The following is a 115343-nucleotide window of genomic DNA, read 5'->3' as shown; positions in this document are numbered from 1 at the left end:
CTGCGTTTGGGAAATGGGTATTGTATATCATGAATCCCAGTCCTGGAAGAAATATCTTGGCTCCGAACGAGGAGAAAAAGATCAAGAGGAATATCTCAATGATTTCTTTGAGGGAGAAGTGTAGCGTCTTCTGCATTGTCATTGACTATGTCGAATCTTCGATTTCTGACGAAGGAAGATTCTTCTTTATGAGATTCTTCATTTCACTTCTGAACTACGTTCGCAGACCTTTAGTCTGTATTCAGAATGACATGAGCTATAAAAATTATTTTGTGACTTTTGTGGTTTAAATCCGAATTATTAGTTGGCTCTGTTTTTCTCATCAAACTTTACATTGCGCTCCATCCCTTTTACTTTTTTATTTCCAAAAGTATAAGTGGCGGATACGGTAAGTCTTCTGGCATCGTAATAATTATTATAAGAATGTGTTCCTGTGGTATAATATATTTCACCTACACTTTTTCCCTGCTTGAAAATATCGGAAACAAAAACATTCAGCTGAAGGCTTTTTTCCATAAGACTCAGTTTCAAACCTGTGGTAAAACTTCCGGCAAAATCCATGTATACATTTCCAGAATTGGAAGGCAGGCGGAACCAGTAATTCAGGATCAGCTGCACTGTTTTGCTTGGGTTGAGTGAGATATTATTCTGAAAATCGAAATCGTAACTATTCCCTTTTCTTGAAAGAGCATCAGTCGCAAAAACATCGGTGTTCATATAAGAATAATTGGCCGAATAATTAGCTTCCCATCTTTTGAAAAAAGTATCCGAATAGTTCAATGAAACTCCCATGCTGTTCTGATTGTAATAGTTTTCAAAAGTACTCACTCTATTTTCACCTTTCAGATTAGCCAATTGACCAAATGCGTCTACGGTTCTCTGAAAATAAGCTGATGCTGATAATTTTCCTTTATAGACATAGGAAAATTCAAAATTATGATTGATAGAGGGTTTCAGGAAAGGGTTTCCTGTAAAATAAGAATTGATGTTGATATACCAGCGGTACGGATTGATTGCCCGAAATCCCGGTCTGTTGATTCTTTTGGAATAATTCAGGTTGAAAGTATGGTTTTCATTACTTTTATAGGAAACATAGGCGGTAGGGAAAAACTTTCCGTAAGAATTTTCGGTCTGCTGTCCGGAGGTTAAAGAATTTCCATTCACAACAGAGTATTCATAGCGAAGTCCTGCTTTTGCCGACCATTTTTCATTGAAAGATTTTTCAAAGCTGATATAAGCCGCATAGTTTTTCTCGTTATACTCAAACTCATTGCTTTTCAGAGGATCTGTAATGTAGTTTCCGTTCGTTAGATTCTGATAGAAAATATTAGAATTATTATCAAAATTCGTGAATTTCACTCCTGTTTCAGTCTTTGCAAACGGGTAAGGAAGAGTAAGATCTGCCTGTCCGGAATAGATTTTATAATCGACCATTGATGGGGATTTTACGACAAAACGATCTCCAGAGCTTTCGGTGGTTGTAAAATCAATAGTAGTCTCAGGAACATTGGAAAAATAATTACCTGTAATGCTCAGTTTATTGTCTTGTTTCCCAAATTTAAGATCATAATACGCACTGGCTGTGTGCTGCTTGCTTGTAGCCCTGTGTTCCGCATAAGTAAGCAGTGTATTGGTATAATTACCATTCTGGAAGTAGTTTGAAGTATTCGTGATATCCATATTGGAATGCCCGAATCCGAAATCATAAATAAATCCAATATTAGACTTTTTGCCCAACTGATAATCTAGACTTAAGTTAGCCCCAAGCCCATCTCCAAAATCTCTTCTGTTATCATTGCTTTTAAGGCCGTCTGCACCTTCTATCCAATAGTTTTCGTAAGAATGTTTTTCATTTTTATTTTGTCTTAACTTCAATGAGGTGCGCAATTTTTCATTTTGATAGTTAACGGTTGCACTGTTTGAATTTCCTGTATAAGTTGCCTGCTGCAGACTGGAAGTAAAACTTCCGCTCCATCCGAGATTCTGATTTTTCTTTAAAACAATATTGATCAGACCACTGTTTCCCTGCGCTTCGTACTTGGCAGGAGGCGAAGTAATGACTTCAATCTTTTCTATATTTTCAGATCGAAGACTTTTAAGGTAAGTAACGAGTTCTGCATCTGACAAATTCAAAATTCGGTCGTTGATCATTACTGCTACTCCACTTTTTCCAACAATGGAAACTCCCGTGTTATCATCTACTTTTACCAATGGGGTTGTTGCAAGAGCATCCGCCCCATCCATTCCCTGTGAAGCAACTGAATTGGAAACATTGAAGACCAGTCTGTCTGCTTTTCTCTCAATCAGCTTTTTTCTGGCAGTAAGGGTAACGCCTTCAATCTGCTTTTCTTTCTTTTTTTCAATAAAAAAATCATGTTTCACAACTCCGTTTACAGTCAATTCTTTATTGGATATTTCTACACCATCCTGTATAAGCTTTATAGTATAGGTTCCGTTTTCTGAAAGTCTCAGTGAATAATTTCCTTTTTCGTCTGAAATGGCAGTCTGCTTCTTCTGATCTTTTACTGCGATCACCTCAACGTAAGGCACCGCATTTCCAGTTTGGGAGATTTTTCCTGTTATCGTTTGGGCAAATACAGCTGCCGGCAACAGCATAATTACAGAAAGTAAGGTCTTCTTCATGAATGTAATAGTTTTCTATAAGACAAGCTATCCGTCTCTTTTATTACATCTGTTCTACTGTTTTTCAATATCTTCGCTTTTATAAAATCAGAACATGAAAAAAGGGCTTATTGCATTTTCTTTATTTATTACTCAGATCATTTCCGCACAGAACTATTCACAATATGTCAATCCGTTTATAGGAACCGGAGGCCATGGCCATACTTTTCCGGGGGCTATCGTTCCATTTGGGATGGTACAGCTTTCTCCGGATACGAGAATTAACGGAAGCTGGGACGGATGCAGCGGATATCATTATTCAGATTCTGTGATCTATGGTTTTTCTCATACTCACCTCAACGGAACAGGGGTTTCAGATTACGGAGATATTATGCTGATGCCCACGATGGGAAATCCGAGCCTGAGCAGTAAAGAGTATTCTTCAAAGTTTTCGCATAAAAATGAAAAAGCAACGGCAGGATTCTATGCTGTCAAATTAGACAAAAATAACATTGATGTTCGTCTTACTACTACCAAAAGAGTAGGCTACCACGAATATACATTCAACAGTGCTGGAAATGCCAATATCATTTTAGACCTCAACCACAGAGATAAGCTTCTGGATGGTGAAGTAAAGGTCATTGATGACAAAACCATTGAGGTTTTCAGAAGAAGTGAAGCCTGGGCTACCAACCAATATATCTACGCCAGAATTGAGTTTTCAAAACCTATGAAAATTTCAAAAAAAGAGGTTAACGGGAAACAAGAAACCCATCTTTTTACCGGGACAAAGCTTGCGCTGGCATTTTCAATCCAAGTTAAAAAAGGAGAAAAGATCAATGTAAAAGTGTCCATTTCTCCTACAGGCTATGAAGGAGCAGGAAAAAATATGCTGGCAGAAGGACAATCTAAAGATTTTGAAGCCGTAAAAAAGCAAGTGGAAGCGGACTGGGATAAAGAACTTTCAAAAATTGAAGTGAAGTCTGATGATAAAAATAAATTAGCCGTTTTTTACACCGCTTTATATCATGTGTTTACACAACCGAACATCAATATGGATGTTGACGGAAGATATCGAGGCAGGGATAATAAGCTTTATAACACAAATGGCTTTGATTATTATACGGTATTCTCTCTTTGGGACACCTTCAGAGGCGCTCATCCGCTGATGACTTTAATTGACAAAAAAAGGACTGCTGATTTTATCAATACCTTTATTAAACAATACGAACAAGGTGGGAAACTTCCTGTATGGGAACTGGCTTCCAATGAAACAGAGTGTATGATCGGCTACCACTCCGTTTCTGTGATTGCAGATGCTATGGCTAAAGGAATTCAGGGGTTTGATTATGAAAAGGCATTTCAGGCAGCCAAAGGTTCAGCGATGCAGGATATTTTCGGATTGAATGCTTATAAACAGAATAATTATATCAGTATCGATGATGAGCATGAAAGTGTTTCCAAAACAGTAGAATATGCTTATGACGACTGGTGTATTGCCCAGATGGCAAAAATTTTAGGCAAAAAAGAAGACTATCAGTATTTCATGAAACGTTCTCAGAACTGGAAAAATCTCTATAACCCAAAAACGGGTTTTATGCAGCCAAGAAAGAACGGAAACTGGTATGAACCATTTGATCCCAGAGAAGTCAACAACAATTATACGGAAGGAAACTCATGGCATTATTCTTATTCTGTACAGCAGGACATTCCAGGGCTTATTGCTGCCCATGGAGGAAAAGAAAAATTTGAACAGTTCATTGATGCTATTTTCACTGCTCCGGATACAACAACGGGAATAGAGCAGGTAGACATCACAGGATTGATGGGTCAATATGCTCAGGGAAATGAACCAAGCCACCATATTGCGTATCTGTACAATTTTGTAGACAAGCCTGAAAAAACAGATGCCAAAATAAAATACATCCTTGATAATTTTTATAAAAATACTCCTGACGGACTCATTGGAAATGAAGACTGCGGGCAGATGAGCGCCTGGTATGTTTTAAGCTCAATGGGAATCTATTCTGTTACCCCGGGACTTCCTGAATGGGAAACGACAACACCTTATTTTGATGAAATTAAAATTCACCTTGAAGATGGTACTACGCGAACGATTACTAAAAATACAGGCAGAGCGGAACTTAAAAAACTTGGATTTGAAAATGTAAAATCTGCTAAGGATTTTAAATATACAGAACAAACGGCTTCACCTGTTATCGCAGCCGATAGAATCTTCGATTTTTCTACCAAAGTTGAGATCACTCCATTGAACCCGAGTGACAAGGTCTATTATATGACCATGGATGATAGTGACAGCAACAAAAGAAAGACCTTCTCTACCTACAAAGGACCATTTTCTATCACAAAAACAACCCAGGTGATAGCCTATGCTGAAAGAAACGGAGAGAAAAGCTCTGTGACAACCGCCAATTTTAACAGAAGACCTAATTATTGGGATATCAATATCCTTTCAAAAGTAACTCCACAGTATAGCGCTACCGGAAAGCTGGCTCTTATTGACGGGATCAGAGGGGATGTCAACTGGAGAAAAGGTGAATGGCATGGATATCAGGGACAGAATTTTGAAGCCATCATTGATTTTAAATCTCCTAAGCAGATTAATTCATTATCTTCCTCTTATCTTCAGGACAGCAGAGCATGGATTCTGATGCCTAAAAAAGTGGAATATTATGCTTCCATGAACGGCAAAGATTTTATCCTTCTGAAAACCATCGATAATGACATTGATCCTAAGGATGAAAAGGTACAGATCAAAGATTTTTCTACTGAAATTCTTCCTACCGAAGCCCGATATATCAAAGTAAAAGCCTACTACTTCGGAAAACTTCCGGAATGGCACCAGGGTGCCGGAGGAGATGCTTATATTTTTATTGACGAAATTGCTGTAAAGTAAGGAAGGTGGAAGAGTGAAGCTGGAGGTTTCTATTTGCCTGATTACTTTTTAAAGCTGGCTTGAAGAAAGGTTAGAATTAAAAATTCGATAAATAAACATAGATTAATCTTTAGTCTTTCAGTAACATCCTTCCTCCAGCATCAAGCATCCAACCATAAAAAATCGCCCTTCAAAAATTCGAAGGGCGATTTTTTATTAATTCATTTTTTCCGACCATTGCAGGACTTCTGGAAGCTCCATATCAGAAAATTCGATGTGGATTACTCTTCTCTTTTTTCCGTTGGTTGTTCGGTTTGAACCGTGAAGAGTCAAAGGCTTCATAATCATAATTCCACCCTTTTCTACGTTGCAAATTTCTTCTGTTTCTACAGTCCAGTCTATAGTTTCAGGTCTGTAAATGCCTTTTGCATGAGATTTTGGAACTACTTTCAAAGCTCCGTTATTTTCATCTGTATCATCCAGATGGATTCTGATGGTATAGATATTTTCCAAAATATCTAGTGGAGGCTGAACGGCAAACTGATTCTTCTTGGTAGTCCAGGGACCGAAATCGGGCAGATCCAGTTTTTTATCAACGGAAATTGTCAGATCCTGATGATAGGCTACATACCAGTTGGAGGTTTCAGGCTTATCAAAATAGATGCTTTTTACCACAAAATATTTTTCTCCGAAGATTTCTTTAACCACTTTCTGAATATTGTCATTGAAAACAAGGTCTCTGATTTCGGGAACTTCTTTTAAAAACTGTCTTATTGCAAACAGGTCTTCAGATTTTCTGAAATTCTCTTTTGAGGTATCTATATGCTTCAGAACATGGTTTATTTCATCAAGCTCTTTCTGTGAAAACATAGCATTGATAACAGCAAAGCCATATTCTTGAATATGGCTTTTATTGTTTTCTAAGTTATTTAAACTCATTGATATTTAAATTTTGTCTAATGGCTCAGTTAATTGTCCTTCCCATTTCGAAACTGCTGAAGTAGCCAATGTATTTCCTAATACGTTCGTCATACTTCTACCCATATCACAGAAATGGTCAATTGGTAAAATCAAAGCAATTCCTTCCGGCGGAATACCAAACATAGAACATGTTGCCACAATAATAACCAAAGAAGCTCTTGGAACACCGGCAATCCCTTTTGAGGTAAGCATCAATACCAAAAGCATGGTGATTTGTTGTCCAAGGCTCATTTCAATCCCGTAGATCTGTGCAATAAAGATTGAAGCAAATGTCATATACATCATACTTCCATCCAGATTGAATGAATATCCCAGGGGTAAAATAAAGGATACTACTCTGCTGTTACACCCGAATTTTTCAAGCTCTTCCACCAATTTCGGGAATACAGCTTCTGAACTCGTTGTAGAGAAAGCGATCAGCAATGGCTCTTTAATTCTTCTTAAAAGGTCAAAAAGACGGTTTCCTAAGATAAAATATCCTACCAGTAAAAGAACCAGCCAAAGAACTGCTATAGCAAAGAAGAAGTCTCTCAGATAAATAGCATATACTTTGAAGATCTCAAAACCATTGGTAGCCACTACTGCTGCAATAGCTCCCAATACTCCCAACGGAGCAAACCACATGATATACCCTACCATTTTAAGGATCGCATGAGCGATGATATCAAAAAGCTTCACTACAGGCTTAGAATACTCTTCCCCTAAATTCGCCAGTGCAACTCCAAACATCACAGCAAATATCACGATCTGCAATACTTCATTGGTAGCAAAGGCTTCAAATAAACTTTTAGGGATCATATGCTTTACAAAGTCTTCCATGGAAAAACTTTTGCTGCTTTTAAGAAGTTCATCAGCAGAGGCTACGTCCTGAATCGGCAATTTTGTAACATGTCCCGGTTCCAGCCAGTTAACGAGGATCAACCCTATGAAAAGGGAAACCAGAGAAGCTGAAATAAACCAAAGCATGGCTTTTGTTCCTACTCTTCCGATCATTTTAATATCACTCATTTTGGCAATACCCACCACCAAAGTCGTAAAAACCAAAGGAGCAATAATCATCTGTACCAATCTGATAAAAACCGTTCCCAACAGTTTTATGTTTTTGGAAAAAGGTTCTGCATTTTCAGGATATTTCACATGTACAATACCTCCAATTCCTACTCCCACAAGAAGGGCAATGATAATTGCTATAAAAAGTTTATTCTGTCCTTTCATATATATAGTTCAATTTGCGCAAATATAATGGTTTTTCAATTGGCAGAAGATTTTCTTCAAATAGGATTAATTTTACATTAAGTTTTTGATCCCTAAAAATTAAAACCCTGATTTAGAAAATATTGTAAAAAAATTAAGAAACATTTATTGAATTTTTATTCTTTTGGTACAAATTTTATTATTACATTTGATTGTATAACAACATTAATAAATATACAATATGAAAAAAACTATTGCAATGGCTGCATTAGCTGTAGCTGTATCTTTCGGTGCTATTTCTTGTAAAAAGAAAGTTTCTGATGCCGATCTTCAGACTCAGGCTACAACGGTAGTAACTACTAATCCCAACGCTTCTGTTGAAGTAAAAGAAGGTGTAGCTCACTTAGGCGGAACTTTCGCAGATCAACAATCTAAAGATGCAATGATTGCAAAATTAAAAGCGATCAACGGTGTAAAAGACGTAATGGATATGTCTACTGTTGCAGCGGCTACTCCTATAGCACCTGTTGAAACTTCTTCTGCTGTAGATCCTGCTGTTCAGAAAAAAGTTCAGGATGCGGTGAAGGATTTCCCTTCTGTAAAAGTAGAAGTTGTAAACGGACAGCTTACTCTTACAGGAAGCGTTTCCGGCCTACAGGCTAGAAAAATCAAAGAATCTGTAGATGCTTTGAAAATCGGAAAGTATAACAACAACCTAATCGTAAAATAATTTAGAAATGGGCGAATTACAAGATAAATATTCAAGTGTAGTTTCAGCGGCACAGTCTGCAGGAATCTCAAACCTTCAGGTTCAGGAGCAGGATGGAATTCTTTATGTTTCCGGAAATGCTTCCAATACTGCGGCTAAAGATGCTGTATGGAATGCTTTAGGAGCTATTGATTCTACTTATTCTGCTTCAGATATCAATATTGACGTTCAGGTTGCAGGTCTTACTTCAGGAGCTTCTTTAACGGTTGCTACTGAAGATTCTAACCTGAATATCAGACAGGAACCTTCTACTGAAGCTGCCGTTGTAGGTAAAGCTGCTAAAGGTGCTTCTGTAACACTGATTGAACAAACTTCTGATGACTGGTGGAAAGTAAAAACGGCTGACGGTCAGGAAGGATATGCTTATTCAAGATATTTAAGAGCATAATTTTTATTAAAAAATAATAAATTTTCACAAAAAAAGCATAGAGACATCCCAACTTTGGGATGTTTTTATATTTTTACGGCTCTGAAAAAAAAACTAATGAAGAAAACTCTAATGTTATTGGCTTTGATGTTCACTGCCTTTATCTTGCATGCACAAAAATTACACCTAGACGGGAAAATCTTAGATTCTGAAAAGAAAGCGATAGAAAATGCCACCGTCTATCTTTTAAAAGAAAAAGATTCATCCATTGTCAACTACACAGCCACCAATAAAGAAGGTAAATTCTCACTGAAACTGGATGATATGAAAGAACCTTCTATTCTGAAAATTGATGCTGATAAATTATCTTCCTTTTCTAAAAAATTTCAAAAAATAGATCAGTCATTATCCCTGGGAGATATTCAGCTTGAAAAGCAGGGTATCGTTAATGCTATTGATGAGGTGAAAATCACCGTATCTCCTGTAAAGATTAAAAAAGACACCATTGAATTCAGTGCAGCCGCGATCAAAGTACGTCCTGACAGTAAAATTGAGGAACTTCTGAAGCAGATCCCCGGTGTAGAAATCAGCAATGATGGGAAGATTACAGTTAATGGCAAAGAGGTAGATCAGATCATGATCAACGGAAAACCTTTCTTTGATAAAGATGGTAAAATTGCCCTTCAGAACTTACCTGCGGATATCATCAAAAATATTCAGTTTACAACAACCAAAACAAAGGAAGAAGAGCTCAGCGGAAAAACTGCCAAATCTCAGAATACCACCATCAATTTTAATATTGACGAAAAGAAAAATAAAGGGTTGCTGACAAGGCTTACGGTCGGCTACGGATCAGACAAGAGGTATGAAGGAAGCGGACTGGCCAGCTATTTTAAAGGCGACACAAAAGTAAGCATCCTTGCCTCTTCCAATAATATCAATTCTCAGGGGTTTTCCAGAGATGAGGTTTTCGACAGTATGGGGAACGGCCGAAATGCCTGGATGATGCAGGGAGGATCTGTCTCTACGACTGGAAATGTCACCTATTACAATCAGGGAGGGAGTACACGAGGAGTTCAGAGATCTACAACAATAGGTATGAATTACAGCGACAAACTGGGAAAAGATGCTGATCTGGACTCTTTCAGTCTGATGCATTCGGATTCTAATACCGAAACAAGATCCAAAGTTTCAAGGTCTACACTTCTGCCTAGCTATACCCTTCAGACCAATTCTGAAAGCAACGGCGAAAATGAATCCAAACAATACAGTTTCGATGCTTCAGCCAAAATCAAACTCGATTCTCTGACAAGTATTTACATTTCACCAAGATTTAGCAAAAACAGCAGTTTCAGTTTTAATAATTCACAATCATCTAGTTTGAAGAATGGCAGTCTTTTGAATGAAAGTAATTCTTATTCTCGTAATGATTCAGAAAACAACTCATTTAATCCTTACATCTATTTTTCAAGAAAATTCAAGAAAAAAGGACGAGTACTTTCAGCCAATATGAACAGTTCAATTTCTGAGTCTACAAGGGATAATCTCAACCAATCACAGAACACATTCTATCAGGAAAATGCAACGACTGTTGACAACAGAGATCAATTAGCCAGAAATAAAAATCAGAACAGTACTTTTAATTTCAGGGCAGGATATACAGAACCTGTTTCTGATTCGTCTAGCGTAAGCTTTGAAGTAAAATACGAAACAAGATCAGCCAGAGATCTGAGGAATGTGAACGATTTTGATAATGCTACAGGAGATTATACCAAATACAACCAGCTTTTATCCAACAATATGAAGCAGAGAATCAATCAAATTTCTCCTGAAATCACTTATCAGATTAGCAAAAACAAATTAAATTTCTGGGCTACTGCAAATCTTGATATTTCGGATATGAAAGTAAACTCCATCTATAACGGACAGCAATATGATCTTCAGAAAAGTTTTGTATTGCCTGAATATAATCTAAACCTTTATTACACACTGGGAGAAGGGAAAGTTTTAAGTGTTTACAACTATGCCAACTTTACAATTCCTACTGCAGAGCAACTGACTCCCTATAAAGATGAGTCTAATCCTTTGGCTACCTTTCAGGGAAATCCTGATTTGAAAAATACATGGACTAACAACCTTTATTTGTATTTCAACAATTATAACAAAGTAAAAGATCTGAGCTACTATTTTAATATTGGTTTTACCTACAGAAATAATGACATTATCAATTTTACTAAATATGATAATGCCGGAAAACAAATTGTTACCTATGATAATGTAAGTGGAAATAAAAGCATCAACGCTGGCGGAGGTTTCAGTAAGACTCTGAAATGGAAAAATAACAAACTGACCATCAACCCGAGATTCAGCATGAATTATGCTTACAATAATGGTTTTATTGACGGACAATCTTTTACCAGTAATTCTTACAACCTTAATCCCGGTCTTAATCTTATCTATGAAATCAAGGATAAAATGACCATTAAACCTTCCTACAGACTTGGATACAGCTTTTCAAATTACACCAATTACAATGTGAAGAGTGTCAATACCGCCAATCAGGCATTGAAGCTGGAACTGACCAATTATATGCTGCAGGGTAGATTTGTATTTGGAAATGATTTTGAATACAATACCAATTCTAATATTGCTCCGGGTTTTAAAAAGGATTTTTACTTCTGGAATACCAGTCTGGGCTACTCATTCTATAAAAAACAGTTTACAGCAAAAGTGAAAATCTATGATGTATTAAATCAAAATCAAAGTGTAAAAAGAACCATCACAGATTCTTATTTTGAAGACCGTGAAGATCTGATTCTGAAACGATACATCATGTTCTCCATCAGTATGAAACTGAATAAGTTTGCTGGTAAAAAAATGTAAAAGAATCAACTTTTACTTATATTTTTTTCTGATAATAGCCGGACTTTTCCGGCTATTTTTATGGATATGTATCTGCTTTTGAAAAACTTTGATTTTTCACGGAAATTACAATTGATGTGATAAAAATCTCCTCTTTTGAAAGAGGAAAATTTGACAAATCTTATGGGATGGTTAACCACAATAGAGTACTTCATTTTAGTGAAATTTCATAACAAAACCCTTTTTAAAAGAAGATTCATTCAGGAAAGTTTTTTATTTTTAAATTAGCAGTAAATTTTTTTTATGAAAATCCATATTTCAATATTATGTATTCTTTTTTTCATTCTTGGAAAAGCTCAGAAGACAGAGCAGAAAGATACTTTCGTTAAAGACAATTTCACCAAGAAAGAATTTTATATTCCAATGCGTGATGGAGTGAAGCTTTTCACAGCCGTGTATATCCCGAAAGATATATCAAACAAGAACAAATATCCGTTTCTGATGCAGAGAACCTGCTACAGCGTTGCACCCTACGGAGAAAATGAATATAAAACAAAGGTAGGCCCCAACACCTATCTTATGAAAGACAAGTATATTTTCGTGTATCAGGATGTCCGTGGAAGATATATGAGTGAAGGTACATTTACCAATATGACTCCTCAGGTAGAGCGTAAAACCAAAAAAGATGTTGACGAAAGTACAGATACTTATGATACCATAGAATGGCTTTTGAAAAACATCAAAGACAACAATGCTAAAGTGGGTCAGTTTGGAACGTCTTACCCTGGATTTTACACAGCTGTAGGGACACTTGCACAGCACCCAGCTCTGGTTGCGTCCTCTCCTCAGGCTCCAATTTCTGATTTCTGGAATGATGATTTCCTTCACAACGGAAGATTTATGCTTGGATATTTCAGAACCTTTCCTGTATTTGGAGTTCAGAAAACAAAACCGGAAGACAAAGCCTGGTATATGGATTCTTTCATCAAACAGACTTCTGAAGATGGCTTAAAGTTCTACAGAGATCTTGGAACATTGAAAGATGCCTATGAAAAATATTATAAGAATAATTTCTTCATGACAGAAATTATGAATCATACCAACTACGATGAATTCTGGCAAAAAAGAAATCTTCTGCCTCATTTGAAGAATATCAATCATGCTGTAATGACTGTGGGTGGATGGTTTGACGCTGAAGATCTTTCCGGTCCTTTAAATATCTATAAGACCATTGAAAAAACAAGTCCTAAAGCAAAAAACACCATTGTAATGGGACCTTTCTCTCATGGTGGCTGGTCACAGGAGCAAGGAAAACATTTCCATAGTGAAACCTATTTTGGTGACAGCATCGCAACTTATTACCAGAAAAATGTTGAAACAAAATTCTTCAACCACTATCTGAAAGGCAACACAAAAGAAGATGCCGGACTTCCTGAAGCACTGATGTATGATACCGGAGCTAAAGAATGGAAAGAATTTGCTTCTTATCCGCCTAAAAATGCTCAGAAAGTGAATTTCTATTTAGCAGATAAAACCTTAAAAAAATCATCAGGACAAGGGTATTCTGAATATTACAGCGATCCTAACAACCCTGTTTTAAGTTCAGATCATTTAAAAGATTTCAATGGATTCACTCCAAAAAATTATATGTCAGAAGACCAGAGATTTGCAGTAGGAAGACCTGATGTATTAACGTTCACTACTGATGTGTTGACTGATGATATTGCGTTTGCCGGAGAGATAATGGCCAAACTGAATATTGCGTCTACGTCTACAGATGCCGATTTTGCAGTAAAATTAATTGATGTGTATCCTGAAGATTTCAAGCCTGCAGAAAAGAAAGATGGAGTTATCTATGGTAACTACCACCAGATGGTAAGAAGTGAGATCATGCCTGCAAGATTCAGAAATACGAGAGAAAAGGGAGAAGCTCTGGTTCCTAACCAGAAAACGGCTGTTAACTTCAGACTTCAGGATGTGGTTCATACATTCAAAAAGGGACATAAGATCCAGATTCAGATCAGCAGTACATGGTTCCCGCTTTTCGCTATCAATCCGCAGAAATTCATGGATAATCCAAATTTTGCAACGAAAGAGGATTACACCAAAGCATTTATCAAAGTATATGATGACAGCTCTATTGAAGCTGAAATTTTAAAATAAATTGAAAAAGCTGTTCGTTTGAACAGCTTTTTTTATTTTTGAGAACTTGATTAGGTTTTGGCTAAAGCCAGATGAATTTGTTGTTTTGTTCAAGTGGGCTAAAGCCCACTCCTATTGATTCATAAACAATAAGCTTAATCTTCAATCGTTCTGAAGGTCAGATTTACTCTGGGAGTTTTCACTTTTGTAGTGGGTGGAAGTCTGTGAAGCCAATTGTCCTGAGTGATTCCTTTCATAATTAATAAACTTCCGTTTTCCAGAAATATTTCTACCTTTTCTTTGGTGGTTTTATGCTTAAATAAAAATTTCCTTTCAGCTCCAAAAGTAAGGGAAGCAATCGCACCATGCTTTTTTAAGTCTGTCTCACCATCGCTGTGGTAAGCCATACCTTCATTTCCGTCATGGTATAGATTCAGCAGGCATGAATTGTAAGTTTCACCTGAAACTTCTTCACATCTTTTCTTCAGCTCCAATAATTCAGGAGTCCATAATTTGGCATATTTTGTCCTTTTTGAATAGGTATATTCAAAAGGTTTATCTCCAAACCAGGCGACTTTTCTCTTGGTTAAAATCAATTTCCCAAAGATTAATGCTTCATCATTTTCCCACGGAATCTGATTCAATAGATAATCATAATAAAAATCTGATTTTTCTTTTGAAAAAACCTTTCCGTAATAATGAACAGTTCCGTCATGCGGGAGAACATTGAGTGGGTAATCTGATATATCTTCGAAGAGACTCATCATCGTTTTTTAATTAAATGCTTTTATCATTAAACACAAATGACACCAATATTGATCACAAATCACACGAATTTTCACATCAATAGAAACGGACTTTAGTCCGTTAAATAAAAAATGGCTCAATCCATTGGCTTTAGCCAAAACTTAAATTTAACATTTTTCAACCGCAAAAATCTCAACAAGATTTTACACTTAAGTTTTTTAAAGAATAATCACTTCCTATAAAAGGACACTTAAGTTTTTGAAAATCTTCGATTTCATTTTTATGGTGAAAATATTTTATGAATAGACTTGTGAACCCTCCCAGCCCATCATCAGCTGTTTCCTTTCAATTCCCCAACGATACCCGCCGAGATGTCCGGTAGACTGTATTACACGGTGACATGGAATAAGAAATGCTACAGGATTGCTTCCTATGGCTGTTCCTACTGCTCTGGATGCTTTCGGATTTCCTATTTTTTCTGCCAGGCTGCCATATGTAGACAGTTTTCCCATCGGAATTGTCAATAGACTTTCCCAGACTTTAAGCTGAAAATCGGTGCCTTTTAAGTGTAATTTTATCGTGTTGAGTTTCGTCCAGTCTTTATCGAATATGGACAATGCGTTCTTTTGAAGTGCATCTTGTTTTTCAATAAAAGAAGCATTGGGGAACTTCTTTTCCAGCTCCCCTAATGCTGTTTCTTTATCGTCTTCAAAAGCCATATAGCAGATTCCTTTTTCTGTGGAAGCTACCAGTATATTTCCGAAAGGACTTTCGGAAAAACTGTAATAAATACTGAGGCTTTTTCCGCCGTTTTTATATTCTGCTGGAGACATTCCTTCTATCTTTACAAACAGGTCATGAAGCCTGCTGGTACTGGAAAGTCCTGTCTCATAAGCGGTATCAAACAAACTTGCTTTTTCTTCCTTTAATAAATTTTTAGCATGTTCAAGACTGATGAACTGCAAAAATTTCTTAGGACTTGTTCCCGCCCAATCTGTAAAGATCTTCTGAAAATGGGCCGGACTCAAGTGAATATTTTCTGCCACTTCCTCCAAACTTGGCTGAAGCCTGAAATTGCTCTGGATATATTCTATCGCTTTGGCAATTCTGTTATAATCTATCTGACTTTGTGTGGACATCATACTATTGTTTTTACCTCACAAATTTCCAAAGAATACATGACAGAAAAAATCCGATTCTTGCGGAATATTAGTTGTTGTTATAAATATCGTTGTAAGCAAGCATTTTGTAATATAATTTAGCCGCCAGGAAAGCTGTTGGCTTAGCCATTGGAGAATCCATTAATTCTACAATATCAAACGCTACTACGTTACATTTTTCAAATACTTTTCTTAATAATTCCAATGTTGGGTACCACTGTAATCCACCTGGTTCAGGAGTTCCTGTAGAAGGAGCGATAGAAGGGTCGAAAGCATCAAGGTCAATGGTAATATATACATTTCCTGAAACTTTTTCCAATACATCATTCACCCAGTTTTCGTTGTTCGCAATTTCATGAGCAAAGAATACTCTTCCTTCCGGCAGATACTGAGCTTCTTCAATATCCATAGAACGGATTCCCACCTGTACAAGGTTATGTTTCTGGTTAGCTTCAAATACAGCACAAGCATGGTTTGAAGTAGAACCATGGAAATCAGGACGTAAGTCTGTGTGAGCATCTAGTTGAAGAACGGTAAGGTTTTCAAATTTCTCTCCTACTGCACGGATAGAACCGATAGAAACAGAGTGTTCTCCACCAAAAAGAGTGAATACTTTTCCTTCATTGTTCAAAAGTTCTTTTGTTTTCTGATAAACAGCTTCTGTCATCGCTTCCGGAGTTGAGTTTTCAGAAACGTCTCCTGCTAAATAAACTCCCTGAAGGTAAGGTTCTGTTTGTATTTCAATGTCATAAAGCTCCATGTTTTCAGAAGCGTTTAAGAATAATTCAGGACCTTTATCAGCTCCTTTACCCCATGTTGAAGTTCCATCATAAGGAACAGTTACCAACATTACTTTTGAATTCTCTAACGTTGCGTTTTCCTCGGGAATTCCTGCGTATGTTCTCATGCTTTATTTAAAAATTTTAATGTTTTAAAATTGAAATATTGGTCACAAAGATACGAAGAGTTTACGAGTTGGAGAGTAATAGTGTTGGAGAGTTTATGAGTTAAAGACTCTCCCTTTGCTATCTGTTATCTGCTCCCTAAAACCTATTATCTCTTACCTCTTCCCTTTCCACTTTCAACTCAAATAGCTATTTTTGTACAAAACTCATAATATGCCTTTAAAAGCTGTTCTTTTCGATATGGATGGAGTAATTGTAGATACAGAACCATTGCATAGAAAAGCTTATTTCAAAACTTTTGATGAACTGGAAATTGCCGTTTCCGAAGAGCTATACACCTCTTTTACCGGGGCTTCCACCAAAAGAGTCTCTGAAACTTTGATTAATGAATTCAATTTAAATCAAACTTACGAAACCATTGCGCAGATCAAAAGATCTCATTTCAAAGATTACTTTTATAATGATGATGAATTTGACTTAATCCCGGGGGTAAGACAGCTTATTGAGCATTATCATGAAAATGGAATCAAGCTGATACTGGCTTCTTCTGCTACGATGACAACGATCAATATGGTTTTTGAAAAGTTCGGGCTTGAGAAATATTTCAGCGGAAAAATCAGCGGTGCCGATCTGAAAGAATCAAAACCTCATCCTGAAGTTTTCTTACTGGCTGCGGAGATGGCTGGTGAATCGGTAGAAAACTGTATGGTAATTGAAGATTCCACCAATGGAATTCTGGCTGCCCACAGAGCGGAAATTTTCTGTGCAGCCTACAGAAGTCCTCATTCAAAAAATCAGGATTATACATTGGCGGATACCGTAGTTTCTGATTATGAAGAATTGGAACTGGATAAAGTTTCAAAATATTTTTAAATAAAAAAGCTCTCAGAAATTATCCTGAGAGCTTTTGTTTTGTATGTACTTTGCCATCTGAACAAAGTGAAGATTCTTAACTTTACTTAATCCTTAATAAAAAACTTAATGGTTAAATTTTAAAACATTAAGTTTCATTCAGTGGTTAAGATTATTAAAGCGAGATTGCTTTGTCACTTCCGTTCCTCGCAATGACATTATTTATAACCGAGAATTTTCAAGATATCTTCAGGTTCCTGTTTTTCACGGAAAATCTCGTATTGCAATTCACCGTTTTCATCTTTCTGAATCAGAACATGTCTCGGCTGAGGCATCAGACAGTGGTGAACACCACCGTATCCTCCGATTGTTTCCTGATAAGCTCCCGTATGGAAGAATCCTATATATAAAGGTTTTGTATCACTGAAAACCGGTAAATAAATCGCATTGGTATGCTGCTCAGAGTTATAATAATCATCTGAATCACACGTCAATCCACCTAAGAATACTCTTTCATAAGTATCTTCCCAACGGTTCAGCGGAAGCATGATAAAGTGTCTTGAAATAGCCCATGTATCAGGAAGAGTGGTCATGAAAGAAGAATCAATCATATTCCACTTTTCTCTGTCATTCTGACGTTTCTGAGAAATAATTTTATAAAGGTTTGCACCACTTTCTCCTACGGTAAAGCTTCCGAACTCAGTATAGATGTTAGGTTCTTCTACCCCTTCTTCTTCACAGAATTTTTTGATCTGAGAAACGATTTCTTCTACCATGTACTGGTAATCATAATCGAAGTTCAAAGAAGTTTTGATAGGGAAACCACCTCCGATATTCAATGAATTTACTTCGGGAGCAATTTTCTTCAAACGTGCATATACACGAAGACATTTGTACAATTCGTTCCAGTAGTATGAAGTATCTTTGATCCCCGTGTTGATAAAGAAGTGAAGCATTTTCAATCTTGCATTCGGGTGTTCAGCAATCTTCTGACTGTAGTAAGGAATGATATCTTTATATCCGATTCCTAATCTTGAGGTATAGAATTCGAACTTCGGTTCTTCCTCTGATGCAATTCTGATTCCGATATTAAACGTGGAATCAATACTTTCAGTAAGTTTGTCCAATTCTCTGTAATTATCAAGAATCGGAGTAATATTTTCAAAACCGTTATTGATCATATCTGAAATTTTTGTCAGATAATCATCCGTTTTGAAACCATTACAGATTACTTCAATGTTTTTATCTACCTTCTCTTTTTCATAAAGAGATTTTACAATATCCATGTCATAAGCAGACGATGTTTCTATCGAAATATCATTCTTCAATGCTTCTTCCAATACGAAATTGAAATGACTGGATTTTGTGCAATAGCAGTAGGTATAATTCTTTTTATATCCGGTTTTTTCAAAAGCTTCTTTAAACCAGCTTTTGGCTTTCTGGATATTTTGAGAAATTCTCGGCAGATAGCTAATCTTTAGCGGAGTGCCAAATTGTTCAACTACATCCATCAATGGAACGTCGTGAAACAACAAATTGTTCTCAGATACATTAAATTCCTCTGTAGGGAAATACAATGTCTGATCAATAAGTTCCGAGTACTTTATTTTCATTTCTAAACAAGTGAATTAAGAAATGCAAAATTGCTAAAAAAGTTTGATTTTTAGGTGTTAAAATTATCATAATTTTAAATAAAGCCCCAATATCATATCTTGTGAAAATTTATCTCTGATAATCAGTAGGTAAACTTTTGAATATATTCATTCCTTTTGACGTCTGAAATGCCCAGTACCTGCTGAATATAGGCATCTGTAGAGCCATACTTTTTATTGATCTCTTCAAAAGCGGCATCAAGGTATCTTTTTTCTACCCAGCTCAGTTTTTCCAGCACCTTCAAATCCATCTTTGGATAAAGGAAATGTAGATTATTGGCAAGGCGGAGTCTTTTCTGAACAAGATCTTTCCTATAATTGTTGGATAAAAGATATTCGTTATAAATGGTCTCTTTATCAAATTTCAGAATCGTAAGAATCAATGCTGTTGTAATTCCTGTTCTGTCTTTTCCGGCCGTACAGTGATAAAGAATCGGATCTTTGGATTCCAGAATTTCTGTGATAATCCTCTTTATCGTTTCCGGATTTTCTGTAACGTATTCACGGTAGAAGTCGATCATTCTTTTGTCGGCATCGGAAGCGTTCACTTTACCTTTAAGGACAAGTTTTTTCGCCTGAGCAAGCTGATCACCTTCATCTTCAAATGCTGAATATTTTTTATAAACAATTTCTGCAGGAAGCTGATCCGGGCTCTGAGATATTTCTTTTGAATTTCTAAGATCAATAACTTCTTTTATGCCCAGTTTTTCAATATCATCAAAAGATTTCTTTTTCAGCTTATGAAGATGGGCACTTCTATACAGCTTACCTGATTTTAAAGTTCTTCCTTCTGTATTTTTAATATTTCCTACCATTCGGAAATTATTCACTTTCTTAATCTGAATTACTTTTTCAGTTTCATTTTTTCCATATTCAGGGGTTTCAAAATGTTGTGTTTTGCATGAGAAAATACAGCATAATGAAATGGTGAAAACTGATATTTTGATTAATGTATTCAATTGTTTTTAATAAGTTTTGGCTAAAGCCAGTGGATTGGTATATTTTGTATCAAATGGGCTAAAGCCCATTTCTATTAATATCTCATTAGATCCTTTTAATAGATTGTCGGATATTCTATTTCACGGATTCCTACAAATAACAAAACATCACCGGATTCGTATTCTATGGAAACCTCATCTTCAATGGCAAAATTTCGGGTTCCTATTCTTGAGGTAATACTTAGGGTTTCATTTGTCAAAGGCCAATTGAGTCCCTGAGTGGTTATATTATTTACTGATGGAAACGGATAGAGAGAAATAATTTTGTTTTTTACACCTTTCAGTTTAAAATCATTGGGAATAAAATAATATTCTGAAAACTCATCATAAAATTTAATGTTCATCTGATCTTTAAACGCATAAGCAACGGTAATATTTCCCAAAAAATGATCCTGTTCACCTCCACTTCCTCCAAAAACATCAATCTCCGAAAAACCTCTTTCCTGAATAATTTCCAACGCTTTGTGAAAATCTGTTTTTTCCTGATCCAATGTAAGGATAAATTTTTCCTGATACATATCTTCATCCGACCCAGAGTGCGAATCAAAATCGCCAGAAATAAAATCGAGTTTATCCAATGGCAATCCCATCCTTTTTAAATAGTGGAAAGCACCATCTGTACAAGCGATCAAACCATAATTTTCCGGATTGGGTAACGATTTTGGAGCCTCTCCGTTGATGAAAAGTAATGCTTTATCTCTCATTCGGGTTCCAGTATTCTTCCGGTTCGTTGTTTAGTTTTGAAATATATCTTGCCAATACAAAAAGATAATCTGAAAGTCTGTTTAAATATTTAATGAGTTCCGGACGTACTTCTTCCGATTCATTTAAAAATACCAATGAACGTTCTGCTCTTCGGCAGATGGTTCTTCCCGCATGTAAAAAAGTAGCTGACTTCCCGCCACCCGGAAGAATAAAGTATTGAAGGGGTTCCAGTTTCTCTTCAAAAGCATCCATCCATTGCTCCAGCTCTTCAATTTCTGTTTCTGAAATAATGATTGGAAGACGTGATTTTCCATTGGCCAGCATTAGTTTATCCGCTGGTGTTGCAGCTTCTGAACCTACTGTAAACAAATCAAACTGTATTTTCTTCAATTGTCTCAACACTTCTTCATCTTCGATATGGCTTTTTGCAATCCCAATAAATGAATTCAGCTCGTCTATATTTCCATAACTGTCTACTCTGGCACTGGCTTTGGAAACTCTTGTTCCACCATATAATGCCGTCTGACCTTTATCTCCTGTTTTTGTATAAATTTTCATAGTACTAAAATACCTTTTTTTGTATAAAGTACAATGTAAAAAGTAGCAATAACTGCCTATTCTGCCTGAAAAATAATTAGCTGACATTAGGAATTAATGTCAGCTAATATTTGTATATCTGGCTTCTCTATCTTTTGAGATTGCTTACCCTTTGTTAAACATGACAAAGCAAATACCCATTCCTTTATTTATAGATTAAAAAGTATAATTAACATTTAGCTGAAAAATTGTTCCATTAAATCCAAACTGGTTCACCTCCCAAGGATATTTGAACCTTCCTCCAAGATCTGTTACGACATCTCCTTTGCTATCTATTACATCCGGATAAATATCAAATAAATTATTTACAACTCCTGAAACTTTAAGGTCTTTCGTGATTTTATATGTTAAAATGATGTCTGTAACTACCTTACCAGAAAATGTCTGATCTTTGGCAGGATCGCTTGCGTGCTGCCATGTAACAGAACCAAAGTAAGTATTATTAAGATTAAAGTTAAACTTTGAAATGTCATACGAAAGACTAAGAATAGTTTTTGTTTTTGGCCTTGCAGAGGTAATTCTGGATTGTTCTTTTCTATCAAAAAAGTTTTCTGAGTATCCATTTCCAGCCAAAATAGGTGGAACGGCAATATTATCTACTATTTTAGTTTCGTTATAATTGAAAGCAGCAATAATTCCCAATCTTCCTTTCCCAATAGCGGAAGTAGAATAATTAGCTACGAAATCTACCCCCTCAGTAACTGTATTTACAGCATTGGTGAAAAACTTCAAAGAAGTTATTTTATTATTGTCTAATATTACTTCCACAGGGTTTGTTATATCCGGACTCCCCGGAGCACCAGTTTTGTAACCAATATCTCCTGAAAAAAGTACACGGTCCTTAATTTTTATTCTATAATAATCTGCTGTAATAGTAAGGTTTTTAAAAGGTTTTACGGCAAATCCAGCAGTAATGTTAAAGGCTTTTTCAGCATTTAATTTTGCTACCCCAAGATCAGATCTTACAATTTGAGAGTCATTATTAAAAGTCCCCTGATTAGCTACAGTATTCCCTGTAATTTTGGTTTGAACATTGGAATAATAAATCTGGTGTAATGAAGGTGCTCGAAATCCTGTAGAAACTGACCCACGGAAAACTAATTTATCATCTAACAGCTTATATCTTGCATTTCCTTTCCAGGAAACATTATTCCCAAAATCACTAAAGTTTTCATATCTCACAGTTCCTCCAACCAATAAGTTTTTCGTAACATCCCACTCAGCATTCATATAAGCTCCCATATTTTGACGATTCTTATTGATTTCATTTTGAGGCTGCAGTCCTGGAAATGATTCTGCACCACTTCCTATATAAGATGCTTCCTCCCCTGCCTTCGCCTGATAGTTTTCATTGCGTACTTCAACACCAGCTCCTAAAACAAGCGCCCCAAAATTTCGGTTGATATCTATGTTTCCTATAATATTGCTAAACTGATGGCCACCTGCTTTAAAACGAGTTGGTGAATTTCCACCCAAAGAGGTATTAATAGTGTTTCCTACAACATAATTTACTGCATTAGAGCCAAAGGTTGCACTCCCATCAAAACTCCATTTTCCAAACATGCCTTTCCACCCGGAGGTTAAATTATAATCATAAACATCTGTTTTAAACTGCGGCTGAAATCCATTGTAAGCTTGCCCTTTTGGAGTTAATAAACCAAAATCTGAAGCTACCCAATAAGGTGTTCTATACAAAGCAAAACTGGTCCCATTTCTGTAAGTTGTACCCCCAAAAGCATAAAACTTACCCGTTTCACCTGTTGGTAATTCAAAATTTACAAACATATTAGCAACTCTTGTCTCCGGTTGCCCTATAATCATTCCTAAGCCAGGATTAGCTTGCGTCCAGGCATTATCCACACCAAAAAGTTCATCTTTTGTAATAGAACCTGCACGGTTGGTTTTATTTTGGGAAGAATATCCCAATGTAAGATTCAGACTTCCATTTTTTGCAACTTTGATTCCTGTATTAAAATCTGCTCCGATATTAAAGCCATCTCCTTTTGAAGTAACACCAGAAAAAAGATTAACAGTGCTTTTCCCAACGCTGTTTTTAAGAATAATATTGATCACTCCTGCAATAGCATCAGAACCATACTGTGCTGAGGCACCATCTCTCAATACTTCTACGTTTTGTAAAGCGGCAGATGGAATACTTTTCAGATCCGTACCTACTTCACCTTTTCCCGGTGTATCATTAACATAAATTAAAGCGCTTTGATTTTTTCTTTTACCATTAACCAAAACTAATGTTCTGGAAGGGCCTAATCCTCTTAAATCTGCCGGATCAAAGTGAGCCGTTGCATCAGAAACAGTTTGCTGGGATGAATTAAAAGAGGGTACAGCATATGTCAAAGCTTTATCAAAAGTAATTTGCCCTGTAGATTTTAGCTGTACGGCCGAAATATTATCAATAGGAATCGCAGAGGTAATAATAGTTCTAGGCTTAGTTCTACCCGTAGTAACCACAACTTCATCTATTTTATTTTGTTTTATACTGTCCTGAGCATATCCCATTGCACCAGCTCCGCTTAATACTAAGGCATAGATTTTTCCATTAAATAAATTATTCTTCATGTCAATTGTTAATTATTCAATAAATCTAGTAAAAAAATAAACATTAAATACTAAAATAAAACATATAGTAATAATTTAATTTAATATTTGCGAAAATTATACCATTTCACAAAAACAATAATTAATCTACAAAACATAAAGTGATTTATTAATAACATGAAAAAAAATAAATCAATAACACCATATTTGTATAAAAAAATCAATTAGTTAACATCAGAAATAAACATGATTTTATTCTTCCTGACAAGTGGTTTTCAACGGGTTGAGATTGCTTCACCTATGGCTCGCAATGACTGTTGAAAAAAAATGGCCGGAAAACCGGCCATATCCAAATTATTTATTTACCTCTACGTATTGTATGATGGTCTGATTTTTTGGGTTGTAGATAATTGTACTACTGTTTGGGAATCTTTTCAATTTATAGTATTGAATATTTTTATCGGATTTTATATCTTCCAGAATACTTGTATCAAACGTATTGTCAGGAAGGAATTTGGACATAAAACTTATTTTATCAATAATGTTTTGTCCGTCAATTTTACGGGCAGTTTTATCAGATTTACTTTCATCGGAAGTAGGCTGACCTTCCAAAAACGGAAGCAATACCGCAATGTCTGCTTTGTATTTGAAAATATAACCTTCAGGTCTTCCGGGAATTTTAACTTTCTTTCCTTTCTCTTCAGAAACAACGGAAGCTCCAGTACCAGGAAAAACGGTATTAAACTTAGCATCCTCGGAATTGGTTAAAGAATTTATAGATTCATTGACTGTTTTTTTTACTGTTTCTTCTACAGCCTGCTGTGCTTTTTGTTGCACGGTTTCTGTCGTTTTTTGAACAGTCTGGTCAATTTTTTCCTCAATCTTATTGCATGATACTAATAAAAAAGTGGTGATAACGGGCAAAATATACTTCTTCATAATTCTAATAATAGCGATTTCATTTATTAATATCCTTTCTTCTAACGGAAAAGTAGGTCCGGATATTTTAGCAAAGAAAAAATATTTTTTCAATATCAAAAATACTACTGACAAACTGTTGTCATTACCTACCCTTACCTTTGTATCAACAACAAACAAAAACCATACAATTATGACAACTACAGCAACTGCCACTAAACAATTTATGACTTCTGAACAGCTATTAAATGACTGGCAAGGCCATAGAAACCTAACAAGAAGAGTGATTGAATCTTTTCCTGAAAAGGATTTATTTGAATTTTCAGTAGGGGGCATGAGACCGTTTGCCAAGCTGGCATTAGAACTGATCAATATTGGCGGGCCCGCTTTAAAAGGAATTGTTGAAGGAAATATGGAAGCTTACAATGAAGAGGCTTTCAATCCAAAGACTAAAGAAGAACTCTTAAAAAAATGGGATGAAGAAACAGAAGTGATCAACCATTATTTCAATTTGATTTCTGAAGAGCGTTTTCAGGAGACTTTCAATTTATTCGGACAATATGAATTCCCGGTATATCAAAATGTTCTTTATTTTGTAGACAACGAAGTTCATCACCGTGGACAAGGATATGTTTATCTGAGAGCTTTAGGAATCGAGCCACCATTCTTCTGGGAAAGATTCTAATAAAAAAAACAGAAAGGTAAAATTGCAAAAAGGCTAAGACTTCTGAGAAAAATTACAACTGCGATGTCATTTATTATTGTGATTTTTCTTCAATTTAAACTCAACTTATTTCATTTTTGCGACACAACAAATTTGCTTTTTTGTAATTTTTCCTTTTTGATCTATTAATCATTTCATCTATTTGCCTCAATTAAGTCTTTAAACCTCAACAGCTGTCTTGTTGGGGTTTATTATTGATGTCTTTCGACCATCTTTGTGAGCAAATCATGGAGTCTTACACGAAGGCTTTCCGGCTCCAAAACAGTGGCATAATCTGCAAAAGTAACCAGCCAGCGGGGAAATCCGTCATTAATCCATTCGGTTTCAAAAGTAAGTTCTACCCCTTGTTCTGTTTCCTCTTCTTCTATCAATCCGTAATATTTTTTAGAATTTACCAGATGAGACATGATCTTTTTGTCTACCAAAAGTTTAGCTTTCACTTTATTCCCATTTGATTTTTTCCGGTAATCATTCACCTGACCATATTCCTGTAGAAAGGGATTTTGTGTTTTTAAAATTTCTAAAATCCTGTCGATTCGAAACTGTCTGAAATCTTTTCTCAGCGTACAGTATGCCATGATGTACCAAAAATTAAACTCAAAAAACATCCCCACTGTTTCTATCGTTCTGTTGTTTACTCTTCCGTCTACAGTCTGGTATTTTATAGTCAGCTGAGTTTTCTCTGCGATACTTTCCAGAATGATAGGAATTACATTTTTAAGAGAGTCTCCGGAATCGGTATGAAAACTGAAAACATCAATCTGCTTTTCAATATTTTTAATCAAATTTTTATCAGAATGCTTTAGCACAGAACGCACTTTTTCCATTGCCGCCTGATAATGATTTCCTAAGCTTTGGTGTGAAAATTTCTGCATCAGCTTTTCAGCAGTAATGAAACTTAAGACCTCTTCTTTGGTAAACATAATCGGGGGAAGCTTATAGCCATCCATTAAAGAATAGCCGTTACCTGCTTCTCCTACGATAGGAATGCCTGCATTTTCAAGGGTTTTTACATCACGGTAAATAGTTCTGATACTTACATCGAATTTTTCAGCCAGGTCCTGCGCCCGAACAATGGGCTTCGACTGTAATTGGGTAAGGATGGCCGTCACCCGATCGAGTTTTTTTAGGTAGTGATCGTTCATTATGCAACAAAGCTAAAATTCTTTTTTTGAGGTAAAGCTTTTTATTTAATTTTCTTTAAAAGTATTCACCAGTTTATCGAGGTTCAAACTGCGGGCTGATGCGTCAAAAATCTCACGGTAGGTTCCTTCTTTATTGTAAAGTTCATCATGTGTTCCGTTCTCAACGACTCTTCCTTTTTTCATTACGTAAATGATATCGGAATCCAGAATCTGTGACAACGAGTGGGAAATAATGACAACTGTTCTTCCTTCTTTTATCGCATCCAGGGAGTTTTTGATCTGTTCTGTGGCAATGGCATCCAGACTGGCTGTTGGCTCATCCAAAAAGATGATCGGAGGATTTTTGAGGAATAATCTTGCAATGGCAATTCTCTGCTGCTGTCCTCCAGAAAGCTGAGTAGCATCGTGTTTGTATTTTTCGGGAAGATCCATAATCTGCTCATGCAGATAAGCCTTTTTGGCGGCCTGCTGAATTTCTTCAAAACTTGCATTCATGTCTCCATAGCGGATATTATCTTCAATGCTTCCCTGGAAAATGTGATTTTTTTGAAGTACAAGTCCCAGATCACGTCTTAGAAAAGTATTGTCATATTCATTAAGGTCCACTCCATCCAATAGAATTTCTCCGGAATCAGGAAGATAAAATTTACATAAAAGATTAATAATCGTTGACTTTCCTGCACCGCTCAATCCTACCAAAGCTGTAGTCTTTCCATTTTCAATTTTCATGGAAACCTCATGTAGGGCTTTTGTACCATTGGGATAAGTAAAATCTACATTTTTCAATTCAAAAGTTCCTTTGATTTCTTTTTCCGTAAAATTTCCGTTCTGTTCGGTTTCGTTATCTGCATTCAGAATATCAAAGTAACCTTCAGCATAAATCATGGCATCATTCATATCATCATAGATCCTGTGCAGCTGGCGAATAGGTGCTGAAACATTGTTAAAAAGCATAATATGAAGCATGATTGCTCCAATTGTCATTTGCTGGTCAAGAACGAGATAAACAGTTAGAAGGATAATCAGCACAACGCCAAACTGTTCAAGAAATGTTTTTAAACCATCATAAATAAAATTGGTTCTGCGGGTAATCATCTGGCTTTCCATCAACTGCATCTGAAGATCATATTGTTTTTTTCCTTCAAATTTTTCACGGACAAAACTTTTGATCACCATGATAGAATTAATCAGATTCAGAAGTCCGGATGTCTTTTTTTCCCTTTGATTTCTAAGCTGACGGCGTACTCCTCCTAATTTTTTAGCCTGCAGGGAGCTGATATAAAAGTAAATAGGGACAATAATGGTGGAAACAAGCCCCACATACACATTCTGCATGTACATAATGATCAGTGCGATGATCGCATTGGAAAAAAGAGGCAGAATATCAATGAAAAAGTTCTGAACCAATCTTGTCAGGCTTTCTATTCCGCGGTCTATTCTTATCTGTAATTTTCCGGATTCATGATTTTCATCGTTAAAATAGGCAACTCTATAGGTTAAAATTTTATCAATCGCTGACTGAGCCAGTACAGAGCTTACATTGATTCTGATCTTCTCTCCATAAAATTTCTGTCCAAAATTGATAAAAATATTCAGCAGTTCTTTTCCCAATAAAATAATTGAAATAATGATCAGAATATGAACTCCTTCTGTCATCGGGTGTGGAAGATGGGTAAGTTTGGTGACCTCATCTACTGTATATTTCAAAACAATAGGGTTCACCTGTGCTGCCAGAGCTCCCAGAAAAGTAAGAAACAGGGTTCCGTAAATCATTAGCCGGTAAGGTCTGATGAATGGAACAAGCTGTTTGTAGATTCCGAATAAAGTAACGGTTCTGTTGAAAGGTTTTGCCATTAATGTTGTTTATAGAGCCTAGTAAAATTAAACCTTTTTTAAAACAATTCATAGAAATAGCCAACTTAATACGACTTGTTTTTTCTATTGGGACTAAAAATTTTTAATTCCTTGTTTTCAAAATGGGCTGCATCATTTCATCCATTGATTATCGAAAATACAATACACTCTTCCCTCTTCTGAAAACAAATTCTTCGGAAATTGTAGAAACAATATGATCACATCGCCAGAATACCAGTGCTTATTATATGAGCTAATTTTTGATGAAAACATTTCAATTCTAATTGTTGTATTTAAAATACAACAATTAGAATTTTTTTTATACATTTGTACCATCATATAAAAAAAGACCAGATGAATACGAACCAAAAAGCACTTGTAAAAGCAACAGTTCCAGTTTTAAAAACCAATGGAACAGATTTAACAAAACATTTTTATACAAGAATGTTTACGCATAATCCTGAACTGAAAAACATTTTTAATATGAGCCATCAGGCAAGTGGAAAACAGCAAAATGCCTTAGCCGGAGCTGTACTAGCCTATGCTGAACAGATTGAAAATCCGGAAGTTCTTATCAATGTTTTAAAATCTATCGGAAATAAGCATGTAAGCTTAAATATTAGTCCGGAACAATACGATATTGTAGGTCTCCATTTGATTTCCTCAATCAAGGAAGTTTTAGGTGAGGCTGCTAGTGATGAGCTTATAGAAGCATGGACACAAGCTTATAATGAATTAGCTCAGATTATGATCTCTATCGAACATGAACTCTATGAATCTACCCTGAAAAAAGAAGGAGGCTGGAAAGGCTGGAGAGCTTTTGTCATTGCAGATATTGTAGAGGAAAGCGATGAAATAAAATCGTTCTATCTAAAACCCATGGATAATAAATCAATTGCAGATTACCTGCCGGGTCAATATATTTCGATAAAAACATTTATTCCTGCATTGGGGCACGAGCAACCCAGACAATATAGCCTGTCTTCAGCTTTCAATCCTGAACATTATAGAATTTCGGTAAAAAGAGAAAAAAATAATCAAAGCTTACCTGATGGAGTTATTTCTAATGTGTTACATCAAAAGGCAGTAGGTGATGAAATATGGGTAAGTGCTCCAGCCGGAGTTTTTCATGCCAATCCGGTATCTGAAGATCCACTGGTACTCATAAGCGGTGGTGTAGGCGCTACTCCATTGTTGAGTATGCTGGAAACTCAAAAGAACACGCTGCAAAACAACACTGTAGTCTGGCTTCATAGCTGCAGAGATGAAAAAGCACATGCTTTTAAAGATCATGTGAACCACTTGAATACAAACAATCAATGGCTAACCACTCATATTTTTTATGAAACGGTTGACAACCATTCTGATCTTGTCAAAAAAGGGAGAATAGACTTACATGAAATCAAGGAGGAAATTCTTATTGATAATGCAAAGTATTATATTTGTGGCCCCGAAGCATTTATTAAAGCTCAATATAATTCTTTACTACAGTTAGGCATTGCCAAAGAAGATATTCTTTATGAAGAATTTGGGCCTCAACTGCTTCATCTAAATTAACAATCAATGAAACTGAACCACTTTACTGACTATAGTTTACGGGTCTTAATCTATTTAAATCAAAATGATAAGGCCTCTTCATCTTCTTTGGATGAATTGTCCGAAAGACTTGATATCCTTCGTAATCATCTTATTAAAGTGGTTCAATTTCTATCTCAAAAAGAACTAGTCATAACAAAAAGAGGGAAAAATGGCGGAATTACCATTTCTGAGAAAGCGAATAAAACAGGATTAGGTGATCTTATACATCTATTGGAACAAGATGATACTCCAATCATCAATTGTTTTTCAAAATCGTGTGTATTTGTCTCCTATGAATGTAAACTAAAATCATTTTTAGATATCGCTTATCAAGCTTTCATCGACAGTATGAATCAGCATCATTTATCTGACCTCGCTTTTAATAATTGGGAAATTATATTTGCCAATCAAAAGAATGCAGCAAACAATACTTAAGAGTCTGTTTATCACAGCAATCATTACTTTTACACTCACTTCATTACACCATAATGAAAAGATCTATGATGAATATTTTATTTATAACTGGCTGGAGTCCTGGTGCGTTGCACTGACTATAACTTTAGTTTTTAATATTCTCATTTTTCCATATTGGAAAGCCATAAGAAAAAACAAAAAAACACATTAAAGAATTCTTACCGCACAGTTGTGCTTATCCTTCATACATATAAGTCGTAAGGTAATGCAGTTCTTTTCTGCTGGCTTCTTTAGACTCTGCTCCAGCCTGCTCCAGAGAATACTGGCTGTTGATTTCTTTTTTCTGAAAAACAAATGAGTTGTTGGCATTCTTATCCACCACTTCATTAAAGATATGCTCAATTTCAGAGTTAGCTAATGAAGCAAAACTGATATCCTCAAATCCGTACATCAATCTGAGATCATCAAATTGTTTGAAATTTTCATCTACAAATCCCTGGAACTGCGCCTTTGAATCAAAATTACCTGCCCAGATATTGTAAGCGTATTTTTTCTTTTTAGGTTTGTCTAAAATACTCTGATAAACGAAGTTTTCACCCAAGTATGCTTCTCTTACCTGCGGATCGTTCGCAAGATCTTCCGGAAGTCCTTCTTTCAGGATCTTTCCTTCAAACATAATATAGGTTTTATTGGTAATCGCCAACGTTTGCTGTACGTTGTGGTCGGTAATCAGAATTCCGATGTTTTTGTCTACAAGACTTCTCACGATTTTCTGGATATCTTCAACGGCAATGGGGTCTACTCCTGCGAAAGGTTCATCCAAAAGAATAAAGTTCGGGCTTGTGGCAAGACATCGTGCAATTTCGGTTCTACGTCTTTCCCCTCCGGAAAGAAGATCTCCTCTGTTTTTACGGACATGCTGTAGAGAGAATTCTTCAATCAGTTCATCACATTTGATCTGCTGTTGACGCTTTGAAAGCTTGGTAAGCTGCAATACTCCCATAATGTTTTCCTCTACGGAAAGTTTTCTGAAAACCGAAGCTTCCTGAGCCAGATATCCGATTCCCTTTTGGGCTCTTCGGTACATAGCATCGGTAGTAATCTCCTGTTTATCCAGGAAAATTTTTCCTGAAGTGGGCTTAACCAACCCTACGATCATATAAAACGATGTGGTTTTCCCTGCTCCGTTCGGACCTAGCAAACCAACAATTTCTCCCTGTTGAACCTGTACAGAAACGCCTTTTACAACTTTTTTAGGACCGTATTCCTTGATTAAGTTTTCTCCTCGTAAAATCATAGGGCAAATATATCAAAAATATAAACTTCACTTATATGTTAATATCAACTTGTTTATCTTACATGCAAATTTGTTCAGATCCACATCATTGTAACTTTTCACAGCTTTACGCTACTTATCATAAAACATCGCAATCAATTACAAATACTAAGAAATGGAAAATTACGGTTATACAAAAACAGAAAACGCACAAAACCAGCAAAACAATGTCCCTTACCATTCGGAAAAGAAAATTCCTGCGGCTTTATTGGGAATTCTTGTGGGGTGGCTGGCTTTGAATAAGTTTTATCTGGGATATACGAAAGAAGGAATTATTCAATTGGTTCTGAATGTGGTTACTTTAGGAGCAGCCTCAATTATTCCTTTTATTGAGGGGATTTTATATCTCTTTATGAGTGATAAACAATTTGATGATACTTATGTGTATGGGAAAAAGGGATGGTTATAACATGAATCATCTATACGCTTAATTAAAATAAAATAGGCTGTTCGTATTCGAACAGCCTATTATTTTTCTATCTTGAATAGTATTAATCAGGACAAGCTAAGTGCTCCATACCACATGGATACCAGATTCCTTTGCACCATGTTCCACAATTTGGAATGTCCGGATCAACGGTTCTATAGCTATTATTTATTCAATAAGATAGCCGCTTCTTTAGCAAAATAAGTAAAGATCATGTCTGCTCCTGCTCTTTTGAAGCATGTTAAACTTTCGATGATCGTTTTGTCATTATCCAGCCAGCCGTTCTGGGCCGCCGCTTTTACCATGGCATATTCTCCACTTACGTTGTATACCGCGATCGGAAGATCAATGGCTTCACGTACTTTGGAAACAATATCAAGATAAGGAAGTCCCGGTTTGATCATGATCACATCGGCGCCTTCTTCAATATCTTTGAACACTTCATTCAATGCTTCACGGGAGTTGTGAAAATCCATCTGATATGTTTTTTTATCTTTCGGGATTTCCATATCATCTTTCGGGGCACTGTCTAAAGCACTTCTGAAAGGTCCATAGAAAGAACTTGCATATTTGGCAGCATAGCTTACAATTCCTACATCTGCAAATCCGCTTTCTTCCAGTGCTTCACGGATAACCATTACTCGGCCATCCATCATATCACTTGGTGCCACAAGATCTGCTCCTGCTTCTGCATGGGATACAGACATTCTTGCCAGCGCATCATTGGTAGCGTCATTGATAACTTTTCCGTTTTCAATGATTCCGTCGTGTCCGTAGATTGAATAAGGATCTAAAGCTACATCCGGCATAACAATCATTCCGGGAACGGCATCTTTGATGGCTTTGATCGTGTTCTGCATCAATCCATTTTTGTTCCAGGCTTCTTTTCCTGTATTGTCTTTCAAGTGTTCTGACACTTTCATGTACAAATTGACAGCTTTTACTCCCAAAGAAAATAATTCCTTACATTCCTTCACTGTTAAATCTATACTCCGCCTAAAAATTCCCGGCATAGACGGGATCGCCTCCTCCTTGTTTTCGCCCTCCATTACGAAGATTGGCATTACAAAATCATCAGTTGTAAGCACATTTTCTCTTACCAAACTTCTGATAGATTCATTAACTCTAAGTCTTCTATTTCTTGAATGTATCATTTTGGAATACTTTTTGAATAAGTTTCTACAAATTTAATATAAGTTCTGCAAAAAACTATTGTATGAAATTATAGAATTTATTACATTTGTTATATATATCCGAGAAATTATAAATTTGATGAAAAAACTTTTACTTTTATTTCTATTTGTAGGCACTTTTGTTGGATTTTCCAACAATTTAAAAGCTCAGCTGAGAGAGCCGGGTTCCATCACCCAAAAGGCGGATGATGGGGTATTGCTAGCCTATCCAAATCCTGCAAAGGATTTCCTTATCATTAAGGCAAAAGATTCTTCTTTAAGGATCAAAAGTGTGACTTTTTATTCAATTTTGGGTATGCAGGTTGCTAATTATACAGTAAATATGAATTCCGGAGAGATTAATATTGAAAAATTGAAACCCGGAAAATATATGATCCGCTATATTTTAAGTGACAACACGCAGAAAGTTACTCAAATCGTAAAACAATAAATTAAAATCCTGATAATCATCAGGATTTTTTCTTTTACATTAATTCTGGTTTAATATTTCCGTAACTTTCGGGACTTTTTAATACTAATTGTAAAAAGAACATTTTAATGCTAAAAGCTGAACATATTAAAAAGACCTATAATGCTGGAAAAAAGGTCGCACTGGATGATTTTAGCATCCATGTTCCAAAAGGTAGTATTTACGGCCTTTTAGGACCCAACGGAGCCGGAAAAACGTCTTTTATCCGTATTATCAATCAAATTACTCAGGCCGACTCAGGAGACATCTTCATCAATGGAGAAAAACTGAATCCCAATCATATCAAAGATATCGGTTATATGCCCGAAGAAAGAGGATTGTACAAAAATATGAGCGTCGGGGACCAGATTCTTTATTTCGGGGAATTGAAAGGGATGAGTAAGAATGATGCGCTGAATGAAGCCAAAAAATGGTTTGAAAAACTGCACATCGATCAATGGTGGAAGAAGAAGCTTTCTGAGCTTTCCAAAGGGATGGCACAAAAGATCCAGTTTGTGGTAACTGTTCTTCACAGACCCCATCTTTTAATTCTTGATGAACCTTTTTCAGGTTTCGACCCTGTAAATGCCAACTTAATCAAAGATCAGATCATTGATCTTAAAAATAACGGAACAACGATTATTCTTTCTACCCACAGAATGGAAAGTGTGGAGGAAATGTGTGATTATGTTGCTTTGATCAACAATTCTAAAAAAATTATTGACGGAAGGGTTTTTGATGTAAGAGAAAAATTCAAGAAAAATATTTTCGGAGTTACGCTTTCTGAAGTCAGCAACGATCAGTTTGAAAATTTCACAAACAAATATGAGATCTTCAATTTATCGAATGAGAACAACCTTGTTTCTTTTGATCTGAAAAATGAGGAAAGCCAGAATAATGTCCTTCTCGACCTTGTACAGGTGGGTAAAGTGAGATCATTCGACGAAAAGATTCCTAGTATGAATGAAGTATTTATTAATGCTGTAAGCAACCATTCTTAATTTTATGAATAATATTTTTTTAATTACCAAGAGGGAATTTCTTACACAGGTTAAGAAAAAGTCTTTCATTGTATTGACCTTGCTGGCACCTGTCATGATTATTGCTTTTGGAGCGGTAGTAGGATTAATGTTTAAGGCGAATGAGTCCCACAGTATTATAGAAGTGGTTGATAAAAGCGGATTGTTTACCAACAAGTTGAAATCTAATGATAAATTAAATTACGTTTTTGTTTCTTCTGCAGACGAAAAATCCAAGATCAATAATTTAAAGGGAAATGAATCGCTGGATGGTATTCTAATTCTGCCAGAACTTAAAAACCAGAACTTTGATGCGCTTGAAAAAGAAACGAGGCTGGTAATCAACAGCAAAATAGGGTTCGATACAAAGCAGAAAATTGTTTCTGATATCAGTAATATTGTTAAAAAGGAAAAGATCAAACAGCTGGGTATCCAGGAAACTCAGTTAGATGACCTTGATAAAAGCTTCACCCTAAAGACCATTAATGTAACAGATAATAACAAAGAGGATTCTGATCTTGCTTTCGGAGTAAAATCTGGTCTGAGTATGGTCCTGATGTATGTTACCTTTATGTTTATCATTATTTATGGGGTAAGGGTAATGCGAAGTGTGCTTGAGGAAAAGAATAACCGTGTTGTAGAGATCATCATTTCTTCTGTAAAACCTTTTGAACTGATGATGGGTAAAATCCTAGGGGTAACAATGGTTGCACTGACTCAGTTTCTGATCTGGATCACCATGTCTGTCATTGGAGCATTGGTTCTGAATACCGGATTCTCCCCCCTTCAGAAAAATATTCCTGGCGGAAATGAAGAGATTACAAGTAAACTGGATATGGGGCAGCTTGTTACTCAGATTTCACACAGTTTGCTGGAGCTTAATTTCCCGTTGATTATTTTTGTATTTATCGTTTTCTTCCTTTTAGGATATATCTTTTATAGTTCTATTTATGCAGCCATTGGTTCTGCTGTTGACAACGAAACAGAGACGCAGCAGTTTACTTTATTTGCTATTCTACCTTTGACATTGGGAATGTATGGAAGTTTCACTTTAATGAACAACCCGGACGGGCCATTAGGCTTTTGGTTATCCATCATTCCATTTACATCACCCGTTGCGATGATTGCAAGAATACCATTTGGAGTTCCTGCGTGGCAGATTGCATTATCTATTGCATTGTTGTTGGGAACCACTGTTTTCATGATCTTCCTGGCCGGAAAAATCTACCGTGTAGGGATTTTGATGTATGGGAATAAAGCGACGTTAAAAGAGCTTTGGAAATGGATTAGAGGCTAAGCGAAAAGATAAAAGTACAGTAAGCTCATTTGCTTTTCTACCTTAATCGGTTTTGCAATAAAAATATATAAACAAAAAAATCCCGGAAATTAACTTTCCGGGATTTTTTATATTTGAAATATTCTATTTGAATATATAGCTTAAAGTAAGTGCTATTACCTGCTCTGATTTTTTCTTATCACTACCTCCTTTTTCTTTTACAAGACCAGGGTAAGTGTCAGAAAGTCCTAAATCATATTTTAAAGCTACTTCAAGTTGTCTCTTATAGCTATATCCTACTCCTAGACCAAGTCCCCAGTTAAAGCTTTTCGCTTTACCGTTAACACCGGCTGGTTGTGAAGGATCGGTAACATCCGGATCATAGTAAGGTCTGCCTATTGGGGCATTCTTAACATCCTGACTTACCAAAAAGTTAAATCTAGGTCCAATCATTCCAAAGAATTCCGATTCAGCTTCTGAAAAGTATCCTTTAAAATAAAGAGGCACACTTAGATAGTTGTTTGCATATACTGCATCATAACCATCTTTTCCTTTAGCATCTTTATCTTTCCCGGTTTCTCCTGCACCATAGTACAGCACTTCGGGTTGTATAAAGAATTGATTTGCCTTCCCTACGGGGATCAAAGCCAAAGCTCCACCTTGAAAGGTATATCTTGGGCCAGAGGGATTGTGGGCATTGGCTACTCTTGAGTAGTTTAAACCTGCTGTAAGACCGAATCTTGTATTATTCCACTGCACTTGCGCAAAGGATAATGCGGAAAGAGTCAAAGCTGAGGCTAATAAAAGTTTTTTCATATGTTGTGGTTTATGTTATCCTAGAATTTTCGCTACAGTAGCACCGATATCAGCTGGAGAATCTACTACATTGATACCGTTTTCTCTCATGATTTCCATTTTAGCCTGAGCTGTATCTTCATCACCTCCTACGATAGCACCTGCGTGTCCCATTGTTCTTCCTTTAGGAGCTGTTTGCCCAGCGATAAATCCTACAACCGGCTTAGTAGATCCGCTTGCTTTGTACCATCTTGCCGCTTCAGCTTCAAGACCTCCACCGATTTCACCAATCATTACAACAGCTTCAGTTTCAGGGTCATTGATAAATAATTCTAATGCTTCTCTAGTAGTTGTTCCAATGATTGGGTCACCACCGATACCGATCGCAGTAGAAATACCGTAACCTGCTCTTACTACCTGGTCAGCAGCTTCGTAAGTAAGGGTACCTGATTTTGAAACGATCCCTACTTTCCCTTTTTTGAAAACGAAACCTGGCATAATACCAATTTTAGCTTCTTCAGAAGTAATGATTCCAGGGCAGTTTGGTCCGATTAATCTACAGTCTCTGTCTGCGATATAAGCTTTTACTTTTACCATATCAGCTACAGGAATACCTTCAGTAATACATACAATTACTTTGATTCCTGCTTCAGCAGCTTCCATGATAGCGTCTGCTGCGAATGCCGGTGGTACAAAAATGATACTTACGTTTGCTCCTGCTTTTTCAACAGCATCAGCCACAGTATTAAATACAGGTTTTCCTAAGTGCTCGCTACCTCCTTTTCCTGGAGTAACACCACCTACTACATTTGTTCCGTATTCAATCATCTGACCAGCGTGGAAAGTTCCTTCGTTCCCTGTAAATCCTTGTACAATTACTTTAGAATCTTTGTTTACTAAAATTGACATTTTATTGTTGTTTTAATTTATTTATTATTTTATTAATGCTCACAAATTTACTCAAATTTCTTTGATTTTGGATAAAACCTTTGGAATTGTTTATTTGAGATTTCTCAGTTTTACTTCTTTTTTCAGATAAGTCTTGAAATCTTCTGCAAACATCCCAATATAGGTTCCTTTTTCAAGATCTCTGTTCACTCCTGTTTTTCCCAAAAGCACAGATCCTGCTTCTATTTTGTTCCCGGAAGCGATTCCTACCTGTCCCCATAATGTCACCTCTTCTCCGATGATACAACATCCTGCGATTCCTACCTGAGAAGCAATAAGGCATTTTTTTCCGATAACAGTATCATGTCCGATCTGAATCTGGTTGTCCAAAACAGAGCCTTCTCCAATGATCGTAGAGTCTGTAACTCCCCTATCAATGGTACAGCCATTTCCGATCTCCACATTGTTTTCAATGATCACATTTCCTACAGAAATCAGACGGTCAAAGTTTCCATTTAATTTTCTGTAATAAAAAGCATCACCTCCTAAAACAGTGTTGGACTGGATAACAACATTATCTCCGATTTCGGTACGGTCTCCGATCACAACATTTGGGAAGATAAGGGTATTTTTTCCGATTTTCACATTGTTTCCTATCACTGCAGAATGGTGAATCTTTGTTCCTTCTCCTATTTCAACATCGTGAAGTTCTTCTGTGAAATTATATATTCTGGTAAAATGAGTATTGATTTTATTAAAGTCTCTGAAAGGATCATCAGACACTAAAAGTGCTTTGCCTTCCGGGCATTCTACTTCTTTATCAATTAAAATAATAGTGGCTGCAGAGTTCAATGCTTTGTCGTAATATTTAGGATGGTTCACAAAAACAATATCACCTGGTTTTACCATGTGAATTTCATTGGTCCCTAATACTTCATAATCTTCTGGGCCCACAAATTTTGAGCCTATTAAATCTGCAATCGTTTTAAGCTTTTGCGGAGAATGGAATCTCATAACAATAGATTTTTATAAAACAAAATTCGGACTGCTGATGCAAACCGAATTTATGTAAATTGTATTTATTATTTCACTCTTTCTAAGTAGCTGCCGTCTTCAGTGCTTACTTTAATTTTGTCTCCCGGTTCAATGAATAAAGGAACCATTACTCTTGCTCCTGTTTCAACGATAGCGTTTTTAAGAGCATTTGTTGCCGTATTTCCTTTTACTCCCGGATCAGCTTCAATTACATCCAGATATACTGACTGTGGAAGTTCAGCAGAAAGTGGAGTTTCATCAGCTTCTTTCAAAATGATTGTCACCTCTTCACCTGCTTTCATCAAGTTTGAGTTTTCAATCATTTCTTTATTCAAATATAACTGAGAAAAATCATCGTTATTCATGAAGTGGAAACCGTTCTCATCATCGTAAAGATATTGGAACTTTCTTGTGATTACTTTTACTTCATCAATTTTATGTCCTGCAGAAAAAGTATTATCAAGAACTTTTCCGTTGGTTACTGATTTTAGTTTTGTTCTTACGAAAGCAGGACCTTTTCCTGGTTTTACGTGAAGAAACTCAATTACTTTAAAAATGTCATTGCTATATTCGATGCAAAGACCTTTTCTGATATCGTTACTTGTTGCCATTAATTTTGTAAATATTTATTTTCTTTTATTCAACTGTATTCCTTGCCCTTGAGGCGTCATCCTGTTAAATGTATTGTTATTGAACGTATTCACATTATTATTCAATCTGTTTACATTCATCTGAAGATCAGTTTTATACTGATCGGTTGTTCCTAAAATTGAACTCCCGGTATTTTTCTGTTTCAGAATACTATTTAAGTTATTTTTTGCAATACTATCATTAGCTACTTCAGAAAGTTTTCTTTCAATGGTAAAAGGTTTTTCCTTTTTTCCAGTTTCAGACTTTTCTGTTTGCTGTCCAAACACAATAGCAGATAACGAAAAGGCAATTGTTAAAATTATTTTTTTCATAAATATGCTTGTGTTTTTATTGTTTAGTTACTCTCTTTACTTGTTCCGTATCCTTTTACAATACCTCTTGGTGAGTTTTGAATAAACTGTAGGATCTCATCTCTTTCCGCTGTTGGAAGCATTTCTTTTTCAATGTGGGAAATAGCCTGAGAAACGTTCATTTTCATCTGGAAGATTGCTCTGTAGATTTTCTGGATTTCAAAAATTTTCTCATTGGTAAATCCTCTTCTTCTTAAACCAACAGAATTGATTCCTGCATACGACATGGGCTCTCTTGCTACCTTTACATAAGGTGGAATATCTTTTCTTACCAAAGTACCTCCGGAAATCATGACATGTTTCCCGATTTTACCAAATTGGTGTACAGCAGATAATCCTCCCATTACAGTATAGTCTCCGATCTCGACATGTCCTGCAATACCACAACCGTTTACAATGATAACGTGATCTCCTATTACACAGTCATGTGCAATATGTGTAGTAGCCATAATAAGACAGTTGGCACCTATTTTAGTATATCCTAAAGCTTTTGTACCTCTGTTTACGGTAACACATTCCCTGATTGTAGTTTCGTCGCCGATAATTACCTGGGTATCTTCACCATCAAATTTCAGATCCTGAGGAATTGCAGAGATTACAGTCCCGGGAAAAATTCTACAATTTTTCCCTATCCTTGCACCATCCATGATGGTAACATTAGGACCAATCCATGTTCCTTCTCCGATTTCCACGTCTCCGGCAATTGTAGTAAACGGTTCTACAATTACATTTTTGCTGATTTTCGCACGTTTATCTACGGCTGCTAATTGATGAATCATTTAATCAACTTTATTTTTTGCAACTTGAGCCATAAGCTCTGCTTCTACTGCCACTGCATCTCCTACATATCCATACCCCTGCATATGAACAATCCCTCTTCTGATAGGCTCGATCAATTCGATTTTGAATATAAGCGTATCTCCAGGAATTACTTTTCTTTTGAATTTCACCTTATCAATTTTGATGAAATACGTAGAATAGTTTTCCGGATCTGGAACGCTGGCCAGTACCAGGATACCTCCTGTCTGTGCTAATGCTTCTACCTGAAGAACTCCAGGCATAACAGGTTCTTTAGGGAAGTGTCCAACGAAGAATGGCTCGTTCATTGTCACATTTTTCAGTCCCACTACGTGAGAATCTGAAAGTTCAAGAATCTTATCGATCAATAAGAACGGAGGTCTGTGAGGCATAAGCTTCATAATTCCGTTGATATCGAATACGGGTTCTTTTGTCAGATCAAAATCTGGAACGTTTTTCTTTTTCTGCAATTTCCACTGACGATTTAATTTTTTCGCAAACTGAGTATTCACATAGTGTCCCGGTTTGTTGGCAATAACCTTACCTTTTATTTTCACTCCTGCCAAAGCAAGGTCACCAATTACATCCAGTAATTTGTGTCTTGCAGCTTCGTTAGGATAATTTAAATTAAGATTGTCAAGAATACCGTTTGGTCTGATCGATACATTATCTTTTCCAAAGGCTTTCTTTAATTTTTCTGTAGTTTCAGGAGTAAGATCTTTATCTACATATACGATGGCATTGGAAATATCTCCACCTTTGATCAAACCGTGATCTAAAAGCATTTCCAATTCATGCAGGAAGCTGAAAGTTCTTGCTGATGAGATTTCGTCTTTAAATTCTGAAATATTTTTAAGAGTAGCATTCTGAGTACCTAATACTTTAGTCCCAAAATCTACCATTGTCGTTACTTCGTAAGTATCTGAAGGAATGATTGTGATTTCCGAACCAGTAGCCGGATCACTGTATGTAAGAACTTCTTTTACAACAAGATATTCTCTTGCTACGCTCTGCTCTGCAACACCCACACTTTCTATCGCTTCAACAAAGTATTTTGAAGATCCATCCAAAATTGGCGGCTCAGAGGCGTCCATTTCTAAAACTGCGTTATCAATATCACAACCCACAAGAGCTGCTAATAAATGTTCGCATGTGGTAATCTTTACCCCTAATTTTTCTAATGTAGTTCCTCTTTCTGTTGCTACAACATAATTTACATCTGCTTCTACCTGAGGATGTCCCTCCAAGTCTGTTCTTACAAATACAAAACCTGTATTTTCTTTTGCAGGTTTAATGGTCAATTTTACTTCTTTACCAGTATGAAGGCCAATTCCAGAAAGAGTTACCTCTTGCTGAAGTGTTTTTTGCATATCACTCATTAGTATTATCTTTTGAGTTATTCTCAAGATTATTTATTCTGTTTACTATTCCAGGTAAATTCCTGAAATGAACATAGCTTCTCAAATAGTCATTGTAACTGATTGCTGGTGAACCATACAATGTTTCTTTATCATTAACGCTTGAATTCACACCACTCTGGGCCTGAATTTTCACTTGATTTCCTATTTTGATATGTCCGACAATTCCTACCTGACCTCCAATCTGGTTCCAGTCACCGATTATAGTAGAACCGGCTATTCCTGCCTGTGCAGCAATAACATTGTTCTGACCGATTTTCACATTGTGAGCAATCTGGATCAGGTTATCAATTTTTGTCCCTTTTCCTATAACGGTAGAACCTATTGTAGCTCTGTCTATACTACAGTTTGAGCCGATTTCTACATCGTCTTCAATAATTACATTTCCAAGCTGCGGTATTTTCTTAAAACCTTCGGCTGTTGGCTGAAAACCAAAACCGTCACCTCCAATTACCGTATTAGAATGAATCACACAATTATCTCCAATGATACAGTAGTCGTAAATTCTGGCACCACTGTCTATCTTACAGTTTTTACCAATTTTCACTCCTTTTCCTATATATACATGTGGATAGATCTGTGAACCCTCCCCGATTTTGGCTTTCTCAGAAACATACGTAAATGCTCCGATATAGGCTTTATCTCCTATCACAGCAGTATCGTGAATGGATGAACCATCTTCAATACCCTCTTTTCTTCCCTGCATTTCCTGATATAAATTCATCAGAACCTGAAAAGAAAGATAAGCATCTTTTACTATGATTAAGGTAGAGTTATAATTATTTTTTTCCAGAAGTTTTTCCGAAATGATGATAACAGAGCATTTTGAGGTATCCAAAAAATGAGAAAATCTATCTTGTGCTATAAAAGAAAGATGTCCTGATTCCCCATTTTCAATTGGTGAAACCCCTGTAATAAGTGCATTCTCGTCACCTATTATTTTTCCGTCAATAAAACTTGCAATTTGCGAAGCTGTAAATTCCATATTCTGCAAAGATAAGAAATTCTATAATTTGCAAACATTTTTTGGTTTCAGATCGTAAATTTTAATATTATTTAAGAGTCTAGCCATGACATATCTCTTGGAAACATAAGGATATAGCGGGTTGTTTTATTTATCATCAACCCTGATAAAAGCTGATCTTCTGACTCATGAAGCCTTGTTCTCTTACCATTTTTATGAAGTAAATAGATTGGCTGTTTTTCTGCGTGATAGGGCAATAATTTTCTTTTTATTTCATGAACCAGCTCATTACCATTATCAATTTTGAAAAATTCATTGATATTTTTTATTTTTTCATCAATTACTTCCTTGCTAAATGGATGCGATGAAATAATTGTTTTAGGTAAGTTTCTCTGAATGACACATTGACACCAGTAAGACAAAATAAAATCATTCGAGTTTTGCCATTCTTTCATCGCCTGGATCACATCATTATCATCAAGTTTGGTAAATCTTTCTATATCTTCATCCGTTGCAGTACTCTTTCCGCGGTACAAAAAGTATTTTAAGTTCTCCGTTGCCGGAAGCTCAATTCCCTGAGAAATCAGATATTTCGCTCTTTCCAGGATTTTAACCAAAAGAAATTCTGCTAACGCTGAAGTTTTATGATAATAGACCTGCCAGTACATAAACATTCTGGCTGTCAGAAAATTTTCAATGGAATAAATTCCTTTTGCATCAATCACCAGCTCACCTTCTTCACACACATTCATCATGGAAATAATTCTCTGTGTATTAATATTTCCTTCTGATACTCCGGTAAAAAAGCTGTCTCTTTTCAGATAATCCAAACGGTCTACATCCAATTGGGAAGAAATCAGTTGATTGAAAAATTTCCTATGATATTTCCCCTGAAACATCTCAATTGCCATAGACAATTGCCCGCCGAACTCCTCATTCAGCTTATTCATCAACAATAAAGAAAGGTTTTCATGGTGCCAGTCATCCATCAGCATACTTTCCAGCGCATGGGAAAACGGACCATGACCAATATCATGCATCAGAATAGCCAACATCGCTCCTTTCTCTTCTTCCTCAGAGATTTTCACCCCTTTCTGTTTCAACGTTTCCAAGGCAGTAAACATCAGATGCATTGCTCCCAGAGCATGATGAAATCTTGTATGAGTAGCACCTGGAAATATTAGGTTCAAAAGTCCGGTCTGTCCGATTCTTCTTAACCTTTGAAAGTAAGGATGCTCAATGATGTCAAATAAAATTTCGTGTGGAATTTTGATAAATCCATGAACAGGATCGTTGATAATTTTTAGCTTATTCTGCATTGAGACGTCAATATTAGTAAACAAAGTTAGGCATTTTAAAATTTAGGCTTTTATTAAATTACTATTAAAAATGGGGATTAAACTCTGATGACACGAATGTTTTTCCCCAATAACACCCCTATATTGACGGCTTAAAAATCTCCATGGTTCATTTTTATCCTTAGTTCAGTATTTTCTTGAAAACCTTTTGCATCTGTTCTATTAATGGAGTATCTTTGAGAGAAAACACGCCCACTCTTAATGAGAAACTCCTCTCTTTTTCTTTTATTATTTTTAAGTTTAAATTTTTCCGCCCAAATTGTATCTGAAACACAGAAACTGGAATCCCTCTGCAGAGTTTGGGGATTTCTGAAATATTACCATCCTCATGTAGCAAAAGGAAGCCTGAATTGGGACGAACAGCTTTTCCAGAAAATTAATGAACTTGAATATATTAATGATAAGAAGTCTTTAAATAATCTTTATGCCGACTGGATCCAAAGCCTTGGAGAAGTTCCACCATGTAAAGAGTGCTCAATAAAAGATAATAAAGTGTATTTTCTTAAAAACTTTGACTTGAGCTGGATTGATAATTCTCTTATTTTCTCCAAAGACCTCTCTCAGAAACTTCATGATATTGAAAATAACCGGAATCTTGGAGATAATCATTATTTCGGGAAATGGGGGAGAAAAATATATTTCAGAAATGAGAAGTCATATGGTTCAAAATTCACTTCCAAGACAATTAATCTATTAGAATTATTCAGGTACTGGAATTATGTAGAGTACTTTTTTCCTTATAAATATCAAACCGATCAAAACTGGAATAACGTTCTTACAGAAATGATTCCTAAGTTTCTTGGGGTAGATAATACCGAAAATTATCATTTAACATTAGCTGAACTGGTCACCAAAACAGATGACTCGCATGCCTATCTTTCTTCCAAAGAAATTCAGAATAATTTGTACGGAAGCCGAAAAGTACCCGTAGACTATTCGTATGCTGAAGGAAAATTAGTGATTACAAAAATCAATACCACAAGACCCAGAAATAAAAATCCTTTGCACGCAGGAGATGTGATTTATGATATTGAAGGTAAAACGATTCCGCAAATGATCAACGGTTTGGGAAAATATATTCCGGCATCCAATACCTGGGGAAAGGTTAATAAAATAAAGGATAAGCTTCTCTTCAGCAACAGTGATTCTATTTCCGTAAAGATTGAAAGAGAGGGACAAAATCTGGAAATTAAAACCAAAACGTATTTTCTCAAAGACATTATTCACGAGAAAAATAAAGCACCAAAAAAATGGAAATTCATTGACGAAGAAGAGAAAATCGGATATGTCGACATGGGAATTATAGAAAAGGAAGATCTGGATGAAATGTACGGCAATTTAAAATCTGCAAAATCCATTATCTTTGACCTTAGAAACTATCCCAAACAAACCATCATCCCTTTAAGTTATCTACTGCTTCCGGAGCCTTCCGTTTATTATCAGTTCACTTTTCCTGACGCTGACTATCCTGGCAAATTTTACAGCAGAAAAAATGTTACAGGCAGAAAGAATCCTGAATACTATAAAGGAAATGTAATCGTTCTAGTAGATGAGAGTACCCAGAGCCAGGCAGAGACCACAACAATGATGTTGAAACAGCATCCGAAAGCTAAAATTATCGGCAGTAATACTTCTGGAGCCAACGGAGATGTCATCATGTTTACAATAGCAGATCTTGACACCCGATTTACAGGTCTTGGTGCTTATTATCCTGATGGAAGAGAAACGCAAAGAATAGGCATCATTCCTGATATTCTTGTAAAACCTAGTGTGGAAGGGCTTAAAAATAAAAAAGATGAAGTTCTGGAAAGGGCTTTGGAGTATATAAAAAGTACCGATTAAATAAAGCTAAATAGGGAAATATCTAAACGGATTTTCATTTAACTATTATTTAACTTTTAATCTCTCGATTTTGTGAGATTTTAAAAGGAATTGGTCAACATTTTGATAGAATAACCATGTAAAAAATAAATTATGTCAGAAAAGATATTATGGATCGATGATGAAATAGATTTACTTAAACCTCATATCGTATTTTTAGAAAAAAAGGGTTACCAGGTAACTCCTGTAAATAATGTGAATGAGGCTTTGGAACTTATGGATTCAGAGAAATTTGCTTTAACGTTAATTGATGAAAATATGCCCGGTATTTCCGGACTGGAAGCCATTCCTATGATTAAGGAAAAAGATAACTCCTTAAAGATTGTAATGGTTACCAAAAGTGAAGAGGAACACATTATGGAAGAGGCTATCGGTTCGCAGATTGCCGATTATATATTAAAACCTGTAAATCCTAACCAGATTTTACTTTCATTAAAGAAAAATCTTCAGGAGGATAATCTGGTTGAACAAAAAACGATTTTACAGTATCAGCAGGAATTCAGAAACCTTTCTATGGAACTTTCTTATCTGAGAACGTATCAGGAATGGGCGGAATATTATAAAAAAATCCTTAGCTGGGAGATCAAATTTGATAAGGTAGCAGATAATGAGTTTGCAGATCTTCTGCAGTCTCAGAAAGAGGAAGCTAATATTCAGTTTTCTAAGTTTATTGAGAAAAATTACGCAGACTGGCTTATTGATTCTGACAAACCTCTGATGAGCCACACCCTTTTCAAGGAAAAAGTAAAACCGGAAGTTGAAAAAGAAAAGGTTCTTTTGTTAATGGTAGATAACCTTCGCTATGACCAGTGGAAAGTTATTGAGCCTTTGTTTACAAAATACTACAATAAAATATCGGAAGACTATTACTACAGCATCCTTCCTACTGCTACACAATATGCAAGAAACTCTTTCTTTGCAGGATTAATGCCGTCTGAGATTGAGAAACGTTTCCCGGATAAATGGTTTAACGATAATGAAGAAGGAAACAAAAATGAATTCGAGCGTGATTTTCTTGAAGATCAGATGAAGAGAATAGGTTTGGGATCAAAATCTATGAAGTATCTTAAAGTACTGAATGCTGATTTTGAAAGAAAGATCTATGATGATTTCAATCAGCATAAAAACAATGATCTTTTGGTGATTGTCTATAACTTTATCGATATTCTTTCGCACGCGAAAACAGACAACCATATTGTAGATCAGCTGATCCGTGATGATAAAACATTCCGTTCTCTTACCTTCAACTGGTTTGAAAACTCTTCACTTTTGAAGATCATCAAAACAGCCGCAGAAAACGGATACAAACTGGTGATCACTACAGACCACGGAACCATCTATGTGAAAAAGCCAAGTAAAGTGGTGGGTGACAGAGAAACGTCTACTAATATCAGATATAAAACAGGTAAAAGTTTGACCTATGATGACAGTGATGTATGGGCAATTACCAATCCTGAAAAACTTTTCCTTCCAAAAGGAAATTTAAGTTCAAAATATATTTTTGCTAAAAACAATATATTCCTGGCTTATCCTAAGAACTACAATCACTTTGTTAATTACTATAAAGAAACATACCAACATGGTGGAATTTCACTCGAAGAGTGTATCATTCCTATCAGTATTTTAGAACCCAAGTAGTTTTTTTCATAGTTTATTTAATTTTGGGTTTAAAGCGGAAAAAATCATTCGATTTTTTCCGCTTTCTTTTTTAAGGCATTCATTTTGCATACTGAAAGACATCCATAAATAAATATACACTTATGAAAAAACACATTTTTATCACGGCAGCATTAGCCGCACTATTTTTGACTTCATGTAATAAAGAAAAGAAAGCAACAGATTCTGCTTCGGCTTCTGTAGACAGCATTGCATCAAAGCCATCTGATTCAGCAGCAGTTTCCGGTACTCAAGATGAAATTGTAAAAAGTACATCAAAAGACAGTAGTGGAAAAACATTGGATATGACTTTCAATAACACTAAAAATACTGCTACAGTAGTCTTTAACAAAGAAACGATTGAATTACAGGGTCAAAAGCCCGCATCTGGGATCTGGTATAAAAATGACCATTATGAGCTTAGAGGAAAAGGTGAAGAAATTGAATTAACAAAAGACGGTAAAACAGTTTTTAAAAAATAAAATCTCTTACTAAAAAGATAAAAGTCGGTTTTGAAATTCAAACCCGGCTTTTTTATTTCCTTACATTTGAAAAAAATTACATTTGTTTATGAGATTAATCACCTACAATGTCAATGGAATCAGAGCCGCTTTTACGAAGGATTTTTTGGGCTGGCTGAAGAGTGCCGATCCGGATATTATCTGCATTCAGGAGAGTAAGGCTGGAAATGACCAGATAGATATTGAAAGTCTTGAAAAATTAGGATATCACAGTTATTGGCACTCCGCCGTCAAAAAAGGCTACAGCGGGGTCGGAATTGCCTCAAAAATCAAACCCAATCATGTAGAATACGGATGCGGTATAGAAAGCTATGATAATGAAGGAAGAATCATCCGTGCGGATTTTGACGGGTTTTCTGCTATTTCTGTATATGTTCCTTCTGCGTCTAATATTGAGAGACTGGATTTTAAAATGCAGTTCTGCCATGATTTCCTGGAATATATCAAAAACTTAAAGAAAGAAATTCCTAATCTAATTATATCCGGTGATTTTAATATTTGCCACGAAGCCATCGATATTCACAATCCTGATGGCTTAAAGAATGTTTCAGGGTTTCTTCCTATGGAAAGAGAATGGATGACCAGTTTTATGAATGAATGTGAACTGATAGACAGTTTCAGATTTTTCAATAATGATCCTGACAATTATACATGGTGGAGCTACAGACAAAATTCAAGGGCTAGAAACAAAGGCTGGAGACTGGATTATAACTTCACTTCCTATAGTTTAAAAGATAAGCTCAGCAGAGCTGTTATTTTAAAGGAAGCGGTACATTCTGATCATTGTCCTGCTTTATTGGAATTGGATGTATAATAAACGATATATTGATCCATACAAAAAGCCAGCTGAGTCAGCTGGCTTTTTTTTAATTTAAATCATAAAATTAATCGACAATTTCATATTCGACCGGAATTGTACCATGACTGATATCTCCAATCTCATCGAACGCAGCTTTAGACATATCTAAAGATCTTGATGAATGGTAAGGTCCTCTATCATTAATTCTCACTATTACCTCTTTACCATTTTTAAGGTTTGTAACCTTAACGTTTGTTCCAAATGGAAGCGTTCTGTTTGCTGCAGTAAACTTTGCGTTATCAAAGATTTCTCCGCTAGCAGTTTTTCTACCGTTAAATTTATCGTGGTAGTACGATGCATAACTTGTTTTTTTCGCATCTAAGGCATTACTCGTAAAAGAATAAACACCTAAGGTTGAAATCATCATTATGATTACGAGAATGAATCTTTTCATCATTTTGAACTTTTTATTGGTTTTTGACAGAGCAAAAGTATCAGGAATCTTTATAAAACCCTACTTCATATGTTAAAAACAGTTAACAAAACATTAAATAAATGTTAAGTAGCCTTGTAAGCTCCTATGAATAGGGGTTTTAGACTACAGTGTTAAAAAGTGTTAAAAAAATGCTTTAAAAGTTAACATAATTAACTAATTTCTGCATAATTTAAAATTCAGACTTTAAAAACAAGCTGAAAATCAACACATTAATAAAAACACCAATGTTAAGGATTGATTAGAAAAACCTATCATAAAAATTAAATATCTTAAAATCAGATTTCAAAAAAATAGTCTGATAGAAGACCCTCAACCCTATAAAGCTCCATTCCTGGACTAATTTTTAACACCTTTTTATTTTGTTAAAACTGATAGACTGATCAATTGTTCAACAAATATTTGATTTCAGTCGTTCAAAAGGATGAACCAGTGATGATTTATTACCCGAAAAAATAAATGAACACAAGTCTCTTAAAAGTAAAAAACCAATGATTTCTCATTGGTTTTTATATCTGTACCTAAATAAATTATTATTTAGTATATTCTACAACATAGTCATAGTTACCATTAGGATACACTACAGACATACTTGGAGAACCTGTAATAAAGTTTCCATTAGTTTTATCATAAGAATACACACTGTTAGCATAAACATTGTTTGTTCCTGTCTGATAAATAGTAATTCTATATAAGCTTCCTGTAGGAGGAATAATTACTGCATTAGTATAACTAGTAGGAGCTGTTGAAGATCCACTTGCAGCAAAAGATCCTTTAATAGCATAGATCTGAGCGCTATTAATTTGTCTATTTGTAATTGTTTCAGTTGTAAGAATGTTTTCTTTTGCAGTTACAGCAGTTACAGGTTTCCATGTACCACCGTTAAGAGTACCAGATTTATTTTCATAAAACCAATATCCTTGTGTAAGTGTACCTTGAGTAGAACCTACACCTGCAACACCACTTGCAGCAGTATTATAAACAATTAATCCGTCAAAAAAAGTAGGATAGTTATTTGGAATACCAGTTGTAGAAGTAAAACCAAACGCAGTAAATGTCGTTAAGTCTGTTCTAGGGAACAACAATCCTTTACCAACATTACTACTATTATTTACCGTAATATTTGAAGATGCATCAATAAAAGCAGAGCTATTAGCAGCTGCTGAGTTTGCATTTGAGTTTACAATTCTTACTTGTGCATAAGAGGAACTTACACCAGCTGTTATTAATATAACAGCTAAAAATTTATTTGTCAATTTTTTCATAACCTGAATTTTTAAATGTTATATAATAATTAGAATCCTGATAAATAAGACCAAGAACCAGCACCAGTGCCTCCCAGATAGATAAGTATAGCAGCATCAGCAGGCTGAATAACTGTATGAGATGTCTCACGAGGAGCAGGTAATATGTCTAAACTATTACCTCCTCTATTTGAAATGTACACTCTTTTTCCAATAGGAATACCTGATGTAGGCAAAGTTACATTAAAGCCTGCACTAGTAATATTAAAGAGAATAATATCATCAGTAGCAGATACAGCATAACTTGCAGTTTGTTCAGTAGTAACATTTAGAGCAGGATTAGCAACAGCTCCTCCACCTAAAGTTTTCCAAGTAGAAGATGTAGCATCATAGTAATAGAATCCTACAGCTGTTACATTAGTAGTTTTAGCTGTAGCAGTACCATCAATAGTGGTAACAAAAGCTAAAGCACCATTTTGATCAGCTATGTAAGCAGCATCTTTTGCATACAACTGAGATCTTGTCATACGAGGGACTAGTAAGGCATCAGGTCTTGTATTATCCGTAGTATTTGCTACTACGTCTAAAGTTGCGGCAGGTGTGGTTGTGTTAATCCCCACTCGCCCCTGTTGAGCCTTAGAGATGGCCGAAAGGCCAACAAGCATAATTGCTGTTAATAAAAATTTTTTCATAAGTTTTTAAAGATTTTTAATTACATATTTTTTTCATCAATACTTCCAAAAGGGACATTCCATCCCAACTTGTGAATATTATCTTTAAGATAACTCCAATACTTTAATTATTTTAATTGAATCTTAAACCCATTTCCAATAATTAACTTATTGATAGCATATTTTAAAAACATTGCCTATTGCGCAAATTTAAGACATAATTTTCTAATTTAAAACACTTTACAAAGGAAAATTAAAAAACATCAAACCGAAAAAACAATAAACAACTAATATTCAAATACATAACGATATTCTGAATGAAGATATTTGTGTTAAATTTTATTAATACCCCTATTTTAATATCTTTATTTTTCCCTGATTAGTAGGTATTTAGCTATACCAATTCTCCATATAAATCAAATTCTTCGGCTGAAGTAATTTTGACCTCTGCAAATTCACCTATAGAAATATAAGTATCTTCAGCAGAAACCATCACTGTATTATCTACATCTGGGGAATCATACTCTGTTCTTCCGATAAAATAATTGCCTTCTTTACGGTCAAAAATACATCTGAATATTTTGCCTATTTTTTCCTGGTTCTTTTCCCATGAAATCTGAGACTGCAGCTCCATGATTTCTTCTACTCTTGCTTCTTTTACCTCCTGTGGAATATCATCCTCCAATACATGGGCAGTTGTATTTTCTTCATGAGAATAAGTAAAACAGCCTAATCTGTCAAACTTCTGCTCTCTTACCCAGTCTTTAAGCTCCTGGAATCTTTCTTGTGTTTCACCAGGATACCCCACGATAAGTGTTGTTCTGATCGCCATATCAGGAACTTTCTCTCTGAATTTTCCTAAAAGAGCATCAGTTTTCTCATGCGTAGTTCCTCTCTTCATAGATTTCAATAAATCTGAATTGATATGCTGAAGAGGAATATCTATATAGTTGCAAACTTTAGGTTCTTCACGGATAATATCCAGAACATCTTCCGGGAAGCCACTTGGGAAAGCATAATGAAGACGAATCCACTCTACTCCTTCTACTTTTACCAACTCTTTTAAAAGGTCTCCCAAAGCTCTTTTTTTATACAGATCCAGGCCATAATAGGTAAGATCCTGTGCAATAAGAATTAATTCCTTTGTTCCTTTTTTGGCCAGTTTCTGAGCTTCCAAAACGAGTTTTTCGATAGGAGTTGAAATATGTCCTCCTCTCATCAATGGGATCGCACAGAAAGAACATGGTCTGTCGCAACCTTCCGAGATTTTAAGGTAAGCATAATGTTTTGGAGTCGTTGTCAATCTTTCTCCTACCAGCTCATGTTTGTAATCTGCTCCAAGATGTTTTAACAGCATTGGAAGATCTCTTGTTCCAAAATACTGATCTACATCCGGAATTTCTTTTATCAAATCTGGCTTATATCTTTCTGACAAACATCCTGTAACGAATACTTTTTCAACCTCACCTCTATTTTTAGCTTCCACATAATCAAGAATGGTGTTGATAGATTCTTCTTTAGCATTATCTATAAATCCGCAGGTATTGATGACTACAATGTCGCCACGGTCTTCGTGAACCACTTCTTTGCCATTGGCTTTCAGTTGGCTCATTAATACTTCAGAATCATATACATTCTTGGAACACCCAAGAGTGACTACATTGATTTTCTTCTTCCCTACAGATTTTGTACGCATCGTTTTGATTTTGAGTGTGCAAAGATACGAAATATTGAAGAGTTAAGAATTAAAAAATGAAAACCACTTTAAAAAAGTGGTTTTCAAGGATATACTTTAAAAGTTTTTTTCTTTAAATCCGGGTGCATTCTGGTCCTTCTCCGAAAGTACCGTGTCTTTCTCATCAATCTTCCAGTCAATATTAAGATCCGTATCATTGAATTTTACGCTGCCTTCCGATTCTTTGTTATAAAAGTTATCACATTTATAGGAAAATACGGCATGGGTGCTTAGCACTGAAAAACCGTGCCCAAAGCCTCTCGGTACATAAAGCTGTAACCTATTCTCAGCAGTAAGTTCCACTCCGAACCATTTTCCGAATGTAGGAGAATCTTCTCTAAGATCTACCGCCACATCCCAAACACTTCCTTCAAGACAGGAAACCAGTTTTGCCTGAGCATGTTCTCCTTTTTGCAGATGCAGTCCTCTCAAAACGCCATAAGAAGATTTGGAAATATTATCCTGTACAAAGTGACCATTCATTCCTGTCAATTCTTCGAATTTTTTTTCGTTGAACTTTTCAAAAAAATAGCCTCTCTCATCTTCAAATACAGTAGGCTCTATGATATAGCAATCTTTAAGCGGGGTTTCTTTAATTTTCATAGTTTTCTAAAATTAGAGATTATATTGTTTTTTGATATTCCATTTTAATATTAAATATAACCCTCCAATCGGTAAAAAGACAATGATAGCAATCATCCAGATTGGTAAATCAGAATGTACTAAAAAAATATTTATTATCAGTTGAAAAAAAGAATATACAAAGCTTATCAACAGATGTGAAACTTTTTTTTCATTGGCAAAAAGCTGATACAGATGTCTTCTGTGGGCCTCAAAAATGTTTTCTTTTAACAGGATTCTTTCAACAATTGTCAAAACGACTTCTATTCCATAAACAGATAATAACAATATATATTTATAATCCTGAGTTTTCATGATCAATAAAGTGATAAGACCTATTACCCAAAAGCCAATTCCCATACTTCCGACATCCCCAGCAAAGCATTTTGCTTTTTTCCTAAAATTAAAGAATAGGAAAACAATACATGCCAAAGCCGGATAGTATATAAAATTATTATCTGTAAATTGTACAATATCGTTATTAATATAAATAAGAAAACATAAGGTAACCAAACTGTAAAGTCCTGTCATTCCATTAATGCCATCCATAAAGTTATAGGCATTCAGGGCCCCTATAATCATAATGAAAAGCACCGGCCATATCCAAAACGGCATCAAAGAAAATGTCCCTGCAAAGTATAGAACCAAAATAACAGCAATAAGATGAATGGAAATTCTTATTTTATTAGATAATGTTTTAACATCATCAATAAAACTAATTGCACATATTGCTAAAAGTCCTAATCCGAAAGACCAATAATCCTTTATCGCCTCACTTAAATTAAAAATACAAAAAAGAATAAAAGCAATCGGAAAAATAATTCCTCCTCCTCTTAAAGTAATTTGTGTATGTGCACTTCTATGGTTGGGTTTATCTATAATATTAAACTTATCGGCTATTTTGAAATAAATCAATTCCGCAAAAAAGAGTAATATGATTATTGTTAAATAAATAAAGTCACTCATCAAAAAATAAATTAATTAGTGTATCGAACTGAATAAAATAGCTTAGTAAACATATCCCTGATAATATTGGATTTCGAAACAGGAATTAAGCTTAATATAAAAAATAATGGTTTAAGGATATTTTGATTGATAATCATTTGTGGTTTTTCAATCTTAAAAAAAGACAATAACCCTTCCTGTGTATGATCTTTAGAGTCTTTTACAATTTTCACAGAGCTGTGGTCTGAGCTTATAGAATCTATTACTGCTTTAACAGCTTCATCAAGATGGCACAATGAGTAAACTCTCTCTTGTTTTGTGAAAAATGGAGTCTTTAATACAGGAAGGAAAACCCTTTTTCCTAAATCTTTCAAATTATTTTCTGTGTAAACTGGGGAAAGTCGTAGGATATGAAGCGATTTAACTTTCTTATGTTTTAAAAATTCTTCGCACATCAACTTACTTTCACCATATTCTGTAACAGGTATGGGCTGGTCATTTACTGAAATGATTTCTTTATCATTTTTGAAACTATATACAGATACAGAACTTAAAAAAATAACCTTCGTTTCTTTTAACTCCAAAGAATTAAAAATATTTTTGGTCATTAAAATATTTGCTTCTCCAAGTGGTATTGTACTGTTTTTAATTTTGCCGTGAGCTACTGCGGCGGCATGAATAATAAGGTCAAATTTCTTATCCTTGAAAAAACTTTGACAATCTTTATCATTTAGTAGATTGAGGGCTGTATATTCTTCCCCTTCATTAGAAGAGACGGCAGTAACCTCAAAATTATCTTTTAAAGCTTTATATATCTGTGAGCCTATAAATCCGCTTGCTCCTGTTAAAAGCAATTTAGCCTTCATTTTTAATAATTTGGTTAAAGGTAACAAACTTATAATTATTATCTTTTAACAGTTTAATAAGTTTATGCATTTTATTTTCAACACTTTTTCTTCCCTGATTAAACCTGATATTTGTTTTAAAATCGGTATTTTCAGGAACAGTAATATTATAATTTTTAGAAAACTCAAATGGATGAATATAAAAGAAATAATGTTGATTTTTTTTGAAATATTTTCTTAAAAGCATTTTCGTAAGAAACCAAGGAAAAATTCTTAAATATCCACCTCCTGAAACCGGTAAATTTTTACCGAATACTTCCACCGTAGAAGCTTCAAACTCATAAAATGAATCTTGTTTATATATTGTAGGATTGAACTCTTCAAAATCATCAAGATTAATTCTTCCATATAAATCATGGGCATCAAATTTTATTTTACTAGAGTCAAATGAGAATCCTAATTCTCTTAAAACCTCCAGACGATCCCTATCCAGACTAAAACACGGAGCTCTGTATCCATCTACGTCAATACCTGTGAAATCTTTAAATGAATTAATCCCTTTTATTGTATCTTTTCTGAACTCATCAATACTGAGCTGAAGAGGTCTTTTATGTGCATAGGAATGTAGACAAATTTCGTGACCTTTGGCTTTTATATGCTTAATCTTATCTTTTAAAATTTCTACAAGTTCTCCTACAATAAAAAATGTAGTTTTGATATCATATTGATCCAAAATATCCAAATAAATATCTAATCCATCTAAAGTAGACTGGCTTTGATCACATTCTTCTTTTGTAAAATAGTCCAGATGATACCAGTCTTCCACATCCATACTAAGCACTGCATATTTATTCATATTAATTTTCCTCCGTTTTTTGTAAAGTCCTGAAATTGTTCAACTGTAGGCCATGTAAAATAACTGCCTTTTTCTGCAAAATTCTCTTTGACTTTAACGTTAGAATTTTGAATATCACGAATAGTTTTACACATTAGATTCCCACCGATTTCCTTACTTTTTAAAATTAAAGAAAACATAGTTTCATTTTCAGAAATTTGAATTTCCTGTTGATTTAAGATCGCTCCATTATCAATTTTTGAATCCATATAATGTACTGTAGCTCCTGTTGTTTTTTCTTTTTTATAAAGAGTCCAAAAACTAGGCATTACTCCTGCATAATGAGGCAAATAAGAGCAGTGTAAATTGATGCAACCATGTTTAGGTATTTTCAGTAAAGCCTCTTTAAATACCACTGGAGCAGAATAGGATACAATAAGATCTGGCTGCAAAGCTCTAATACCTTCTAAAAATTCTGCGGAATTAGGATTTTTAATCCTTTCAAATTTTATTTTATATCTCTCAGAAACGGCCTGCAAGCTTTTAGGCTTAATTGCCAATTTGTAAGATGTAATCCTATCTATGCTATTTAAAACCTTCGCTGAAACTACTTTTAATCCCATTTTTACAGTTTGAATCAAGCCAAAACCTTTAATAAAATAGGATTTTTTGTTAACCAGGCTATAATTAGAATCAATATCAACTACTTTTAAAAGCTCTATATTTTCTAAATTCAGAATTTTCTCAATATTTTTAGGAACAACAAAAGAGTCTTCCTGGGTTATGATAATTATTTTCATCTCAGTTTAATTAGCTATTCAGTAAACTACTTATGTGTTTATAATACTTTCCAGTAACTTTTTCTTTAGTATAATCTTTTTGCACCATATCAAAGCCTTTTTCTCCCATCATTTTCAATTTATCTTTATGATCCATTGCTTCCTGAATTACATTGTACAGTTCTTCATTAACATTATTGGAAGAATTTTCTATAAGAAATGCAGCATCAGTATTTTCCAATAAATCATAAAGGGGAGTATTTTTATTACTGATTACCAGTAAAGGCTTTTTACAAGCCATAATTGTATATACTTTTGATGGCAGACCATCTTTCTCCAGTTTCTTATTCATAAATATAAAGTGCAAATCTGCATAATTAATCATATGCGGAATCGTTTCTCTTGCCTGGTAATCAATTAAACTTATATTATTCAATTGATGTGTTTCTATTTCGGTTTTAAGCCATGATTTACAAGCTCCATCACCAATAACAAAATAGCTGACAGGCATTCCTTTTGTTTTCTTTGCTACTTCTATAAGAGGCTCCCAATCCTGAGCGAAACCAATATTACCTGCGTACATTACTTTTAAATTATCATTGGAAGGAAATAATTGCTTGTTAACTACAGGATGATTTATTGGATGATAAAGTTCTGTATCTACAAAATTAGCAATAATCTCAATTTTTTCTGGATTTTTCATCCTAGAAACCAATGTATTTTTAAAATTCTGGTCTATCGTAACTAGTGAATCTGAATGCTTGTAAACAAATTTTTCTAACTTTTTAAGAAAATTTAAAACAAATTGAGATTTCATTTTGCCCTGGTTCACAAAAAAATCAGGATAAATTTCCTGAACATTATAAATAAACTTAGCATTCTTCAATTTTGCTAATGCAATAGATACTAACGCAATCGTAAGAGGTGGTGAAGGGCTTATAATGACGTCAACATTCTTAATTCTCATTCCAAGAAAAAATGATAACAAGTGCCAGTAAACCATAATAAAACCTCTTAAAAGAATACTTTCATATTTTTTCTGAGGCACATGATATACTTTAATTCCTTTATAATCACTGATATAATAAAGACCTAAAAATTTCTTTTGAAATTTTGTTTTATGCAGATCAACCTTGTTATAATGTGGCATTGTAGACAGAACTTCAACTTGAAATCCGTTCTTTTTAAGATTATATGCTATATCATTATAAAGGTAAGCAGTAGAAACAGCATCAGGAGCGAAAACAATGCTGTGGATTAATACTTTTTTAGCCATTCTTTTTTATTTTCTCCAGACTACTCTGTTTATATAATCGGTATAACTTAGAATAATTCTCACCATTTTTTCAGAAACATTTGGCATAGAATAATCTGCCACAGGTCTATAATTTCTTTCCTTCCCTATTTTCTGTTGTTGAACCTGAATCAATCCCTGTAAAATTCTTTCAGGAGATAATCCTACCATCATTACAGATGCCTCTTCCATAGCTTCAGGTCTTTCGTGTGCTTCTCTAATATTAAGAGCTCTGAAATTAAGAATTGAAGATTCTTCTGAAATTGTACCTGAATCTGATAACACGGCATAACTTCTCATTTGAAGTGCATTATAATCATGAAAGCCTAAAGGTTTTAAAAACTGTATTTCAGGTCTTACTGATATCTGCATTTTATCAATCATATTTCGTGTTCTGGGATGAGTGGTAACAATAACTGGATATCCGAATTTTTCTGCAATTGCATTAAGACTCTCCATTAATCCCTGAAAATTCTTTTCTGAGTTAATATTCTCTTCTCTATGTGATGACACCACGAAGTATTTACCCTCTTCCAAATTTAATCTTTTCAGAACATCTGAATTTTCAATCTGAGGCAAATAATGATTTAAAACCTCAAACATTGGAGATCCTGTTTTAATAATCCTGTCTGCTGGTAGTCCTTCTTTTAATAAATATTCCCGAGCTATATCGGAATACGTAAGATTAACATCCGAAGTATGATCTACTATTTTTCGGTTGGTCTCTTCAGGGACTCTCTGATCAAAACATCTGTTACCAGCTTCCATATGGAAAATAGGAATCTGTCTTTTTTTTGCAGGTATAGCGCAAAGACAAGAATTGGTGTCTCCCAAGACTAGGAAGGCCTCTGGTTTCAATTCTTCTAAAAGTGGATCAATTTTAATAAGAATATTTCCCACTGTTTCTGTGGCTGATTTACCTGCGGCTTCCAAAAAGTAATCCGGTTTTCTTAATCCTAGATCTTCAAAGAAAATCTGGTTAAGTTCATAATCGTAATTTTGCCCTGTATGGACAATGATATGTTCTACAGCTTCAGATGCATCTAAGGCTGATAATACTCTGGAAAGTCTAATAATTTCCGGTCGTGTTCCAACGACTGTCACTACTTTTAATTTCTTCATCATAACAAAATAAAATTATAGATATAAATACTGATGCAAAAGTCCAAAACTCCAAATTTGCAAATAAGTTATAAGAAGTCAGGACAAGTACAAAATATTGCACAAAAAATAAAACAAATGGTAAGTAATATATATTCTCCTTTATAAATTTTATTTTAAATCTTCTGAGATCTTTAAAATATAAAAAGAACAGAATAATTCCTATAATCCCCATGCTCATTAATATCTCAACAAAAATATTATGGGGATACAAACCATCTTCAAATAAAATACGTCCTCCAAAAGGTATATTATTTTCAAAAATTTCCCAGCCTTTGGCTAGATAATACCCTCTTCCATATCCATTACCTTCAAAAATAGCATCATACATCCTGGTAATAAACTCAAAGTCGGCAACTGATGTCTGTTTCAAAATATAGATGGTGACTATAAAAAGCAGTGCCAAAGAAATCAATACTATCCAGTATTTCAATTTATTAATATATAACAAGACCACAAATAAAATAACGAAAGCTGCCAATATTGGACTTCTTGCGGAAGAGCTAAAAACAGTAAAAGCTCCGATAAGCATTCCCAAAATTGGCTTAAAAGACTTTTGTTTTGTCAAAAAATAATTGTAGATTGATAATATCAATAAAGATAAACCATAATGTCCGGTACTTATATAATATCCTGCAAATATACCACTTGATTTTTCAAAACCCTTATAGACTAATATCGTATATAAACAGCTTACTCCTAATATGATTAATAAAAAGTTAAAAATTAACGCATTAAGCTTTACAACAATCTTTTTTGAAAAATTAATACTTAAAACCGCTACGTAAGGTATTAAATTCAGACAAATAATTCTTATATAAATCTGCTGTTCATTATTCAAAGTTTTTTGTATGTAGTAATCCTTATTAAAGCTATAGAATGTTTTAACAAAATAAAACACCCAGAAAAGAACAGTAAAAATAACTGTTAATTTTCTTTTCTTTATTGTATCAAAATTTACATAAATTAAATAAAGACTCATTAATAAAAGGATTGTACGAAACGGAACCGAAAAGAAAGTATTCGGAAGATTCAGAGGCCTTGAAAATGAGTAAAAAAAGATATACCCAAAAGTTAGGAAAAAAATAAAAAGATACTCAATGTAACTTTTTTTTGTTATCTGCATATTTAGACATTTAAAAAGTAAGTATCTGAATCTTCCGGATTAAAAGGTTCATTAATCCAGAAAATAGTATAGAGCTCTTCTTCTCCTATATTTTTAATATTATGAGTGTACCAGATCGGCATATCTACATAAGCGGGTTCATCTCCGTTAAGATAAAAATCAAATACCTGATCTGTATCTATTTTTCTTAATTGTATTAAAGCTTTTCCTTTGATTACAGCAAATCTTTCTATTTTTCTCGTATGAAAATGATTTCCACGTGTAATCTCCGGAACGGTTGTTGAAAAAGAACATTGGCCACCAATACCTAAACGGATTACCTCAACAAATGCCCCTCTTGGGTCTGTATGCTGTGTAAATTTCACAGGATAATGGTTTTTAATATCAAAATAACACCTGAAGGTATTGAAAAGATCTAAATCAAACTTAGTTTTTAATTCCGGAATTTCTCCGTTATCAAAATAAAGCTCTTTATAGGTATATAGCTTTTCCAGAACTTCGGAAACCTTATTTACAGAAGTATGAGGTACTTCAAATAATTCTTTGGTTTCTGCCGTTCGGATATTATCTATAATCTCCTGAACAAGCTCCCCTACATAGATCAGCCTGACTTCTCCATCATTATCGATAAAAGGGGTCTCTCCATGCGTAAGTTTATGACAAAAAGTCGCGATAAAAGAGTTATAATTGGGTTGCCCGAAAGGCCCAAAAACATTAGGAATAACCATTCCGGTAAAAGTTCCGCCGCTTTTTTGTGCCCATTGCAGCAATAATTCTCTTCCTTCTTTTTTAGATTTTCCGTACCAATTATCTTTTTCTTCCTGAGAAGAGGAAGAAAATAAAACATGAGCTTTAGATCCGGTTCTTTCTAAAGAAGCTATCAGCTCCTTAACTAAACTGATATTAGTATTAAAAATAACCTCCGGATCAGAATGACGGTTCATAGCTGCTAAATGTACTATGACATCACATTGTTCCACAAAATGGTCTAATTGCTCTGAATCATTGAAAAAATCTTTCTTAAATTCAATTCTTTCAAACTCTTCAGGTTTTAATCCTAAGGTATTATACAAATGAGATCCTACAAATCCATTTTGTCCAGTAATTCCAACTCTTTTCATCTTATAAATTTTCAAAATAATCTATAGGAAAACGATAATCATCATCTATTTCTCCTAACGAATAATTTGCCATTACTAATAATTTCGCCCCTTTTTCCTTAGCCTGAATTGCACTTACATAACCTTCAGGAACATGAAGTACATTTAATTTATCTGCATCCAGCTGATACTCTAAAATCTCCAATTCTTTGGATGGCGCAGACCAATCGTCAATTTTGATTAATCTTATAATAAAGCTTCCTAATAAAGCCGAAAACCAACGGTGTTCTACTTTATGTCCTGTCCAGCCTCTTATAAATTCAACTTCAGTATTCTCTATACAGTAAATCCTTTTAATATTTGAAAGATCAAAATTATTATTAAAAAGAAGTTTTCCTCTTTCATCTGTATATTTTCCTCCTTCGAAAATTTCAGGTGTATTCATGATCATTTATTTTTAATCGGGATATTGCATCACATCTTCCCCTAACACCTCTTTTCGGACAAGGGGTAACTTGAGCAGCAATTCTTTCATTCCTTCTACATCTTGCTGTTGTGTATTATGAGAGTGGTAATCTTCTATTTTTGAAACGTCTTCCTCTCCTTCGGAAAAATATTGTGCGTAGTTTAAATCTCTGTTATCGGCAGGAATTCTATAGAAATCCCCCATATCTTGAGCTTTCAGCATTTCTTCACGGGTACACAATGTTTCATATAGCTTTTCACCGTGCCTTGTTCCTATTACTTTAACAGGATTATCAGCCTTAAACATTTCTTTTAAAGCCTGTGCCAAATCACCTATAGTCCCTGCCGGAGCTTTGTTAACAAATAAATCACCAGGGTTTCCATGCTCAAAAGCAAACAATACAAGATCTACAGCCTCTTCAAGAGACATCAGAAACCTGGTCATATTAGGATCTGTAATGGTTATTGGGTCTCCATTTTTAATTTGTTTGATAAACAGAGGAATTACGGATCCTCTTGAAGCCATTACATTTCCATATCTTGTAAGGCAAACTATTGTTTCTTCAAGGTTTCTTGACGCTGCTACGGCTACTTTTTCCATCATTGCTTTGGAAATACCCATTGCATTAATAGGATAGGCTGCCTTATCTGTACTTAAGCAAATTACTTTTTTTACTTTATTTCTGGCTGCTGCATCAATAACGTTTTGTGTTCCTTCCACATTCGTCTTTACGGCTTGCATTGGGAAAAATTCACATGATGGTACCTGCTTCAGTGCTGCTGCATGGAAAACATAATCCACCCCTCTCATTGCGGGTTCAATACTATTATAGTCTCTTACATCACCGATATAGAATTTCAGTTTATCATTTTTAAACTGATTTCTCATATCATCCTGTTTTTTCTCATCACGAGAAAAAATTCTGATTTCCTTAAAGTGATCTGTATTTATGAATTTTCTTAAGACAGCGGTACCAAATGAGCCCGTTCCACCAGTAATAAGAAGTATTTTATTGTTAATTTGCATTTTTTTACTTTAATTCGTTATTTTCATATTAAATACGTCTTCCCAGATTGCAATGTTATATAACTTCCATTGCATTTCTCTGTTCTTTAATTTCTTTATTTTTTTTGAATAAAGTTCCTTTATAATTTTTGACTGATTTATTTTTTCTAAAATTTTATCAGAATATGGCCACCATTCATCTGTAGGTGCTTCAAACCCGATTTTTCTTTTTCTCCATGTAATTGCATCCGGCAATTTACGATCCATACTTCTTCGAAGGATATATTTTGACCATCCCTGATGAATTTTAAAATGATTATTTATAGATAGACATGTTTCTACAAATTTATAGTCTAAAAATGGTAATCTGGTTTCCACCGAGCAAGCCATTGAATTTTTGTCTTCAAATCTTAGCAATTCCGGAATCTGAGCCCAGAAAAGTTCTATTCTCTGCATTTTAAATATATCAGAATAGGATTTTGTCAGATCTTTCATTAAGGTAAAATCAATACCCTTTCTATATTTTGTTTTTAAATTTCTTCCTCTAAATAATATTCTTAGCTTTCTAATAAAGAATACACTGAAATATAGATAAGAAAGTATACCTTTCAGCATAGAAATATCGTAGTGACTTCTGACCTTGAGTAAAAAGTTTATGTTTTTAGACAGATTATGATTTCTGATATACGCAGCAGTATAACGGCTATAGCCGAGTAAAATTTCATCAGCACCCTGACCATCTAAAAGTACTTTGATACCTGATTTTTGGGTTTCACTCATAGGGAAATGCTGCATGTAAATGGAGAGCCCCTGAAAAGGTTCTTCCTGCGTAGTAATTACCTTCAGCATATTTTCTTCAAAAACTTTTTTATCAGGATATATTAAATCTTGATCCAAGTTCAAATGGTTGGAAACAATTTTTGAATAGCTACTTTCATCATTCCCTGGATTTTCTGAACCAACAGAAATTACATTAAGTTGTTGGCCTGTATTTGCTGAAAAAATATCAGAAGCAACAGCTGCCAAATAAGAGCTATCCAATCCTCCACTTAAAGCCGTTCCAATTTTCACATCAGATCTTAATCTTAATTTTACAGACCTTTCTAACTCTTGCTGGAACAATTTTATAGACTCATCTAAATTCAATTCTGATATTTTCTTACAAAAAGCAATATCATAATATCTGTATATTTCAAAAGTATTTGTATCTAAACAATATATTAAATTATGGGATCCTTGTAGTTTATAAATATTTTTAAAAAAAGTCTCATGAGTCTGCTCTGTAAGATTTACCGCAATAAACTGAACCATAACCTGTATATTCACTTCATTTATGGGTTCTATTTCAAGAATAGGCTTTATTTCAGATGCAAAAATCATTTTCTCTTCATCTGTATAATAATAAAAAGGTTTTACCCCAAAGCGGTCACGTGAACAGAATATTTTATTTTTTTCTGCATCATAAATGGCGAAAGCCCACATCCCATTAAATCTTTCCACACATTTTTCACCCCAGAAATCATAAGAAGCAATCAATACTTCTGTATCAGAATTGCTTGAAAAAGAATAGCCTTCCTTTTCCAGCTCATCTCTAAGCTCTATATAATTATAAATAGCCCCATTGAATATAAGGACTTTATTATTTAACAAAAATGGTTGATTTGCAGAATTGCTTAGGTCAATAATAGCGAGCCTTCTGTGACCAAACCCAAAGTTCTTTTTTATATAGAAACCTTCGGCATCCGGCCCTCTATGTAACATCTTATTGGTCATTTTGGATAAAATTTCCTTAGTTACAGAAGTTCCATTCTTATATATTATTCCTGCTATTCCACACATATAACTATTTTTGCCTTATTGCTTCTTTTTCATCAAAAGAAGGATAGTTTATTAATACGGCTTTGTATACTCCTTTAAAAACAAATAAACTACCTGCTGCAACTCCAATAATACCATGTTTATCAATTACCTGTTTGATATCATTCAAAGAGCCTGCACCACCTAATACAGTAAGTGGTAATGAAATTTTTTCTCTTACTTTATCTATTAATCCAAGATCATATCCTTTCATCACCCCATCCTGATCGATTGAGTTGATAATAATTTCACCAGCCCCTAATTTCTGAGCTTCTTCTGCGAATTTAAAAGGATTAATTCCCGTAGATTTTTTTCCATTATGGGTATAAACTTCATATCCCCCAAAAAGCTTTTTCTTTACATCCAAAACAACAATAACACTTTGCGCTCCTACCCTTTCTGCAATTTGGCTAATTAATGACGGGTTTTGAACAACAGCTGATGAAAGTGCTATTTTTTCGATTCCAAGACCAAAAATCTTCTGGGCTTGTTCAACGGTTTTTACACCACCTCCATAGCAAAGAGGCATTCTTGACTGATTGGCAATTCTCTCAATTAAACTATAGTTAGGTTCTAATCCTTTCGCTGTTGCATCAATATCAAATATAGCAAGTTCATCAACTTCTTTCTCATTGAAAATTCTTACTGCATTAATAGGATCTCCTACATATTTAGGATTTTTGAAATTAACTGTTTTTACCAGCCCGTTATCTTGTATAAGAAGAGAAGGTATAATTCTTGGTCTTAACATGGACTCTTAAAGTTTAGCAAAATTGTGTAACAAAATCTCACCATAATGGTGACTTTTTTCCGGATGAAATTGTATTCCGTATTTATTCTCATGATGGGCAGCGGAAGCAAATTCTCCTCCATACTCTGTAACTGCCATAATATCTTCATTATTATTGCACTCAAAATAATAAGTATGAAGAAAATAAAAAATAGAATTATCTTCTAATCCTTTAAATAATCCTACATCTTTAACTGGTTTTACATCATTCCAACCCATATGAGGTAATCTGGTTACCTGTTGAATTTTAGTCTCGTCAAATTTTCTAACGGTAGCATCAATCCATTTCAAACCTTCCATACTTCCCTCTTCACTGTTGTTTGCCATCATTTGCATTCCTACGCAGATTCCAATAACAGGTACTTTATGATTCAGCACTAAATCATCAAGCCTCTCTCTCATGCCGGAATTATTCAGCTGAGTCATTGCATGATCAAAGTGTCCTACTCCCGGAAGAATAAGTTTTTGAGCTCCTTCCAGATCTTCTTTTGTTCTGGCAATTTTAACAGGAACATCTACTCTTTTGTAAACATTTACAAAAGCATTGATATTACCTACACCATAATCTATAATTGTTATCATCTGAATAGTCTCTTTTCTAAACCTAGCTTTTGCATAGTTTGAGCACCGAATTTGATAATGCCCATTTTATTTTTATAATCTTTATAAGTCTTGTTTTTACCTTCAAAGATCTGTTGCAGTTCTTCTTTTGTAAGATCCAATTTATTAGCCACATATTCAAATTCTTTTTGAAGGAATTCTTCTGAAAGTTCAGGTCTTGAAACTCTGTCCAAAGCTTCTTCACGAGTCATTTGCCCTGTAAGAATAAGTGACGAAAAATGAGCTTTCCTTTTTTGGTAGCCAAATTTTCTTGGAAGCCAGTAATCTTCATAAAAACGTGTAAATCTTGACTCATGGTGCTTATGCTGAAATGGCTCCCAGCCGAATTTATCCACCAAAAGTGATTCTGCATCTTTCTTGTTAAACGGGACAAGATTCAATGGTTTGAATACTTCCATTCCGTAAACATATTTATAAAGAATTTTGTATGAAAGAATATCTACTAATGGAAATGTTTTAAGCGATCTTTTTCCAAATTTAGAATGTATATCTTTTACTAAGGTAGTATCTATTCCTGGAAAACCGCCCCACTCCTCGGGTTCTCTACAGCACTCAGTAGAGAAATTGCTTCCTGTAAGGACATAGTTGATTTTATTTTTTCTTGCAAATTTGTAAAGTCCGGAAAAGAAGGCATAATCCTGAGGTAAATCCTGATCTGAAATCTGAGATTTCAAAAAGGCAACCTGCAGATCTTTCATTTCCTCCCAGTTGATTACTTCGGTATATAGGTCCAGATTCAGTCCGTTGATCAGTTTTTCAATATTACCAACTGCTTTATCAGTATTCCATCCTGCATCCACGTGGAAAATCAAAGGACGAATTCCCATGATTTCTTTTGCTACGTAAGCAGCATAAGAACTATCAAGTCCTCCACTTAACCCTATAATACAATCAAAATCTTTATTCTTAGATGTTTTTTTGATTTTATCAGCAATTTTCATCAATTCATCATATCCTTGCTGATCTGTATGCCAGTTGGGTTCTATATTTTCTTTAAAATTGGTATAATAATCACTTTCGCCCTTTTCATTAAAAATAATATTAGGGTCTGTAGTGTCCATTATAGTTTTAGTACAGATTTGATATGGTCTGTTATTCATCATTTTTTACTTTGTAAAATGTCGTTTATTATCTTTGCCTTCTTTATTATTGTTTCATCATTATGAATAATGAAATTGCTTAATGTTCCTTTGAATTCCTTTCTCATATTCTCAGCTTCCGGTCTATCGTAAAAATAGGCATCAGCTCCCCACCATAAAATTCCATCCACAAATTTACCATTTACATTTTGACTGGCAAGAGTTTCTATTTGATCCTTCCATATACGATCGGGAATTTCCTTCATACTATCTTTTTCATTACTATTATGATATCTATGCCACATAAATACATAAACAGGCTTTTTATATATTATTCCCAATTTTAAGAGGCCATCAATATTATTACCCAAATAATTTCCGTTAGCAAGGATCGCAGCAGGGTTACTATAAAAAGTGTATAGTGATGGAAAAAAAACATCACATTCTTTCAATAAAGGTGCAAATTTATTCTGTTGTGCAAAGAACTCCTCATTGGGACTCCATACACTAGTGAAAGGAATTGCATAAAACCCAAATTTAATATTGGGTCTGAGTTTTTTAGCATATCTGAGTACTTTCAGACAATAATCCATCGCCTTCATAGCGTTTTTATTATCTTTTCCAAACATATCTTCAAAAGGCATCTCAAGATCTATATAGACTAGTCCTTTTCGATTCTTATCAGGTATTCCTCTATTAATTTCTTTTTCCAGTAAATCTGGAAGAAACAAGTATTTGTCATTAGTTTTAGAAATAAATTGCCCTTCATCCAAAAATCCAACTTCTTCACTTCCTATACTTTTTAAATAATTCTCTGCATTACTTCCCATCTTTCCAAGCGAATAATAAAATTTCGTTTGATTGTTCTTCATTTGTGAGGATGAAGTACATGATATAAAGAAAAACAACAACAGTAGCACTATTTTTTTCATATTAAAATATTTTAATTGATCCTAAAATACAAACTAAGTTTATTTATTTAATATATTTTCATATAGTTTTATATATTCTGTAAACTTACTTTTTTTATCAAAAAGAAATTCTGCTCTTTTTCTGCAATGTTCCGAATAAAATATCTTACCATTATCTTTAATTTGTTCAATTGCTGTAATAAGACCTTTTAAATCTCCCTTTTCAACCACAATTCCGGTTTTTTCATTCACAGCTTCCGGAGATCCACCTGATCTAAAGGTAATCACCGGTGTACCACATGACTGAGCTTCTAAATTTGTTGTGGGAAAAGTATCTTCTAATGTTGGGTTTACAAAGACATCTGCCAAGGAATAATATCCGACAAGTTCCTCAACATTCTCTGTACGCTCCAACCCAATAATATGGGCAGGAAGTTTCCTAATCTGATTTTTACTAAGCCCTATTAAAATAATTTGAAAATCAGAATTCAATTTTCCTGCTAGTTCTACAAAGTACTGTAATCCTTTTTTTTCAGTCCATGGACTTGCTACACCAAGTATAACAAATTTTCCTGAAGACAAATGCTTTTCTTTCAATAAACTACTGTCTTTGTAGAAAAATGTATCTATGTCAATACCATTTTGAATTACTTCAATATGATTATTCTGTAAAAATGATTTTTTTGTTTCCTCACCGAGCCAATTGGAAACAGGAACTATTGTTAAGTTTTTAATAGAATTAAATAATCTTTTTTTATCAATATAATTCTGATACGAATTATCCTTATAAGACTTTGGATATTCAAAAGTCTGAGGACATTCTTTACATTGAAGCTGCCATTTTTGACATCCTACCAGTTCAAAATGAGCACAGTGGCCTGTAAAAGACCAACAGTCATGAAAGGTCCAAACAACAGGTACATTATATTCAGCCAAAAAATTAAATAATATTTCTATATTAATGAAATATCCATGTACATGCTGCAGCTGAATAATATCTGGTTCAATCTTTTTTATCTTATCAATTAATTGTAAGGTTGCTCTCTTGGAACCAAACCCGTGTCGATCCTTTAATCTTGTTAATAATACATGAGAAATTATATCTAAATTATTTCCAATTCTAATTGTATTAGATTTACTTGGTAAGTTATCTCTTGCGTAAGCTATATAACTCTCCCATCCTTTGGCTAGTACCTGCTCACCAATTTGTTCAGCTATTCTTCCTACAGAACCACTATTAACTTCACTACTGATTTGAAAAATTTTTCTCATTTTAAAATTTAGGACTCAAATACCTCCAGTGTAGTATTACAAATAATTCTATAATCCAAATATTCAGCTGCTACTTTTTTGGCACCTAACTTCATTTTTTTTACCAATTCCGGATTGCTCTTCAAATGGGTAATATGTTTGATCATATTTTCCGAAGTGATTTCACCTGGCTTCAATGTAATAATATTATCATGTAAATTCAAATATTCCGGATCTTGTCCACCTAAGTCACCAATTAAAAGAGGTAGATGCATCCCAATAGATTGTTGCCAAATTACGGATTGACTTGCAGGATAAATTGCCATATCACATACAGTCATTAGCTCAAGTATAGAATCCCCATCTAACCAACCTGTAAAATGTATATTTGATTTTTCGGGTATTTTCTTCAACATATCTTCATACTCAAGATGTTGATCACTTGCTTTACCAAATACAATAAGATGGATATTTGGATCATTAATTTGCTCAACTGCTTTTATTAATACTTCTGTTCTTTTTAACGGATCAAATTTTCCACCTGTAATTAACACAAAATCGTTTTCTTTAATTCCAAATCTACTTTTGATAGCAGATATGTCTGTATGCTCCATTATATCAGTAGATTTTAAATAATCACAGCCTAAAGGAAGTAATTTCATATCTTTATAAGGTACATTATAAACTTGATTAAGAAAATCTGCACTAGCAGGAATTACAGGATAAATAGCTTTTATATACTTTATATACTTATATAAAATATGTTTTCTTATTATTTTATGCAATATATTTAAAGAAATCCAACCGTGGGCAGAATTACTAAAGTCTGCATGATAATCCATAATAATTCTACATTCTGGGTTCTTTTTCACATACTTAACAGCTTCTTTTAAGTTAAGATGTATATCATGTGCATATATTAGATCTGGCTTTTCTCGATCTAAGATTTCATAAACTCCAGGATGTTTTTTTAATTTATGTAATATATTTACACTATAAGGGATTCTAATAATTTTTGCACCTAGATGCTCAGATACTGATCCTTTTTTATTTTTATCATAATTGTCATGTGTGTAATCAAATACAGATTCGTATGTTGATGAAATCATTACAACATTATGTCCTTGTTCAATATAATATTTTGTCAAAAGATTTTCCTGGTAAGTATAATTTAATCCAAAAAAATCTTGGAGCATTACTATTTTTTTACTTTCCATTTTTTAAGTTCTTACTGATAGTTAATGATAATAAAGGCCAAAACAATATGTAATTTGCTATAGAGCCTGACGAAAAAGAAGCAATAATATCCATTAGCAATATTGCCCCAATCCAATTGTAATAAGGGATTTTTATAAATTTTAATGCATTAATAAGTGCTACAATTATAATAATTACAGCCATTATTCCTCCTAAAAAGCCTAATGCCATTAAAGATTCAAGCAGTAAATTATGGGGATATGTTCCTCCAAAGATCGTTTCAACAGAATCGCCGAAGAAAGGATGATCAAGAAATTGATTCCAGGCAGATTTAAATAATTCTGCCCTATATCGGTCACTGTCATTAGATGAAAACCCTGTTTCTTTAAACCTTTCAAAAATTAAATCTGAAATATTTAAATATTCTGGAAAGAAACTGAATATTGCAACTGTTACTACAATAAATAGAAAGACATATTTTTTCTGAATGAGGTGTCTTGCATAGAATAGATATACAATGACAACAATTATTAGCTGTAATAATGGACCTCTTGATCCCGCCATAAATAAATTAAAAAAGCTGAGTCCCATCCCAACAGCAAGTATAATCTTATGCCAGAGCTTATTTTTACCTAAAAACATGGTAAAACAAATAAAGAACATAACTGCAGCTGATCTTCCGAATGAAACCGTATTAAGGGCAGCATTTGCATCGGCTCTAACTAATACATCATCGGGAACTATCTGTGGATTTGTAATATTATTATATAACCCCCAAATGTTAACAATATATAAGATAATCAGCACCCACTTTCTTACTGATATAATAGTATCTTTCGAAAAATATGTGGCACATGCAAAAGTGCATATCAGGATAGAAGCAGAAAAAGCCCATAGGTCTCCCAATGGAGACTGTATTGTTTTTGAAGTCAGTGTAGTATCATAAAAAAGTCTTACCAAATACAGACCCCAAAAAAAATATATTAAAAAGTGTTGATTGGTTAATCTAGGTTTATTTTTTAATATGACCAAAGTTCCAAGAAAAAATACAAATACTCTATAAGCTACAGATACAGGCCTTGATGACTCCATATTTAGTAAACTAGGAAAAAAAGATATCAGTTCATACCCATATAGCATCAATACTAAAAAAGTAACTTGTAATTTATTTATTTTTTCAATGTGCACCTTTTGATAATTTATTTGTAAAAATTAAGAAAACAATATTACATAAAATAGAAACTCCAGAAAATAATATCAACGAAATATAATAATCTGAAAAGAAATAATATCCTGAATAGATTGAAATAAATACCAGTAGTGCATTTACTACTTGCAATCTCATCAATATTTTTTGTTTACCTACCACATAAAATAAAGTATTAAGAGGAGTAACAACAAATTCTATCAAGAGCATTACAGATAAGATTCTAGCAAAATAGCCAGCGACTTCCCATTTTTCACCAAAAACAAAAACAAACAATTTAGGCGATATCAAGAATACTGCTAAATAAATAGGAAAAGACATCAGAATAAGCTTTTTAATGGTAGATCTATAAAGTGCTCGGCAATTTCCTTTTTCTCTGATTTCGTCAATAGCTTCATTTCTGAAAATATTTCCTACTGAAGTCGTAATAACAATATTTGGAAGTCTGATCATTCTGTTGGCCATTGAAAAAAAACCAACAATTGTAGTACTATACAGAATAGAAAATAATATTGGAATAAATTGCTGACAGGCTGTAAGTGACATATCAGAAATGATCATATATCTAGGGAAAGAGGAATATTCTTTTGCAACACTTTTTAGGTCATGCCATTGAGATTTTAAAAAAAATCTTAACTGATTATCTGTTAAAAGTAAATAAAGTATAGAGCTAAAGATTCCTATTATCATTCCTATTATCATCCCATTACTGTAACCTAGGATTCCAAAAATAATACTGAATATACAAGATGTGATTACTTGTATTGCATTTCCAAAAGTAATTTTTTTATACTTTTTATTTCTTTGATTCCAGTATCCCAATGCAGAATAAATAGCACCAAAAAAAATATACAATGGAGCTATGTAGACCTCATTATTGGAGAGAAATTGCGTTTTATCATGGACATGAAAAACATTTTTCAATAAAAAAATTATTATAAAATATAATGAGGATACTGAAATGGCAATATAAATAATTAGTTTAAAAATTGCTGAAGCTCTATCTTCTTCTTTTGGAAGACCAATAGCCAATTCATAACGCCCCGTTGAAAGGACTGCTAAAAATACAGTGAAACTTGTAAAAATAGAAAGAATTCCGAATGATTCAACAGAATACATTCGTGAAAGAAGAGGAGAAGTAGCAATTACTATTAGCTGACTGATAACAGTTCCACTAGACAGGATTGCTACATTTTGTAAAAAAGAATTCGATTTTACACTATTTAAAATATTTTTAAAATTCAAAACTATTTAAATAATTTTTCGTTCATAATTTTTTTCTTGTTAAGAGCTACAGATATTTCTTCCGCAGGACTTCCAATGACCGTTTGGCCATCTTCAACATTCTTTACAACAACAGCAGATAATCCAATAGTGACATTATTTCCGATTTTCTTTTGGTTTATTATAGAAGAAGACGGAGCTATCCAGGTATTTTCACCTATCACCACACTTCCGGCTACCATTGCGTTAGCAATAACAAGGCTATTCTTTCCAATTTGTACGCCATGAGCAATATGAACAAGATTATCCACTTTTACATTATCCATAAGAATTGTACTGCCTAATACAGCTCTGTCTATACAGGTATTATTCCCTATTTCTACATTATCCCCTATAACTACGTTTCCTATATGAGGAATGAAAACATATTCTCCAGCTTCATCTTTCTCATATCCAAATCCGACACCACCAATCGTATTATTAGCTCCAATAATAACATTCTCACCAATAATAGTTTCGTGCTTAATTGTTGTATGATGGTCAATAGTTGTATAAGATCCAATGACAGAATTATCTTCTATCACAACAAATTCCCCTATGTATACATCTTTTCCAATTTCAACATTATTTCCAATAATTGCAGTATGGGATATCCCCCTTTTTTTTGCTGGCATAAAAAATTCTGAAAGAACCTTCTGAAATGCTAATCTTGGGTTTTCGAACAGCAAATATGTACAATCATTATGTACAACCTCTGGTAGACTACCACATAAAATGATACCTTTAGAAATATTTTTAAGTTTATGACTAAACTTGGCAGACACCCACATGAGTACATCATCTCTCTGATTTTCCTCATCTAACTGAATAGCATTCACAACATTTTTTTCAACATCTCCTATTATCTTTACAGGCTTAAGCTTTTCAACTATTTCTTTAAGAATCATATAATTTATTATTTTATTGCAAACCTTACAACTTCAAAAGTTTCTGCGTATTTCACCCCAAACTGTACTCCTCTTGCTACGGCCAAAGATCGTATAAAATCAGCACTTAGATAATCTCTAAATCCCTGAGACTTATATTCTTTCAAAGCATCTATCTTTCTATTAATATGTTTTTCTTCCAGAGAGATATAGCTCTGAGTATTAAAGGACAGGTTATTCCAGATAAGTTCATAACTTAAAATTGATTTTGTTTTGAAAGCTCTTATCCCTTCATTAGCAATCGTAGAATGATCCTGATGAATATCGTTAATACTAGGAATTAAGACTAAATCAATATCTTGATGAACTCTTTTAAATCTAATTAATTCTTCTAGAATTTCCTGTCTAGCATAATTAAGTTTACGAACCTGATAATTAAAAATAATCACATTTTCTTCCTTAATTCCAAGAACTCTTGTGGCAGCCTTAACTTCCGTTTTTAAAATATCTTTTGGAAAACCTTCTGGTACAGATTCTTCTGCAGTAGAAAAAGCCATGTAAAAGACTTCGGCCCCATCATCTATTAACTTCGAAATAAAACCACCTGCACCTAATTCACCATCATCTGTATGTGGTGCTAAAACTAATACTTTCTTAAAGCTCATAATTATTATTTTTTTTTAGGGCATAAATTCTTTCTATAATATCCACTACCTTCAATCCTTCCAAAGCGTTGGTTGTAATAGTATTTCTACCTTTTAGTACATCTACCACATTTTCAATGATATAGTGATGATTGGCTGCGGAACCTTTGTAAGCCCCATAGTCATTTCCTGGATTTGTAGGAGCAAGTTCCGGCATTACATAATCTTTCACATTACATACCTCTACTTTATCCATATATTGTCCCCCGATCTTTACAGACCCATTTTCTGCAATGATTGTCATTGAGCTTTCAAGGTTCTGATTCCATACTGAGGTAGAATAATTCAGCGCTCCCATTCCTCCGTTTACAAAATCAAAGCTAATGAATCCAGAGTCTTCAAAATCAGTGAGATCTTTATGATTAAAATCTGCAAATTTTCCTTTAATATTGGTAATATCACCGAATAGCCAGTACATGATATCTATGAAGTGAGAGAACTGAGTGAATAGTGTTCCACCATCCAAATCAAGTTTCCCATGCCAAGATTCCGGCTTATAGTATCTGTCATCACGGTTCCAGTAGCAGTTAAGCTGAACCATATATATTTCACCTAGCTTTCCGCTTTCTACCATCTCTTTTACCCATGCAGAAGGTGGAGAATAACGGTTTTGCATTACGGCAAAAACTTGTTTATGTTTGTGTAGTGCCTGAAAAATAAGTTTTTCAGCATCCTGCTTATTCAAAGCCATTGGCTTTTCTACAACAATATGTTTTCCGGCATCAATTGCTTTATAAGACTGTTCAAAATGGAATCCGTTTGGAGAAGCGATATTAATAACGTCCACCTCAATTCCTGATTTCAAAAATTCATCTAATGATGCAAAAAAAGGTACATCATGGCTTTCAATTCCTAAAACAGATTTATCTTTTACGTCAATTAGAGCTACAAGTTCACACTCTGTATTTCTTGAGATCATTTCGGCATGTCTTTTTCCGATATGCCCGCAGCCTACTACTGCAAATTTTATTTTTTCAGCTATTTGCATTTTTTTAAATTTTTGAAACTTTATTATTGTCAAGTTTATATTGTTCTCCGCTTTCCTCGCATACAGCGATACCTTCTCCATTGAAATTAAGACGATGTCCGAATTCACTCATCCATCCCATTTGTCTTGCCGGATTCCCTACTACTAAAGCATAGTCAGGAACCTCTTTTGTAACCACAGCTCCGGCTCCGATAAAAGCATATTTACCAATATCATGACCACAAACGATGGTTGCATTGGCACCAATAGAAGCCCCTTTCCCTACATTCGTCTTTAGATATTCATTTTTTCTGTTGACTGCACTTCTGGGATTGATAACATTTGTAAAAACCATAGAAGGCCCCAAAAAAACATCATCGTCGCATGTAACACCTTCATAAATAGAAACGTTATTCTGAACTTTCACATTTTTTCCTAAAACGACTTTAGGGGAAATCACTACATTCTGACCAATATTACATTTTTCTCCTAAAATACAATCCGGCATGATATGTGAAAAGTGCCAAATTTTAGTTCCGGCTCCTATCTTACATCCTTCATCGACTACAGCTGTTTCGTGTGCAAAAAAATCCGACATATTATATTGATTGTTATTGATTAAAAAAATTTTTGATCTCAGAAATAATATAGTCTGAAGATTCCTGATCAAATTCTGTGTGTACAGGAAGCGAAAGAACTTCTGAACATAGCATTTCAGTAACTGGAAGACTGAACCCTTCGGTTACGTATTGCTGAAAAGCCTCCTGTTTATATAACGGAAGTGGATAGTAAATCATACTTGGAATATTTTTTTCACCAAGATATAGCTGTAATGCATCCCTTTTTCCGTTTTTCACTCTAAGTGTGTATTGATGAAAAACATGGGTAGAGTTTTTAGCCCTTTCCGGAACCTGAATTTCGGATATACCGGCAAGATTTTCATCGTAATAGGCTGCCATTGTATTTCTGGCTTCAGAATATTCATCAAGCTTTTTTAGTTTCACTTTAAGAACAGCTGCCTGAATAGTATCCAATCTTGAGTTACATCCTAAAACTTTGTGATGGTATTTTTTTTGCTGTCCATGGTTTGCAATCATTCTTATCTTTAAAGCCAGATCGTCATTATTGGTCATTAAAGCTCCTCCGTCGCCATAACATCCTAGGTTTTTAGACGGAAAAAAAGAAGTACATCCGATATCACCTATCGTTCCAGTTTTCTTTATCGTTCCATCCGAAAAGGTATAATCTGAACCAATAGCTTGTGCATTATCTTCTATCACAAACAGATTATGTTTTTTGGCAAATTCAAGGATTTTCTCCATGTTAGCACTTTGTCCATATAAATGAACCGGAACAATGGCTTTTGTGTTGGAGGTTACATATTTTTCTAGACCGTTAAGATCAATTTCAAAGGTATTTTCATCCACGTCTACCATAACAGGCTTTAAACCTAAAAGACCAATTACTTCCGCAGTCGCTACATAAGTAAATGCAGGACAAAGTACTTCATCTCCAGTTTTCAGATCCAGAGCCATCATTGCAATCTGCAATGCATCTGTACCATTAGCACAAGGAATAACGTGTTTTACGTCTAGATATTTTTCAAAATCCTGCTGAAATTCTTTTACTGCAGGACCGTTGATGAATGCGGTATTATCGATACATTCTTGAATTCCTGCATCAATTTCAGTTTTTATTTTCTGATATTGACCTTTAAGGTCAACCATTTGAATTTTCATATTTATATCTGTTTTGGATATCACACAGAAAGTAGTTTTATTTTTGAATAAGCTCACTTATTTTGTTCCCAATGGCAAAACAAGATGTTGCAGCTGGAGAAGGTGCATTTCTCACGTGAATGATATTTCCATTTTTCACGATATCAAAATCATCAATTAATGCTCCATTTCTGTCACAAGCCTGTGCTCTTACTCCTGCCCCTCCTGTTACAAGATCACTTTCCTGTATTTCAGGCATCAATTTTTGAAGAGCTTTTGTAAATGCAGATTTTGAAAGAGAGCGATGAACTTCTCCCATACCTGTTTTACCATATTTTGCGACGATTTTTCTGAAACCAGGCCATGTAAGGGTCTGCATTGTTTCATTGAAATCGAAATCAAAAAATTTGTATCCTTCTTTTCGGAAAGCTAAAACTGCGTTAGGACCAGCTTCAATATTTCCATCTATCATTCTTGTAAAATGAACGCCCAGGAAAGGGAAATTAGGATCCGGAACGGGATAAATCAGGTGTTTTACAAGATGCTTTTTCTCGTCTTTTATCTTGTAATACTCTCCTCTGAAAGGAATGATAATTACATCATTCTTTTCGTTGGTCATTTTGGTTATTTTATCTGAGTAAAGTCCTGCACATGAAATCAATTTCTTTGCTCTGAATTCTGATTGACTGGTTGTAATAACCACTTCAGAATTAGTATTGCTAATATTTTTTACTTCATTATTGAATTTAACTTCTCCTCCCAATTCTTCAAAGAGTTCTTTAATCTTTTGGGCAACTCCAGGATAGTCTATAATTCCGGTTTGTGGTACTTTTATCGCTTTCAGACCTTCACAATGGGGCTCAATTTCGCGGAATTCTTCTCTGGAAAGATATTTCAGATCCTGAAGTCCGTTTTCTACTCCTCTTTTATAGATATTATCCAGAAGATGCAGCTCTTCCTGTGAAGAGGCTACAATAATTTTACCGCAAAGATCATATTTGATTCCATATTTTTCAGCAAAATTGATCACTGAATGGTATCCTTCTATACAGTTTGTTGCTTTAAGACTCCCTGGTTTATAATAAATCCCACTATGAATAACTCCACTGTTGTGCCCAGACTGGTGTAATGCTACATCTTTTTCTTTTTCTAAAATGAGGATTTTAGAATCAGGATTTTTAAGTTTAGCCTGATAAGCTGTTGCCAATCCTACCAAGCCTGCACCAACAATTACAATATCATAATTCATTCTCTACTATAGTCTAGCGTCAACCAAATTTCTGTCTAAACATGCTTTGGTATCAAACACCACTGCATTTTCTTTTTTCAGCGTATTAAGATCCATCTCAAGAAATTCATTATGAGAAACAGCAATGATAAGAGAATCATATTTTTTTCCTTCAATAAGCTGATCAAGAATATTAATACCATATTCGTGGTTCACTTCTTCTTTACTTGCCCAAGGATCATAAATATCTACATTCACTCCAAAGTCTGAAAGCTCTCTGTAAATATCTACCACTTTTGTATTTCTTACATCCGGACAGTTTTCCTTAAAGGTAACTCCTAAGATCAAAGCTTCTGAATCTTTGATTACTCCTCCTTTTGCAATAAGAAGTTTTACAACTTTAGAAGCAACAAATTTTGCAATAGAATCGTTTACACGTCTACCCGATAAAATAACATCAGGATGGTATCCTAATTGTTCTGCTTTGTGTGCCAGGTAATAAGGATCTACTGAAATACAGTGCCCTCCTACTAATCCCGGTTTATACTTCAGGAAGTTATATTTTGTTCCTGCAGCTTCTAATACATCATTGGTATCGATACCCACTCTATCGAAAATTAGGGCCAATTCGTTTACGAAAGAGATATTAACATCTCTCTGTGCATTTTCGATAGCTTTAGAAGCTTCTGCTACTTTAATGCTTGGTGCTTTATGAGTACCGGCAGTAATAATTTTTTTATAAAGATTATCTACTTCTTCTGCAATTTCCTCAGTAGAACCAGAAGTCACTTTTTTTACACTTGTCAGTGTATTCACTTTATCTCCCGGATTGATTCTCTCAGGAGAATATCCTACATAAAAGTCTTCATTGAATTTCAGCCCTGAATATTTTTCCAGAACAGGAACACATTCTTCTTCTGTACAGCCAGGGAAAACTGTAGATTCATAAATAATGATATCTCCCTTTTTAATAATTTCTCCAAGCATTTTTGAAGCAGAAATCAAAGGGTTTAGATCTGGTGCATTGTATTTATCAATAGGTGTAGGAACTGTTACAATAAAAACATTAGCATCTGAAATTTCAGAAAGCTGGCTTGTAGATCTATATCCTATAGTTCCGTTTGATTTTTTAAATCTTTCAAGGCCACTGTTTAGTTTGTCAAGGTCTGCCTCTAAAGTAGTATCTTCTCCGTCATTAAGCTGCTCTACACGCTGTGTGTTGATATCAAATCCTAATACAGGATAATGAGCTGCAAATTCTAATGACAATGGAAGTCCTACATAACCTTGTCCAATAACTGCAATTCTATATGTTTTCATCATTAACTAAGTTTATTTTTTATTTGCTGAAACCAAGATTTTTCAACATGATTATTGTATCCATAACCATATTTATTACTATATCCTAGATTTTCTCTGTTTACATCATTAAGTACAAATCCAACGTTTCTTATCTTCTTTTGATCGATATTAATATTTGCAAATTCCAGTAATGCCTTCTCAGTATATTTAGATCTAGAAACATAGATGGTGACATCAGATAAATCAGAAATAAGGAAAGTATCCGTAACCAGAAGTAATGGTGCTGTATCCAGAATGATATAATCATATTTCCCTTTCAACTCATCTAAAAGTATTTCATAGCGTCCGTTAGATAATAATTCTGTTGGATTAGGAGGAATCATTCCTGAATAAATAACATCCAAATGAGGATTAAAAGATGAGACATGAATAATATCTTCAAGTTTAGTATTGTCGGAATAAAGAAATTCAGTAAGCCCTGTAAGTCCTTTTCTGGCAGGATTATATCTTTGAAGCTGCGGATTTCTGATATCGGAACCAATAATTATTACCTTCTTCTTAGGATTAGCTAATGTTAAAGCTAAATTAACGGAAGCAAAAGTTTTCCCTTCTCCTTTTACCGTGGATGTAACAAACACGATTTTCCCTTTTTTCTCTTTAGGAAGCATGAAGTTCATATTGGTAATAAGAATTCTAAATGCTTCGGCCATTGGAGTAATATCGTTTACCTTAACTATTTCCGAATCTCCTTTTTCAAGACTAGGTAGCTCTGCAATAATAGGAGCATGTATCAATTTCTCTAAATCATGTTTAGTAACAATTTTATTATTTAATAATTCTGAGAAATAAATAATTAAAAATGGAATCAAAAGTCCTATAAATAAAGAGACCAATAAAATAACCTGTGTTTTTGGAGCTACAGGATTTGCTGACGCATAAGCCAGATCAATGACCCTTGCCTTAGGAGCTGTAATAGACTGTGCAATTGCTGTTTCTTCCCTTTTTTGCAGTAATAACAAATATAAATTCTCTTTAATCTGCTGCTGTCTTTCAATTCCTCTAAACATTTTTTCAATAGATGGAATTTTAGCAATTTTTCTAGAAACTTTATTCTGTTCTCCTACATATTCATTTCTAGCAAGTTCCAATCCTGTTTTATTTCTTTGAAGAGTCTCAACAACAGAGGTCCGAAGTGCGTTGATTTGCTTGCTGAGTTCTACAACCATCGGGTTTTCAGTAGTTGCAGACTCCAGTAATCTTGCTCTTTGTAATATCAAATGATTATACGATGTAATACCAGAAGTTGCTTCAGTACTATTTAATCCAATATTGGATGGTAAAACCTGATATTGCCCTTGTTTGGACATGAAAGAGATTAACGAATTTGTTAATTCAATTTGAGCATCAAGATCCAATTGTTTTCCTCGAGATGTAGCAGAACTCTCTAAATCAATTTTAGCTTCTACCTCAAGATCGGTAAGATTATTTTTGGATTTAAAACTTTCTTTTTCATTTTCAACCTGTCCAAGTTCAACAGAAAGTTTTTTCACTCTATCTTCAATGAAATCTAATGTTTTTTTAGATTCTAAGTTCTTATCTAAAATAGCGTCATTATTATATGCAACCACTAAAGAGTTAAGGATATCCTCCGCCTTTGAAGTTTGTTGATAATTTATTGATAATCGAAGTACAGTAGCATCTTTATTAGCAAGGCTTACATTAAGAGCACCTGTCAGGCTATTAACCTTTGCTTCAACAGACGAAATATTTAGTTCTAATTTATTTGTATTTGCTCCTTGTGCAGCCTTTTCATTGAATTTATTATTTTTAGTAATAATAATATTAGCAAAAGGAAGATTAATCATTCGTCCATAACCAGAAATAATTTCTTTATTAAGTCCATCATATTGTATTAAAATCTGATCTCCTTTTAATTCTACATTGATAGGATTAGCTGAAATCTTAGATGACTTTTCATTTACAATTTTCACTTCAATAGGTGATGACTCTTTGTAAAGCTCAATGCTTCTGATCCTACCCTTAGCGATAATAACTGTTTGAAGATTATGATTAATAACAACATCATGCATTAATCTTTTTGATTTCAGTATTTCAATTTCATTAGAAATACTATTTGTTTTCATCCCTCCCAGTCCTGATAAATCAGAAAGAACACCCAAATCATTAGTTGACGATGAATTTTTTGAGTCTTTTATGAGTAGTGTTGTCTCTACGTAATAAACTGGTGTGATAAATTTTATTGCAAAGTAACTGATTATTAATGTTAGAATTGCACTTAAAATAAACCAAGGCCATTTTCTTAAATACGGTCTGATTACCTCATTAATACTAACCCTATTTGATTTTGTTTCTGCTTCTGAAAATTGCGAAGATTGCTGGTTATCCATCAATTTTTTATTTCTTATTAAATAAACTTACGACTACTGCTATTGCTGTGACACCAATAGAAATTGCTGTCAGGTAAAGACCTGTGTTTGGATTTTGTTTTGCTAAAACATCCTTTGTATTGCTTGAAGAAACAATAATAGCATCGCCTTGTTTAAGATTATAATATGGCGAATTAATCAGATTAGCATCCAAAAGACTGACACGACCATGTGAAACAACACCGTTTTCAGTTCTTATGATTAAAACCTCATTTCTTTTTCCATATTGTGTCAAATCTCCAGCAAGACCTAGTGCATTTAATATTGTTGCATGTCCATTTGCAATGGTATAATCTCCTTGTCTATTTACTTCCCCTAAAACAGTTACTTTAAAATTAGCAAGTCTCATATTGACTGTTGGATTAATAACATATCTTGTCATTTTATCCTTTAGCTCATCTTTAAGTTCAACTAAAGTTTTATCTGATGTATTTATTTTCCCCAAAATTGGAAAATCAATATCTCCATTAGTATCTACAATATACATGGGTCCTGAAATTGCCAAAGCTCCCTGGTTTGGAGTATTTCCGCCTGCCAAAGCATTGGTTTGAATAAACTCAGATGAAGAATAGTTTTGATTAAAAGGTTTTACAACATCCGTATCTTTTGCTGTGATAAGAATTATAAGCTGATCACCAATTTGGATTGTATTGCCTGAATTTTTAGCAGAAGCATTAATAGCCACCTGCTCTATATTCTGCATATAATTTAAATCATTCTTAGCATTGGGATTAACTTTGCAGGACACCACTAAAGAGGATGCCAATACTACTGCCAATATTTTTCCTTTCATTTTATCTTAAAATTGTACAAATATACATTTATATTTCTCTACTTATCTAATGCCTCATATATGGAATTATTGCTCCTAAATTCTGGCACAATTGTCTTTAAAAGTTTTACAACTTCTACTTTATCTCTTCGTAAAGAAGCTTTCGTTATTTGTTTTGTTAGCAAATCTATTTCGTCAAATCCTATTGATGGATCTTTTGATATCATAATTTTTTCATTATGAGTTGGGAGTGTTTTTGCATTATCACTTAGAAGTTCTTCATACAATTTTTCTCCTGGCCTTAGACCTGTATAAACTATTTTAATATCTATATTAGGTTCAAATCCCGAAAGCTTTATCATCCTATTAGCAAGATCTAATATTTTAACAGGCTCTCCCATATCAAAAACAAAAATCTCTCCTCCTTCACCCATTGTCCCTGCCTGAAGAACCAATTCACAGGCTTCAGGAATGGTCATAAAATATCTTACAATATCAGGATGGGTAATTGTTACAGGACCTCCTGCTTCAATTTGTTTTTTAAAATGTGGAATCACTGATCCATTTGAGCCTAATACATTTCCAAATCTTGTCGTAATAAATTTGGTTGTATTTCCTTCTAAATTCTGAAGCGATTGCACAAAAAGCTCTGCTGCTCTTTTAGAGGCTCCCATTACATTTGTTGGGTTCACTGCTTTATCAGTGGATATCATCACAAATCTGTTCACATTATACTTGCTTGATAGTTTTGCAATGATCTTTGATCCTAATATATTAACAAAAATAGCTTCATGTGGATTTTCTTCTACCAGAGGCACATGCTTATACGCAGCAGCATGGTAAACCATTGAAAAGTTATACAACTGGAATAGAGATTCCATTCTGTGTTGATTTGAAACATCCCCTAAAACAAATTTGAATGCAATGTAAGGGAATTTTTCTCTCATCTCAAGCTCAATTTCGTAAAGCGGTGTTTCTGCCTGATCCAATACAACAATCAAAGACGGATTAACCAATGCGACTTGTCTTACAATCTCACTTCCTATAGAACCTGCTCCACCAGTTACCAGTACAGTTCGTTCAAAATGCCTGCTTTTAATTTTTTCATTCTGAATTTTAATAGGTTTTCTATTCAACAAATCTTCAATCTGTAGATTTTTAATAGAACCACCCAAATCACTATCTCTCAGTTTTTGTACTGAAGGTGCTTTAAAAACATTAAGGTCTTTTTCTAAAAATAAGTTTACCCAAGAATTAACCTCATCTCTTGCGATCATCTCTTTAACGATAAGGACACCATCAATAAGGAGATCATCTTTTGTGTTTTGCTCTATTCTTTGTTTCTCATAAATAGGTTTCCCTAATAAGGAAGCTCTTTTGGAGTCTGTCCTTTGAGTCAAAAAACCTACTACCTGATAAGGCAAACTTGGATTATCTAGGATAGCACGTGCAATTGCAATTGATTGCTCATCAATTCCCAATACCAAAATTCTTTTTTTCAATGCACTTCGTCTATATTCCCTAACAATATGAAAAAATTCTTTAACATAAAGTCTAAAGAGAAATAATCCCATAAAAGAAATAATAAAATACAGAACCAGGTAAGGAGTAAGAATAATTTTACTTCCAAAAGTCCAGAAATAGAAAATATTTATGGTGCCAACTGTAAACATAGTACAGAAGCATGATACCAAAAGTTTAAAAAGGTCTATAAAAGTGGAATGTCTTATAATCCCTGCATAAGTTTTAAACAGGTACATAAAAATCGTATTTATTATAATAATAAAAGCAAAAACAATACTCTTATCATCATGATAAATAAATTCTCTCTGGGTAATTTTTTCTATAATATATGTTGAAAGAAATAGAGAGATAATCAGAATAATGATATCTATTATAAGTATTATCCATCTGGGAAGATATCTTACGTCTGAGAGATTGACAACATTATCTCCTCCAAATATTTTTCTCCTGAAAGAATTATACATTGTCTTTATTTGTATTCATATGTCTTAATTAAACGGTACTAATCTTGGTTATTAATTATTTAAAATGCATTTATAACATTCATGCAAAAATAAAATAAAATAAAATAAAATACTATCTATACTTTATATTTCTAAAAATAAATTCAACTATTAAAATTTATAAGAATTTTTTCGATCTTATTCTTATCATTATCGCTCAAATTAGTCCCGGAAGGCAAACACAATCCAACATCAAAAAGCATACCACTAACATTACTTCCAAAGAATTTAGATTCTTTGAATAATGACTGTAAGTGCATGGGCTTCCATAAGTATCTGGTTTCTATTTTATTTTCCGAAAATTTTCTTTTTAAATTCTCTTTTGTTATTTTATCATTATTTCTCTTTATAGTGATTGTGTTCAGCCAAAAATTAGAAAAAAAATTATCGTTGGGCTCCTCAAAAAGATTTATTGATTCATTATGTTTAAAAATATTTTGATAAAAATCATGATTTTCCCTTCTTTTTAATATTCTTTCTTCCAAAACCTCCATCTGCCCCCTTCCAATTCCAGCAGAAATATTACTCATTCTATAGTTATACCCTATCTCCGAATGACTATAATACTCTTCGTTTTCTTTAGACTGTGTAGCAAAATAAAGTGCTTTATCTTTATCTGTTTGTCTCTTCGAAATCAAAACGCCTCCACCCGAAGTTGTGATGATTTTATTTCCGTTAAAACTGATAACTGATAAATCACCAAAAGTTCCACAAGGTTTATTTTTATACTTGCTACCTAAGGCTTCAGCACTATCTTCAATAAGCGGAATCTCATATTTCATCGATATCTCCTTAATTTCATCCACCATAAATGGCATACCATATAAAGAGACTACGATAATTGCTTTAGGCTTTTTACCTTGCTGTAAACAATATTTGACAGCATCTTCCAATGCATTAGGACACATATTCCAGGTTGAAATCTCACTATCTACAAAAACAGGTATTGCTTTTTGATAGAGAATAGGATTAGCCGATGCTACAAAAGTAAAAGATTGGCATATAACAAAATCATCTTGTTCAACATTCAATAATTTTAATGCAAGATGTATGGCTGCTGTACCTGAAGACAAAGCTGTCACAAATGAATTATGCCCAAGTACGATTTCAAGCATTTTTTCAAACTCGAAAATATTGGATCCATATTGGGAGATCCAGTTGGTATCGAAAGCATCCTGTATATATTTCAATTCGTTTCCTCCCATATGTGGAGGTGACAACCAAACTTTATTTTCTTCCAATCTTCCTTTTTTTAATTTTCAGTCAAAAATATCATTTATTTTTTCATATTCAAAACCACGGCTCATAAGATATTTTATTGTCTTAGCTTTTTTTTGATATTCTTTCAAGCCGGTTTGTTTGGAATAATAATCCTCAAAAATCTTTCTGATAGTCTTTTCATAATCAGGCTCGTATATCTCATCAAAACAAGAATTGATCAGTCTCTCGGAAATCTGTTTTTGCTTCAGATTCATTTTTATTTTGGTTCTGCCCCAATGTTTGATATAAAATTTACCTCTGATATAACTTCGTGTAAATCTTTCTTCATTCAAAAAGTTTTCTTTCAGGAGGTACAGGATAATTTCTTCCTTTGCTTCCTCTATAAGCAGAAACTCTCTCATCTTCTGTTCCACTTCTGCGTGACAGCGATCCTGGTAAACACAGTAATTGACCAGTTTCTGTTTGATTTCGTCGAAAGTATAAGATTTTTTTTCCATTTGAATAAAAAAAGAATGAGCAGTGTGCTCATTCTTTATATAATATTGGAGTGCTTGTTAGTAATTGAACAAAGCTTTTCCTTCCATTAATTCGTTAACTTTCTTTCTTACTGATGTAAGAACTTCTTCATTTTTGATATTGTCTACCACTTCAGAAATTAATTCTGCAATAGTATTCATATCATTTTCTTTAAGTCCTCTTGTTGTAATTGCAGCAGTTCCTAATCTGATACCAGATGTCGTGAATGGTGATTTATCATCAAAAGGAACCATATTTTTGTTGCAGGTAATATCAGCAAGCACTAATGCTTTTTCTGTTTCTTTACCATTTACTCCTTTATTTCTAAGGTCTACCAACATCAAGTGATTGTCTGTACCACCACTTACAATATCAAAACCTCTGTCAACCATCGCTTTTGATAGTGCCTGAGCATTTGCTTTAACTTGTTTTGCATAAGTTTCGAACTGACCATCCAAAGCTTCACCGAAAGCAACAGCTTTACCAGCAATCACATGTTCAAGTGGTCCTCCCTGGATACCTGGGAATACTGCTCCGTCCAATACCTGGCTCATCATTTTGATTTCTCCTTTTGGAGTTTTGTGGCCATATGTATTTTCGAAATCTTTCCCCATCATAATCATCCCTCCTCTTGGACCTCTTAAGGTTTTATGAGTCGTAGTAGTTACTACATGACAGTGTTCGAATGGAGAGTTTAATAATCCTTTTGCTACCAAACCAGCCGGATGAGCGATGTCTGCCCAAAGTGTAGCTCCAATTTCGTCTGCAACTTCTCTAAATTTAGCATAATCTAAATCTCTTGAATAGGCTGAAAAACCTGCAATAAGCATTTTCGGCTTTTCTCTTAATGCTACTTCTCTCATTTGGTCATAGTCGATAAGACCTGTTTCCTGCTGAACTCCGTAAGAAACTACATTATACTGAATACCGGAAAAATTCACTGCTGAACCGTGAGTAAGGTGTCCTCCCATTGAAAGGTCCATCCCCATGATCTTATCACCAGGTTTCAAAACTGCAAGATAAATAGCTGCATTCGCCTGAGAACCAGAATGTGGCTGAACGTTCACATAGTCTACTCCGAAAAGTTCTTTTGCTCTGTTGATCGCTAAAGTTTCAACCTCATCTACGACTTCACATCCTCCGTAATATCTTTTTCCGGGATATCCTTCAGCATATTTGTTTGTCAGTACACTTCCCATCGCTTTCATCACGTTTTCAGAAACAAAGTTTTCTGATGCAATAAGCTCTAATCCATGAGTTTGTCTTTGTCTTTCTTTTTCAATCAGGTCGAAAATAATATCCATTTTACTTTTAGTTTTTGAAATTTCCACCCCAAATGTACGGAATTTTCGTCGAGATTTCTATATCGAAAAAATGATTTTTAACCGCTAAAAATGAAAAAACATCTCCTTTTATATTGAAGCCGTGTCAACTTTTACATTGATTATTTTAACCATAAAAGACACAAAAGTTTAAATACTTAAGTTTTTTAGAGCCAAGCTTTATGCATAATAAGTACGCCTAAGTTTTATAAAATCTTTGATTTTCATCTTATGTAAACTTTTCTGCGGAGTCATTTTAAACTTACTTAAGTGGACTAAAGTCTTTTAAAATGAAAACTTTTGTGACTTTTGTAGTTTTATAAAGTTTCAACACCTTTATTATAAGAAAGCCATTAAAATTCTTCGTCTGAAAGTTCTTTATTCACCACAGCACCTGTAAAATTCCCCTGTGCAATGGCATTCGCTACGGAACGCATCATGGTTACATTATCTCCACAGGCAAAAACTCCTGGAACAGTTGTTTTTTGCATCATGTCTATATTAATAAATCCCTGCTCTGTCAATTCACATCCCAGATCACCAGATGCATTTATATTTTGTTCAAAAGGAATTTTGGCATATAAAGCCTGTAAGACAATCTCCTTCCCATTTTTGAAAATTATTTTTTGAATAGAGCCCTTCTTATGTTCTATTCCTGCAATTTCATCTTCGTTTAGAATGATTTTATTCTGATTCAGTTTTTCGATCTGCTCATCAGTAAGTGTGGCCTTTCCATTGGTAAATAATGTAAGGTTTTTGGTCATATTAAAAATCAGTTTTGAAAATTCGTAAGCCATATCTCCGTTAGAAAGAATTCCGGTCACTTCATTTTTCACTTCATAGCCATGACAGTAGGGGCAGTGTAAAACAGAAATCCCCCAGCATTCTGCAAATCCTGGAATATCCGGCATTATATCTTTTATCCCAGATGCCAGAATCAGTTTTTTAGCATGAAATTTTTCACCGGATGATATTTCAACATCAAAACCTTCTGTTGCTTTTATTGTTTTTGTAACGGTTCCGTTATAAAACTTGACTGTGTTGTATTTTTCAACATCTTTTTTGGCAAGCTGAGCAATTTCTGCCGGTGTTTTTCCGTCATGGGTAATAAAATTATGCGAATGAGGGGTCTGTCTGTTGCAAGGTTTTCCGTTGTCAATAATCAAAACATTTCTTAGAGATCTCCCTAAAGACATTCCTGCGGATAATCCTGAATAGCTTCCGCCTATTATAATGACATCAAAGTTTTTGTTTTCCATAATTCAGTTGATAGTTGATAGTTGATAGTTGATAGTTGATAGTGCAAAGTTAACATAATTTTCATTAATGCAATAAAGTTGCAATAGTATTTTATCAAATTTATTTTGCCAGTTTGAAAGCAACTATTATCAAAGTTTTTCAACCGATAGAACTTAATGGAATGCTATTTCCATTGCTTTTTATCTTCATCAATTTCATCCTGAATTCTTTTCCGGATATCAATTTTTGCATTTTCAAAACTAAAAATGGTAGTCCCCATTTCTCTTGCATAGAGATTGGTAACGGATCCAACTATTGAGGAATTTTCAAAGTAAGGTCCTGTTTTTTCAAGTTCATCTTCCGGGCGATCTTTAACTCTAATGAGGTTTTTATATTTTTTACTCAAATCGAACCAGTTGATATAGTCTGCATTAAATGACACCGCTTTTATTCCTTTTTTCGAGTAATAATTAATCGCTCCAGCTTGGCCATAATTATCACATAACACCAGCGTGTTTCCGGATTTTTCCAGTGTGGAATATTTTCCATCTACTTTTTGGGCCAATTCTTTCCATCCCAGCATATCTGCAAAGTCCTGAGGCAAGGCATGGTCTTTTCCATCTTCCCAGCGCAAGAGCCCCCACTTTTTATAAGATTCAGGGTGACTGGCAATAAACTCAGGGCTTTTATTAGGAAATGTGATATTGTATATAGGTATAAAGAGAATTATCGGATGCAAAATACAAACGGGTTTAAGAAACTTCTTCCATCCTGACTGTAAAATATTGCCTAAATAAACTGCTCCAAAACCTATATAAATAGGATAAAGTCCAATGGCATAATAATCTTTTGCTTTGAAAAATAAAAACAATCCTATTGTTATCACATAGCCCCAAAAGAAAAACTGAAATCTCGCAAAGGGCTTATAAAATAACAAAGCATACAATGCAAAAAGTATTACAAAGGTCACCCCAATGAAGAGCAGAAGCTGGGATTTAAGGAAATCAAATCTATTGACGTTGACCAATTGGGTTTCAGAAAGCTCCTTCATATGGTGAATCACAGGAAAACCATTATGATACTGCCAGATGAGATTGGGCAAAACGATTATTAAAGCAAGCAGCGCTGCTCCATAAGCATGCGGGTTTATAAAAATTTTTCTTTGCTTTGTCATTAAAATCGCAGGAATAAAACCCAGTGCAAGAAAAATTATATTGTATTTATTTAAAATACCCATTCCGAAAATAATTCCTCCCCAGTACAGCCATTTTGTATTTTCTGTACTGACATATTTGATCAGGATATAGAAAAAAGAGGTCCATAGAAGAACATCCAGGGAGTTGGGCTGATACAGCATATTCAAACGAAGTAAAACGGAGAATAAGAGTCCAAAAGACGCCAATGTACAAGCAAAAAGATTTCCTTTCAATTCTTGTATGGCTTTCCAGACAACAACCATCGTTAATGCTCCGAATAATGCCGGAAAAAATTTTACCCAAAATACGGAATTACCCAATATTTTTATGAGCCAGGAAATCCATGAGCTTACTGGGGGAACGGAGAGATAGCCCCACGCAAGATGGTTACCTTGATCAAGATGTAAATATTCATCCCGCTGCAATTCATATTCTGGGCTGATCAACACGTACTGAAGTACAAACTTTGCAATAATGAAAAGAAACAGAATCCAATAGTCTTTTTTCATGGGGTATAGTTTTAATTTAAAATTAAGACATTTTAAACCTATTTTATATTACATTCTCATACCGTATCAAACTTATTGTCAATAATTTCAGTTTTTACCTTTTGAATATTTTCAGACCAGTAATTAATTCTTTCATTTTTATCGTGACATTCTATTATAGACACATTCTGATAGGAAATCAAATATTCTTCATATGTCTGTAAAATGGTTTTCAAATAAATTGCATAGTCATTGGTGTTTTTTGGAATATATCCTATCCCATCGCAACCACAGCTATGAAAGCACTTTCCTGTTTTAAAAAGACTTTCTACAATTTTCCATTCCTTTACTGCCGTTTTTTTAGGAGCTTTGAAATCTTTTCCAAGGTCGGCCATTATATTTCTGCATTCAGGACATCTTATACTTCTGCTTCCTATCTCTGAAACGAGTTCTTTTAACTCTTCTGTTTTTGTTTTTGTAAAAACAGGTCCTACTTTACGAATCGATTTCCCATCTGATTCATGGTATATTTTTTCTTTTTTAATTCGTCGTAAAATATCATCTATATCAGGTTGTTTAAATGATTTTCGGCATTTAAAGCATACATAGTGTGATTTATAAGTTTTTACAGCGTATCGGCACATTTTTCAATTGATGTTTAGATCAAATGTAGGAAATTATTTGATGTTTGTTAAATGACTTCTCGATTCAATGTCAAGAATTTAAATGCCCGCAGCATTAGCAAAAACTTTATGCAAAAAGAATCCCGGAGAAAAAATTCCTCCGGGATTCACAGTTTAAAAGTGTATAGTGTAGTTTATTATTTCTTGCTAGACTTTTCTTTCAGTTCTTCTTTGTCTTTATCAGACGGGTTCCAAACTTTTACTTCAGTGTCTTTTGTAATATCTGATCCTGGAAGAACCTGAACGTTGATACCGTCACTTGCTCCAAGTTTCACATATACTTTTTTGAATTTCCCATCTTTTTGTTTTACTTCTACGAAAGAAACATCTTTACCTTGTTTCTTTTCATATTGAACTAAAGACTCATCCAATAATAATGCATTTTTCTGAGAACTCAAAACAATTTCACCATTCGCAGAAAAACCAGCTCTAATATAATCATTATTAGGATTACTTACATTACCTTCTACCGGGAATTTGATAGTTCCTGCATTATCTTTTCCTTTAGGGGCAATCATGGTCAGTTTTCCAGGGAACGTTTTATTTTGTAATGCACCGATTACGATGTTCATATCCATACCTTGGCTTAGCTTTCCAGCTTGTGCTTCATCAATTTCTCCTTTAAAGATCAATGAGTTCAAATCTGCCACTGAACAAATCGTTGTTCCGGCATTAAAGTTATTGGCTTCAATCACCTGGCTTCCCGCTTTTACAGGAACTTCAAGTACGGTACCTGAAGCCTTGGAACGGATCTCGGTGGTAGCTAATCCCTGTCCCTGAAGTTCAGGAGTTGCTCCCGTTTTAGCAATTTGTAATCTTTTTTGAGCCGTATTCAATTGCTGCTGAGAATTTTTAAGAGTTTGCTGTTGAGAAAACAATTGCTGCTGAGAATTCAGAAACTCCTGTTTAGAAGCTACTCCCTGCTTGTACAATTTTTCCTGCATTTCAAACTGCTTCTGCATATTTCCTACGTTCATCTGAGCATTGCTGATCTGAATCTGTGCATTCTGAACTTCCTGCTGAGCAGCGTTTACTTCAGAGATACTTGGAACAATTTTCACGGTAGCAATCAGTTGCCCTACTTCTACCTTATCTCCTTCTTTTACTAAGATTTTATCTATAATCCCGGCAATATTGGGTTTGATTTCAATTTCTTCTTTAGGAACAATTTTTCCTGTAGCCATTACTTTATCATCCATGTTCTGAACGGTAGGTTTACGGGTAAGGAAAGCTTCACTTTCTTTAGAATTAGATTTTACAAGATAGCTAATCCCTGAGAACAATGCCACTGCAAAGAAAAGCCCCAACACTATATAAATGGCTTTTTTCCAAGTGAATTTCTTTTTCATATGTATAGTTTATTTTTTATTAAAAGATTGAATGATTTAAAAATTAAAAGATTCATCCAGACTGCTGAGAACCTGTTCCTCTTTATTTTAAAACGTTCAAATGAGTTTTATTTTCAAATTAATTATTCTGTTCTTAATGCTTCAATCGGTCTGATTTTCACGGCTCTCTGCGCAGGGATCATTCCGATAATCAGTCCTAAAATTACCATTACTGCCATGGCTGCAAATACATTTCCATAGTTGACTGTCGGGTTATAGAAAGGGAATGAATCCTGTCCTTGGGTGACCGCATTTAATATCATCAGCACAAAGATTCCAAACATAAAGCCCAATAATCCCGAGGAGAGCGTGATCACAACACTTTCCAGCAAAATCTGATTTCGTACTTCAGCCGGTTTCGCTCCCAACGCTCTTCTGATTCCAATCTCCTTGGTTCTTTCTTTTACCGTAATCAACAGGATATTGGAAATAGCAATTACTCCTGCAAGGATCGTTAATGTTCCTACTATAATGGTCAACAGCTGCATTCCCGTAAGAAAGCCTGTCAGTTTTTTAAATTCTTTCCCCAAATTGAAACTCCCGAAAGCATTCGTATCTTCAGGTGAAACTTTGTTCTTTGTTTTCAAAACCTGCTTTACATCTTCTTCTACTGAGTTCACATTGGCATTAGGCTTACTTACAATAGCGAACATATCAATCTGATCTCCTGCATTATACACTTTCGTGTACGTAGAAAGTGGAATAAAAGCAGTCTGGTCATTTTCAAATCCGCCTCCTTTTTTCACACGGAATACTCCAATGACATTAAAGAATAATCCTTTTATATTGATCGACTGTCCAATTGGGTTTTCCTTTTTCTTGGAATCAAAAAAGTTCTTATAAATTTCTTCCCCAATCACCACTACATTTTTATTTCCGGAAACGTCTGCATCATTGATATAGCGTCCAAAGATCAGTTTCTTTTCAGAAATTTTATTTCCTACAGAGTAGTCTCCTGTAAGCGAATATGTTCCATTTTTCCCATTTCTGGACATGGCTTCTCCCGGTGTTCCGGTAAAGCTTCCTCTGGCATTTTGCGGTGATATATAATCTATGGCTGTTACTTTCCTTTTCAGCATTTCCATATCGGAGAGCTTCAGGTGAACTTCTCTTCCTTTTGGAAATCCTTCATAGGGAATAGAGGTTTTCTGTGCCCAAAGGAAGATTGAGTTGGTTGCAAAACCTGAAAATAATTTATCAAAACCATTCTCCATCCCTTTTGCTGCTCCAAGAAGGCTTACATACAAAAACATCCCCCATCCTACACCAATCATGGTAAGAAATGTTCGGAGTTTATTATTCCTCAATGAATAATAGATCTCCTGCCAAGTATCTTTTTTAAATATGATATTCACCTTTTTGAATTATATGTTATAAATTATGAATTCTATCAATTTTTTTATCTGACGATATTTTTTTCTTCGCCTTTTATTGTATCCCTTATTCTGTTCTTAGTGCTTCAATCGGTTTGATTCTTGAAGCTCTGTACGCTGGAACAAATCCGGCAATTAATCCTGAGAAAATCAGTGCAATGAATGCCATCAAAATAGCTCCCCATCCTACACTTGGGCTTTTAATGAAAAACTCTTCAAGGCTATTGCCAATAAGACTTAATGCTAAAACCCCTACTCCAACTCCGATAAGTCCGGATACTACTGTAATCACAACACTTTCCTGAACAATCAGGCCTACAATTCCGCTTGGTTTAGCACCAATAGCTTTTCGTACTCCGATCTCTTTGGTTCTTTCTTTTACGATATACACCATAATGTTGCTGATCCCGATAATTCCGGCCAGTAATGTCCCCAATCCAATGAACCCCACAATCGCTGTAAGCACGGCCATAAAAACGAATGTATCGTTCATGTTTTTCGCATTGTTCCAGACGCGGACCCCATTTTCATCATCAGGAGAAACATTTTTTCTTGATTTTAATCTATCTTTTAATTCATCCCCGTATTTGATAGCCTGCTCAGGAGTCAGTTTGTCACTGTAAGAGATATAAGCTATACTCACGGTATCAGAACCTTTTTTCATTTGCTGCAGAGTCGTAATAGGAACTGTAATATGTCTTTCGTCCCAGTCTCCTCCATCATCGGAAAATACTCCTACGACCTTAAACATGGTTCCGTTGATATCAAGCTCCTTTCCTACAGGGCTTCCGTTCTTAATCAAATCTCTCTGCACCATCCTTCCAATAACTGCAACATTTTGCTTTCCTGCCAAATCGCGAGGGGTAATGTATCTACCATCAATCATCTTCCGGTTTTCAATGATCTGCTCACCTGGCTCCGCTCCATGTACCTGATAAATTCCACTTTCCTTTCCGTACTTCACCATTAAACTGGCATTATATCTTGGACTTGAAGCTCCTACATTCTTCTTATCAGTATTAATAAGAAAATCATAGTCATTGTTATTCAACGTAACAGTACGATCTGACTGCAATCCTTTATAAGCTAATGTAGTTTTCCCTGTGGTAATGGAAATCAGGTTTTTGGCATCTCCTGAAAATCCTTCAGAGAAAGCATTCTGAAGTCCTTTTCCAATTCCAAAAAGTACAATGAAAATAAACAGTCCCAGAGCTACTGTGAACCCTGAAAGTACTGTCCGAAGTACATTACTACGGATAGAACTGAATATTTCCTGCCAACGATCTAGGTCAAACATTTTTTATTGGTATTAAAAGATTGAAAAATTTAAAGATTAAAACCGAATCATTAAATTTTAAAATTATCTCATTTTCAAATTATCAAATTCCTAAAGCACAATCTGCTTAATAAACTCGTCACTTTCAATAATCCCGTCTTTCAGTATTACATTTCTTTTGGTTTGTGCAGCAACATCGGGTTCATGGGTTACAACGATGATTGTTCTTCCTTCGTTGTTGATATCCTGAAGAAGTTTCATAATATCATGAGTAGTTTTGGAGTCCAATGCTCCTGTAGGTTCATCTGCCAATACTACTTTTGGATTCGTAATCAAAGCTCTGGCAATAGCCACTCTCTGTTTCTGTCCACCCGAAAGCTCACTGGGAAGGTGATCTGCCCATTGTGCAAGCCCTACTTTCTCCAGGTATTCCATCGCTCTCTGATTTCGTTCTTTTCTCGGTACATTCTGATAGTACAAAGGAAGCGCTACGTTTTCCAAAGCTGTTTTATAATTGATAAGATTAAAAGATTGAAAAATAAATCCTAAAAACTTACTTCTGTATTCTGCGGCTTTTATTTCAGATAAATGCTCTATAGGAACACCATCCAATTCATAAGTTCCCGAATCTTTTTCATCCAGAATCCCAATAATATTAAGAAGCGTAGATTTTCCCGAACCGGAACTTCCCATAATAGAAACAAACTCTCCTTCAGAAATATTCAGATTAATTCCTTTAAGAACATGAAGTTTGCTTTTCCCTGTATCGTATGACTTATTTAAATCCTGAATTACTAACATTAAGTGATGTATGTTTTATACCCAATAAGTAGATGATATTTTCAAATTGTTACAAGAATAAAAATTTATTCAAATATTTTTTTGTTTAACATATTAGCCCTTTATTTATAATAGTTTATATTTTTTTGTTTAACTGTAACTAGGGATTTGTACCCATTTATCACCAATATTGCGGTCTAGCCTATTATTCGAGCCTGTTCCATGTAAATGTGGAAAACTTTTCCGGCTAAAAGTCAGACGATTAGTATTTACCCCTTTCAAAATCAGTTCTTTTTTTCGAACTTTGTCATTAGTTCTTTACAAGAAATATGGATTTGCGGAAGTGAATAACTTTAATTCACAATATGCAGACAAACAAAAACTTAAGTATTTCCGGAACGTTATCCACAGAGATCTAAATTATTTAATTATAAAGATATTTAATATGGGAATTTTTGATAAAAGAGTAAGTTATAAGCCATTCGAATACCCGGAGGTTCTTCAATTTGTAGAAGCAATCAACAAATCGTTCTGGGTGCACTCGGAAGTGGACTTTACTGCAGATGTTCAGGATTTTCATTCGCAGTTGGAACCACATGAAAAGCATGCTGTGAGAAATGCGCTCTTAGCCATTGCACAGATCGAGGTGTCTGTAAAGACATTCTGGGGAAATTTATACAACCACCTTCCAAAACCGGAATTCAATGGATTAGGATCTACTTTTGCAGAATGTGAGTTTCGTCATTCTGAAGCATATTCCCGTTTATTAGAGGTATTAGGATATAATGATGAATTCCTTAACGTAATCGAAATTCCTGCCGTAAAAGGAAGAATAGAATTTCTTGGAAATGCTTTAAAGCATGCTAATTCTGCCACTCCGAAAGAATATGTTTCTGCATTATTGCTATTCAGTATTTTGGTGGAAAACGTTTCTCTTTTCTCGCAATTTGCCATCATCCTTTCTTTCACAAGATTTAAAGGATTCATGAAGAACGTTTCCAATATCATCGCATGGACTTCAATCGATGAGCAGATTCACGCTAATGCAGGAATCTATCTGATCAACAAAATCCGTGAGGAGCAGCCTGACTTACTAACAGACAGCGACATTGAAGATATCTACACGTTAGTAGATGAGTCTATCGCAAGAGAAGGAGATATCCTTAGCTGGATCTTCGAATTGGGAGAAATCGACAATGTTTCTAAAGAAGATCTGTTAAACTTCATGAAATACCGTGTAGATGACAGTTTGAAGAAAATCAACATGAAAACAAGATATAACATTACTCCGGAACAATACAAACCAATGGTATGGTTCGAAGAGGAAGTTTTTGCTAATTCATTAGATGATTTCTTCGCGAAGAGACCTGTAGACTATACGAAGCACGATAAGAGTATTACAGCAAACGATTTGTTTTAATACTGGGGCGCGAGCGAAGCGAGCGTCAAAGCAGTCAGTATTAGAATCTATCCTTACTGACCATTTAGTGGAATACTGTTCATTAGTAAAGCACAAATATAAAAGATGATCAATGTAATAGTAACCTATACGGTAAACCCCGAATTTGTTCCGAATAACAAAACTAATATCCAAAAGTTTCTGGAGGACTTCAAAAATATAGATCCTTCAACCTTTGAGTATAAAGTCTATGTAAAGGAGGACGGTGTTACTTTTGTTCATTATTCAAACTACATCAATGAAGAAGTTCAGCATGAGGTTTTGAATGTTCCATCTTTTAAAGAATTTCAGAGATTAAGAGATGAAAGCGGGCTGAACGGTTCCCACAAAGTAGAAATTTTACAATCAATAATATAAAAAAACAAAATTCCGGAGTGATTCTCTCATTCCGGAATTCGAAAATATAACATCTATGGAAGAGCAAAATTCAAATATATGGTGGCTCAATGAAGAGTCTGAGCAAATGCTGAACAGAGGATATCTATTGAAAGGTGAAACGGTAGACGGAGCTATCGACAGAATTACCACTGCTGCTGCAAAAAGATTATACAAGCCAGAACTTCAACAGGCATTCAAAGAAATGATCACGAAAGGATGGATCAGTTTCTCTTCTCCTGTATGGGCTAATATGGGAACAGAAAGAGGTCTTCCTATCTCATGTTTCAACGCCCATATTCCGGACAGTATTGAAGGAATTACTCACAAAATGGGTGAAGTAATCATGCAGACTAAAATCGGAGGAGGAACTTCAGGATATTTTGGTGAATTGAGAAACAGAGGTACAGCGGTAACTGATAACGGAAAGTCTTCAGGAGCAGTTTCATTTATGAAGCTTTTCGATACGGCTATGGATGTAGTTTCTCAAGGAGGTGTAAGAAGAGGAGCTTTTGCAGCTTACTTAGATATTGACCACGGAGATATTGAAGAATTTTTATCCATTAAAGATATCGGTAGCCCTATTCAGAACCTGTTTACCGGAGTATGTGTTCCGGATTACTGGATGCAGGATATGATAGATGGTGATATGGAGAAACGTAAAGTTTGGGCAAGAGTATTGGAAAGCCGTCAGCAAAAAGGTCTTCCTTATATTTTCTTCACAGACAACGTGAACAGAAATAAACCTCAGGTGTATAAAGATCTAGGAATGACGGTGAACGCAAGTAACCTTTGTTCTGAAATCATGCTTCCTTCTACTATGGAAGAATCTTTCATCTGCTGTCTGTCTTCTATGAACCTTGAACTGTATGACGAATGGAAAGATACAGATGCTGTAAAACTAGCGGTATACTTCCTGGATGCTGTTTTATCTGAGTTTATTGACAAAACTGAGGGTAACTATTACCTACAGGGAGCAAGAACTTTTGCAATGCGTCACAGAGCTCTTGGACTAGGAGTTTTAGGATACCATTCTTATTTACAGAAAAATATGATTCCGTTTGAAAGCTTTGAGGCAACTCAATTCAATGCAAGAGCATTCAGACATATTAAAGAGCAGGCTGAGCAGGCTTCAAGAGAACTTGCCAACATATACGGAGAACCGGAAGTATTGAAAGGATACGGGCTAAGAAACACCACAACAATGGCTATCGCTCCTACCACTTCAAGTTCTGCAATCTTAGGACAGACTTCTCCGGGAATCGAGCCTTTCTCTTCAAACTATTATAAAGCAGGTCTTGCTAAAGGGAACTTTATGCGTAAGAACAAATACCTGGCAAAATTATTGAAAGATAAGGGATTGGATAACGAAGAAACATGGAGAACAATCATGTTGAACCACGGATCTGTACAGCATCTGAATGAGCTTTCTCCTGAAGAAAAAGCAGTATTCAAAACTTTCAAAGAGATCTCTCCAATGGAGGTTATTTCTCAGGCTGCACAGAGACAGCAATACATTGACCAGGCACAGTCACTGAATCTTCAGATTCCTTCTACAATGCCTGTAAAAGATGTAAATTACCTTTATATTGAAGCTTGGAAAAAAGGAGTAAAAACGCTTTACTACCAAAGAAGTTCATCTGTTTCAAAAGAAATGATGGTTAACTTCGTATCATGCTCAAGCTGTGAGGCATAGGACCAAGTAATAAACACGCTATATTTACAAAAGCATACCGAAAGGTGTGCTTTTGTCGTTTTCAATATAATAGTTTTGGTTATTGGCCCGCAGATTACACAAATTCTTACAGATGATTCTTATAGTGTTGATAAGTTTTGGCTAAAGCCGATGGATGATTTGTTTTTTTGAAAATGGGCTAAAGCCCATTTCTATTGAATAATTACAACTTGTATATAATTATTGGGGATTTAACCATAGATTATGCGGATTTTCATAGATAATTGCGTGTATTTAAAATGATTGAGTAAAGATAAAATGCATTTCTTATATCGGCAAAAATTGAGCATTCATCAATTATCATTCATCATTCATAAAAAAGGTCCGGAAAGAAAATCCGAACCTTTGAAAAAGAATTATATGAAGTAAAATTAAAAGCGTTATTAAAAATTATACCGAACACCCAGCTGCGCCTGGAATCTTGAGGCAAACTGATCTATGGTATAAGGCAAACCAGGTGTTTTAAAGTTGTAGGTAGGATCTCCCGCTGAAGGTTGTCCTGTTGCTACATTTCCAACTTTTGTCAACCCGACACTCGCTGTAGAATTGAAGGTATTAGGTACAAAGTACACTTTCCCCCAGTCTTTGTTTAACAGATTGGTAAAATTGATGATGCTCAATGAGATCTGAATATTGTTCTTAGACTTCGGACTCAATCTGATTTCATCCATAATTCTGATATCTGCCTGAATATTCCAAGGGGTAACATCACCATTTCTTTCCGTAAACTTCCCTCGTCTGGATTTCAGATAATCATTACTGTTGACAAAATTTTCATAATCTGCAATCTGCTGTTGGGCAGTAACCACAACGTTTCCTGCGGCATCTTTTATCGGAACAATATATTTGGATGCTTCTGCAGCATCTTTAAAGATATAAGCAAGTCCCGCAGCCTGTCCCGTATTGGCAATAGTACTGTTCACAAATCCCCAAGAGAAAGGATTTCCTGATTGTGCATTGAAGTATACGTTGGTATATAATCTGTTGGAATCAGAAATAGTAAAGGTATATCCAAGATTGGCTACCACTCTGTTTTTGATGGCAAAATTAGAGGTGGTCAGCTTCGGATCATTAGGAGTCAGAGACTGGTTCATCTGCCAGTTACTTTCCATGGAGTTTCTGATACCATTGGTAATATCTTTAGCATCACCGTAAGTGTATGCCACAAAGAAATTGAATCCGAAGTTATACGACTTTGACAGCTGAGCCGTCAGATTGTAACGGTATCCTTCTTTAGTGTTGGATAAAAGATAGGCATTGGAAAAATTGCTATTGATATTCGTTGTATAGATTGGCATCTCATGATTCACATCATAGCTGTAATACGTTACATTATCCGTTTTATTGACCTGCTGGAATTTCAGATCATAAAGCACTTTGGTATAAATACCTTCCAAAGTAAGTTTATATCCTGCAAGCGTATAATCAAAAGCTAAGGAACTTCTCCATACTCTTGGCATTTTAAAGTTATTATCAACAAGGTCTACCTGTACTTTTGAGGAATTCTGCCATTTTGGGAAGTTAGAACTCATTAAAGGATCTCCATTCGTTGCAAGTTGTCCTGCAGTAGGAGCATTGTAGTCATAACTTCCAAAACCTACTCCATCATTATAATAAGCATATCCTAACCAGGCAAAAGGAATTCTTCCCACAAAAATTCCAGATCCTCCCCTTAGCACCATCGATCTGTCTTCTGTAAGATCAATCGTAAATCCAAGTCTTGGAGAGAAGGTTGGTTTATTCAGATAGTTGTTGGTAAGCTGGCTCAGTGGAGTATAATTATAGGTATTCCCATAGTTAGGATCCTGAGGAGAATTGTTTACCAATGGGCTCGACTGCGGTTTATTCGGTAAATCTGTATAATCTACTCTTACTCCCGGTGAAAGTCTTACTCTTCCCCAATTGATTTCATCCTGAAGATAGAGGGAAAGCAGATTCACTTTATACTGTGCATAAGGATTATCAAAAAGCGTTTGCCTGCTGTCTCCGTTAAAAGGGTAAGTTCCCCTTATCCTTGCAGGTGTCCCATTATAAAAATCGGTCAGGTTTTTATAGGAAATTCTTCCGTTCAACGCATTTACAAAACCATAATTGATATTATACAACTCATTGTGAGTTCCTAATAAGAAAGTATGATTTCCTTTTTTATAAGTAAGATTATCTGTAATTTCAAATGTTTTCTGTTTCATATTGAAAACAGTAGCTTCTCTGTCATTTCCTAACAGAATTGTTCCGCCATTATAAGCAATTTCCACCTGTGGAAACATAGCATTGCCGGAAGTAGGATCTCTATAATCATGAATGGAAGAATATCCTACGACCAAATTGTTGCTCCATTTATCATTAAAACGGCTTTTTAATTCAAGTGTGGTAGTAGATGCTGTATTTTTCTGAATAAAATCCATACCGGAGAATCTAAAGTTGGCCCCGTCTCTTTCAAGATTGGATGCCTGTGAAAATACCGTATTGTTTTTAATGGATAAAGTATGCTTGTCATTAATTTTCCAATCTAACTTATTGAAAAGTTTAGAACTTTCAGAGAAGTTATTGTACTGATTAAAGCTCCCTACATTGAAACCATATTTATTTCGTACAAAATCTGAAATCTGCTGAGCCACCTGCTCATTGACGAGTGCTCCCGGATCATTGGCATTATAAAATACAGGATCTGTTCTTTTCGTATATTCCAGATTTGTAAACAGGAATACTTTATCCCGTACAATCGGCAGACCTACTCTTCCCCCATAAATAAAATCTTCAAAATCTTTGGGCATTTTAGAATTATCTCCTACTCTGTTATTACCGGTGATCGCAGCATTTCTTCCGTAAGCATAGATAGATCCTGTAACACCATTACTCCCGCTTCGTGTCACCGCATTGATACTTCCTCCAAGGAAATTTCCGAGCTTCACATCATATGGAGCGATATAGACCTGTACATCCTGAATGGCATCCAGACTTATAGAATTGGAACGCGTACTGCTTCCAGGCATCCCTGAGCTCCCCGTCTGCCCTCCCAACGAAGGACTAAAGCCAATAGCATCATTATTAATAGAACCATCTATCGTCACATTATTGTATCGGAAATTGGTCCCGTTGAAAGAGTTGTTAGCACTCTGAGGAACCAGTTTTGTAACATCCTGAATTCCACGGTTGATATTCGGAAGGCCGGAAATCTGAGCCTGGCTGATTCCCACCCCATATTTTGCCGTGGTCTTTTTAGAAGTAATTTTCACTTCATCAATTGTTTTTTCTTTACTTCCTACATCTACTACGGGCAAGTCATTACTCCCTAAAGAAAGCTGAAGGTTCGGGTTTTCATAAATAACCTGTGATCCGTCAGAAATTTCAATTTTATAAGGCCCTCCCGGCTGAAGATTGTCCAAACTGAACTGCCCTTTGCTGTTACTTTTCGTTTCAAAGGTACTATTGGTAGGAAGGTGAATTACCTTTACTGTAACTTCGGAAGAAATCCCCTTTAATCTTCCAAAAATTTTAGAACTGGTTTCCTGTGAAAATGCAAACCCAAACGATAACAGAGCAAAAGCACAGATGATTTTTTTCTTCATATTTTATTCGCTATAAACTTGGTGTAAAATTAGATCTCGTAAAAATGAAGTATGGTAACATAGAATTAACATTACGTAACAGAATGTTTAACATTTCCTTAAAAAAAACTTAATAGAAACATAGTGATAGACTTAAAAAAATTCATATAAAAAATTAAAAATCATTCTATTTTTCAAGCTTTCTGAGCATATTTAAGAAGATGAAAAATACCATTCGGATAGTTATATAACTTTACAAATTTGTGGCAAGGCAATCATTTTCCATAACAACTACTTTCCCTGAAAATCATAGAATGCTCTGAGATTTTTGGTTTATATTTGTGTTTATTGTTTAATACCAAAACTACAGATATGAAATTCGGACAAGTAGAAGACCCTTCAAAAATAGATTTCACATTACCTAAAGACCATCCTAAAACCAAGGAAATGCTGGCTCTTAATAAAAAAGGACTGGAAAACATTTCTATCGGATGTGCTAAATGGAACAAAACTGACCTTAAAGGATTTTATCCTAAAGGAACTAAAGATGAATTGACTTATTATGCCACTCAGTTTAATTCTATAGAACTGAATGCTACTTTCTACGGAATGCCAACTCCTGATCAGGTAAAAACATGGAAAGAAAAAACTCCGGAAAATTTCAAATTTTTCCCTAAGATCACCAATACGGTTTCTCATTTCAGAAGGCTGATTGATGTGACTGATCCTGTGACTCATTTTGCCTCCGCTGTTATGAATTTTGATGAAAAACTGGGAATGGCTTTCCTTCAGCTTCATGATAATTTTAAGCCTAAGGACTATGACAGGCTGGAAAAATTTGTAAAGGAATGGCCTAAAGAAGTTCCTTTGGCTATAGAACTCCGAAATACAGAATGGTTTACCGATGAGGAAATCTTTAATACAACATGTGACCTTTTTGAGGCTCATCATATCACCAATATTATCGTAGATACTGCCGGAAGAAGAGATATGCTTCATATGCGTCTTACAACGCCCAATGCATTCATCCGATATGTAGGAGCGAATGCCGAAAGTGACTACGAAAGACTGGATGACTGGTTGAAGCATCTTACCCAATGGAAGAAAGACGGTCTTCAGAATCTTTACTTTTTTGTACATCAGAATATTGAAAAAGCATCTCCTTTATTATCTGCCTATTTTATCAAAAAACTAAATGAAGAATGGAAAACGGATATTCATCTTCCACAAATGGCTACCGAAAGTACAGGAACCCTCTTTTAAAGGATATAAAGTTTACATCAATTATTCAAAAAAACAGAATTTATTTCAGTATAAAAAATTAAACAGACCCTATTTTATTTTTTTTCTAAATAGCAGACATCTCCTTTTCATAAAGAAAAATTTCGTATATTAGAGTATAATGTATTTCACTAAACATTATGCTTTAAAACATAAATCATGGAAAAGGAAATTTGTACAATCAGTATTGCCAGTAACTGGCTTAGTGATGAATATATTTTTTATGAAAATCACACTATAAAAAGGATATATGATCATCACAGTCTAAATTCTAATAAAATCGAATGGGTCACCCCGAAAGAGATTAGTAAACAGAATAAGGACAAAATTATTAGATCCTGTCCTGAAGAATTTAAGGAGCAGGTTATGCAAATTCTGGATTATCCCTAAAGAAACAAAACAAAAACGGTAATGAGTATCAAAACCTCATTACCGTTTATTATTTATTTTTTCTCAGAAGCAGTACCAGATTGAGAAACAGAAGAAGGAAATCCAGTGCAATCCAGATCCCCAGTTTTGTATTCTCATAATTGTAAGCATCCACTTGTTTTTTTGCAGCATCAGAAAGCTTCATACTTTGGTTGATGTAGTTCTGTACTTCCACAATCTGATCAATATTTTTATTGGGTACAGAATGTTGGGAAAAATATACAAGATTTTTCTTTCCGAGATACCCTACAATCCAGTATTCATCGGATTTATCCATTTTCAGGTATTCTACTCTGTAATATTCCGGACGTATTTTCCCAATATGTTTGGGTTCAAGGGTTGTATTTTTATCAGATTTATTTACGTTGATCAGGTAAAAATCCAATGCCTGCAGAAGTTTATTCACTACCTGCAGTCCTACAGAATTGTCCACGAATGCCACAGCACTTTTCTTAATAAACCAGTACGTAAAAACTGAGATTGAAAAAACAACTGTTACAATACGAAACAGCTTCGCCCACTTCGCCATACTCCCTGATTTTATCTTAAATAAGATCAAAGAAAGCACTGATGCCAGAAATATTATAAAAATAATGAGTGTCATATTTTACAAAGATACTTCTTATCTCTATTTTATCTATATTTGGCCTCAAATTTTTAATCTTAACTAACCATGAAAAAAACGCTATCGGTACTACTTTCTTTTTGTATCGCGCTCATCTTCGCTCAGGTAAAATTCGAAAAAGGCTACATTATCAACAGTAATGACGTCAAAAAAGAAGTACTCATCAAAAACCAGGGATGGGTAAGTACTCCTGACAATTTCGTTTATAAAACAGATGAAAACTCAGCCGAAAACACTGGTACTCCAAACACTATTAAAGAATTTGGTATCTATAATGAAATTAAATACATCAGTTACAACGGTGATATTGATTATTCATCAGATAATCTTGATGATCTTTCTAACAGTAAAGCTCCGGAACTAAAAAAAGGCTTAGTCTTTTTAAAAGAAGTTGTGAAGGGTAATAAAAGTCTTTATTTCTATCAGAAACAAAATTTTGGAAGATATTTTTATTCCGATTCCGATTCTTCTATTCAGCCATTGATCTACAAAAAATATTATTTCAACGGCAGCAGTTCTCAAGTTGCGACCAATGATGATTATATCAATCAACTGCAAACAATTTTTTCTAATGACAGCAATGCAAAAGCTTTAGCAGCAAAGACAAAATATACCACAAGCGATCTAAAAAAAGTATTCAGCCTATATAACAGTAAATTTTCAGGAGCAACTTCTTCTAAGGAACAGTCTTTTTCTGAAACCAAAAAGAAAGCAAAATTCAATTTAAGCATAAGACCGGGAGCTAATTTCTATTCTCCATTGAAAATTGCACAAACCTATGGTAATGAAGGTTTCCCTTCTAAAACTGGTGTAAGAATAGGTGTAGAAGCAGAAATCGTATTACCATTCAACAAAAACAAATGGTCAGTAGTTCTGGAACCTACCTTCTCTCTTTACAACAATAAGGTAACCATTAAAACGAATGATAATTTATATAATATGCATATGGAGAATTATTCATTCTTCAGTCTTCCGTTAAGCTTAAGACATTATATGTTTATCAATGATGACTCAAAAATCTTTATCAATGCTGGTATTAATGTCCTTTCGATTAAAACCAGCTCATCTGAAACTATTGATTTAGATTATGATGGGACGGTTTTTGACAAATTACAATTATCCCCGTCCCAAAGCTTTAAAAGTGCCGTATTTGGCGTAGGCTTCAACTATAAGAATAAATACAGTATCGAAGCAAGATACAATACAAGTACTAATCTACTGGATGAAAAAAGAAATGCTGCTACTGGAGATCTTAAATATGTTTCCTTAATTCTAGGATATAATATTTTCTAGTCTACATTCCATTCTTTATAAAACTGGTCGAGGAAATTCAACATGTAATGGTGTCTTTCTTCGGCCATTTTTTTGCCTTTTTCGGTATTCATCATATCTTTCAAAAGGAGTAGTTTTTCATAGAAATGATTAATGGTGGTTCCGTTAGATTTTTTATATTCTTCTTTCGACATTCCCAATTTGGGGTTCATATCCGGATGGTACATCAGGTTATTCTTAAAACCTCCAAAGTTGAATGTTCTGGCAATTCCTATGGCACCAATTGCATCAATGCGGTCTGCATCCTGTACAATTTTAAGCTCGATTGGGGGATCTACAGGTGCCTGATCTCTGTTTTTAAAGGAAATATTCTCAATAACAAATAAAACCTTCTGGATGGTTTCTTCAGAAACATTCTGCTGTTCAAGAAATTCTCTGGATATTTTGGGAGCAATGGTTTCGTCACCATTATGAAATTTAGGATCGGCAATATCGTGAAGAAGAGCAGACAATTCTACTACTTCTGTATCACAAACCTCTGTTTCTGCTATTTGGGCAGACAGTTTCCAGACTCTTTCAATATGGAACCAGTCATGTCCTGCTTCTGCTCCTTCTAATTTTTCTTTTACAAATGCTATTGTGTTCTCAATTGTACTTTTCATGTATCTATCAATTCATTTAAAATAATATCCCAGAGTTTGTTGTTGTAACTTCTAAAAAAATTGATATGCCCGATTTCTTTTTTATCAGATTCTGAAACGGCTACCAGTCTGTAGGTGGGTCTTAGATTAGTATAGGTATCATTCAGCAAGCTCAACACTCCTTTTTCTGTGAGCCAGATATCATCTTCTGCCCGAATCACAAATACTTTCTGCGTCAAATTTTTAGAGTAGTCATCAATTTTCTCCAACAGTCTGTTGGTTGATTTCTTGTTTAAAATTAAGGTTCTCCAGTCATATGCGCAATTTTTTGGAAGACTTTCTCCAAGCCCAAACCAATGTGCCGGAAAATATCCTAATAATGAAGTGGTTACCGGCTGAGCAATTCCAAAGCCAAGAAAAGCTTCAATTTTGGTCATTCCTTTAAGGTTTCCTACAAAAGCATTTTGTGTTCCTACAAAAACAAATTCTTCAAACATTTCAGAATCCTGATTCATTCCCAGAATTAATGCTCCCACGGAATGCCCCAGGCAATATTTTCTGTAGTCTTTAAAATTCGCCTTGATATATTGAGTTAAAGCTTTGTAATCTTGTGAACCCCAAAGCCTCATAGAACCATAAAACCCTTTCATATTTTCTGGTTTGGAAAGTCCTATCCCCCGATAATCATAGGTAATTACTGTAAATCCCTGTTCAGAAAAATAGCTCGCAAAGGAAAAATAGACCTGTTGTTTCACTCCTGTTGCCGAATTGATCAGCAATAGTTTCCCATTACTTTTTTCCGGTATAAAGAGATGAACAGCCAGGGAAGCATGGTCTTCTGTGGTCAATATTAGTTTTTCCATAGTATAAAAAGAAAAAATCCACTATAAAAGTGGACATTTTACTTATATTTTTATGTTAAGTTTCAATCTTTTGATATGTCGTAAATAGCTTTAAGAAAAGAAATCTGAGATTCTTGGCAGCCCTGTCTGAGATCCTTTGCCTCCTGAAACTCTTGATGAAACTTCATTTCCGAATTTCACACATTCTTCAATAGAATTCCCATGGCAGAGGGCTATGGCAAATCCTGAAGTAAATGCATCTCCCATTCCCATTTTATAAACGGTTTCATCTTTATCATTTCTGTAATACTTCATCTCTGTACCATCAAAATAAATGGTTGAATTGGTATCATCTCTTACAAAAACTTTATTGAAATATTTCTTAAGGACTTCTTCTCTCTTTTCTTCTCCGAAAATAACATATAATTCATTGCTTTTGGCAATAATAAAATCTACTTTATCTAAGATCTCTTCGCTGACTCTCATTGCAGGAGAAGCATATAATCCTATCTTCTTACCATATTGCTTGGCTTTTTTCACAGTATGTTCTACAACTTCCATAGAAACCTCAAGCTGTACAAGCACAAGGTCTGTGGTATGAAAATATTTTTCCGCTTCATCTATATGGGCTTTACTAAGATGTTTATTCGCAGCCGGTACTACAACAATAGCTGCATGTCCATTGGAGGTCGTCACATAAGCTGTACCTGTAGATTCTTTATCTGTTTCATGAACAAAACCTACATTTACATTTTCACTCACCAGATTTCTCATAATCTGTTGTCCAAGGGGATCCATTCCCACACATCCTATAAAGTACACACTTGCTCCCAATCTTGCTGTACCCACTGCCTGATTGGCTCCTTTTCCTCCGAAGTAGCTATATGAATTAACAGCCAAAACTGTTTCATTTGGTAAAGGAAGTTTTTCGGTTTCAAGGACAAGGTCAATAGATGAGCTGCCTACAACGATAATTCGGGGCTGTTCTGATAAGAAGTTCATTGTGTTTTATATTGTTCTTTTAAGTTTAATATTTTGCAAAAATGGTACCTCAAAAATAATTAAATTTAATTAACTTATTTCAATAAATTCTGTAATTATCTTTACCGGTGATTGATCTTTATCATATGCGATATAACTGGCGTAAAAACCTTCTCCATATCCGGTCTCAAAAGCAAATATAGTTCCCGGATGTTCTTTTGCAGGTTTTAGAAAAGCATACTGGTCAATAGCTCCTTTTTCATCAAAGAAATAATCATGAAAGAATTCTTCATAGATTCCCATGAAATCTCCCCCTTTATTGTTGTATAACTTTTGTTCCAATTCATTGAGACTGTTTTGAGTATCAACATCCATGAAGCATCCCATTCCACTTTCTACAGGATATCCAAAAACTTCTTCTTTCGCCAGGTCTTTTATATTCTGTCCTGCTGTGGTTGCCAGTTTCCATTCTTTAATTTCAGAATTATTGAATATAATTTCGGCATAGGCCACACAATTACTTTCTCTTTCTTTATGTAATATGACAGAAAAATCTCCTTTAGGAAATTCTGTAGTGAAAGCAAGCATATCATTGGTGATTAATGGATCACAGGTAACCAGCTTTCCACTGGAAAGATAGATCTTTCCTACTGCAAAACTTTCTAATAGCGGACTTTCTACAAAATCTTTCGAGAATAGTTTTTTTATGTTTTCTATATGTGTCATTGTATTTATTCTTTTAAACCATCAGGCTGGATACAATTGTATTCGTGTATCCAGCCTGAGGTTTTGACATATTAACCTATTTTATTAGGTAATTTTTTATAAACTTTTCAGTTTCTCTTCAAGGATAAAAATATCTATTTTTTTACCAACTGCTTGTTTCATCAAATATTTTAAATAATCCTTCTCTATATGGTTGTTTTAGCTGCTTTATTCTGCTTTCCAAAACTTCCCAGCTTTCTTCTGAATATGATTCCAAAACAGCATTCAATTCCTCTTTATTATTATTAACATAGTCTACAGGAACTGGAAAAAAGTCATTCCAATGGGGGTTTTCTTCAGAATTTTCATAAAGAGCAACTGTTCCTATCCTATCATTGAGTTTACCTTTTCCTTTATAAGACAAAACCTTTATGACAGGAAACTCACCTCCAAAACCTTTGGATAAATTGGTAGTGACAGCAATCATCTTAGGTTTTTCAGAAATCACTATTGCTCCGTTAGAATCTCCATATTTAAAATGTTCTTTTTGTCTTCTCCAGTAAAAAATGTTTACCAGTAAAAGAATAATAAAAGCAAATCCTCCCCATAGCCATGAAACATCCCATGCAAAAGCTAATGAAAACAATAAAGCAATTAACAAATAAATAGGTTTATAGATGTATTTTATCAATACAAATGGCATTACTCTAACTCTTCCAGGGTTTGAAGCAACCGTTCTTCTATCTAATGTTAAAATATCCCTATCGTCTTCCATATCTTAAGGATTATTAAATATTTTACAAACTTTTCAGTTTCTCTTCAAGGATCGCAATCTTATCCTGAGCATCTTTTTGTTTTTGACGCTCAATTTCTACAATTTCCGGCTTCGCATTGGCAACAAACTTTTCATTGGAAAGCTTTTTATCCACCGAAATTAAGAATCCTTTTAAATATTTCACTTCTTCTTCAGTTTTCGCCTTTTCTTCTTCCAAGTCTAAGTTTTCACTTAAAGGAATAGAAATTTCAGTTGCTCCAACCAGGAAGGTAAAACTTGGTTTATCTGTTTTCTGCCCAAAATGGATTTCAGAAACATTAGCCAGCTTTCTTATTACTGCTTCATTGGCAAATTCAGAAGCATTGGTATATACTTCAGCAGCTTCTCTTGGTGAAATTCCTTTTGTCTGACGGTAATTTCTAACTCCAGAAATCAATTCTGCTGCGGTTTCAAAGTTTTTAATAATTGCCTCATCAAATGCACCTGCTTCTTTCTGCTGAGCAACAACTAAAGCTTGCTCCATACTTCTTTCAGAAATAGTCTGCCATAGTTCTTCCGTTAAGAAAGGCATGAAAGGATGAAGCAGCTTCATCAATTCTTCAAAGAAATATATTGTTTTATGATACACTTCTTTAGAAATTCCTTCTCCGTAGTTTGGCTTAATCGCTTCAAGATACCATCCGCAAAAATCATCCCAAATTAATTTATAGATCAAATGAAGGGCATCAGAAATTCTGAATTTCTCAAACTGATCATTAATTTCAGCAATTGTTTTATTAAGCTTGTTTTCAAACCATTCAATAGCCTGCTGATCTGTAGCTATTGCTGGTTTATCTTCATGGTTCCACATGTTGATCAAACGGAATGCATTCCAGATCTTTGTCATGAAGTTTCTTCCCTGAAGCATCAAATCTTCATCAAAAAGAAGGTCATTTCCTGCTGCAGAACTCAATAGAATTCCTACACGCACTCCATCTGCTCCATACTTATCCATTAGTTCAATCGGGTCAGGAGAGTTTCCTAAAGATTTTGACATCTTTCTTCTCTGCTTATCTCTTACAATTCCTGTAAAGTAAACATTCTTGAACGGAACTTCTTTTCTGTACTCCAATCCGGCCATGATCATTCTGGCTACCCAGAAGAAAATAATATCCGGACCAGTAACAAGGTCAGAAGTCGGATAATAATAGTTGATGTCTTTATTTTCAGGATCAAGCAATCCATCAAATACAGACATTGGCCATAACCATGATGAAAACCATGTATCCAATGCATCATCATCCTGTCTAAGATTTTCTACCGTAAGATCAGCATTTCCTGTTTTCTGTTTCGCTAATTCTAAAGCTTCTTGCTTAGTTTCAGCTACTACAAAATCTTCGTCTCCTTCTCCATAGTAATACGCAGGAATTTGCTGTCCCCACCAAAGCTGACGGGAAATATTCCAGTCGCGGATGTTTTCCATCCAGTGCTTATAGGTATTTTTAAACTTTTCAGGATAAAATTTCACCTCATCATCCATTACTACATCCAAAGCCGGCTTAGCAATTTCAGACATTTTAAGGAACCACTGTACTGAAACTTTAGGTTCAATAACAGCACCTGTTCTTTCAGAAGTTCCTACTTTATTTACATAATCTTCAGCTTTAAGCAAAAGATCTTTTTCTTCTAATTCTTTAGCGATTTGTTTTCTTACATCAAATCTGTTTTTCCCCGCATAATGTAAACCATGCTCATTAAGATTACCATCATCGTCCAGAGCATCGATCATCTTTAACTGATGTTTCTGTCCGATTTCGTAGTCATTGATATCGTGTGCAGGAGTAATTTTCAAAGCTCCCGTTCCAAACTCAATATCAACATATTCATCCTCAATAATCGGGATTACTCTGTCAACGATCGGTACGATTACATTCTTACCTTTCAAATGAGCATATCTTTCATCATTAGGGTTGATACATACAGCGGTATCTCCAAAAATAGTTTCCGGACGCGTCGTTGCAACCGAAAGAAATTCTTCAGATCCTTCGATTTTATATTTAAGGAAATATAATTTTCCGTTTTGTTCTTTAAATATTACTTCTTCATCCGAGATATTAGTTTTCGCTTCCGGATCCCAGTTTACCATTCTGTAACCTCTGTAGATCAAACCTTTATTGTATAGATCTACAAAACTTTTGATAACCTGCTGCGAAAGTTTATCTTCCAAAGTGAAACGGGTTCTGTCCCAATCGCATGAACATCCCAGCTTTTTCAGCTGTTCAAGGATTGTTCCTCCATATTTATTGGTCCAGTCCCAGGCATGGGTTAAAAATTCTTCACGGGTAATATCTGACTTATTGATTCCTTCAGACTTCAATTTAGCAACAACTTTCGCTTCAGTAGCAATTGAAGCGTGGTCTGTTCCCGGAATCCAACAGGCATTAAATCCGCGCATTCTTGCACGACGGACCAGAACATCTTGAAGGGTATTATTCAACATATGCCCCATGTGTAATATCCCCGTAACGTTTGGCGGAGGAATTACCACTGTATAAGGTGGCTTGTCATTAGGCTCTGAGTGGAAATATTTATTTTCCAGCCAGTAGCTGTACCATTTCTGTTCTGTTTCCTGTGGGTTGTACTTTTCTGAAATCTGCATAAATTCTATTTCTTTGGCTTGCAATTTGCAAAAATAGTCTAAAGAAAAAAATTTTTAAGCATGAATTAAAATAATTTTTAACTTTGTTTCGCAAAATTTATCTAACAAACGTATTAACATTCAAGAATATGAAAAAACTAATTGCAGGAATTGCATTATTCGGGACATTTGCTCTAGCATCTGCACAAACAATTACATTTGATAAAACGACTTTCGATTATGGAAATCTTAAGCCTAACGCTGACGGTACAAGATTTTTTACGGTAACGAATTCTGGTGACAAACCATTGATTCTTTCAAATGTAAAGCCTTCTTGTGGATGTACAACTCCTGAATTCAGCCAAGATCCTATTATGCCGGGTAAATCCGCTAAGATCAAGGTTGGATACAACACTGCTATCCCTGGCCCTTTCAACAAAATGATTGAGGTTTTCTCTAACGACCCTGCAAATAACAGAAGTGTAATTTACATCAAAGGTAACGTAGACGCTAACGCTCCTGAGCCAAAAGTATTGACTCCTGCTGAGCAGAAAGAAGCTGCAAAAGCTGAGAAAAA

General features: G+C 34.6%; 101 protein-coding genes and 1 pseudogene (2 of these 102 cut by a window edge). 25 read left to right on the top strand and 77 right to left on the bottom strand.

Annotated elements, in window-relative coordinates:
- Positions 1–124 carry the 3' portion of a hypothetical protein gene (locus tag C1634_RS11700; protein ID WP_228410062.1) on the top strand. It extends 338 nt beyond the left edge of the window, so the window shows 124 of its 462 coding nt (coding positions 339–462); the start codon falls outside the window, past its left edge; it ends in the stop codon at positions 122–124.
- Between the two features lie 176 nt (positions 125–300).
- On the opposite strand, the gene C1634_RS11695 is transcribed toward C1634_RS11700, so the two are convergent.
- Entirely contained in the window at positions 301–2643 is a 2343-nt protein-coding gene (locus C1634_RS11695) for an outer membrane beta-barrel family protein (RefSeq protein ID WP_103231705.1), read from the bottom strand.
- Positions 2644–2737: 94 nt separating this feature from the next.
- Between C1634_RS11695 and C1634_RS11690 the strand changes: the two genes are divergently transcribed.
- The gene (locus tag C1634_RS11690) at positions 2738–5539 is read left to right on the top strand and encodes a GH92 family glycosyl hydrolase (RefSeq protein WP_103231704.1); all 2802 of its coding nucleotides are present in this window, start codon (positions 2738–2740) and stop codon (positions 5537–5539) included.
- A gap of 195 nt (positions 5540–5734) precedes the next feature.
- On the opposite strand, the gene C1634_RS11685 is transcribed toward C1634_RS11690, so the two are convergent.
- Together C1634_RS11685 and C1634_RS11680 are read right to left on the bottom strand one after the other, a co-directional pair.
- Complete coding sequence (locus C1634_RS11685) at positions 5735–6457, bottom strand: phytanoyl-CoA dioxygenase family protein (RefSeq protein WP_103231703.1); 723 nt, start codon at positions 6455–6457, stop codon at positions 5735–5737.
- 6 nt (positions 6458–6463) lie between these two features.
- Positions 6464–7714: a dicarboxylate/amino acid:cation symporter gene (locus C1634_RS11680; protein ID WP_103231702.1), complete on the bottom strand. Its 1251-nt coding sequence runs from the start codon at positions 7712–7714 to the stop codon at positions 6464–6466.
- Positions 7715–7934: 220 nt separating this feature from the next.
- On the opposite strand from C1634_RS11680, the gene C1634_RS11675 reads away from it, so the two are divergent.
- The 4 genes from C1634_RS11675 (at position 7935) to C1634_RS11655 (ending at position 13854) form a co-directional block, all read left to right on the top strand.
- The gene (locus C1634_RS11675) at positions 7935–8423 is read left to right on the top strand and encodes a BON domain-containing protein (protein ID WP_103231701.1); all 489 of its coding nucleotides are present in this window, start codon (positions 7935–7937) and stop codon (positions 8421–8423) included.
- A 7-nt stretch (positions 8424–8430) separates the two neighbouring features.
- Entirely contained in the window at positions 8431–8850 is a 420-nt protein-coding gene (locus C1634_RS11670; RefSeq protein ID WP_103231700.1) for an SH3 domain-containing protein, read from the top strand.
- A gap of 96 nt (positions 8851–8946) precedes the next feature.
- Positions 8947–11712 (top strand): TonB-dependent receptor, encoded by a 2766-nt coding sequence (locus C1634_RS11665; protein ID WP_109738458.1) that lies wholly within the window; start codon positions 8947–8949, stop codon positions 11710–11712.
- Between the two features lie 282 nt (positions 11713–11994).
- On the top strand, positions 11995–13854 hold the full coding sequence (locus C1634_RS11655; RefSeq protein WP_103231698.1) for a CocE/NonD family hydrolase: 1860 nt from the start codon (positions 11995–11997) through the stop codon (positions 13852–13854).
- Positions 13855–13988: 134 nt separating this feature from the next.
- On the opposite strand, the gene C1634_RS11650 is transcribed toward C1634_RS11655, so the two are convergent.
- The 3 genes from C1634_RS11650 to speB all read right to left on the bottom strand — a co-directional run bounded on the left by C1634_RS11650 (position 13989) and on the right by speB (position 16647).
- Entirely contained in the window at positions 13989–14597 is a 609-nt protein-coding gene (locus C1634_RS11650) for an alpha-ketoglutarate-dependent dioxygenase AlkB family protein (RefSeq protein WP_103231697.1), read from the bottom strand.
- Positions 14598–14876: 279 nt separating this feature from the next.
- Positions 14877–15719 carry a bifunctional helix-turn-helix domain-containing protein/methylated-DNA--[protein]-cysteine S-methyltransferase gene (locus C1634_RS11645; RefSeq protein WP_109738440.1) on the bottom strand — a complete coding sequence of 281 codons (843 nt, stop codon included), beginning with the start codon at positions 15717–15719 and terminating at the stop codon, positions 14877–14879.
- A 70-nt stretch (positions 15720–15789) separates the two neighbouring features.
- Complete coding sequence (speB, locus tag C1634_RS11640) at positions 15790–16647, bottom strand: agmatinase (protein WP_103235129.1); 858 nt, start codon at positions 16645–16647, stop codon at positions 15790–15792.
- 211 nt (positions 16648–16858) lie between these two features.
- On the opposite strand from speB, the gene C1634_RS11635 reads away from it, so the two are divergent.
- Positions 16859–17518 (top strand): HAD family hydrolase, encoded by a 660-nt coding sequence (locus C1634_RS11635; protein ID WP_103235128.1) that lies wholly within the window; start codon positions 16859–16861, stop codon positions 17516–17518.
- Positions 17519–17715: 197 nt separating this feature from the next.
- Here C1634_RS11635 and C1634_RS11630 read toward each other — a convergent pair whose 3' ends face one another.
- The 6 genes from C1634_RS11630 to C1634_RS11605 form a co-directional block, all read right to left on the bottom strand.
- Positions 17716–19110: a type III PLP-dependent enzyme domain-containing protein gene (locus C1634_RS11630; protein WP_103235127.1), complete on the bottom strand. Its 1395-nt coding sequence runs from the start codon at positions 19108–19110 to the stop codon at positions 17716–17718.
- Positions 19111–19232: 122 nt separating this feature from the next.
- Positions 19233–20108, bottom strand: a complete 876-nt coding sequence (locus C1634_RS11625) for a tyrosine-protein phosphatase (RefSeq protein WP_109738439.1) — start codon at positions 20106–20108, stop codon at positions 19233–19235.
- A 95-nt stretch (positions 20109–20203) separates the two neighbouring features.
- Positions 20204–20851 (bottom strand): thiamine diphosphokinase, encoded by a 648-nt coding sequence (locus tag C1634_RS11620; protein WP_109738438.1) that lies wholly within the window; start codon positions 20849–20851, stop codon positions 20204–20206.
- Positions 20841–21410, bottom strand: a complete 570-nt coding sequence (locus C1634_RS11615) for a cob(I)yrinic acid a,c-diamide adenosyltransferase (RefSeq protein WP_109738437.1) — start codon at positions 21408–21410, stop codon at positions 20841–20843. The genes C1634_RS11620 and C1634_RS11615 overlap by 11 nt, the downstream gene beginning before the upstream one ends.
- A 195-nt stretch (positions 21411–21605) precedes the next feature.
- Positions 21606–24026, bottom strand: coding sequence for a TonB-dependent receptor plug domain-containing protein (locus C1634_RS11610; protein WP_109738436.1), 2421 nt, complete (start codon positions 24024–24026; stop codon positions 21606–21608).
- 333 nt (positions 24027–24359) lie between these two features.
- A complete protein-coding gene (locus tag C1634_RS11605; RefSeq protein WP_103235045.1) occupies positions 24360–24944 on the bottom strand; it encodes a hypothetical protein in 585 nt (194 codons plus the stop codon).
- A 172-nt stretch (positions 24945–25116) separates the two neighbouring features.
- Here C1634_RS11605 and C1634_RS11600 point away from each other — a divergent pair, with 172 nt between their 5' ends.
- Complete coding sequence (locus C1634_RS11600) at positions 25117–25608, top strand: DinB family protein (RefSeq protein ID WP_109738434.1); 492 nt, start codon at positions 25117–25119, stop codon at positions 25606–25608.
- Positions 25609–25838: 230 nt separating this feature from the next.
- Here C1634_RS11600 and C1634_RS11595 read toward each other — a convergent pair whose 3' ends face one another.
- Together C1634_RS11595 and C1634_RS11590 are read right to left on the bottom strand one after the other, a co-directional pair.
- Positions 25839–26792: a helix-turn-helix transcriptional regulator gene (locus C1634_RS11595; protein WP_109738433.1), complete on the bottom strand. Its 954-nt coding sequence runs from the start codon at positions 26790–26792 to the stop codon at positions 25839–25841.
- 45 nt (positions 26793–26837) lie between these two features.
- Positions 26838–28565 (bottom strand): ABC transporter ATP-binding protein, encoded by a 1728-nt coding sequence (locus tag C1634_RS11590; RefSeq protein ID WP_109738457.1) that lies wholly within the window; start codon positions 28563–28565, stop codon positions 26838–26840.
- Positions 28566–29000: 435 nt separating this feature from the next.
- Between C1634_RS11590 and hmpA the strand changes: the two genes are divergently transcribed.
- Together hmpA and C1634_RS11580 are read left to right on the top strand one after the other, a co-directional pair.
- Positions 29001–30203: an NO-inducible flavohemoprotein gene (hmpA, locus tag C1634_RS11585; protein ID WP_109738432.1), complete on the top strand. Its 1203-nt coding sequence runs from the start codon at positions 29001–29003 to the stop codon at positions 30201–30203.
- 6 nt (positions 30204–30209) lie between these two features.
- Positions 30210–30659 (top strand): Rrf2 family transcriptional regulator, encoded by a 450-nt coding sequence (locus tag C1634_RS11580; RefSeq protein WP_103231695.1) that lies wholly within the window; start codon positions 30210–30212, stop codon positions 30657–30659.
- A gap of 550 nt (positions 30660–31209) precedes the next feature.
- On the opposite strand, the pseudogene lptB reads toward C1634_RS11580, so the two are convergent.
- Positions 31210–31935: pseudogene (gene lptB / locus C1634_RS11570) on the bottom strand (LPS export ABC transporter ATP-binding protein); the annotation flags it as partial.
- A 154-nt stretch (positions 31936–32089) separates the two neighbouring features.
- On the opposite strand from lptB, the gene C1634_RS11565 reads away from it, so the two are divergent.
- Positions 32090–32383, top strand: coding sequence for a TM2 domain-containing protein (locus C1634_RS11565; RefSeq protein WP_109738431.1), 294 nt, complete (start codon positions 32090–32092; stop codon positions 32381–32383).
- Between the two features lie 182 nt (positions 32384–32565).
- Here the strand turns inward: C1634_RS11565 and hemB are convergent, their stop codons facing one another.
- Positions 32566–33555: a porphobilinogen synthase gene (gene hemB / locus C1634_RS11560; RefSeq protein ID WP_103231679.1), complete on the bottom strand. Its 990-nt coding sequence runs from the start codon at positions 33553–33555 to the stop codon at positions 32566–32568.
- Positions 33556–33673: 118 nt separating this feature from the next.
- Here hemB and C1634_RS11555 point away from each other — a divergent pair, with 118 nt between their 5' ends.
- The 3 genes from C1634_RS11555 to C1634_RS11545 all read left to right on the top strand — a co-directional run bounded on the left by C1634_RS11555 (position 33674) and on the right by C1634_RS11545 (position 36358).
- A complete protein-coding gene (locus C1634_RS11555; protein ID WP_103231678.1) occupies positions 33674–34024 on the top strand; it encodes a T9SS type A sorting domain-containing protein in 351 nt (116 codons plus the stop codon).
- 107 nt (positions 34025–34131) lie between these two features.
- On the top strand, positions 34132–35043 hold the full coding sequence (locus C1634_RS11550) for an ABC transporter ATP-binding protein (protein ID WP_109738430.1): 912 nt from the start codon (positions 34132–34134) through the stop codon (positions 35041–35043).
- A gap of 4 nt (positions 35044–35047) precedes the next feature.
- Positions 35048–36358 carry an ABC transporter permease gene (locus tag C1634_RS11545; protein WP_103231676.1) on the top strand — a complete coding sequence of 437 codons (1311 nt, stop codon included), beginning with the start codon at positions 35048–35050 and terminating at the stop codon, positions 36356–36358.
- A 123-nt stretch (positions 36359–36481) separates the two neighbouring features.
- Here C1634_RS11545 and C1634_RS11540 read toward each other — a convergent pair whose 3' ends face one another.
- The 9 genes from C1634_RS11540 to C1634_RS11500 form a co-directional block, all read right to left on the bottom strand.
- The gene (locus tag C1634_RS11540; RefSeq protein ID WP_103231675.1) at positions 36482–37153 is read right to left on the bottom strand and encodes a porin family protein; all 672 of its coding nucleotides are present in this window, start codon (positions 37151–37153) and stop codon (positions 36482–36484) included.
- A gap of 15 nt (positions 37154–37168) precedes the next feature.
- Complete coding sequence (gene sucD, locus C1634_RS11535; protein WP_103231674.1) at positions 37169–38041, bottom strand: succinate--CoA ligase subunit alpha; 873 nt, start codon at positions 38039–38041, stop codon at positions 37169–37171.
- A 90-nt stretch (positions 38042–38131) separates the two neighbouring features.
- Positions 38132–39034, bottom strand: a complete 903-nt coding sequence (locus C1634_RS11530) for a UDP-3-O-(3-hydroxymyristoyl)glucosamine N-acyltransferase (RefSeq protein ID WP_103231673.1) — start codon at positions 39032–39034, stop codon at positions 38132–38134.
- A 68-nt stretch (positions 39035–39102) separates the two neighbouring features.
- Positions 39103–39666 (bottom strand): elongation factor P, encoded by a 564-nt coding sequence (gene efp, locus C1634_RS11525; protein ID WP_076352561.1) that lies wholly within the window; start codon positions 39664–39666, stop codon positions 39103–39105.
- 15 nt (positions 39667–39681) lie between these two features.
- Positions 39682–40017, bottom strand: coding sequence for a hypothetical protein (locus C1634_RS11520; RefSeq protein ID WP_228410061.1), 336 nt, complete (start codon positions 40015–40017; stop codon positions 39682–39684).
- 23 nt (positions 40018–40040) lie between these two features.
- Positions 40041–40835 carry an acyl-ACP--UDP-N-acetylglucosamine O-acyltransferase gene (gene lpxA / locus C1634_RS11515; protein ID WP_103231671.1) on the bottom strand — a complete coding sequence of 265 codons (795 nt, stop codon included), beginning with the start codon at positions 40833–40835 and terminating at the stop codon, positions 40041–40043.
- Positions 40836–42233: a bifunctional UDP-3-O-[3-hydroxymyristoyl] N-acetylglucosamine deacetylase/3-hydroxyacyl-ACP dehydratase gene (locus tag C1634_RS11510; RefSeq protein ID WP_103231670.1), complete on the bottom strand. Its 1398-nt coding sequence runs from the start codon at positions 42231–42233 to the stop codon at positions 40836–40838. It lies immediately after the preceding gene.
- A complete protein-coding gene (gene lpxD / locus C1634_RS11505) occupies positions 42226–43257 on the bottom strand; it encodes a UDP-3-O-(3-hydroxymyristoyl)glucosamine N-acyltransferase (protein ID WP_103231669.1) in 1032 nt (343 codons plus the stop codon). The genes C1634_RS11510 and lpxD overlap by 8 nt, the downstream gene beginning before the upstream one ends.
- A gap of 71 nt (positions 43258–43328) precedes the next feature.
- On the bottom strand, positions 43329–44555 hold the full coding sequence (locus C1634_RS11500; protein ID WP_103231668.1) for an HD domain-containing protein: 1227 nt from the start codon (positions 44553–44555) through the stop codon (positions 43329–43331).
- Between the two features lie 240 nt (positions 44556–44795).
- Between C1634_RS11500 and C1634_RS11495 the strand changes: the two genes are divergently transcribed.
- From C1634_RS11495 to C1634_RS11480, 4 genes are all read left to right on the top strand, one after another.
- Positions 44796–46436, top strand: coding sequence for a S41 family peptidase (locus C1634_RS11495; RefSeq protein ID WP_109738429.1), 1641 nt, complete (start codon positions 44796–44798; stop codon positions 46434–46436).
- A 132-nt stretch (positions 46437–46568) separates the two neighbouring features.
- Positions 46569–48113, top strand: a complete 1545-nt coding sequence (porX, locus tag C1634_RS11490) for a T9SS response regulator signal transducer PorX (RefSeq protein ID WP_103233780.1) — start codon at positions 46569–46571, stop codon at positions 48111–48113.
- Between the two features lie 122 nt (positions 48114–48235).
- A complete protein-coding gene (locus C1634_RS11485) occupies positions 48236–48613 on the top strand; it encodes an MliC family protein (RefSeq protein ID WP_103233779.1) in 378 nt (125 codons plus the stop codon).
- 88 nt (positions 48614–48701) lie between these two features.
- A complete protein-coding gene (locus C1634_RS11480) occupies positions 48702–49466 on the top strand; it encodes an exodeoxyribonuclease III (RefSeq protein WP_103233778.1) in 765 nt (254 codons plus the stop codon).
- Between the two features lie 70 nt (positions 49467–49536).
- On the opposite strand, the gene C1634_RS11475 is transcribed toward C1634_RS11480, so the two are convergent.
- From C1634_RS11475 to C1634_RS11260, 44 genes are all read right to left on the bottom strand, one after another.
- Positions 49537–49908, bottom strand: a complete 372-nt coding sequence (locus C1634_RS11475) for a septal ring lytic transglycosylase RlpA family protein (RefSeq protein ID WP_103233777.1) — start codon at positions 49906–49908, stop codon at positions 49537–49539.
- Between the two features lie 569 nt (positions 49909–50477).
- Positions 50478–51209: a hypothetical protein gene (locus tag C1634_RS11470; RefSeq protein WP_103233776.1), complete on the bottom strand. Its 732-nt coding sequence runs from the start codon at positions 51207–51209 to the stop codon at positions 50478–50480.
- Between the two features lie 29 nt (positions 51210–51238).
- Positions 51239–51880 carry a hypothetical protein gene (locus tag C1634_RS11465; RefSeq protein ID WP_109738428.1) on the bottom strand — a complete coding sequence of 214 codons (642 nt, stop codon included), beginning with the start codon at positions 51878–51880 and terminating at the stop codon, positions 51239–51241.
- A gap of 373 nt (positions 51881–52253) precedes the next feature.
- The gene (gene rimO, locus C1634_RS11460; RefSeq protein WP_109738427.1) at positions 52254–53555 is read right to left on the bottom strand and encodes a 30S ribosomal protein S12 methylthiotransferase RimO; all 1302 of its coding nucleotides are present in this window, start codon (positions 53553–53555) and stop codon (positions 52254–52256) included.
- Between the two features lie 96 nt (positions 53556–53651).
- On the bottom strand, positions 53652–54197 hold the full coding sequence (gene rfbC, locus C1634_RS11455) for a dTDP-4-dehydrorhamnose 3,5-epimerase (protein WP_103233773.1): 546 nt from the start codon (positions 54195–54197) through the stop codon (positions 53652–53654).
- Between the two features lie 12 nt (positions 54198–54209).
- A complete protein-coding gene (locus C1634_RS11450) occupies positions 54210–55181 on the bottom strand; it encodes an MraY family glycosyltransferase (protein WP_103233772.1) in 972 nt (323 codons plus the stop codon).
- Between the two features lie 11 nt (positions 55182–55192).
- Entirely contained in the window at positions 55193–56026 is an 834-nt protein-coding gene (locus C1634_RS11445; RefSeq protein WP_103233771.1) for an NAD-dependent epimerase/dehydratase family protein, read from the bottom strand.
- Entirely contained in the window at positions 56016–56861 is an 846-nt protein-coding gene (locus tag C1634_RS11440; RefSeq protein ID WP_103233770.1) for a polysaccharide deacetylase family protein, read from the bottom strand. Before C1634_RS11440 ends, C1634_RS11445 begins: the two co-directional genes overlap by 11 nt.
- Positions 56858–57640, bottom strand: coding sequence for a methionyl-tRNA formyltransferase (locus C1634_RS11435; protein WP_103233769.1), 783 nt, complete (start codon positions 57638–57640; stop codon positions 56858–56860). The genes C1634_RS11440 and C1634_RS11435 overlap by 4 nt, the downstream gene beginning before the upstream one ends.
- Before the next feature lie 10 nt (positions 57641–57650).
- On the bottom strand, positions 57651–58895 hold the full coding sequence (locus tag C1634_RS11430; RefSeq protein ID WP_109738426.1) for a glycosyltransferase family 4 protein: 1245 nt from the start codon (positions 58893–58895) through the stop codon (positions 57651–57653).
- Between the two features lie 6 nt (positions 58896–58901).
- The gene (gene wecB / locus C1634_RS11425) at positions 58902–60035 is read right to left on the bottom strand and encodes a non-hydrolyzing UDP-N-acetylglucosamine 2-epimerase (RefSeq protein WP_109738456.1); all 1134 of its coding nucleotides are present in this window, start codon (positions 60033–60035) and stop codon (positions 58902–58904) included.
- The gene (locus C1634_RS11420) at positions 59983–61056 is read right to left on the bottom strand and encodes an O-antigen ligase family protein (RefSeq protein WP_165835313.1); all 1074 of its coding nucleotides are present in this window, start codon (positions 61054–61056) and stop codon (positions 59983–59985) included. The genes wecB and C1634_RS11420 overlap by 53 nt, the downstream gene beginning before the upstream one ends.
- Positions 61057–61202: 146 nt before the next feature.
- Positions 61203–62321: a polysaccharide biosynthesis C-terminal domain-containing protein gene (locus C1634_RS11415; protein ID WP_109738424.1), complete on the bottom strand. Its 1119-nt coding sequence runs from the start codon at positions 62319–62321 to the stop codon at positions 61203–61205.
- Between the two features lies 1 nt (position 62322).
- The gene (locus C1634_RS11410; protein WP_103231969.1) at positions 62323–62745 is read right to left on the bottom strand and encodes a WxcM-like domain-containing protein; all 423 of its coding nucleotides are present in this window, start codon (positions 62743–62745) and stop codon (positions 62323–62325) included.
- A gap of 12 nt (positions 62746–62757) precedes the next feature.
- A complete protein-coding gene (locus C1634_RS11405) occupies positions 62758–63792 on the bottom strand; it encodes a polysaccharide biosynthesis protein (protein ID WP_103231966.1) in 1035 nt (344 codons plus the stop codon).
- A 9-nt stretch (positions 63793–63801) separates the two neighbouring features.
- Positions 63802–65610, bottom strand: coding sequence for an asparagine synthase (glutamine-hydrolyzing) (gene asnB, locus C1634_RS11400; RefSeq protein ID WP_109738423.1), 1809 nt, complete (start codon positions 65608–65610; stop codon positions 63802–63804).
- A gap of 4 nt (positions 65611–65614) precedes the next feature.
- The gene (locus C1634_RS11395) at positions 65615–66379 is read right to left on the bottom strand and encodes an AglZ/HisF2 family acetamidino modification protein (protein WP_103231963.1); all 765 of its coding nucleotides are present in this window, start codon (positions 66377–66379) and stop codon (positions 65615–65617) included.
- Between the two features lie 6 nt (positions 66380–66385).
- A complete protein-coding gene (gene hisH, locus C1634_RS11390; protein ID WP_103231962.1) occupies positions 66386–67000 on the bottom strand; it encodes an imidazole glycerol phosphate synthase subunit HisH in 615 nt (204 codons plus the stop codon).
- Positions 66997–68139: an N-acetyl sugar amidotransferase gene (locus tag C1634_RS11385; RefSeq protein WP_185145128.1), complete on the bottom strand. Its 1143-nt coding sequence runs from the start codon at positions 68137–68139 to the stop codon at positions 66997–66999. The genes hisH and C1634_RS11385 overlap by 4 nt, the downstream gene beginning before the upstream one ends.
- Entirely contained in the window at positions 68139–69050 is a 912-nt protein-coding gene (locus tag C1634_RS11380) for a hypothetical protein (protein WP_103231960.1), read from the bottom strand. Before C1634_RS11380 ends, C1634_RS11385 begins: the two co-directional genes overlap by 1 nt.
- Before the next feature lie 39 nt (positions 69051–69089).
- Positions 69090–70301: a glycosyltransferase gene (locus tag C1634_RS11375; RefSeq protein ID WP_103231959.1), complete on the bottom strand. Its 1212-nt coding sequence runs from the start codon at positions 70299–70301 to the stop codon at positions 69090–69092.
- Between the two features lie 8 nt (positions 70302–70309).
- Positions 70310–71497, bottom strand: a complete 1188-nt coding sequence (locus tag C1634_RS11370) for a glycosyltransferase family 4 protein (RefSeq protein ID WP_103231958.1) — start codon at positions 71495–71497, stop codon at positions 70310–70312.
- On the bottom strand, positions 71487–72569 hold the full coding sequence (locus C1634_RS11365; RefSeq protein ID WP_161990749.1) for an O-antigen ligase family protein: 1083 nt from the start codon (positions 72567–72569) through the stop codon (positions 71487–71489). The genes C1634_RS11370 and C1634_RS11365 overlap by 11 nt, the downstream gene beginning before the upstream one ends.
- Before the next feature lie 85 nt (positions 72570–72654).
- Positions 72655–73929: a lipopolysaccharide biosynthesis protein gene (locus tag C1634_RS11360; RefSeq protein WP_165835312.1), complete on the bottom strand. Its 1275-nt coding sequence runs from the start codon at positions 73927–73929 to the stop codon at positions 72655–72657.
- 2 nt (positions 73930–73931) lie between these two features.
- Positions 73932–74855 carry a DapH/DapD/GlmU-related protein gene (locus C1634_RS11355; protein ID WP_103231955.1) on the bottom strand — a complete coding sequence of 308 codons (924 nt, stop codon included), beginning with the start codon at positions 74853–74855 and terminating at the stop codon, positions 73932–73934.
- Between the two features lie 8 nt (positions 74856–74863).
- Positions 74864–75499 (bottom strand): PIG-L deacetylase family protein, encoded by a 636-nt coding sequence (locus C1634_RS11350; RefSeq protein WP_228410060.1) that lies wholly within the window; start codon positions 75497–75499, stop codon positions 74864–74866.
- Positions 75489–76526 carry a Gfo/Idh/MocA family protein gene (locus C1634_RS11345; protein ID WP_109738422.1) on the bottom strand — a complete coding sequence of 346 codons (1038 nt, stop codon included), beginning with the start codon at positions 76524–76526 and terminating at the stop codon, positions 75489–75491. Before C1634_RS11345 ends, C1634_RS11350 begins: the two co-directional genes overlap by 11 nt.
- A 4-nt stretch (positions 76527–76530) precedes the next feature.
- The gene (locus tag C1634_RS11340) at positions 76531–77103 is read right to left on the bottom strand and encodes an acyltransferase (protein ID WP_103231952.1); all 573 of its coding nucleotides are present in this window, start codon (positions 77101–77103) and stop codon (positions 76531–76533) included.
- 13 nt (positions 77104–77116) lie between these two features.
- Complete coding sequence (locus tag C1634_RS11335; protein WP_103231968.1) at positions 77117–78244, bottom strand: DegT/DnrJ/EryC1/StrS family aminotransferase; 1128 nt, start codon at positions 78242–78244, stop codon at positions 77117–77119.
- Between the two features lie 37 nt (positions 78245–78281).
- Positions 78282–79472, bottom strand: a complete 1191-nt coding sequence (gene lhgO / locus C1634_RS11330) for an L-2-hydroxyglutarate oxidase (RefSeq protein WP_109738421.1) — start codon at positions 79470–79472, stop codon at positions 78282–78284.
- Between the two features lie 6 nt (positions 79473–79478).
- A complete protein-coding gene (locus C1634_RS11325; protein WP_103231950.1) occupies positions 79479–80774 on the bottom strand; it encodes a nucleotide sugar dehydrogenase in 1296 nt (431 codons plus the stop codon).
- Positions 80774–83161, bottom strand: a complete 2388-nt coding sequence (locus C1634_RS11320; RefSeq protein ID WP_109738420.1) for a GumC family protein — start codon at positions 83159–83161, stop codon at positions 80774–80776. The genes C1634_RS11325 and C1634_RS11320 overlap by 1 nt, the downstream gene beginning before the upstream one ends.
- Before the next feature lie 7 nt (positions 83162–83168).
- Positions 83169–83993, bottom strand: a complete 825-nt coding sequence (locus C1634_RS11315; RefSeq protein ID WP_103231948.1) for a polysaccharide biosynthesis/export family protein — start codon at positions 83991–83993, stop codon at positions 83169–83171.
- 38 nt (positions 83994–84031) lie between these two features.
- A complete protein-coding gene (locus C1634_RS11310) occupies positions 84032–85960 on the bottom strand; it encodes a polysaccharide biosynthesis protein (protein ID WP_103231947.1) in 1929 nt (642 codons plus the stop codon).
- Positions 85961–86103: 143 nt separating this feature from the next.
- Positions 86104–87204 carry a DegT/DnrJ/EryC1/StrS family aminotransferase gene (locus C1634_RS11305; RefSeq protein ID WP_109738455.1) on the bottom strand — a complete coding sequence of 367 codons (1101 nt, stop codon included), beginning with the start codon at positions 87202–87204 and terminating at the stop codon, positions 86104–86106.
- 54 nt (positions 87205–87258) lie between these two features.
- Complete coding sequence (locus C1634_RS11300) at positions 87259–87723, bottom strand: regulatory protein RecX (RefSeq protein ID WP_394337098.1); 465 nt, start codon at positions 87721–87723, stop codon at positions 87259–87261.
- A 51-nt stretch (positions 87724–87774) separates the two neighbouring features.
- Positions 87775–89040, bottom strand: a complete 1266-nt coding sequence (gene glyA, locus C1634_RS11295) for a serine hydroxymethyltransferase (protein WP_103235600.1) — start codon at positions 89038–89040, stop codon at positions 87775–87777.
- Positions 89041–89411: 371 nt separating this feature from the next.
- Positions 89412–90317 carry an NAD(P)/FAD-dependent oxidoreductase gene (locus C1634_RS11290; protein WP_103235160.1) on the bottom strand — a complete coding sequence of 302 codons (906 nt, stop codon included), beginning with the start codon at positions 90315–90317 and terminating at the stop codon, positions 89412–89414.
- Between the two features lie 164 nt (positions 90318–90481).
- The gene (locus C1634_RS11285; RefSeq protein WP_103235159.1) at positions 90482–92002 is read right to left on the bottom strand and encodes a glycosyltransferase family 39 protein; all 1521 of its coding nucleotides are present in this window, start codon (positions 92000–92002) and stop codon (positions 90482–90484) included.
- Positions 92003–92058: 56 nt separating this feature from the next.
- Complete coding sequence (locus C1634_RS11280) at positions 92059–92625, bottom strand: hypothetical protein (RefSeq protein ID WP_103235158.1); 567 nt, start codon at positions 92623–92625, stop codon at positions 92059–92061.
- Between the two features lie 176 nt (positions 92626–92801).
- Positions 92802–94013, bottom strand: coding sequence for an efflux RND transporter periplasmic adaptor subunit (locus tag C1634_RS11275; protein WP_185145127.1), 1212 nt, complete (start codon positions 94011–94013; stop codon positions 92802–92804).
- Between the two features lie 122 nt (positions 94014–94135).
- Positions 94136–95407, bottom strand: coding sequence for an ABC transporter permease (locus C1634_RS11270; protein ID WP_109738417.1), 1272 nt, complete (start codon positions 95405–95407; stop codon positions 94136–94138).
- An 85-nt stretch (positions 95408–95492) separates the two neighbouring features.
- Entirely contained in the window at positions 95493–96722 is a 1230-nt protein-coding gene (locus C1634_RS11265; protein ID WP_103233551.1) for an ABC transporter permease, read from the bottom strand.
- A gap of 90 nt (positions 96723–96812) precedes the next feature.
- The gene (locus C1634_RS11260; RefSeq protein WP_103233552.1) at positions 96813–97502 is read right to left on the bottom strand and encodes an ABC transporter ATP-binding protein; all 690 of its coding nucleotides are present in this window, start codon (positions 97500–97502) and stop codon (positions 96813–96815) included.
- 424 nt (positions 97503–97926) lie between these two features.
- Between C1634_RS11260 and C1634_RS11255 the strand changes: the two genes are divergently transcribed.
- The 3 genes from C1634_RS11255 (at position 97927) to C1634_RS11245 (ending at position 101011) form a co-directional block, all read left to right on the top strand.
- Positions 97927–98901, top strand: a complete 975-nt coding sequence (locus tag C1634_RS11255) for a ribonucleotide-diphosphate reductase subunit beta (protein WP_103233559.1) — start codon at positions 97927–97929, stop codon at positions 98899–98901.
- Positions 98902–99006: 105 nt separating this feature from the next.
- Complete coding sequence (locus tag C1634_RS11250) at positions 99007–99297, top strand: hypothetical protein (RefSeq protein ID WP_103233553.1); 291 nt, start codon at positions 99007–99009, stop codon at positions 99295–99297.
- A 55-nt stretch (positions 99298–99352) separates the two neighbouring features.
- Positions 99353–101011, top strand: coding sequence for a ribonucleoside-diphosphate reductase subunit alpha (locus C1634_RS11245; protein WP_103233554.1), 1659 nt, complete (start codon positions 99353–99355; stop codon positions 101009–101011).
- Between the two features lie 422 nt (positions 101012–101433).
- Here C1634_RS11245 and C1634_RS11240 read toward each other — a convergent pair whose 3' ends face one another.
- Complete coding sequence (locus C1634_RS11240; protein WP_109738416.1) at positions 101434–104619, bottom strand: TonB-dependent receptor; 3186 nt, start codon at positions 104617–104619, stop codon at positions 101434–101436.
- A gap of 351 nt (positions 104620–104970) precedes the next feature.
- Between C1634_RS11240 and C1634_RS11235 the strand changes: the two genes are divergently transcribed.
- Together C1634_RS11235 and C1634_RS11230 are read left to right on the top strand one after the other, a co-directional pair.
- Positions 104971–105861 carry a DUF72 domain-containing protein gene (locus tag C1634_RS11235; protein WP_103233560.1) on the top strand — a complete coding sequence of 297 codons (891 nt, stop codon included), beginning with the start codon at positions 104971–104973 and terminating at the stop codon, positions 105859–105861.
- A 177-nt stretch (positions 105862–106038) separates the two neighbouring features.
- Positions 106039–106269 (top strand): hypothetical protein, encoded by a 231-nt coding sequence (locus C1634_RS11230; protein WP_103233556.1) that lies wholly within the window; start codon positions 106039–106041, stop codon positions 106267–106269.
- Positions 106270–106318: 49 nt separating this feature from the next.
- Here C1634_RS11230 and C1634_RS11225 read toward each other — a convergent pair whose 3' ends face one another.
- Entirely contained in the window at positions 106319–106837 is a 519-nt protein-coding gene (locus tag C1634_RS11225; RefSeq protein WP_165835311.1) for a hypothetical protein, read from the bottom strand.
- A 144-nt stretch (positions 106838–106981) separates the two neighbouring features.
- Here C1634_RS11225 and C1634_RS11220 point away from each other — a divergent pair, with 144 nt between their 5' ends.
- A complete protein-coding gene (locus C1634_RS11220) occupies positions 106982–108226 on the top strand; it encodes a porin family protein (RefSeq protein WP_109738415.1) in 1245 nt (414 codons plus the stop codon).
- Here C1634_RS11220 and C1634_RS11215 read toward each other — a convergent pair.
- The 6 genes from C1634_RS11215 to C1634_RS11190 all read right to left on the bottom strand — a co-directional run bounded on the left by C1634_RS11215 (position 108223) and on the right by C1634_RS11190 (position 114787).
- Positions 108223–108867 carry an HD domain-containing protein gene (locus C1634_RS11215; protein WP_103231665.1) on the bottom strand — a complete coding sequence of 215 codons (645 nt, stop codon included), beginning with the start codon at positions 108865–108867 and terminating at the stop codon, positions 108223–108225. The two genes, C1634_RS11220 and C1634_RS11215, sit on opposite strands and share 4 nt — an antisense overlap.
- On the bottom strand, positions 108864–109709 hold the full coding sequence (locus tag C1634_RS11210) for an alpha/beta hydrolase family protein (RefSeq protein WP_109738414.1): 846 nt from the start codon (positions 109707–109709) through the stop codon (positions 108864–108866). Before C1634_RS11210 ends, C1634_RS11215 begins: the two co-directional genes overlap by 4 nt.
- 90 nt (positions 109710–109799) lie before the next feature.
- Complete coding sequence (locus tag C1634_RS11205; RefSeq protein WP_103231663.1) at positions 109800–110690, bottom strand: ribokinase; 891 nt, start codon at positions 110688–110690, stop codon at positions 109800–109802.
- A gap of 69 nt (positions 110691–110759) precedes the next feature.
- Positions 110760–111395, bottom strand: a complete 636-nt coding sequence (locus tag C1634_RS11200) for a DUF4241 domain-containing protein (RefSeq protein WP_103231662.1) — start codon at positions 111393–111395, stop codon at positions 110760–110762.
- Between the two features lie 142 nt (positions 111396–111537).
- Positions 111538–112149 (bottom strand): DUF3239 domain-containing protein, encoded by a 612-nt coding sequence (locus C1634_RS11195; protein ID WP_103231661.1) that lies wholly within the window; start codon positions 112147–112149, stop codon positions 111538–111540.
- Positions 112150–112171: 22 nt separating this feature from the next.
- A complete protein-coding gene (locus C1634_RS11190) occupies positions 112172–114787 on the bottom strand; it encodes a valine--tRNA ligase (protein ID WP_109738413.1) in 2616 nt (871 codons plus the stop codon).
- A 128-nt stretch (positions 114788–114915) separates the two neighbouring features.
- Here C1634_RS11190 and C1634_RS11185 point away from each other — a divergent pair, with 128 nt between their 5' ends.
- Positions 114916–115343 carry the 5' portion of a DUF1573 domain-containing protein gene (locus C1634_RS11185; RefSeq protein WP_103231659.1) on the top strand. Its footprint extends 37 nt past the window's final position, so 428 of the gene's 465 nt are visible here — the first part of the coding sequence; its start codon is at positions 114916–114918; its stop codon lies off the right edge, out of view.

Source organism: Chryseobacterium viscerum, from assembly GCF_002899945.2.
Taxonomy (GTDB): domain Bacteria; phylum Bacteroidota; class Bacteroidia; order Flavobacteriales; family Weeksellaceae; genus Chryseobacterium; species Chryseobacterium viscerum.
Note: the sequence above shows the minus strand (reverse complement) of the source record. Positions and strands in the feature narration are given on the sequence as shown.

Excerpts from the sequence above, each read along its gene's own strand:
- C1634_RS11695 (WP_103231705.1), bottom strand. The coding sequence starts at position 2,643 with ATGAAGAAGACCTTACTTTCTGTAATTATGCTGTTGCCGGCAGCTGTA.
- C1634_RS11690 (WP_103231704.1), top strand. The coding sequence starts at position 2,738 with ATGAAAAAAGGGCTTATTGCATTTTCTTTATTTATTACTCAGATCATT.
- C1634_RS11685 (WP_103231703.1), bottom strand. The coding sequence starts at position 6,457 with ATGAGTTTAAATAACTTAGAAAACAATAAAAGCCATATTCAAGAATAT.
- C1634_RS11680 (WP_103231702.1), bottom strand. The coding sequence starts at position 7,714 with ATGAAAGGACAGAATAAACTTTTTATAGCAATTATCATTGCCCTTCTT.
- C1634_RS11675 (WP_103231701.1), top strand. The coding sequence starts at position 7,935 with ATGAAAAAAACTATTGCAATGGCTGCATTAGCTGTAGCTGTATCTTTC.
- C1634_RS11670 (WP_103231700.1), top strand. The coding sequence starts at position 8,431 with ATGGGCGAATTACAAGATAAATATTCAAGTGTAGTTTCAGCGGCACAG.
- C1634_RS11665 (WP_109738458.1), top strand. The coding sequence starts at position 8,947 with ATGAAGAAAACTCTAATGTTATTGGCTTTGATGTTCACTGCCTTTATC.
- C1634_RS11655 (WP_103231698.1), top strand. The coding sequence starts at position 11,995 with ATGAAAATCCATATTTCAATATTATGTATTCTTTTTTTCATTCTTGGA.
- C1634_RS11650 (WP_103231697.1), bottom strand. The coding sequence starts at position 14,597 with ATGAGTCTCTTCGAAGATATATCAGATTACCCACTCAATGTTCTCCCG.
- C1634_RS11645 (WP_109738440.1), bottom strand. The coding sequence starts at position 15,719 with ATGTCCACACAAAGTCAGATAGATTATAACAGAATTGCCAAAGCGATA.
- speB (WP_103235129.1), bottom strand. The coding sequence starts at position 16,647 with ATGAGAACATACGCAGGAATTCCCGAGGAAAACGCAACGTTAGAGAAT.
- C1634_RS11635 (WP_103235128.1), top strand. The coding sequence starts at position 16,859 with ATGCCTTTAAAAGCTGTTCTTTTCGATATGGATGGAGTAATTGTAGAT.
- C1634_RS11630 (WP_103235127.1), bottom strand. The coding sequence starts at position 19,110 with ATGAAAATAAAGTACTCGGAACTTATTGATCAGACATTGTATTTCCCT.
- C1634_RS11620 (WP_109738438.1), bottom strand. The coding sequence starts at position 20,851 with ATGAGAGATAAAGCATTACTTTTCATCAACGGAGAGGCTCCAAAATCG.
- C1634_RS11615 (WP_109738437.1), bottom strand. The coding sequence starts at position 21,410 with ATGAAAATTTATACAAAAACAGGAGATAAAGGTCAGACGGCATTATAT.
- C1634_RS11610 (WP_109738436.1), bottom strand. The coding sequence starts at position 24,026 with ATGAAGAATAATTTATTTAATGGAAAAATCTATGCCTTAGTATTAAGC.
- C1634_RS11605 (WP_103235045.1), bottom strand. The coding sequence starts at position 24,944 with ATGAAGAAGTATATTTTGCCCGTTATCACCACTTTTTTATTAGTATCA.
- C1634_RS11600 (WP_109738434.1), top strand. The coding sequence starts at position 25,117 with ATGACAACTACAGCAACTGCCACTAAACAATTTATGACTTCTGAACAG.
- C1634_RS11595 (WP_109738433.1), bottom strand. The coding sequence starts at position 26,792 with ATGAACGATCACTACCTAAAAAAACTCGATCGGGTGACGGCCATCCTT.
- C1634_RS11590 (WP_109738457.1), bottom strand. The coding sequence starts at position 28,565 with ATGATTTACGGAACCCTGTTTCTTACTTTTCTGGGAGCTCTGGCAGCA.
- hmpA (WP_109738432.1), top strand. The coding sequence starts at position 29,001 with ATGAATACGAACCAAAAAGCACTTGTAAAAGCAACAGTTCCAGTTTTA.
- C1634_RS11580 (WP_103231695.1), top strand. The coding sequence starts at position 30,210 with ATGAAACTGAACCACTTTACTGACTATAGTTTACGGGTCTTAATCTAT.
- C1634_RS11565 (WP_109738431.1), top strand. The coding sequence starts at position 32,090 with ATGGAAAATTACGGTTATACAAAAACAGAAAACGCACAAAACCAGCAA.
- hemB (WP_103231679.1), bottom strand. The coding sequence starts at position 33,555 with ATGATACATTCAAGAAATAGAAGACTTAGAGTTAATGAATCTATCAGA.
- C1634_RS11555 (WP_103231678.1), top strand. The coding sequence starts at position 33,674 with ATGAAAAAACTTTTACTTTTATTTCTATTTGTAGGCACTTTTGTTGGA.
- C1634_RS11550 (WP_109738430.1), top strand. The coding sequence starts at position 34,132 with ATGCTAAAAGCTGAACATATTAAAAAGACCTATAATGCTGGAAAAAAG.
- C1634_RS11545 (WP_103231676.1), top strand. The coding sequence starts at position 35,048 with ATGAATAATATTTTTTTAATTACCAAGAGGGAATTTCTTACACAGGTT.
- C1634_RS11540 (WP_103231675.1), bottom strand. The coding sequence starts at position 37,153 with ATGAAAAAACTTTTATTAGCCTCAGCTTTGACTCTTTCCGCATTATCC.
- sucD (WP_103231674.1), bottom strand. The coding sequence starts at position 38,041 with ATGTCAATTTTAGTAAACAAAGATTCTAAAGTAATTGTACAAGGATTT.
- C1634_RS11530 (WP_103231673.1), bottom strand. The coding sequence starts at position 39,034 with ATGAGATTCCATTCTCCGCAAAAGCTTAAAACGATTGCAGATTTAATA.
- efp (WP_076352561.1), bottom strand. The coding sequence starts at position 39,666 with ATGGCAACAAGTAACGATATCAGAAAAGGTCTTTGCATCGAATATAGC.
- C1634_RS11520 (WP_228410061.1), bottom strand. The coding sequence starts at position 40,017 with ATGAAAAAAATAATTTTAACAATTGCCTTTTCGTTATCTGCTATTGTG.
- lpxA (WP_103231671.1), bottom strand. The coding sequence starts at position 40,835 with ATGATTCATCAATTAGCAGCCGTAGATAAACGTGCGAAAATCAGCAAA.
- C1634_RS11510 (WP_103231670.1), bottom strand. The coding sequence starts at position 42,233 with ATGAGTGATATGCAAAAAACACTTCAGCAAGAGGTAACTCTTTCTGGA.
- lpxD (WP_103231669.1), bottom strand. The coding sequence starts at position 43,257 with ATGGAATTTACAGCTTCGCAAATTGCAAGTTTTATTGACGGAAAAATA.
- C1634_RS11500 (WP_103231668.1), bottom strand. The coding sequence starts at position 44,555 with ATGCAGAATAAGCTAAAAATTATCAACGATCCTGTTCATGGATTTATC.
- C1634_RS11495 (WP_109738429.1), top strand. The coding sequence starts at position 44,796 with ATGAGAAACTCCTCTCTTTTTCTTTTATTATTTTTAAGTTTAAATTTT.
- porX (WP_103233780.1), top strand. The coding sequence starts at position 46,569 with ATGTCAGAAAAGATATTATGGATCGATGATGAAATAGATTTACTTAAA.
- C1634_RS11485 (WP_103233779.1), top strand. The coding sequence starts at position 48,236 with ATGAAAAAACACATTTTTATCACGGCAGCATTAGCCGCACTATTTTTG.
- C1634_RS11480 (WP_103233778.1), top strand. The coding sequence starts at position 48,702 with ATGAGATTAATCACCTACAATGTCAATGGAATCAGAGCCGCTTTTACG.
- C1634_RS11475 (WP_103233777.1), bottom strand. The coding sequence starts at position 49,908 with ATGATGAAAAGATTCATTCTCGTAATCATAATGATGATTTCAACCTTA.
- C1634_RS11470 (WP_103233776.1), bottom strand. The coding sequence starts at position 51,209 with ATGAAAAAATTGACAAATAAATTTTTAGCTGTTATATTAATAACAGCT.
- C1634_RS11465 (WP_109738428.1), bottom strand. The coding sequence starts at position 51,880 with ATGAAAAAATTTTTATTAACAGCAATTATGCTTGTTGGCCTTTCGGCC.
- rimO (WP_109738427.1), bottom strand. The coding sequence starts at position 53,555 with ATGCGTACAAAATCTGTAGGGAAGAAGAAAATCAATGTAGTCACTCTT.
- rfbC (WP_103233773.1), bottom strand. The coding sequence starts at position 54,197 with ATGAAAATTAAAGAAACCCCGCTTAAAGATTGCTATATCATAGAGCCT.
- C1634_RS11450 (WP_103233772.1), bottom strand. The coding sequence starts at position 55,181 with ATGAGTGACTTTATTTATTTAACAATAATCATATTACTCTTTTTTGCG.
- C1634_RS11445 (WP_103233771.1), bottom strand. The coding sequence starts at position 56,026 with ATGAAGGCTAAATTGCTTTTAACAGGAGCAAGCGGATTTATAGGCTCA.
- C1634_RS11440 (WP_103233770.1), bottom strand. The coding sequence starts at position 56,861 with ATGAATAAATATGCAGTGCTTAGTATGGATGTGGAAGACTGGTATCAT.
- C1634_RS11435 (WP_103233769.1), bottom strand. The coding sequence starts at position 57,640 with ATGAAAATAATTATCATAACCCAGGAAGACTCTTTTGTTGTTCCTAAA.
- C1634_RS11430 (WP_109738426.1), bottom strand. The coding sequence starts at position 58,895 with ATGGCTAAAAAAGTATTAATCCACAGCATTGTTTTCGCTCCTGATGCT.
- wecB (WP_109738456.1), bottom strand. The coding sequence starts at position 60,035 with ATGAAGAAATTAAAAGTAGTGACAGTCGTTGGAACACGACCGGAAATT.
- C1634_RS11420 (WP_165835313.1), bottom strand. The coding sequence starts at position 61,056 with ATGAGTCTTTATTTAATTTATGTAAATTTTGATACAATAAAGAAAAGA.
- C1634_RS11415 (WP_109738424.1), bottom strand. The coding sequence starts at position 62,321 with ATGAAAAGAGTTGGAATTACTGGACAAAATGGATTTGTAGGATCTCAT.
- C1634_RS11410 (WP_103231969.1), bottom strand. The coding sequence starts at position 62,745 with ATGAATACACCTGAAATTTTCGAAGGAGGAAAATATACAGATGAAAGA.
- C1634_RS11405 (WP_103231966.1), bottom strand. The coding sequence starts at position 63,792 with ATGCAAATTAACAATAAAATACTTCTTATTACTGGTGGAACGGGCTCA.
- asnB (WP_109738423.1), bottom strand. The coding sequence starts at position 65,610 with ATGTGTGGAATAGCAGGAATAATATATAAGAATGGAACTTCTGTAACT.
- C1634_RS11395 (WP_103231963.1), bottom strand. The coding sequence starts at position 66,379 with ATGTTAAGACCAAGAATTATACCTTCTCTTCTTATACAAGATAACGGG.
- hisH (WP_103231962.1), bottom strand. The coding sequence starts at position 67,000 with ATGATAACAATTATAGATTATGGTGTAGGTAATATCAATGCTTTTGTA.
- C1634_RS11385 (WP_185145128.1), bottom strand. The coding sequence starts at position 68,139 with ATGAATAACAGACCATATCAAATCTGTACTAAAACTATAATGGACACT.
- C1634_RS11380 (WP_103231960.1), bottom strand. The coding sequence starts at position 69,050 with ATGAAAAAAATAGTGCTACTGTTGTTGTTTTTCTTTATATCATGTACT.
- C1634_RS11375 (WP_103231959.1), bottom strand. The coding sequence starts at position 70,301 with ATGAGAAAAATTTTTCAAATCAGTAGTGAAGTTAATAGTGGTTCTGTA.
- C1634_RS11370 (WP_103231958.1), bottom strand. The coding sequence starts at position 71,497 with ATGGAAAGTAAAAAAATAGTAATGCTCCAAGATTTTTTTGGATTAAAT.
- C1634_RS11365 (WP_161990749.1), bottom strand. The coding sequence starts at position 72,569 with ATGGAGTCATCAAGGCCTGTATCTGTAGCTTATAGAGTATTTGTATTT.
- C1634_RS11355 (WP_103231955.1), bottom strand. The coding sequence starts at position 74,855 with ATGATTCTTAAAGAAATAGTTGAAAAGCTTAAGCCTGTAAAGATAATA.
- C1634_RS11350 (WP_228410060.1), bottom strand. The coding sequence starts at position 75,499 with ATGAGCTTTAAGAAAGTATTAGTTTTAGCACCACATACAGATGATGGT.
- C1634_RS11345 (WP_109738422.1), bottom strand. The coding sequence starts at position 76,526 with ATGCAAATAGCTGAAAAAATAAAATTTGCAGTAGTAGGCTGCGGGCAT.
- C1634_RS11340 (WP_103231952.1), bottom strand. The coding sequence starts at position 77,103 with ATGTCGGATTTTTTTGCACACGAAACAGCTGTAGTCGATGAAGGATGT.
- C1634_RS11335 (WP_103231968.1), bottom strand. The coding sequence starts at position 78,244 with ATGAAAATTCAAATGGTTGACCTTAAAGGTCAATATCAGAAAATAAAA.
- lhgO (WP_109738421.1), bottom strand. The coding sequence starts at position 79,472 with ATGAATTATGATATTGTAATTGTTGGTGCAGGCTTGGTAGGATTGGCA.
- C1634_RS11325 (WP_103231950.1), bottom strand. The coding sequence starts at position 80,774 with ATGATGAAAACATATAGAATTGCAGTTATTGGACAAGGTTATGTAGGA.
- C1634_RS11320 (WP_109738420.1), bottom strand. The coding sequence starts at position 83,161 with ATGGATAACCAGCAATCTTCGCAATTTTCAGAAGCAGAAACAAAATCA.
- C1634_RS11315 (WP_103231948.1), bottom strand. The coding sequence starts at position 83,993 with ATGAAAGGAAAAATATTGGCAGTAGTATTGGCATCCTCTTTAGTGGTG.
- C1634_RS11310 (WP_103231947.1), bottom strand. The coding sequence starts at position 85,960 with ATGTATAATTCTTTCAGGAGAAAAATATTTGGAGGAGATAATGTTGTC.
- C1634_RS11305 (WP_109738455.1), bottom strand. The coding sequence starts at position 87,204 with ATGGGAGGAAACGAATTGAAATATATACAGGATGCTTTCGATACCAAC.
- glyA (WP_103235600.1), bottom strand. The coding sequence starts at position 89,040 with ATGGATATTATTTTCGACCTGATTGAAAAAGAAAGACAAAGACAAACT.
- C1634_RS11290 (WP_103235160.1), bottom strand. The coding sequence starts at position 90,317 with ATGGAAAACAAAAACTTTGATGTCATTATAATAGGCGGAAGCTATTCA.
- C1634_RS11285 (WP_103235159.1), bottom strand. The coding sequence starts at position 92,002 with ATGAAAAAAGACTATTGGATTCTGTTTCTTTTCATTATTGCAAAGTTT.
- C1634_RS11280 (WP_103235158.1), bottom strand. The coding sequence starts at position 92,625 with ATGTGCCGATACGCTGTAAAAACTTATAAATCACACTATGTATGCTTT.
- C1634_RS11275 (WP_185145127.1), bottom strand. The coding sequence starts at position 94,013 with ATGAAAAAGAAATTCACTTGGAAAAAAGCCATTTATATAGTGTTGGGG.
- C1634_RS11265 (WP_103233551.1), bottom strand. The coding sequence starts at position 96,722 with ATGTTTGACCTAGATCGTTGGCAGGAAATATTCAGTTCTATCCGTAGT.
- C1634_RS11260 (WP_103233552.1), bottom strand. The coding sequence starts at position 97,502 with ATGTTAGTAATTCAGGATTTAAATAAGTCATACGATACAGGGAAAAGC.
- C1634_RS11255 (WP_103233559.1), top strand. The coding sequence starts at position 97,927 with ATGGGAATTTTTGATAAAAGAGTAAGTTATAAGCCATTCGAATACCCG.
- C1634_RS11250 (WP_103233553.1), top strand. The coding sequence starts at position 99,007 with ATGATCAATGTAATAGTAACCTATACGGTAAACCCCGAATTTGTTCCG.
- C1634_RS11245 (WP_103233554.1), top strand. The coding sequence starts at position 99,353 with ATGGAAGAGCAAAATTCAAATATATGGTGGCTCAATGAAGAGTCTGAG.
- C1634_RS11240 (WP_109738416.1), bottom strand. The coding sequence starts at position 104,619 with ATGAAGAAAAAAATCATCTGTGCTTTTGCTCTGTTATCGTTTGGGTTT.
- C1634_RS11235 (WP_103233560.1), top strand. The coding sequence starts at position 104,971 with ATGAAATTCGGACAAGTAGAAGACCCTTCAAAAATAGATTTCACATTA.
- C1634_RS11230 (WP_103233556.1), top strand. The coding sequence starts at position 106,039 with ATGGAAAAGGAAATTTGTACAATCAGTATTGCCAGTAACTGGCTTAGT.
- C1634_RS11225 (WP_165835311.1), bottom strand. The coding sequence starts at position 106,837 with ATGGCGAAGTGGGCGAAGCTGTTTCGTATTGTAACAGTTGTTTTTTCA.
- C1634_RS11220 (WP_109738415.1), top strand. The coding sequence starts at position 106,982 with ATGAAAAAAACGCTATCGGTACTACTTTCTTTTTGTATCGCGCTCATC.
- C1634_RS11215 (WP_103231665.1), bottom strand. The coding sequence starts at position 108,867 with ATGAAAAGTACAATTGAGAACACAATAGCATTTGTAAAAGAAAAATTA.
- C1634_RS11210 (WP_109738414.1), bottom strand. The coding sequence starts at position 109,709 with ATGGAAAAACTAATATTGACCACAGAAGACCATGCTTCCCTGGCTGTT.
- C1634_RS11205 (WP_103231663.1), bottom strand. The coding sequence starts at position 110,690 with ATGAACTTCTTATCAGAACAGCCCCGAATTATCGTTGTAGGCAGCTCA.
- C1634_RS11200 (WP_103231662.1), bottom strand. The coding sequence starts at position 111,395 with ATGACACATATAGAAAACATAAAAAAACTATTCTCGAAAGATTTTGTA.
- C1634_RS11195 (WP_103231661.1), bottom strand. The coding sequence starts at position 112,149 with ATGGAAGACGATAGGGATATTTTAACATTAGATAGAAGAACGGTTGCT.
- C1634_RS11190 (WP_109738413.1), bottom strand. The coding sequence starts at position 114,787 with ATGCAGATTTCAGAAAAGTACAACCCACAGGAAACAGAACAGAAATGG.